This is a genomic window from Labrys sp. 22185 (assembly GCF_052045555.1).
In the GTDB taxonomy this organism is placed as follows: domain Bacteria; phylum Pseudomonadota; class Alphaproteobacteria; order Rhizobiales; family Labraceae; genus Labrys; species Labrys neptuniae.
This window is the reverse complement of the sequence record NZ_JBQEPH010000001.1, coordinates 726,248-839,618: the sequence shown is the minus strand read 5'-3', so window position 1 is coordinate 839,618 and position 113,371 is coordinate 726,248. Positions and strand designations below refer to the sequence as shown.

Annotated in this window: 102 protein-coding genes and 1 riboswitch (2 of these 103 cut by a window edge); of the genes, 38 read left to right on the top strand and 64 right to left on the bottom strand. The window is 63.9% G+C overall.

The features are described 5' to 3' along the window. The 7 genes from ACTJKX_RS03935 to ACTJKX_RS03905 form a co-directional block, all read right to left on the bottom strand. A protein-coding gene (locus ACTJKX_RS03935) for an SfnB family sulfur acquisition oxidoreductase (RefSeq protein ID WP_311933104.1) crosses the window boundary here: on the bottom strand, positions 1-1,113 show its 5' portion. 147 nt of this gene lie to the left of the window's left edge; 1,113 of the gene's 1,260 nt are visible here — the first part of the coding sequence; it begins with the start codon at positions 1,111-1,113; its stop codon lies off the left edge, out of view. A 74-nt stretch (positions 1,114-1,187) separates the two neighbouring features. Then, complete coding sequence (locus tag ACTJKX_RS03930) at positions 1,188-2,426, bottom strand: SfnB family sulfur acquisition oxidoreductase (RefSeq protein ID WP_440724432.1); 1,239 nt, start codon at positions 2,424-2,426, stop codon at positions 1,188-1,190. A 21-nt stretch (positions 2,427-2,447) separates the two neighbouring features. Beyond that, positions 2,448-2,957, bottom strand: coding sequence for a flavin reductase family protein (locus ACTJKX_RS03925; RefSeq protein WP_440724431.1), 510 nt, complete (start codon positions 2,955-2,957; stop codon positions 2,448-2,450). 416 nt (positions 2,958-3,373) lie between these two features. After that, positions 3,374-4,186 (bottom strand): MetQ/NlpA family ABC transporter substrate-binding protein, encoded by an 813-nt coding sequence (locus ACTJKX_RS03920; protein WP_311933107.1) that lies wholly within the window; start codon positions 4,184-4,186, stop codon positions 3,374-3,376. 147 nt (positions 4,187-4,333) lie between these two features. Beyond that, complete coding sequence (locus tag ACTJKX_RS03915; protein ID WP_394309826.1) at positions 4,334-4,999, bottom strand: methionine ABC transporter permease; 666 nt, start codon at positions 4,997-4,999, stop codon at positions 4,334-4,336. Continuing rightward, a complete protein-coding gene (locus ACTJKX_RS03910) occupies positions 4,989-6,092 on the bottom strand; it encodes a methionine ABC transporter ATP-binding protein (RefSeq protein ID WP_394309828.1) in 1,104 nt (367 codons plus the stop codon). Before ACTJKX_RS03910 ends, ACTJKX_RS03915 begins: the two co-directional genes overlap by 11 nt. Further along, positions 6,089-6,316, bottom strand: coding sequence for a hypothetical protein (locus tag ACTJKX_RS03905; protein WP_068287353.1), 228 nt, complete (start codon positions 6,314-6,316; stop codon positions 6,089-6,091). The genes ACTJKX_RS03910 and ACTJKX_RS03905 overlap by 4 nt, the downstream gene beginning before the upstream one ends. On the opposite strand from ACTJKX_RS03905, the gene ACTJKX_RS03900 reads away from it, so the two are divergent. Both ACTJKX_RS03900 and ACTJKX_RS03895 read left to right on the top strand, forming a co-directional pair. Continuing rightward, positions 6,315-6,503 (top strand): hypothetical protein, encoded by a 189-nt coding sequence (locus tag ACTJKX_RS03900; protein WP_440724430.1) that lies wholly within the window; start codon positions 6,315-6,317, stop codon positions 6,501-6,503. The genes ACTJKX_RS03905 and ACTJKX_RS03900 overlap by 2 nt on opposite strands. 807 nt (positions 6,504-7,310) lie before the next feature. Then, positions 7,311-8,606, top strand: a complete 1,296-nt coding sequence (locus tag ACTJKX_RS03895; RefSeq protein ID WP_311933112.1) for an NCS2 family permease — start codon at positions 7,311-7,313, stop codon at positions 8,604-8,606. Positions 8,607-8,687: 81 nt separating this feature from the next. Here ACTJKX_RS03895 and ACTJKX_RS03890 read toward each other — a convergent pair whose 3' ends face one another. The 3 genes from ACTJKX_RS03890 to ACTJKX_RS03880 are packed head-to-tail and all read right to left on the bottom strand — an operon-like array spanning position 8,688 to position 11,259. Then, positions 8,688-9,491: an ATP-binding cassette domain-containing protein gene (locus ACTJKX_RS03890; protein ID WP_311933114.1), complete on the bottom strand. Its 804-nt coding sequence runs from the start codon at positions 9,489-9,491 to the stop codon at positions 8,688-8,690. Next, positions 9,488-10,288: an ABC transporter permease subunit gene (locus ACTJKX_RS03885; RefSeq protein ID WP_311933116.1), complete on the bottom strand. Its 801-nt coding sequence runs from the start codon at positions 10,286-10,288 to the stop codon at positions 9,488-9,490. Before ACTJKX_RS03885 ends, ACTJKX_RS03890 begins: the two co-directional genes overlap by 4 nt. 14 nt (positions 10,289-10,302) lie before the next feature. Beyond that, complete coding sequence (locus ACTJKX_RS03880; protein WP_394310108.1) at positions 10,303-11,259, bottom strand: sulfonate ABC transporter substrate-binding protein; 957 nt, start codon at positions 11,257-11,259, stop codon at positions 10,303-10,305. A 282-nt stretch (positions 11,260-11,541) separates the two neighbouring features. On the opposite strand from ACTJKX_RS03880, the gene ACTJKX_RS03875 reads away from it, so the two are divergent. From ACTJKX_RS03875 to ACTJKX_RS03795, 17 genes are all read left to right on the top strand, one after another. Next, positions 11,542-12,585 carry an isopenicillin N synthase family dioxygenase gene (locus ACTJKX_RS03875; protein WP_394309833.1) on the top strand — a complete coding sequence of 348 codons (1,044 nt, stop codon included), beginning with the start codon at positions 11,542-11,544 and terminating at the stop codon, positions 12,583-12,585. Positions 12,586-12,628: 43 nt separating this feature from the next. Then, positions 12,629-13,960, top strand: a complete 1,332-nt coding sequence (locus tag ACTJKX_RS03870) for an O-acetylhomoserine aminocarboxypropyltransferase/cysteine synthase family protein (protein WP_440724429.1) — start codon at positions 12,629-12,631, stop codon at positions 13,958-13,960. Positions 13,961-14,153: 193 nt separating this feature from the next. Further along, a complete protein-coding gene (locus tag ACTJKX_RS03865; RefSeq protein WP_440724428.1) occupies positions 14,154-15,173 on the top strand; it encodes an ABC transporter substrate-binding protein in 1,020 nt (339 codons plus the stop codon). Between the two features lie 9 nt (positions 15,174-15,182). Further along, positions 15,183-16,202, top strand: coding sequence for an ABC transporter permease (locus ACTJKX_RS03860; RefSeq protein WP_440724427.1), 1,020 nt, complete (start codon positions 15,183-15,185; stop codon positions 16,200-16,202). Next, entirely contained in the window at positions 16,202-16,969 is a 768-nt protein-coding gene (locus tag ACTJKX_RS03855) for an ABC transporter ATP-binding protein (protein ID WP_440724426.1), read from the top strand. The genes ACTJKX_RS03860 and ACTJKX_RS03855 overlap by 1 nt, the downstream gene beginning before the upstream one ends. Further along, positions 16,966-17,259 (top strand): hypothetical protein, encoded by a 294-nt coding sequence (locus ACTJKX_RS03850; RefSeq protein ID WP_311933127.1) that lies wholly within the window; start codon positions 16,966-16,968, stop codon positions 17,257-17,259. Before ACTJKX_RS03855 ends, ACTJKX_RS03850 begins: the two co-directional genes overlap by 4 nt. Positions 17,260-17,477: 218 nt before the next feature. Beyond that, a complete protein-coding gene (gene osmF, locus ACTJKX_RS03845) occupies positions 17,478-18,353 on the top strand; it encodes a glycine betaine ABC transporter substrate-binding protein OsmF (protein WP_367625752.1) in 876 nt (291 codons plus the stop codon). Continuing rightward, positions 18,350-19,576: an ABC transporter permease gene (locus ACTJKX_RS03840; RefSeq protein ID WP_394309841.1), complete on the top strand. Its 1,227-nt coding sequence runs from the start codon at positions 18,350-18,352 to the stop codon at positions 19,574-19,576. The genes osmF and ACTJKX_RS03840 overlap by 4 nt, the downstream gene beginning before the upstream one ends. Then, on the top strand, positions 19,573-20,535 hold the full coding sequence (locus ACTJKX_RS03835) for an ABC transporter ATP-binding protein (protein WP_311933130.1): 963 nt from the start codon (positions 19,573-19,575) through the stop codon (positions 20,533-20,535). Before ACTJKX_RS03840 ends, ACTJKX_RS03835 begins: the two co-directional genes overlap by 4 nt. Next, entirely contained in the window at positions 20,532-21,281 is a 750-nt protein-coding gene (locus tag ACTJKX_RS03830; RefSeq protein WP_440724425.1) for an ABC transporter permease, read from the top strand. Before ACTJKX_RS03835 ends, ACTJKX_RS03830 begins: the two co-directional genes overlap by 4 nt. 14 nt (positions 21,282-21,295) lie before the next feature. Further along, positions 21,296-22,135 (top strand): serine O-acetyltransferase, encoded by an 840-nt coding sequence (gene cysE, locus ACTJKX_RS03825; RefSeq protein WP_440724424.1) that lies wholly within the window; start codon positions 21,296-21,298, stop codon positions 22,133-22,135. 292 nt (positions 22,136-22,427) lie between these two features. Then, a complete protein-coding gene (locus tag ACTJKX_RS03820; RefSeq protein WP_068287298.1) occupies positions 22,428-23,471 on the top strand; it encodes an amino acid ABC transporter substrate-binding protein in 1,044 nt (347 codons plus the stop codon). A gap of 117 nt (positions 23,472-23,588) precedes the next feature. After that, entirely contained in the window at positions 23,589-24,779 is a 1,191-nt protein-coding gene (locus tag ACTJKX_RS03815) for an amino acid ABC transporter permease (protein ID WP_440724423.1), read from the top strand. Then, a complete protein-coding gene (locus tag ACTJKX_RS03810; protein ID WP_440724422.1) occupies positions 24,776-25,876 on the top strand; it encodes an amino acid ABC transporter permease in 1,101 nt (366 codons plus the stop codon). Before ACTJKX_RS03815 ends, ACTJKX_RS03810 begins: the two co-directional genes overlap by 4 nt. Before the next feature lie 320 nt (positions 25,877-26,196). Further along, positions 26,197-26,778 carry a TetR/AcrR family transcriptional regulator gene (locus ACTJKX_RS03805; protein WP_440724421.1) on the top strand — a complete coding sequence of 194 codons (582 nt, stop codon included), beginning with the start codon at positions 26,197-26,199 and terminating at the stop codon, positions 26,776-26,778. A gap of 80 nt (positions 26,779-26,858) precedes the next feature. Next, entirely contained in the window at positions 26,859-28,343 is a 1,485-nt protein-coding gene (locus tag ACTJKX_RS03800) for an MFS transporter (RefSeq protein ID WP_440724420.1), read from the top strand. 14 nt (positions 28,344-28,357) lie between these two features. Next, complete coding sequence (locus tag ACTJKX_RS03795) at positions 28,358-28,741, top strand: DUF427 domain-containing protein (RefSeq protein WP_440724419.1); 384 nt, start codon at positions 28,358-28,360, stop codon at positions 28,739-28,741. A gap of 24 nt (positions 28,742-28,765) precedes the next feature. Here ACTJKX_RS03795 and ACTJKX_RS03790 read toward each other — a convergent pair whose 3' ends face one another. From ACTJKX_RS03790 to ACTJKX_RS03765, 6 genes are all read right to left on the bottom strand, one after another. Further along, positions 28,766-29,611: an ABC transporter permease subunit gene (locus ACTJKX_RS03790; RefSeq protein WP_440724418.1), complete on the bottom strand. Its 846-nt coding sequence runs from the start codon at positions 29,609-29,611 to the stop codon at positions 28,766-28,768. Beyond that, positions 29,608-30,417 carry a taurine ABC transporter ATP-binding protein gene (locus ACTJKX_RS03785; RefSeq protein ID WP_440724508.1) on the bottom strand — a complete coding sequence of 270 codons (810 nt, stop codon included), beginning with the start codon at positions 30,415-30,417 and terminating at the stop codon, positions 29,608-29,610. The genes ACTJKX_RS03790 and ACTJKX_RS03785 overlap by 4 nt, the downstream gene beginning before the upstream one ends. Before the next feature lie 158 nt (positions 30,418-30,575). Further along, positions 30,576-31,589, bottom strand: a complete 1,014-nt coding sequence (gene tauA / locus ACTJKX_RS03780; protein WP_367625655.1) for a taurine ABC transporter substrate-binding protein — start codon at positions 31,587-31,589, stop codon at positions 30,576-30,578. 391 nt (positions 31,590-31,980) lie between these two features. Then, positions 31,981-32,403: a nucleoside-diphosphate kinase gene (gene ndk / locus ACTJKX_RS03775; protein WP_149254567.1), complete on the bottom strand. Its 423-nt coding sequence runs from the start codon at positions 32,401-32,403 to the stop codon at positions 31,981-31,983. A 257-nt stretch (positions 32,404-32,660) separates the two neighbouring features. Then, on the bottom strand, positions 32,661-33,353 hold the full coding sequence (gene aqpZ / locus ACTJKX_RS03770; RefSeq protein WP_440724417.1) for an aquaporin Z: 693 nt from the start codon (positions 33,351-33,353) through the stop codon (positions 32,661-32,663). 366 nt (positions 33,354-33,719) lie between these two features. Then, positions 33,720-34,142: a VOC family protein gene (locus ACTJKX_RS03765; protein ID WP_311933151.1), complete on the bottom strand. Its 423-nt coding sequence runs from the start codon at positions 34,140-34,142 to the stop codon at positions 33,720-33,722. A gap of 319 nt (positions 34,143-34,461) precedes the next feature. Here ACTJKX_RS03765 and ACTJKX_RS03760 point away from each other — a divergent pair, with 319 nt between their 5' ends. The 3 genes from ACTJKX_RS03760 to ACTJKX_RS03750 all read left to right on the top strand — a co-directional run bounded on the left by ACTJKX_RS03760 (position 34,462) and on the right by ACTJKX_RS03750 (position 37,497). Then, complete coding sequence (locus tag ACTJKX_RS03760) at positions 34,462-36,321, top strand: ABC-F family ATP-binding cassette domain-containing protein (RefSeq protein ID WP_440724416.1); 1,860 nt, start codon at positions 34,462-34,464, stop codon at positions 36,319-36,321. Between the two features lie 20 nt (positions 36,322-36,341). Continuing rightward, complete coding sequence (locus ACTJKX_RS03755; protein WP_440724415.1) at positions 36,342-36,824, top strand: ester cyclase; 483 nt, start codon at positions 36,342-36,344, stop codon at positions 36,822-36,824. 337 nt (positions 36,825-37,161) lie between these two features. Continuing rightward, the gene (locus ACTJKX_RS03750; RefSeq protein ID WP_440724414.1) at positions 37,162-37,497 is read left to right on the top strand and encodes a hypothetical protein; all 336 of its coding nucleotides are present in this window, start codon (positions 37,162-37,164) and stop codon (positions 37,495-37,497) included. 6 nt (positions 37,498-37,503) lie between these two features. Here ACTJKX_RS03750 and ACTJKX_RS03745 read toward each other — a convergent pair whose 3' ends face one another. The 6 genes from ACTJKX_RS03745 to ACTJKX_RS03720 all read right to left on the bottom strand — a co-directional run bounded on the left by ACTJKX_RS03745 (position 37,504) and on the right by ACTJKX_RS03720 (position 43,078). Next, positions 37,504-38,280 (bottom strand): amino acid ABC transporter ATP-binding protein, encoded by a 777-nt coding sequence (locus ACTJKX_RS03745; protein WP_415083716.1) that lies wholly within the window; start codon positions 38,278-38,280, stop codon positions 37,504-37,506. 1 nt (position 38,281) lies between these two features. Beyond that, the gene (locus ACTJKX_RS03740; protein WP_440724413.1) at positions 38,282-38,938 is read right to left on the bottom strand and encodes an amino acid ABC transporter permease; all 657 of its coding nucleotides are present in this window, start codon (positions 38,936-38,938) and stop codon (positions 38,282-38,284) included. Further along, positions 38,938-39,585, bottom strand: a complete 648-nt coding sequence (locus ACTJKX_RS03735; protein WP_367625649.1) for an amino acid ABC transporter permease — start codon at positions 39,583-39,585, stop codon at positions 38,938-38,940. Before ACTJKX_RS03735 ends, ACTJKX_RS03740 begins: the two co-directional genes overlap by 1 nt. 155 nt (positions 39,586-39,740) lie before the next feature. Next, entirely contained in the window at positions 39,741-40,562 is an 822-nt protein-coding gene (locus ACTJKX_RS03730; RefSeq protein ID WP_440724412.1) for a transporter substrate-binding domain-containing protein, read from the bottom strand. A 237-nt stretch (positions 40,563-40,799) separates the two neighbouring features. Further along, positions 40,800-41,933 (bottom strand): acyl-CoA dehydrogenase family protein, encoded by a 1,134-nt coding sequence (locus ACTJKX_RS03725; protein WP_440724411.1) that lies wholly within the window; start codon positions 41,931-41,933, stop codon positions 40,800-40,802. Next, positions 41,930-43,078, bottom strand: coding sequence for a CaiB/BaiF CoA transferase family protein (locus ACTJKX_RS03720; protein WP_440724410.1), 1,149 nt, complete (start codon positions 43,076-43,078; stop codon positions 41,930-41,932). Before ACTJKX_RS03720 ends, ACTJKX_RS03725 begins: the two co-directional genes overlap by 4 nt. Positions 43,079-43,168: 90 nt before the next feature. Between ACTJKX_RS03720 and ACTJKX_RS03715 the strand changes: the two genes are divergently transcribed. Beyond that, positions 43,169-44,098 (top strand): LysR family transcriptional regulator, encoded by a 930-nt coding sequence (locus ACTJKX_RS03715; protein ID WP_394309866.1) that lies wholly within the window; start codon positions 43,169-43,171, stop codon positions 44,096-44,098. Between the two features lie 28 nt (positions 44,099-44,126). Here ACTJKX_RS03715 and ACTJKX_RS03710 read toward each other — a convergent pair whose 3' ends face one another. The 3 genes from ACTJKX_RS03710 to ACTJKX_RS03700 are packed head-to-tail and all read right to left on the bottom strand — an operon-like array spanning position 44,127 to position 46,700. Further along, a complete protein-coding gene (locus ACTJKX_RS03710; protein WP_367625645.1) occupies positions 44,127-44,573 on the bottom strand; it encodes a DNA polymerase III subunit chi in 447 nt (148 codons plus the stop codon). 13 nt (positions 44,574-44,586) lie between these two features. Next, entirely contained in the window at positions 44,587-45,207 is a 621-nt protein-coding gene (locus ACTJKX_RS03705; RefSeq protein WP_440724409.1) for a glutathione S-transferase family protein, read from the bottom strand. Beyond that, positions 45,204-46,700: a leucyl aminopeptidase gene (locus ACTJKX_RS03700; protein ID WP_415083726.1), complete on the bottom strand. Its 1,497-nt coding sequence runs from the start codon at positions 46,698-46,700 to the stop codon at positions 45,204-45,206. The genes ACTJKX_RS03705 and ACTJKX_RS03700 overlap by 4 nt, the downstream gene beginning before the upstream one ends. Before the next feature lie 293 nt (positions 46,701-46,993). Here ACTJKX_RS03700 and lptF point away from each other — a divergent pair, with 293 nt between their 5' ends. The 5 genes from lptF to rsmA all read left to right on the top strand — a co-directional run bounded on the left by lptF (position 46,994) and on the right by rsmA (position 53,599). Beyond that, positions 46,994-48,160 carry an LPS export ABC transporter permease LptF gene (gene lptF, locus ACTJKX_RS03695; protein ID WP_311933166.1) on the top strand — a complete coding sequence of 389 codons (1,167 nt, stop codon included), beginning with the start codon at positions 46,994-46,996 and terminating at the stop codon, positions 48,158-48,160. Beyond that, on the top strand, positions 48,157-49,236 hold the full coding sequence (gene lptG / locus ACTJKX_RS03690) for an LPS export ABC transporter permease LptG (protein ID WP_440724408.1): 1,080 nt from the start codon (positions 48,157-48,159) through the stop codon (positions 49,234-49,236). Before lptF ends, lptG begins: the two co-directional genes overlap by 4 nt. Continuing rightward, on the top strand, positions 49,236-51,680 hold the full coding sequence (locus tag ACTJKX_RS03685) for an LPS-assembly protein LptD (protein WP_367625641.1): 2,445 nt from the start codon (positions 49,236-49,238) through the stop codon (positions 51,678-51,680). Before lptG ends, ACTJKX_RS03685 begins: the two co-directional genes overlap by 1 nt. A 69-nt stretch (positions 51,681-51,749) precedes the next feature. After that, positions 51,750-52,754 carry a 4-hydroxythreonine-4-phosphate dehydrogenase PdxA gene (gene pdxA / locus ACTJKX_RS03680; RefSeq protein WP_440724407.1) on the top strand — a complete coding sequence of 335 codons (1,005 nt, stop codon included), beginning with the start codon at positions 51,750-51,752 and terminating at the stop codon, positions 52,752-52,754. A 2-nt stretch (positions 52,755-52,756) separates the two neighbouring features. After that, positions 52,757-53,599 carry a 16S rRNA (adenine(1518)-N(6)/adenine(1519)-N(6))-dimethyltransferase RsmA gene (gene rsmA, locus ACTJKX_RS03675; protein ID WP_440724406.1) on the top strand — a complete coding sequence of 281 codons (843 nt, stop codon included), beginning with the start codon at positions 52,757-52,759 and terminating at the stop codon, positions 53,597-53,599. A gap of 2 nt (positions 53,600-53,601) precedes the next feature. Here rsmA and gmk read toward each other — a convergent pair whose 3' ends face one another. From gmk to mobA, 15 genes are all read right to left on the bottom strand, one after another. Then, the gene (gene gmk, locus ACTJKX_RS03670; protein WP_311933171.1) at positions 53,602-54,267 is read right to left on the bottom strand and encodes a guanylate kinase; all 666 of its coding nucleotides are present in this window, start codon (positions 54,265-54,267) and stop codon (positions 53,602-53,604) included. Continuing rightward, a complete protein-coding gene (locus ACTJKX_RS03665) occupies positions 54,264-55,151 on the bottom strand; it encodes a YicC/YloC family endoribonuclease (RefSeq protein ID WP_440724405.1) in 888 nt (295 codons plus the stop codon). Before ACTJKX_RS03665 ends, gmk begins: the two co-directional genes overlap by 4 nt. Before the next feature lie 161 nt (positions 55,152-55,312). Then, the gene (gene mltG / locus ACTJKX_RS03660) at positions 55,313-56,752 is read right to left on the bottom strand and encodes an endolytic transglycosylase MltG (protein ID WP_440724404.1); all 1,440 of its coding nucleotides are present in this window, start codon (positions 56,750-56,752) and stop codon (positions 55,313-55,315) included. Between the two features lie 564 nt (positions 56,753-57,316). Continuing rightward, on the bottom strand, positions 57,317-58,576 hold the full coding sequence (gene fabF, locus ACTJKX_RS03655) for a beta-ketoacyl-ACP synthase II (RefSeq protein WP_311933174.1): 1,260 nt from the start codon (positions 58,574-58,576) through the stop codon (positions 57,317-57,319). A 255-nt stretch (positions 58,577-58,831) separates the two neighbouring features. Next, positions 58,832-59,068: an acyl carrier protein gene (locus tag ACTJKX_RS03650; RefSeq protein ID WP_068287214.1), complete on the bottom strand. Its 237-nt coding sequence runs from the start codon at positions 59,066-59,068 to the stop codon at positions 58,832-58,834. Positions 59,069-59,312: 244 nt separating this feature from the next. After that, positions 59,313-60,050, bottom strand: coding sequence for a 3-oxoacyl-[acyl-carrier-protein] reductase (gene fabG, locus ACTJKX_RS03645; RefSeq protein WP_311933175.1), 738 nt, complete (start codon positions 60,048-60,050; stop codon positions 59,313-59,315). Between the two features lie 104 nt (positions 60,051-60,154). Next, positions 60,155-61,099, bottom strand: a complete 945-nt coding sequence (gene fabD / locus ACTJKX_RS03640; protein ID WP_440724403.1) for an ACP S-malonyltransferase — start codon at positions 61,097-61,099, stop codon at positions 60,155-60,157. Positions 61,100-61,336: 237 nt separating this feature from the next. Continuing rightward, positions 61,337-61,933, bottom strand: coding sequence for an NAD(P)H-dependent oxidoreductase (locus ACTJKX_RS03635; RefSeq protein WP_440724402.1), 597 nt, complete (start codon positions 61,931-61,933; stop codon positions 61,337-61,339). Between the two features lie 187 nt (positions 61,934-62,120). Next, a complete protein-coding gene (ade, locus tag ACTJKX_RS03630) occupies positions 62,121-63,824 on the bottom strand; it encodes an adenine deaminase (protein WP_440724401.1) in 1,704 nt (567 codons plus the stop codon). A gap of 158 nt (positions 63,825-63,982) precedes the next feature. Further along, positions 63,983-64,615 carry a thiamine ABC transporter ATP-binding protein gene (locus tag ACTJKX_RS03625; protein WP_440724400.1) on the bottom strand — a complete coding sequence of 211 codons (633 nt, stop codon included), beginning with the start codon at positions 64,613-64,615 and terminating at the stop codon, positions 63,983-63,985. After that, positions 64,599-66,155 (bottom strand): ABC transporter permease subunit, encoded by a 1,557-nt coding sequence (locus ACTJKX_RS03620; RefSeq protein WP_440724399.1) that lies wholly within the window; start codon positions 66,153-66,155, stop codon positions 64,599-64,601. The genes ACTJKX_RS03625 and ACTJKX_RS03620 overlap by 17 nt, the downstream gene beginning before the upstream one ends. Positions 66,156-66,363: 208 nt before the next feature. Beyond that, positions 66,364-67,377 (bottom strand): thiamine ABC transporter substrate binding subunit, encoded by a 1,014-nt coding sequence (gene thiB / locus ACTJKX_RS03615; protein WP_367623912.1) that lies wholly within the window; start codon positions 67,375-67,377, stop codon positions 66,364-66,366. Positions 67,378-67,430: 53 nt separating this feature from the next. Next, positions 67,431-67,543: riboswitch (TPP riboswitch) on the bottom strand. A gap of 133 nt (positions 67,544-67,676) precedes the next feature. Continuing rightward, on the bottom strand, positions 67,677-68,339 hold the full coding sequence (locus ACTJKX_RS03610) for an HAD family hydrolase (RefSeq protein ID WP_367623913.1): 663 nt from the start codon (positions 68,337-68,339) through the stop codon (positions 67,677-67,679). Between the two features lie 15 nt (positions 68,340-68,354). After that, positions 68,355-70,100 (bottom strand): ABC transporter ATP-binding protein, encoded by a 1,746-nt coding sequence (locus tag ACTJKX_RS03605; protein WP_440724398.1) that lies wholly within the window; start codon positions 70,098-70,100, stop codon positions 68,355-68,357. Positions 70,101-70,325: 225 nt separating this feature from the next. After that, positions 70,326-70,922: a molybdenum cofactor guanylyltransferase MobA gene (gene mobA, locus ACTJKX_RS03600; protein ID WP_440724507.1), complete on the bottom strand. Its 597-nt coding sequence runs from the start codon at positions 70,920-70,922 to the stop codon at positions 70,326-70,328. A 232-nt stretch (positions 70,923-71,154) separates the two neighbouring features. Here mobA and ACTJKX_RS03595 point away from each other — a divergent pair, with 232 nt between their 5' ends. The 3 genes from ACTJKX_RS03595 (at position 71,155) to ACTJKX_RS03585 (ending at position 72,754) form a co-directional block, all read left to right on the top strand. Then, positions 71,155-71,421, top strand: coding sequence for a sulfurtransferase TusA family protein (locus ACTJKX_RS03595; protein ID WP_394309887.1), 267 nt, complete (start codon positions 71,155-71,157; stop codon positions 71,419-71,421). Continuing rightward, complete coding sequence (gene mobB, locus ACTJKX_RS03590; protein WP_394310111.1) at positions 71,421-71,939, top strand: molybdopterin-guanine dinucleotide biosynthesis protein B; 519 nt, start codon at positions 71,421-71,423, stop codon at positions 71,937-71,939. The genes ACTJKX_RS03595 and mobB overlap by 1 nt, the downstream gene beginning before the upstream one ends. 62 nt (positions 71,940-72,001) lie before the next feature. Continuing rightward, a complete protein-coding gene (locus ACTJKX_RS03585; protein ID WP_440724397.1) occupies positions 72,002-72,754 on the top strand; it encodes an SDR family oxidoreductase in 753 nt (250 codons plus the stop codon). 135 nt (positions 72,755-72,889) lie between these two features. On the opposite strand, the gene ACTJKX_RS03580 is transcribed toward ACTJKX_RS03585, so the two are convergent. From ACTJKX_RS03580 to ACTJKX_RS03555, 6 genes are all read right to left on the bottom strand, one after another. After that, on the bottom strand, positions 72,890-77,194 hold the full coding sequence (locus ACTJKX_RS03580; RefSeq protein WP_440724396.1) for a translocation/assembly module TamB domain-containing protein: 4,305 nt from the start codon (positions 77,192-77,194) through the stop codon (positions 72,890-72,892). Then, complete coding sequence (locus tag ACTJKX_RS03575) at positions 77,194-79,179, bottom strand: autotransporter assembly complex protein TamA (RefSeq protein ID WP_440724395.1); 1,986 nt, start codon at positions 79,177-79,179, stop codon at positions 77,194-77,196. The genes ACTJKX_RS03580 and ACTJKX_RS03575 overlap by 1 nt, the downstream gene beginning before the upstream one ends. A gap of 473 nt (positions 79,180-79,652) precedes the next feature. Further along, a complete protein-coding gene (locus ACTJKX_RS03570) occupies positions 79,653-80,750 on the bottom strand; it encodes a TRAP transporter substrate-binding protein (RefSeq protein ID WP_440724394.1) in 1,098 nt (365 codons plus the stop codon). A 98-nt stretch (positions 80,751-80,848) separates the two neighbouring features. Further along, the gene (locus tag ACTJKX_RS03565) at positions 80,849-81,745 is read right to left on the bottom strand and encodes a glycosyltransferase (protein WP_440724393.1); all 897 of its coding nucleotides are present in this window, start codon (positions 81,743-81,745) and stop codon (positions 80,849-80,851) included. Positions 81,746-81,805: 60 nt separating this feature from the next. Next, a complete protein-coding gene (locus ACTJKX_RS03560) occupies positions 81,806-83,722 on the bottom strand; it encodes an ABCB family ABC transporter ATP-binding protein/permease (protein WP_440724392.1) in 1,917 nt (638 codons plus the stop codon). A gap of 252 nt (positions 83,723-83,974) precedes the next feature. Then, complete coding sequence (locus ACTJKX_RS03555; protein WP_440724391.1) at positions 83,975-85,705, bottom strand: LysM peptidoglycan-binding domain-containing protein; 1,731 nt, start codon at positions 85,703-85,705, stop codon at positions 83,975-83,977. Positions 85,706-86,063: 358 nt separating this feature from the next. Between ACTJKX_RS03555 and ACTJKX_RS03550 the strand changes: the two genes are divergently transcribed. The 3 genes from ACTJKX_RS03550 (at position 86,064) to ACTJKX_RS03540 (ending at position 88,543) form a co-directional block, all read left to right on the top strand. Then, complete coding sequence (locus ACTJKX_RS03550) at positions 86,064-87,194, top strand: hypothetical protein (protein ID WP_440724390.1); 1,131 nt, start codon at positions 86,064-86,066, stop codon at positions 87,192-87,194. A gap of 55 nt (positions 87,195-87,249) precedes the next feature. Continuing rightward, complete coding sequence (locus ACTJKX_RS03545) at positions 87,250-87,852, top strand: TIGR00730 family Rossman fold protein (protein WP_440724389.1); 603 nt, start codon at positions 87,250-87,252, stop codon at positions 87,850-87,852. 106 nt (positions 87,853-87,958) lie between these two features. Beyond that, positions 87,959-88,543 carry a YceI family protein gene (locus tag ACTJKX_RS03540; protein WP_440724388.1) on the top strand — a complete coding sequence of 195 codons (585 nt, stop codon included), beginning with the start codon at positions 87,959-87,961 and terminating at the stop codon, positions 88,541-88,543. Between the two features lie 37 nt (positions 88,544-88,580). On the opposite strand, the gene cimA is transcribed toward ACTJKX_RS03540, so the two are convergent. From cimA to cysS, 3 genes are read right to left on the bottom strand one after another with little or no spacing between them, the layout of a single operon-like run. Next, positions 88,581-90,176, bottom strand: coding sequence for a citramalate synthase (gene cimA / locus ACTJKX_RS03535; RefSeq protein ID WP_440724387.1), 1,596 nt, complete (start codon positions 90,174-90,176; stop codon positions 88,581-88,583). After that, positions 90,173-90,682, bottom strand: coding sequence for a GNAT family N-acetyltransferase (locus tag ACTJKX_RS03530; protein ID WP_311933196.1), 510 nt, complete (start codon positions 90,680-90,682; stop codon positions 90,173-90,175). The genes cimA and ACTJKX_RS03530 overlap by 4 nt, the downstream gene beginning before the upstream one ends. Further along, complete coding sequence (gene cysS, locus ACTJKX_RS03525) at positions 90,682-92,124, bottom strand: cysteine--tRNA ligase (RefSeq protein ID WP_440724386.1); 1,443 nt, start codon at positions 92,122-92,124, stop codon at positions 90,682-90,684. The genes ACTJKX_RS03530 and cysS overlap by 1 nt, the downstream gene beginning before the upstream one ends. Before the next feature lie 332 nt (positions 92,125-92,456). Here cysS and ACTJKX_RS03520 point away from each other — a divergent pair, with 332 nt between their 5' ends. Beyond that, on the top strand, positions 92,457-92,759 hold the full coding sequence (locus ACTJKX_RS03520; protein WP_068287134.1) for a hypothetical protein: 303 nt from the start codon (positions 92,457-92,459) through the stop codon (positions 92,757-92,759). A gap of 51 nt (positions 92,760-92,810) precedes the next feature. Here the strand turns inward: ACTJKX_RS03520 and ACTJKX_RS03515 are convergent, their stop codons facing one another. Both ACTJKX_RS03515 and gltX read right to left on the bottom strand, forming a co-directional pair. Further along, positions 92,811-93,326, bottom strand: coding sequence for a CreA family protein (locus tag ACTJKX_RS03515; protein ID WP_311933198.1), 516 nt, complete (start codon positions 93,324-93,326; stop codon positions 92,811-92,813). Between the two features lie 130 nt (positions 93,327-93,456). Then, complete coding sequence (gene gltX / locus ACTJKX_RS03510; RefSeq protein WP_440724385.1) at positions 93,457-94,785, bottom strand: glutamate--tRNA ligase; 1,329 nt, start codon at positions 94,783-94,785, stop codon at positions 93,457-93,459. Between the two features lie 361 nt (positions 94,786-95,146). Between gltX and ACTJKX_RS03505 the strand changes: the two genes are divergently transcribed. Together ACTJKX_RS03505 and ACTJKX_RS03500 are read left to right on the top strand one after the other, a co-directional pair. Further along, on the top strand, positions 95,147-95,980 hold the full coding sequence (locus ACTJKX_RS03505) for a MipA/OmpV family protein (protein WP_311933200.1): 834 nt from the start codon (positions 95,147-95,149) through the stop codon (positions 95,978-95,980). Between the two features lie 143 nt (positions 95,981-96,123). Then, positions 96,124-98,085 (top strand): oxidoreductase, encoded by a 1,962-nt coding sequence (locus ACTJKX_RS03500; protein WP_440724384.1) that lies wholly within the window; start codon positions 96,124-96,126, stop codon positions 98,083-98,085. 73 nt (positions 98,086-98,158) lie between these two features. On the opposite strand, the gene ACTJKX_RS03495 is transcribed toward ACTJKX_RS03500, so the two are convergent. Further along, entirely contained in the window at positions 98,159-98,863 is a 705-nt protein-coding gene (locus tag ACTJKX_RS03495; RefSeq protein WP_440724383.1) for an SDR family oxidoreductase, read from the bottom strand. A 127-nt stretch (positions 98,864-98,990) separates the two neighbouring features. Here ACTJKX_RS03495 and ACTJKX_RS03490 point away from each other — a divergent pair, with 127 nt between their 5' ends. After that, a complete protein-coding gene (locus tag ACTJKX_RS03490; protein WP_440724382.1) occupies positions 98,991-99,950 on the top strand; it encodes a LysR substrate-binding domain-containing protein in 960 nt (319 codons plus the stop codon). On the opposite strand, the gene ACTJKX_RS03485 is transcribed toward ACTJKX_RS03490, so the two are convergent. The 12 genes from ACTJKX_RS03485 to ACTJKX_RS03430 all read right to left on the bottom strand — a co-directional run. Beyond that, entirely contained in the window at positions 99,905-101,641 is a 1,737-nt protein-coding gene (locus tag ACTJKX_RS03485) for an NAD+ synthase (protein WP_440724381.1), read from the bottom strand. The genes ACTJKX_RS03490 and ACTJKX_RS03485 overlap by 46 nt on opposite strands. A 37-nt stretch (positions 101,642-101,678) precedes the next feature. Next, the gene (locus tag ACTJKX_RS03480; RefSeq protein WP_440724380.1) at positions 101,679-102,026 is read right to left on the bottom strand and encodes a diacylglycerol kinase; all 348 of its coding nucleotides are present in this window, start codon (positions 102,024-102,026) and stop codon (positions 101,679-101,681) included. A 178-nt stretch (positions 102,027-102,204) separates the two neighbouring features. Further along, the gene (gene mmsB, locus ACTJKX_RS03475; RefSeq protein WP_311933206.1) at positions 102,205-103,407 is read right to left on the bottom strand and encodes a multiple monosaccharide ABC transporter permease; all 1,203 of its coding nucleotides are present in this window, start codon (positions 103,405-103,407) and stop codon (positions 102,205-102,207) included. Between the two features lie 2 nt (positions 103,408-103,409). Further along, positions 103,410-104,939 (bottom strand): multiple monosaccharide ABC transporter ATP-binding protein, encoded by a 1,530-nt coding sequence (gene mmsA / locus ACTJKX_RS03470; RefSeq protein ID WP_367623935.1) that lies wholly within the window; start codon positions 104,937-104,939, stop codon positions 103,410-103,412. 80 nt (positions 104,940-105,019) lie between these two features. Continuing rightward, positions 105,020-106,084 carry a multiple monosaccharide ABC transporter substrate-binding protein gene (gene chvE / locus ACTJKX_RS03465; protein WP_367623936.1) on the bottom strand — a complete coding sequence of 355 codons (1,065 nt, stop codon included), beginning with the start codon at positions 106,082-106,084 and terminating at the stop codon, positions 105,020-105,022. Between the two features lie 344 nt (positions 106,085-106,428). Continuing rightward, positions 106,429-107,493 carry a multiple monosaccharide ABC transporter substrate-binding protein gene (gene chvE, locus ACTJKX_RS03460; RefSeq protein WP_440724379.1) on the bottom strand — a complete coding sequence of 355 codons (1,065 nt, stop codon included), beginning with the start codon at positions 107,491-107,493 and terminating at the stop codon, positions 106,429-106,431. Between the two features lie 173 nt (positions 107,494-107,666). Continuing rightward, positions 107,667-108,698 carry an L-threonine 3-dehydrogenase gene (gene tdh / locus ACTJKX_RS03455; RefSeq protein ID WP_311933210.1) on the bottom strand — a complete coding sequence of 344 codons (1,032 nt, stop codon included), beginning with the start codon at positions 108,696-108,698 and terminating at the stop codon, positions 107,667-107,669. Positions 108,699-108,723: 25 nt separating this feature from the next. Further along, positions 108,724-109,137, bottom strand: coding sequence for a type II toxin-antitoxin system VapC family toxin (locus ACTJKX_RS03450; protein WP_311933211.1), 414 nt, complete (start codon positions 109,135-109,137; stop codon positions 108,724-108,726). Further along, the gene (locus ACTJKX_RS03445) at positions 109,137-109,391 is read right to left on the bottom strand and encodes a type II toxin-antitoxin system Phd/YefM family antitoxin (protein ID WP_068287089.1); all 255 of its coding nucleotides are present in this window, start codon (positions 109,389-109,391) and stop codon (positions 109,137-109,139) included. Before ACTJKX_RS03445 ends, ACTJKX_RS03450 begins: the two co-directional genes overlap by 1 nt. 64 nt (positions 109,392-109,455) lie before the next feature. After that, complete coding sequence (locus ACTJKX_RS03440) at positions 109,456-110,652, bottom strand: glycine C-acetyltransferase (protein WP_440724378.1); 1,197 nt, start codon at positions 110,650-110,652, stop codon at positions 109,456-109,458. Positions 110,653-110,835: 183 nt separating this feature from the next. Then, on the bottom strand, positions 110,836-111,756 hold the full coding sequence (gene ppk2 / locus ACTJKX_RS03435) for a polyphosphate kinase 2 (RefSeq protein WP_311933213.1): 921 nt from the start codon (positions 111,754-111,756) through the stop codon (positions 110,836-110,838). A 135-nt stretch (positions 111,757-111,891) separates the two neighbouring features. Continuing rightward, positions 111,892-113,371, bottom strand: partial view of a GMC family oxidoreductase gene (locus ACTJKX_RS03430; protein WP_440724377.1) — the 3' portion only. 125 nt of this gene lie beyond the right edge of the window; only the last 1,480 of its 1,605 coding nucleotides appear in the window; the start codon falls outside the window, past its right edge — the gene reads right to left on this strand; it ends in the stop codon at positions 111,892-111,894.

Here is a 113,371-nt window from a genome sequence, read left to right as displayed (position 1 = left end):
CGAGCCGGCGAATTCGATCAGCTTGCTGCCGGCCAGCAGCGACGCCTCGGTTGAGGCAACCTTGGCCTCGGCAACGGCCACCGAAGCAGCCGCGACCGTTTCCACCGTGGGATCGGCCACGGCAATGTCGGAAAAGCGCCCTGCCCGCTCCAGCAAGGCATCGGAGGCGGCCACGCGGATCTTCACCTCGCCAATGCCGGCGATGGTGTAGGGATCCTCGTAGCCGTGATCGAGGCCGCTGTCCTTCCAGGGACGAGCATGCTTCTTCACGAAGCTCAAGGTCTCGGCGAGGGCAGCCCGTGCGATGCCGGCTTCGACGGCGGCGTGCATGATCTGCGCCACCGGCCCCATCGATGTGGGCCGATCGAAGACGGCCTTCAGCGAGATCACCGAAAAGGGATGCACCTCGACATTGTCGAGCGTGGTGGTGCCCGAGCCGGTGACCCTTTGGCCGAAGCCGGCCCAATCGTCGATGACCTCGAGACCCGGGGTCTGGCGCGGCACGAAGGAGATGGTGGAACGACCCTCGTCGTCATTGGCGACCACGGCCACCCAATGGGCGAACAAGGCACCGGTGCAATAGAATTTGCGCCCGTTGAGCCGCAGCACCGGCCCGTCCTTGCTGAGGCGGGTGTTGTGGTCCTGCGCCGTCTTAGTGCCGATCTCGGACAGGGCATTGCCGATGCGCTCGCCGGCCAGGATGCGACCGTAGAAGAAGCGTTTCTGCTCTTCGCTGCCTTCCAGGCGCAAGGCGTGCAGGATGAAGAAGTGATTCTGCGGAATCTGGCCGATCGAGCCATCCGCCGCGGAAAGAAGTGCAATCACCTCGGCCAGCGTACCGGACGATACTTCGGCACCGCCATAGGCCTTTGGCACGGTGATGGCGAGGAGGCCGGCATCGGACAGCCAGTCGAGTTCCTCATAAGGCAAGCGCCGCTCGCGGTCGCGCTCGATCGCGGTTTCGGCAATCCTGGCCGCGACCTCACGCGCGGCAGCGAGCGCCTCGGCATCGTCCTTGATGATATGGGCCTTGCCGGCCCGCAGGGGTGGTGCCCGGAACGCGACGAGGCGCTCGGGCGGGGTATCGGCGGTCAGGGCGGCGGCGGTGGGCATGATTGAGTCCTATTCCGGGTGCGCGGGNTTCGATGTTTCCAAAAGCGGGCGAGACGCCCGCGCACCCGGAGAAATCAACTCCAGGGATGGCGCGGCGGGCTCACGCCATTCAGGGCGTGGTTGCCGACATGATAGAATTTCCAGCGCACCGGATCGTGCAGCGTATGGGTGCGCGCGTTGCGCCAATGCCGGTCCAGATTGTACTGGCCCAGGGTCGAGCGCGTGCCGCCCAGTTCGTGCAGCTTGTTGGTGGCGAGGATGGCGATCTCAGTGGTCAGCACCTTGGCCTCGGCAACCGCGACGGCAGCCGTCGTCACGCCCTCCTCGGTGGGATGCTCCACGATGGCGTCAACAGCCCGTCCCGCCTTCTCCAGCAGGGCCTCGGCGGCATGAAGCTTGATCTTGAGGTCACCGATCTGGGCGATGGTGAAGACATCCTCATAGCCATGCTCCTGACCACTATCGATCCAGGGACGGACATTGTTGCGCACGAACTTGATGGTGTCCTCGATGGTGCCGCGCGCGATGCCGGCATCGACGGCCGCCTGGATGATCTGGGAGACCGCTCCGTTGGTCGAGGGATTCTCGCCGCCGAGATAGGCCGGTATCACCCCCTCGGCCCCCACCCGCACATTGTCGATATGGACATTGCCGCTCGCGGTGGTGCGCTGACCGAAGCTCGACCAATTGTCGATGATGGTAAGCCCCTCGGCGTCACGCGGCACGATGGCCAGATTCACCTTGCCGGCCGGATCGACGGCGCCGATATGGATGTAATGCGCGAACAGCGCCCCGGTGGCATAGAATTTCTCGCCCTTGACCCGATAGCCGTCGCCATCCGGGGTCAGCGTGGTCTCGAAGGCGCCGACATGCTTGGACTTGGCCTCGGAGAAGGCGTTGCCGAGCCGATAGCCCGCGAGCACGCGGCCGAACCACAATTTCTTCTGCTCTTCCGAAGCGGTGGACCTGATGACGTCAACCGCAGCAAGGTGGTTCTGCGGGATCTGGCCGATGGAAGGATCGGCGGCCGAGATCAGCTTGATCACCTCCGTCAGCGTCACCCAGGAGACGCCGGCGCCGCCATAGGCCTTGGGAATGGTGATGCCCCAAAGGCCGCTCTTGGAGAAACGGTCGAGCTCGGCTGCCGGCAGGATACGGTCGCGGTCGCGCAACGCCGCCCCGGCTGCGAATTCAGCCGCCAGGGTCGTGGCTGTTTCGATCGCCTCGGCATCGGAGGCGATGACATGGGCCTGGGGCTCGAGGTCGAATTGGGGCGGCGCGGAGGTGAGTGGCGGCGCAACGGAAATGGTCATGGTGATCCCGGTCTTGTTCAATCAGGCAGGATGGAAGCCGCCATAGCCACCCTGGGCATAGACGAGCGGCCTGCCATCGGCGGTGCGGATGCCGCGCACGGCGCCGATGATGATGGAGTGGCTGTGGCGGTCGATGAATTCCTCGACCTCGCAATCGACAGAGGCGAGCGCTCCTTCGAGCGCCAGGGCGCCGGTGAACAGGCGGTTCCAGCCGGCGTTCTCATAGCGGGCGGCACCCTTGATACCGCCCCGCCCCGCAAAGCGGTCGGCGATGTGGCGCTGATGGTCTGCCAGGATGTTCACGCAATAATGGCCGTAGCGGCGGATGACCGGCCAGGCCGAGGCATCGCGATTGACGCAGATGATCATGGTCGGCGGCTCGACCGACAGCGACACGGCCGAGGTCGCCGTGAGACCGGTACGCTCGTCCCCTTCACCCGCGGTGATCACGCTGACGCCGCCGGCAACCAACCGCATGGCGTCGCGCAGATTCGACCCCGTAACCGGCGGCAGCTTCACGGCGATATTCATGTTCGTATCCGTCATCTGAAAGAAGCAGCGGAGGCCTCGCCTCCCCTTTCTTGGTGCACCCAGCGGCGCGTCGTGGGCGGATCGTGCAACAGCAACAATCTTATGTCTATAGATTTTATAGAATTTATGGCCAAAAAATTACGAAGGATCTCTCTTCGCAACGATCAATATAACGCTGTGACAGCCGACACGGCCAGCAGGAGCCGTCCATCGTCCCGGCTGATTATACCGGCAGCGACTCGACCTTTGTCATTGCCGGGCTTGACCCGGCAATCCAGGCTGTAGCGCAGTCCTTCTACCGCCGGCCTTATGGATGCCCGGGCCAAGCCCGGGCATGACAAAGGTCAGCGCCTTTATGGTTCTGGCTCAGACACGCCGCTGCACGAGACAGCAACGTGCATTCGACCAATGCCACCCTACCAGGCCGGCTGGATCGCGCCCTTGAAGTTGGCGTTGATGAAATCGGCCACTTCCTGATTCTGATAGGAGGCCACCAGCTTCTTGAAGATCGGCTTGTCCTTGTCGGCCTCGCGCACGGCGATGAAGTTGCCATAGGGATTGTTGGTGCGGCTTTCCTGGATCAACGCATCCTTGGCTGGCGTCAGGCCGGCGCCGAGGGCGTAGTTGGTGTTGATCACTGCGCCGTCGAGGTCGGGCAGCAGATTGGCAAGCTGCGAGGCCTCGATCTCCTTGAACTCGACCTTCTTGGGATTGTCGGTAACGTCAAGCACGCTCGGCACCTGGCCTTCGGCGGTCTTCAGCTTGATCAGGCCGTTGGCTTCCAGGAGCTTGAGGGCCCGGCCGCCATTGGACGGATCGTTGGGAATGCCGATGACGGCGCCTTCCTTCAGATCGGCAAAAGCCTTCAGCTTCTTCGAATAGAGGGCGATCGGCTGCACCAGCGTATAGCCGATCGGCACGATCTTGTAGCCGCGGGCCGCGATCTGGCTGTCGAGATAGGGCTTGTGCTGGAAGGCGTTGGCGTCGAGGTCGCCCTTCTCGAGTGCCTCGTTGGGAATGGCGTAGTCGGAGAAGGAGACCAGTTCGATGTCGAGGCCATCCTTGGCGGCGACCTTCTTGGCCACCTCCCAGATGCGCTCCTCGTCACCACCCATGACACCGAGCTTGAGCTTCTCGGCGGCAAAGGCCGCGCCGGCCGGAGCCAGAGCGAAGACCAGGGCCAGGGCGGCGCCGGCGAGGCGGCGGCGTGTCAATGTGTAGGCGGACATGGAAGTCTTTCCTGTTTTAGATAGACGTTGAATCATGCCGAGAGACCGTGGAAACGACCCTCGATTCCCTCCCGCAAATCACGGCTTTCATCCAATGATCCGCGGGGTGTTCCGGTCCCGGATGCTACGGCATCGTCGGGACTGACATCAGTCCTGTCGCACGCGCTTGTTGAGCTTGCGGGCAGCCAGGTCGCCCGCCGACTGCACGCCCTGCACGAGCAGGATGAGAATGACGACCACGGCCCCCATCACTTCGGGCATGAAGCGCTGATAGCCATAGCGGATGGCGACGTCGCCCAACCCGCCACCGCCGACCACGCCGGCCATGGCCGAATAGCCGATCAGGCTGACCGTGGTGAGGGTGAGGCCGAGCACGAGACCCGGCCGCGCCTCGGGAAACAGCACCTTGCGGATGATCTGGAAGGGTGTGGCGCCGAAGGAACGCGCCGCCTCGATCAGCCCGGCGTCGACCTCGCGAATGGCGCTCTCGACGATGCGTGCGATGAAGGGCGCCACCGCGATGGTCAGGGGCACAATCACGCCTTTCAGGCCGATCGAACTGCCGACCAGCAGCCTTGTGAACGGAATGATCGCGACGATGAGGATGATGAAAGGCACCGAGCGCACCGCGTTGACGATCGCGCCAAGCACCGCATTCACCTTGGGAGAAGCCAGCAATTCGCCGCGCCGGCTGGTGGCGAGGAAGATGCCGAGGGGCAGGCCCAGGATCGTCCCGAACAGGATGGACACGCCGACCATGATCAGGGAATCGCCGGTCGCGCCCCAGATGACCTTGAGGATCTCAGGCGACATAACCGATCACCTCCCCTTGCAGATTGAGCCTCTCCACCGCCGAGACCACGGCAAGCCGGGTCGCTTCGTCGCCGGGCACCGAAACCAGAAGCGCCCCGAAGGGTTCGCCGCCGATCGTGTCGATGCGGCCGGCCAGGATGTTGATGTCGATGCCGAGAATGGTGGTCAAACGGCTGACCACCGGCGCTGTGGCGTGCGAGCCGGTGAAGGTGATGCGCAACACCGCCTGGCTGCCCGGGCTCGGCTGGTCCGAGAGCCGGCGGGCGAGATCGGCCGGCAGTTCGACACCGGTGACCCCGCGCACGAAACTGGCCGTGGTGGCGTGGCGCGGCTGGGTCAGCACCTCGAAGGCCCGCCCCGTCTCGATCAGCTTGCCGGCTTCCAGCACGGCAACCCGATGGCAGATCTCCTTGATCACCGACATTTCGTGGGTGATCAGTACGATGGTGACGCCGAGGCGCTGGTTGATATCGGCCAGCAGGGCCAGAATGGAGGCCGTCGTCTCCGGGTCGAGCGCCGAGGTCACCTCGTCGCCGAGCAGGATCTTGGGCCGGGTCGCCAAGGCGCGGGCGATGCCGACACGCTGCTTCTGGCCGCCCGACAGCTCCGCCGGATAGCGGTTGCGTTTGTCTGAGAGCCCGACAAGGTCGAGCAACGGCTCGACGCGGTCCCGGATTTCGGCGACGCCGATACCGGCCACTTCCAGGGGAAGCGCCACATTCTCGAAGACCGTGCGCGAGGACAAAAGATTGAAATGTTGGAACACCATGCCGATGGACCGGCGGACCGGGCGCAACTGGCTTTCGCTCAGGGCATCGATCTCGATGCCGTCGACGACGACACGGCCATTTGTCGGCCGCTCCAGCCCATTGATCAGCCGCAGCAGCGTCGATTTGCCGGCACCGCTGCGCCCGATCACGCCGAAGATCTCGCCGCGCGGGATTTCCAGGCTGAGATCGTCGAGCGCGAACACGGCCGCACTGCCCTTGCGCGCAGCAAAGGAACGCGACACGCGCTCGAAGCGCACGATCGGCCCGCCTGCCTCCGCCTCACCAGGCAAGGTCAGGTTTTCCACTCTCACAGGTGCGTTCACGCGACCAGTTCCTCCAGCAGGGAGTGCAGGCGCCTGGCGACCTGGCCTGAAAGATAGCGTTCGGCATCACGCGGACCCACGAAGGTCATGCCGTCGAACCGGCTGAAGCGCCGGCTGGCGGCATGAAACGCAAAGCGGCGCGCCTGGGGTTCGCGCACCACGATGCCGACTGCGGCACCGGAGATCTCAATAACATAGGATTCGGAATTGGAGGGATGGGACATGGATAAAGCCGCCACCTGGTGGCGCTCCGAAAAACAGGGAATGCATGTGATTATACGGGCTTCAGCAACAACAGCAGCCGCAACACATCTTTCCGTCTGGCTTTCCGATATCCGTTCCGCTGACAACGATCATGGGACACTTCCTGTCTGGAGCCCACGACATCAGCCGTGGCGCTTTAGCGTTTGATGACGCGGCGCAAGCTGCTCGCTCAAATCCCCGCGACCGACTCCCTGGGAAGCCGATGACACAAAAATAAATAGTCCACAAAATTAGTCAACTGTTGTTCGGCGATTTTTTCGATGTCCACAACCGGGCATCCCGAACAGCGTTGCGCCTTTACATAAACCGCTGTCGGGCGAAACTCAACCTGCCGTAATGATCAGACAATAAGCACAAAGCAGGCCGGCAACGCTTCGAGTCACTAGTCGAAACCGCACGCTCGCCATATACAGGGCACAATTGCGTGTTTTTCGTCGACGAGACACGGCGAAAGACGCCATATCGGCCTGTCTCCGCCCTTCACCGGCAGGTCGATGACGGTATTTGTGCCGGAATTTCTGTCCGGCACGGCCAGCATTCCGCCCTCCGGCGGCTTCTTCCTCTTACAGATATTTGCGAAAGACCTTCCAGCCCAGCCTGCCGTCGGCCCCCTTGTGCCACGAGCCAAAGCAGCAGAGATTGGAACGGTTTGAGGCTGGCACCCTGCCGCGTCAGATGATCGGCGGCAGCCATTCCTCCCGGGATGACAAAATACGGCCGCCGGAGGAGATGCTTTCAGGTTGGGACGCGCTTCCTGCCCGAAATCATCTGCTTGAATATTGAGAAAATGCAGTACGTGCTGGCTTCGTCCGAGCGATGAAACCGGAGGTTCTGCAAGGGGAGTCATAACGCTCGGCAGAGGCCAAGCCCGGAGTGGCGACCGCAATCGCTTCACCGGGAAGGGTCAGGCGCGCGACTTTGGTCGTGCGGGTGCCGCAAGAGAGGAAGCGAGACGTGCTGGACGCGTTTTTCAAACTGAAGGAACAGGGCACTTCGGTGCGGACGGAGGTGATCGCCGGCATCACCACCTTCCTCACCATGGCCTACATCATCTTCGTCAATCCGGAGATCCTGTCGACCACCGGCATGGACCGCAATGCGGTCTTCGTCGCGACCTGCCTGGCAGCCGCCCTCGGCTCGCTGATCATGGGCCTGGTCGCCCGGTGGCCGATCGGCATGGCGCCGGGCATGGGCCTGAACGCCTTCTTTGCCTTCACCGTCGTCGCCACCATGGGCTTTACCTGGCAGCAGGCCCTCGGCGCGGTGTTCATCTCCGGCTGTATCTTCCTGCTCCTGACCGTCACCGGCGTGCGCAGTTGGCTGATCGCCGGCATTCCGCATTCGATGCGATCGGCCATCGCGGCCGGCATCGGCCTGTTCCTCGGCATCATCGCCCTCAAGAGCTCCGGCATCGTGGTCGCCAGCCCCGCCACGCTGGTGACCCTGGGGTCGCTCAAGGAAACCGGCACGCTGCTGGCCATCCTCGGCTTCTTCATCATCGCAGCCCTCGACGTGCTCAAGGTACGCGGCGCCATCCTGATCGGTATTCTCGTCATCACCGCGCTTTCGATCGCGCTCGGCGTCAGCAAGTTCGGTGGCGTCATTTCCATGCCGCCCTCCATCCTGCCGACCTTCCTGCAGCTCGACCTCGTGGGCGCCATGCATGCGGGCCTGGTGCATGTCATCCTGGTGTTCGTGCTGGTCGAGGTGTTCGATGCGACCGGTACGCTGATCGGTGTCGCCAAGCGCGCCGGCCTGATTCAACCCGACAAGCCCAACCGGCTCGGCCGCGCTTTGCTGGCCGACAGCTCCGCCATCCTCGCCGGCTCGCTACTCGGCACCTCCTCGACCACCGCCTATGTCGAAAGCGTGTCCGGCGTGCAGGCTGGCGGGCGCACCGGCCTCACCGCCATCGTCATCGCCATCCTGTTCCTGGCCGCCCTGTTCTTCTCACCACTCGCCGGGTCCGTGCCTGTTTACGCCACCGCGCCGGCGCTGCTTTATGTCGCCTGCTTGATGATGCGCGAACTGCTCGAGGTGGAGTGGGACGACATCACCGAGGCCGCTCCGGCCGCGCTGACCGCGCTGATGATGCCCTTTACCTACTCCATCGCCAACGGCCTTGCCTTCGGCTTCATCAGCTATTGCGCCCTCAAGACCCTCACCGGCCGCCCGCAGCAGGTGCATCTGGCCACCTGGCTGGTCGCCGTCCTGTTCGTGGTCCGCTTCGCCTTCTTCTCGGGTGGTTGAGATTCCGATCGTCGGAGAACGGCACAAACAAAAGGGCCGGGGCAGCATCGCTGCCCCGGCTTTTTCGTATAAGCGGCAGGATCAGACGTAGGAGAGAATGCGGCTCGCCAATTGCGAATTGCGGTCCTCGTCGCGGCGCGGGCGCGGCAGCTCGACGGCCAGGTCGAGCGCGACGGCGCCTTCACGCAGCACGATGACCCGGTCGGCCAGCGCGACCGCTTCCGACACGTCGTGGGTGATCAGGATGGCGGTGAAGCCATGCTCGCGCCAGATCCGCGAGAGCAATTGATGCATCTCCACCCGCGTCATGGCATCGAGCGCGCCGAAGGGCTCGTCGAGCAGCAGGATGTCGGGCCGGCTGACCAGGGCGCGCGCCAGGGCAACACGCTGCCTCTGCCCGCCCGACAACACGCTCGGCCATTCATTGGCCCGGTCTCCGAGCCCTACTTCATCGAGCGCGGCCTGCGCCAGGCCGCGCCAATTGGGGCCACGCGCAATGCCGACATTGCCGATCACACGCTGCCAGGGCAGCAGCCGCGCATCCTGGAACATCAGCCTTGCGCCGGCATGGGCTCCCTGAAAGGCCGCTCCGCCCACCGAGACCTCGCCGGCGCTGGGTCGATCGAGACCCGCGATGAGGCGCAGAAGCGTGGATTTGCCGCCGCCCGAGCGCCCGACCACGGCGACGAATTCGCCGGGCTCGATGGTGAGGTTGAGCCTGTCGAGCACCACGCGATGATCGAAGGCCTTGGAAGCCCCCTTCAACTCGATCGCCAGCCCCTTGGGCTTCGGCGCCGGCCGGGCGAAATCGGACGGGGCCAGGCTGTTACGCGTCAGTTCGGGGGCGAAATAGCCATCCTCTATAGGGAGCAGAGCATTGGTCATGCCAGTGCCTCCCGGCGGGGCCGCGCATAGGTGGGATGCCATTGCAGGGCAGCCTGTTCGAGCAGCTTCACCAAAGTGTCCGAGAGCTTGCCGAGCACGGCATAGATGATCACGCCGAGCAGGATCACATCCGTCTGCAGGAATTCACGGGCATTCATGGTCATGTAGCCGATCCCGGAGGAGGCCGAGATGGTCTCGGCCACGATCAGCGTCAGCCACATGATGCCGAGGCCGTAGCGCAGGCCCACGAAGACCGATGGCAGGGCGCCCGGCAGGATTACCCGCCAGAACCGGGCCACTGGCCCCAGGCCGTAGACGCGTGCCATCTCGGTGAGATGCGGATCGATGGTGCGGATGCCGTGATAGGTATTGATGTAGACGGGAAAGAGCACGCCGAGAACGACCAGGAAGATCTTGGCGCTTTCGCCGATGCCGAACCACAGGATCACCAGCGGAATGATGGCCAGATGCGGCACGTTGCGCAGCATCTGCAAAGTGGAGTCGAGCAGCAATTCGGCCGGACGCCAGACGCCGTTGGCGACGCCGAGCGCGAAGCCGATCAGGCCGCCAATGGCCAGGCCCTGCAGGGCGCGTCCGGCACTGACACCGACATTGTGCAGGAGGGTGCCATCCTGGAGGGTCTGCCAGAAGGCGAGCGCCACTGCGCTCGGCGCCGACAACACTCGCGCCTGCAGCCAGCCGAGATCGGCGGCAAGCTCCCAGCCGGCCAGCAGCAGCACCGGCAGCAACCAGGGCACCAGGCGCCGGGCCAGTCCATTCAAGCGTCGCGAAGCCATCGGCCCCTCCCTTGTCAGAGCGTCACGCCTGGGCGGAGCGCATCGGCGATCTTGATCGCCTTGGGAATGAGGCCGAGCTTATGGAAGGTATCGGCGATCTGCTGCTGGGCGGCCACCGTCTCGGCCGTGATCGGCTGCACGTTCCAGGATTGCCGGCCGAGCGCCAGCTTGAGCACGGGGGCCGGAATGCCGACGGCGGGGGCCAACTCTTTCGCCGCTTCGTCGACATGGTCCTTCGCCCATTGGTCGATCTCGTTGATGGCGGCGAGGACGGCGTCGATCGCGGCCGGATTGGCTTCGGTGAAGGAGCGCTCGCCCAGATAGAACTGCCGGTTGGCGACCAGGCCCTCGCCATTGGCAAGCTGGCGCGCCTCGACGGCGATCTCCGCAGCCGCCTGGAAGGGATCCCAGATTACCCAGGCATCGATGTCGCCATGCTCGAAGGCGGCCCGCGCATCGGAAGGTGTGAGGAACACCGTCTGGATGTCGCCATAGGCCAGCCCGGCCTTTTCCAGCGCCTTGACCAGGAGATAGTGGACGTTCGATCCCTTGTTCAGCCCGACCTTCTTGCCCTTGAGTTCCGCCACCGATTGCAGCGGGCTGTCCTTGCGCACCAGGATCGCCTCGCTGAGCGGGGCCGCCGGCTCGTTGGCGACATAGACCAGCGGTGCGCCGGCCGCCTGGGCGAAGATCGGCGGAGCCTCGCCGGTGATGCCGAAATCCAGCGCGCCGACGTTCAGGGCTTCCAGCAATTGCGGACCACCGGGAAACTCCGTCCAGGTCACGCCGAAACCCAGGGGCTCGAGCTTGCGTTCAAGATTGCCGCGCGCCTTCAGCAACAGGAAAGTGCCGTATTTCTGGTAGCCGACACGGATCGTCTTCGTCGCGGCGCGCGCGGGTCCGAGGGCGGCGGTCACGGCGAGAGCGGGCGCGGCGGCAAGCAGAGAGCGGCGGGTCCAGAGCGCAGTCATCAGGTCATCCTTGAGGGTATCGGCACCATAATCCCAATAGTTGATAGATTTAGTCAATAATTAATTTCCGGACTTGACTGCATGAATTTTGCCCGAGATTCAGGTCGCGCTTCCCTCACGGACTGTTCGTGGGCTGATTCCGATCGAGCGCCTAACTCTTTGCTAGGAAATCCTAATTTCGGCATGTCGCCTTATAATTCCATATAGTCTATAAAATCAGTTGACTTATAAATATCGCCATGGTCGATTTCACGCAGAGATTCAACCGGACGGTCCAATGCCATGACGACTTCAGCCGAAAGCCTGCCCATCCTCGATTTCCGTTGGTTCGAGGCCGGAAAGGCAGAGCGCGCGGCCTTCCTCCAGAACCTGCGCGAGGCAGCTCGTGGACCCGGCTTCTTCTACCTGACCGGCCACGGCGTGCCCCAGCAGTTGATCGATGACGTGCTGCGCCTGTCGCGCCGCTTCTTCGACCTGCCCGAACAGGACAAGCTGGCGATCGAAATGATCAACTCGCCGCATTTCCGCGGCTACAACCGGGCCGGCTTCGAGCATACCCGTGGCAAGCCGGACTGGCGCGAGCAGGTCGATATCGGTGCCGAAAAGAGGGCCCGCCCGCTCGACCCCACCGCGCCAGCCTGGCATCGCCTGCAAGGCCCCAATCAATGGCCGGAAGCCTTGCCCGAACTACAGCTGATCACGCTGCGCTATCTCCAGGAGGTCACCCAGCTCGGCATTCGCGTCCTCAGCGCCTTCGCGCTCGCCTTGGGCCAGAAGGCCGATGCCTTCCAGCCGATCTACACGCCCGAACCCAACCAGCTCCTCAAGATCGTGCGCTATCCCGGTCGTGAAGCTGGTGAGGATGACCAGGGCGTCGGCGCTCACAAGGATTCGGGCTTCCTCACGCTGCTGCTGCAGGATGTCCAGGGCGGTCTGCAGGTCGAGGGCGAGCATGGCTGGATCGAGGCTCCCCCCATCCCCGGCACTTTCGTCGTCAATATCGGCGAGATCCTGGAACTGGCCTCGAATGGCTATCTGCGCGCCAACGTCCATCGTGTCGTCTCGCCACCGGCCGGTACCGATCGGCTGTCGGTGCCCTTCTTCCTCGGTGCCAATCTTGAGGCCGAAGTACCGCTGCTGACGCTGGCACCGGAGTTTGCCGCCGAAGCACGCGGCCTGACGCAGGACCCGCTCAATCCGCTCTTCCGAGAGGCTGGGCGCAACTATCTCAAGAGCCGCCTGCGTTCCCATCCCGACGTCGCCCGCCGCCACCATCCCGACCTGATCGACACCAGCAAGCCGGTGCAGGTCGCCTCCGCCTACTGATTTTCGGTTCGATCTTCAAAGCCACGCTTCAGGAGCCATTGGCATGACCACCGATTCCCGACATTTCGAGACCCTTGCCCTGCATGGCGGCAGCTATCGCGCTGACCCGGCCACCGGCGCCGTGGCGGTGCCGATCTACCAGACCACCTCCTACCAGTTCCAGGATACCGGACACGCCGCGCGTCTTTTCGCACTCGAGGAACTCGGCAACATCTATACACGCGTGCAGAACCCGACGACCGACGCGCTGGAGCAGCGCATTGCCGCCCTCGAAGGTGGCGCGGCCGCGCTGGCCGTCTCATCGGGGCAGACGGCCTCGGCCTATTCGATCCTCAATCTGGCCCAGGCCGGCGACAACGTCGTCTCGTCCACCGACCTCTATGGCGGCACCTGGACCCTGTTCGCCTCGACACTCAAGCAATTCGGCGTCGAAGTCCGCTTCGTCGATCCCTCCGATCCGGAGAATTTCCGCCGAGCAAGCGACGACAAAACCCGTGCCTTCTACGCCGAAACGCTGCCCAATCCCAAGCTGCAGGTACTGCCGATCCGCGAGATCGCCGATATCGGCCGCTCGCTCGGCATTCCGCTCATCGTCGACAACACCGCCGCGCCGCTGATCGCCCGCCCGCTCGAACATGGCGCCGCCGTCGTGGTCTATTCGGCGACCAAATATATCGGCGGCCACGGCACCTCCATCGGCGGCCTGATCGTCGATGGCGGCAATTTCCCCTGGGAGGACCATGCCGACCGCTTTCCGCTGCTGACCCAGCCGGACGAGGCCTATCACGGCGCGATCTGGACCGAGGCCGCCAAGCCTCTCGGGCCGATCGCCTATATCCTGCGCGTGCGGGTGAAGCTGCTGCGCGACGTCGGTGCGGCCCTGTCGCCCTTCAACGCCTTCCAGCTGCTGCAGGGGCTGGAAACCCTGCCGCTGCGCCTGCGCCAGCACAATGAGAACGCCGTCAAGGTGGCGGACTTCCTCGCCAAGCAGGCCACCGTCAGCCACGTCATCTTCCCCGGCCTGCAGTCGGACGAGAATCGCCGTCGCGCCGAGGCCTATCTCAAGGGCGGCTATGGTGCCCTGGTCGGCTTCGAGCTCAAGGGCGGTGTGGAGGCCGGCAAACGCTTCATCGACGCACTCAAGCTGCTCTACCACGTCGCCAATATCGGCGATGCCCGCTCGCTCGCCATCCACCCGGCCTCGACCACCCATCAGCAGCTGACGCCGGAGGACCAGCTCACGACCGGCGTGACGCCCGGTTATGTGCGCTTGTCCATCGGCATCGAGCACCCGGACGACATCATCGCCGACCTGACCCAGGCCCTAGCCGCTGCCGAAGGCGAGCACGACGCGGCGGAACGCAAGGCGGCTTGAGACATGGTCCGGGAATAATGAACCACCACCTTTGTCATGCCCGGGCTTGATCCGGGCATCCAGGATGCCTCCGTCTTCGACGTTTGGAAGGGAAACTGGATTGCCGGGTCAAGCCCGGCAATGACAAACGTCGAGCCAATTCGTTTCGTTGTTCGATGGATCAGCCCCAAGCAGCCGGCCACGGATGGAACCCATGTCCAGACTTCCCGCTTTCTCGCGCCGCAAGGCCCTCAAACTGGCCGGAGCGGCCGGTGCCCTCGCCTCTCTCTCCGCCGTCGGCGGCCGCATCTTCTCGCCAGCGATCGCAGCGCCGGCGCCGAAGATCCGCCTGGCCTGGACAGAGGTGGCTGCCTGCCACTCGCCGCTCGGTTTCGGCGTGGCCAAGGGCATCTACGCCAAGCACAATCTCGACGTCGAACTGTTCTACCAGGGCGCCAGCGGCCAGACGCTGATCCAGGCACTCGCCACCGGCAAGGCGGATGCCGGCGCCGGCCTGATCGGCGATTGGCTGAAGCCCCTGGAGCAGGGCTTCGACGTCAAGCTCTTCGTCGGCTCCCATGGCGGCTGCCAGCGCCTGCTGGCGCGCAAGGATTCCGGCATCAAGACGCTGGCCGACGCCAAGGGCAAGACCATCGCCACCTATGGCATCGGTGCCCCGCCCCAGGTCGCCTTCCAGGTCAGTTTCGCCAAGGCCGGTCTCGATCCTGAAACCGACGTGACCTGGAAGGCCGTGCCCTTCGAGCTCGTCGGCGAGACGCTCAACCGGGGCGATGTCGAGCTTGCCGCCCATCTCGATCCCTGGGCCTGGGCCATCGAAAAGCAGTTCGATTTCGTCAAGATCGCCGACACCCAAACCGGCTTCTACGAGGGGCACACCTGCTGCGTCCTCGGTGCCAACGGCCCCTTCCTTGAGGCCAACAAGGATGGCCTGCGGCGCCTGGCCGAAGCCAATATCGAAATCCACGAATACACCGCCAACCATCCCGACGAAGTGGCGCAATGGTATTTCGACACGCTCAAGCCCGCCGGCCTGACGGCGGCCCAGCTCACCGAAATCCTGGGAACGCTAGTCTATCACAACCACCCGATCGGCCAGCCCCTGGTCGACCAGATCCGCCTGGCGGCCGAGGACCTCAAACTGGTCAAGGTGCTCGATTCCACCACCGATCCCAAGGAGTTCGCCGAGCGGGTCACCATCAACCTGCTCGCCTGAGGCTTTGCGATGAGCGATACCCTGCGCGCCCCCAATCCCGGACTCCTCAAGGCGGCACCCCCGTCACAGGCATCCCTGCGTAGCCTGTGGGGCGGCGTGTGGAAGCATGGGCTCCTGGCCTCGGTGACCCTGGCCGCCACGGCGGCCATCACGATCGGCTTGCCGGACGTGGTGCCGTGGGGCAGTGCCGGTCTGTTCGCCGCCATCACCGGCACGGCAGGGCTGATCTTCCTGGTGGTGGCCTTCACCGTCCATCGCCTCGGCGGGTTGGGACGCACGCTCCTGCATTATGGCCCCTGGTTCGCCGCCATCGGCGTCTGGCTGGCCTTGTGGGAGCTATCGACGGCCAAGACCGGCTGGCTGCCCAAGCCTTTCTTCTCGCCGCCGCACGGCCTGCTCCATGTCTATGTCACCGAGAGCCAGCGCCTTCTCATCTGCATCGCCTATTCCTTGCGCCTGTGGTCCGTCGGCTTCTTCTGCGGCATCGCGGTGGGTTATGGGCTCGGCGTGGCGCTCGGCTGGTCGAAGCGGTTCAGCTATTGGGGCATGCCGGTGCTGAAGCTGATCGGCCCGGTTCCGGCCACGGCCTGGATCCCCTGCACCTTCTATTTCTTCCCCAACACCTTCGATGCCAGCGTCTTCATCGTGGCACTGGCCTCCGGCATTCCCGTCGCGATCCTGACGGCCTCCGGCGTCGCCTCGGTCAACCGGGCCTATTACGACGTCAGCCGCATCTTCGGCGCCGGCAGCTGGTACCTGATCCGCAACATCGCCATTCCCGCCTCCCTGCCGCATGTCTTCGTCGGCCTGTTCATGGGCCTCTATTATTCCTTCGCGGTGCTGGTGGTGGCCGAGATGCTCGGGGCCAAATACGGGCTCGGCTGGTACATCCAGTTCCAGACCGCCTATTCGGGCTATGCCAATGTCTACGCGACACTGCTGATCATGTCGGTGATCTGCGCGGGCATCGTGAAGCTGCTCTTCGTCATACGCGATCACCTCCTCACCTGGCAGAAGGGCTTTATCTGATGGCTGCCTCGAGCCACAGCATCGGCATCGACGTCCACGGCGTCAGCCATCATTTCGTCCTCTCGGGTGCGGAGTTGCCGGTACTGGATAGCGTCGACCTCAAGGTCGAACCGGGTGAATTCGTTGCCCTGCTGGGCCCTTCGGGTTGCGGCAAGTCGACCTTGCTGCGCCTCATCGCCGGATTGGAGCCGCCCGCTGCCGGCGCCATCCTGGCCGACGGCCATGCGGTCACGGCCCCCGATCCCGCCCGTATCCTGGTGTTCCAGGACCCGACCCTGTTTCCCTGGCTGACGGTCCGCAAGAACGTCGCGGCGGGGCTGGAGGCGCGCGGCGTGCTCGCCCGCCAGAGCCATCGCATCGGCCAGGCCCTGTCGCTGGTCGGGCTCGAGCGCTTCGCCGACGCTTATCCCCACCAGCTTTCGGGCGGCATGGCGCAGCGCGCCTCGCTGGCGCGGGCGCTGGTGCACGATCCCTCCCTGCTGCTGCTCGACGAGCCGCTGGGCAAGCTCGATTCCCTGACGCGCCTCGCTTTGCAGGACGAATTGGTGTCGCTCTGGCAACGTACGGGCTTCACGGCGTTGCTGGTAACCCACGACGTCGAAGAGGCGCTGCTGCTTGCTTCCCGCGTGATCGTGTTTTCCGACAGGCCCGCACGGATCAAGGCGGAGTTTGCCGTCGACAAGCCCTATCCGCGCCATCGCGACGATACGGAATTGGTCCATCTGCGCCGGGAGATCCTGCAGGCGCTCGGATTGCAGCTTTCATGAGTGCCCTGCCCGCCTTCACCCGCCTTCTGCAGATCTTCGGGGCTGGTATCGTCGCGCTGTCCCTCGCCTGGTGGTGGATTACCTATCAGGATGTGATCGGCTACAATTACCTCTCGCTCCCGGATGCCGGGCTCTGCCTTGTCAGCAACAGCGATATTTGCCAGCTTGCGAGATCGCTGTGCCGCAGCACCCATCCCCTGGCCATCATCGCCTATTGGTCGGCGAGCCTGTGGATCGGTGTCGCCGCCCTGTGCGCCAGCCTCGCGACGGGGACGGCAGGAGACGCCTGAACCAAGACTGCCGGCGCGCGTTCCGGAGTCGGATCAACAAGATGCGGGGCTTCGCTCAACTTCAGAATCTGAATCATCGGCCGCCGGCACAGCCCTTCCAGCTTCCGGCGTCGCTCAAAGGACACCAAGAGGATCACAAGATGCCATTCTCGCTTCCCCTCCGCTCCCTCATCGGCAAGAGGGCGCACCGGCTGACAGCCGCAGCGGCCGCCGCCGCCATGATGGCGACCGCTGGCATGGCCCAGGCCGCCGACGTCACCGTCGCCTCCAAGATCGATACCGAAGGCAATCTGCTCGGAAACCTGATCGTGCAGGTCCTGGAAGCCAATGGCCTCAAGGTCAACAACCGCGTGGGCCTGGGCACCACACCAATCGTGCGCAAGGCCCTGGTAGCCGGCGACATCGATCTCTATCCCGAATATACCGGCAATGCCGGCTTCTTCTTCAACAAGGCCGATGACGGCCTGTGGAAGGACGCCGCCAAAGGCTATGCCGAGGCCAAGAAGCTCGATTACGACGCCAACAAGCTGGTGTGGCTCGATCCCGCGCCCGCCAACAACACCTGGGCCATCGCCATCCGCAAGGACGTGGCCGATACCAACAAGCTGAAGTCGCTCGACGATTTCGGCAAGTTCGTCACCGGCGGCGGCAAGGTGAAGCTGATCGCCTCGGCCGAGTTCGTCAACAGCGCCGGCGCCCTGCCCGCCTTCCAGACCACCTATAGCTTCAAGCTCTCCTCCGACCAGCTCGTGGTGCTTTCGGGCGGCGACACCGCAGCCACCATCAAGGCAGCAGCCGAGCAGACGGACGGCGTCAACACAGCCATGGTCTACGGCACGGATGGCGGCATCGCAGCCGGCAATCTCGTGGTGCTCGACGACGACAAGTCGGTGCAGCCCGTCTACGCCCCGGCGCCGGTCATTCGGGAATCCGTGCTCAAGGCCCATCCTCAGATCGCCGACTGGCTGAAGCCGGTCTTCGCCAGCCTCGACCTCACCACGCTGCAGGAGCTCAACGGCCGCATCCAGGTCGATGGCGAGGCGGCCAAGGATGTCGCGGCCGACTATCTGAAGAAGAAGGGCCTGGTGAAGTGAGTTCAAGCGCCGGGGATGTTCACGCCGACAAGAGCGCTTTCCCGGCGCCCCCCGCCGTCACGGGCACGGGTGCCCTGACCTCGGGCTTCGACAAGCTCGGCGTCGTGATGGCGCTGATCGCCGCCGCCGCGCTGGCGCTGCCCTTTGCCAATTTCCGGCCGAGTCGCATCGGCCAGGCCCAGGGCATCGGCTTCATCCAGGCACTTCCTGCGGGCCTTGCCTGGGTCGGCCTCGCACTGCTCGTCCTGGGGCTAATCGCGCTCCTCCGCCGGGCCGATCCGCGCCTGCGGCTGGTGGTGGCCGCCGGTGCTATACTAATCCTTGCCGTGCTGATCGGCCTGGTACCCGGGGTCCTGATTCCCCCCGGCAATATCAGGCCACGGGTGGGCCCCGCAGCCGGCTTCTGGCTTCTCGCCTTCTCCTTTGCCATCCTGCTCACAGACGCGCTGGTCAAGCTGTCGCTGCGGCCAGCCCAGCGGGTGCTCGCGCTCGTGCTGACGCTTGCGGTCTTTCTTGCCTTCCTGTTCTCCGGCCACTGGAACGGGCTGTCGATCATGAAGGAATATGCCACCAACGGTTCGGGCTTTGCCGCGAATGCCGCAGTGCATGTCACCCTCGCCTTGGCCTCGCTTTTCGGCGCCCTGGTCGTCGGCCTGCCGCTCGGCATCGTCTGCCAACGCCATCGGGGGCTGCGCGGCGTGGTGCTGCCGGCCCTCAACATGATCCAGACGATCCCGTCCCTGGCGCTGTTCGGCCTGATGATCGCCCCTCTGACCTACCTGGCCAAGACCTATCCCCTCATCGAAGCCGTCGGCGTGCATGGCACCGGCTCGTCGCCGGCTCTGATCGCCCTTTTCCTCTATGCCCTGCTGCCGGTGGTCTCCAACACGGCGATCGGCCTCGACTCCGTCTCTCCCAACGTCGTGGACGCCGCCCGCGGCATGGGCATGACCCAGTGGCAGCGCCTGTTCCAGGTCGAGCTGCCCCTCGCCTTCCCCGTCATCCTGACAGGCGTGCGCATCGTGTTGGTGCAGAATATCGGCCTCGCGACCATCGCAGCCTGGATCGGCGGCGGCGGATTCGGCGTCTATGTGCAGAACGGCATGGGCGCCACCGCCATCGATCTCGTCCTGCTCGGCGCCATTCCCACCATCGCCCTCGCCTTTTCGGCAGCCATCATCCTCGATGCACTCGTCGACATACTCAAAGGACGGCACGCATGATCGAAGTCAGGCAAGTCAGCCGTCGTTTCGGCTCCCAGCTGGCCGTCGACAATGTCTCGCTTACCATCGAGCGCGGCACGATCACCGTGCTGGTCGGCACCTCCGGCAGCGGCAAGTCCACATTGCTGCGCATCATCAACCGGCTGATCGAGCCGACCTCAGGCACCGTTTTGATCAACGGCCAGGACACTTCCACCCTCTCGGGCGAGGAACTGCGGCGCGGCATCGGCTACGCCATTCAGGGCCACGGCCTGTTCCCGCACTGGACGGTGGCACGCAATATCGGCACCGTGCCGAGCCTGCTCGGCTGGGACCAGGCGCGCACAGCCAGGCGGGTCGACGAACTGCTCCGCCTGTTCGATCTCGACCCGGCCCTCTACGCCGAGAAGCTGCCGCACCAATTGTCCGGCGGCCAGCAGCAGCGTGTCGGCGTCGCCCGCGCGCTGGCGGCCGAACCCGCCGTGCTGCTGATGGACGAACCTTTCGGCGCGCTCGATCCGATCATCCGCGCCAAGGCGCAGGACGATTTGCTCGCCTTGCAGCGCCGCCTCGGCATCACCGTGGTCCTGGTCACCCACGACATGGAAGAGGCCATGCTGCTGGGCAACCGCATCGCCGTGATGGATAACGGCAAGCTCCTGCAATATGCCACGCCGACCGAGATCCTCACCAACCCGGCGCCCGGTTTCGTCGAGCGCCTGATCGGTGGCCCCGACCGTTCGCTACGCCTGCTCTCTTTGCTCAAAGTCGCCGATTCCGTGCAGCCCGGCACTGCCGAGGGCAAGCCCGTGCAGGAAAATGCGACATTGCGCGACGCCCTCTCCGAATTGCTGTGGGCTCGGGCCCAGGCCCTGCCCGTCACAGCGGCCGACGGCACCCCGCGTGGGCGCATCACCCTGCCTGCCATCCTCGACCTGGCCGGAGCCGATGCGCATCGCGCCGAGGATACGCCGGCATGAAGTGGCTCGGCTACAGCGCTCGCGCGCTCGCTCTCGTCCTGCTGCTGCTCCTGCTGTTCGACACGGATCTGTTCGTGCCGATCCTGGCACCGCTCAACGACAATGGGGCGCCGCCGGTCTATCGCCAGGGCAGCCTGCTGTTCCTCTCTTTGAGCCATCTCAGCCTGGTCGCCGTCTCCACCCTCATCGGCGGGACATTGGCCTTGCTCGCCGGCATCTTCGTGACCCGACCGGCCGGCGCCGAATTCCTGCCTTTGTCGCGAACCATCGTGAATATCGGCCAGACCTTTCCGCCGATCGCCGTGCTCGCCATCGCGGTGCCCTCGCTCGGCTTCGGGGCGGAACCTACCCTGCTCGCCCTCACCCTCTACGGGCTGCTGCCGATCTTCGAAAACACCATGGCCGGCCTCAGGAGCGTTCCCCCTACCGCGCTCGATGCGGCCCGCGGCATGGGCATGACCGGCTGGCAGCGCTTGATCAAGGTCGAGCTGCCGCTCGCCCTCCCCGTGATCCTCACCGGCATAAGGCTCTCCTTCGTGGTCAATCTCGGTACGGCCACCATCGGCTCCACCGTGGGCGCCAAAAGCCTCGGCGAGGTGATCATGGCCGGCATCACCACCACCAACACCGCCTATATCCTGCAAGGCGGTGTCCTCGTCGCGCTCCTGGCCGTGCTCATCTACGATGCGCTCGGCAGCCTCGAGCGCTCTCTCGCCAAGCGTACCGGCACGGCCGGCATACGCTGATCGGAGGGGCCATCATGAATGCCTCGCATCGAAGCAAGCTCTCGCGTCGGACCGGAAGGCCAGGCGCCGTATCCGACCTGATCTGGGAGAGGCTGGTGGACGAGGCGCAGGACGCCATTGCCGCCGAGCCGCAGCTTGCCACGCAATTCTATGCCAGCGTGCTCGATCATGCCTCCTTCGAGGATGCCCTGATCCAGCGCCTGGTCCAGCGTATCGAGCATCCAGACATGCCGGCCTCGGTGCTGCGCCATGCCTTCCGCACAGCAATCGCGGCCGATCCCGGCATCTGCCTGGCTATCCGTGCCGACATCCAGGCCGTGCTCGAGCGCGACCCGGCCTGCAAGCGCTATCTGGAGCCCCTGCTCTATTTCAAGGGCTTCCATGCTCTGCAACTGCATCGTCTCGCTCATTGGCTCTGGCAGCAGGACCAGCGCAATTTCGCGCTCTATCTGCAAAGCCGCGTCTCCGAGGTGCTGCAGGTCGATATCCACCCCGCCGTTCCGATCGGGCGTGGCATCTTCTTCGACCACGCCACCGGCATCGTCATCGGCGAGACGGCGGTGATCGAGGACGACGTCTCGATCCTGCAATCGGTGACGCTGGGCGGCAGCGGCATCCGCTCGGGCCAGCGTCACCCCAGGATCCGCAAGGGCGTCCTCATCGGCTCAGGCGCCAAATTGATCGGCAATATCGAGATCGGCGAAGGTGCCCGCATCGGCGCCGGCTCGGTGGTGACGGCGCCGGTGCCCCCGCACAAGACCGTAGCGGGCGTGCCGGCCCGGATCATCGGGGACACGCCGGGTGCCGATCCGGGGCGGACGATGGACCAGATCTTCTTCGATGTCGGCCTCTGAGGCAGGGCACAACACCCAATTTCACGCTGTTTATTAGTTTATAAAACCAGTAGACAGTGTGTAATAAATCATTCTACGATCACATTCTGCTGAATGGATGAAACAGCTGACAGGAATTAGGGCGGTCGCCGCCGATCTTGCCATCGCGGTACAATCGCCCGATCATGCCTCGAAGCAACGACATCCTTCCGAAAACCATCGGCCTCTGCGCATGCCGCCAGGCTGGTAAAACAAGAGAGCAACGGGGCGCCTTGCCGTGGATATCGACCGGCAGGGAATGAAAGGGACTTTCATGCTGAACTCAGTCAAACGCGGCTTCACGCGCAGCGCCGGCATCGCCATCGCGGCGCTCGCAGCCGGCTTCATCGCAGCGGCACCGGCCCAGGCAGGCCCCACGCTCGACAAGATCAAGGAACGCGGCGTCATCAAGGTCGGCGTCGGCAGCCAGGCCGGGTTCTTTGCGCCTGACGCCAATGGCCGCTGGCAGGGCTTCTTCGTTGATTTCGGCCGGGCTCTCGCCATCACCGTGTTCAACGATCCCGACAAGGTCGAGTTCACCAATTCCTCGCCCCAGCAGCGTCTGCCCGCCCTGCAGGCCGGCCAGTTCGACATCCTGCTCTCGGCGGTGACCCAGACCATCACCCGTGCCTTCAAGCTCAATTTCCACTTCGGCCCGGTGGTGTTCTATGACGGCCAGGGCATCCTCGTGAAGAAGTCGCTGGGCGTGACCAAGGCGGCCGAACTCGACGGCGCCACCATCGGCGTGCAGAGCGGGACCACGGGTGAACAGAACATCGCCGATTTCTTCAAGAAGACCGGCAAGACCTACAAATCCGTGGTGATCGAGGATACGGCGACCTTCACCCAGGCCTTGACCTCCGGCCGTGTCGACGCGCTGACGCAGGACGGCACCGATCTCGGCCTGCGCCGCGCCGCTCTGCCCAATCCGGACGAATATGTGCTGCTGCCCGAGCGCCTGTCCAAGGAACCCCTGGCGCCGGCGGTACTGGGCGGTGACGATCGCTGGCTGGAGATCGTGAACTGGACGGTCTATGCCACCATCCAGGCCGAGGAATTCGGCATCACCAGCCAGAATGTCGACACTTTCCTGACCAGCGACGACCCGGCCATCAAGCGCTTCCTCGGCGTCGATCCCTCGCTCGGCCAGGCCATCGGGCTCGATCCGAAATTCGCCTACAACATCATCAAGAAGGTGGGCAACTACGGTGAGATCTTCGAGCGCAATCTCGGCAAGAGCACCAAGATCGGCTTCGAGCGTGGCCTCAACAATTTGTGGACCCAGGGCGGCCTGATCTATTCGCCGCCCTTCCGATAATAAAGGGGGGTGGGTCTTCAGACCCGCCTCTCCTTGCCGGCAAGCGAGCCGGTTCCAGGCGGGTCCCGCTCCATCATTTGATGGAGCTGAGAAGACCCGCCCCCATGGGATCTCTTCATGGCCGACACGATCAGCATAGTCTCCCCCGACACGCCCGGCCCCGTCGGCAAGATCCGTCTCTGGTGGGGCGCCCATCCCTATGGCCAGCTCCTGCTGATCGCCGCACTGGCGCTGGTCCTCGGCCTCCTTTGCCACAACATCCTGGCCAGCATGCATCGCCTGGGCATGGCGCCAGGGCTCGACTATCTCTGGCAGCCGGCCAATTTCGACATCACCGAAAGCCTGCTCGTCTACCAGGCCGGCGACAGCTATGCGCGTGCCATCGCGGTCGGCCTGCTCAACACGCTCAAGCTCGCCGTGCTCGGCTGCCTGTTCGCCACCATTCTCGGCACGACTCTCGGCATCGCCCGCCTTTCCGGCAATCTGCTGCTCTCTCGCCTCGTGCAGGCCTATGTCGAGCTGATCCGCAACACGCCCCTGCCCCTGCAACTGTTCTTCTGGATCGCCCTGACCCAGGCCCTGCCACCCACCAGGCAAGCCCTGCAGCCCTTCAGCTCAACCTTCCTGTCGGTGCGCGGCATCTTCCTGCCCTGGGTCGAGATCGGCAATGGCCAAAGCCTGTGGCTGCTGGCCGCCGTGCTGGTGCTGCTCGCTTTCGCCGCCAGGGCCTTCATCCGTCGCCTGCAGCATCCCCTGTCGGCTCTCGGCTTCCTCGGCCTGTTTGCGCTCTTTCCGACCATCGCACTCGCCTGGATCCTTGTCGCCGGTATCACCTTCACGCCGGATCTGCCCGTGCTGCAAGGCTTCAACATCCGCGGCGGCATTACTTTGACGCCGGAATTCGCCGCCATGCTCGTCGGACTGACGATCTACTATTCCGCCAGCATCTCCGAAAGCGTGCGCAGCGGCATCGAATCCGTCAATGTCGGCCAATGGGAAGCCGGCCGGGCGATCGGCCTGCCGCGCGGACGCATCATGCGCCTCATCGTGATGCCGCAGGCGATGCGGGTGATCACGCCCCTGATGACTTCGAGCTATCTCGACCTCACCAAGGACACCACGCTCGGCATCCTCATCGGTTTCACCGAGGTGACTGCCATCATCAAGACCAGCGCTAACAACACCGGCAACGCCGTCGAGACCATCATCGTGCTCGTCGCCGTCTTCCTGGCCGTGAGCATGCCGACCTCCTATCTGATCAATCTCTATAATCGCAGCCTGGCCAAGCGCGGGATCATCGCCAAATGAGTTCGATGTCCCTCCCCGATGCAGCACGGATCCGCTCGAGCCGGCGTTGGCAGACCCTCAAGGCGGGCCTGTTCTCCTCGCCTCTCAACACGACGATCACACTCGTCGTCCTGGCCCTGATCGCTTGGGTCGGCTCGCATCTGGTCGACTGGGCCTTCATCCGGGCGACGTGGTCCGGCACCGCGCAGGATTGCCAGGCCAATGGCGGTGCCTGCTGGGCCTTCGTCGGCGTCAATCTCAAGCTGATGCTGTTCTGGACCTACCCGTCCGACCTCCTCTGGCGCCCGATCCTCGGCCTGGTGCTGATGTTCGGCCTGGCCGGCCTCAGCACCATCCCGCGTTTCTGGGGACGCGGCCTGATCCTTGCCTGGATCGCGGTGCCCCTCGTCACCTGCCTGCTGCTGCGCGGATATTTCTCCGGCATCACCGTCTCCACCAATGATTGGGGCGGCCTGCCGCTGACCATGCTGATCTGGACGATCGCCTATGCCTCGTCCTTCCTGATCGCCATTCCCCTCGCCCTCGGGCGCCGCTCGAGCATGGGCGGCGTGCGGCTGGTCAGCACCGGCTTCATCGAAATCGTGCGCGGCATGCCGATGCTGGTGGTGCTCTATGTTTCCAGCCTGATCGTGCCGATGGCGCTGCCCTATTTCGACGTGAACCTGTTCTTCAGCGTCGAGGTCGCCCTCACCCTCTTCATCGCCTGCTATCTGGCCGAGGTAATCCGGGCCGGCATGCAGGCCCTGTCGGCCGGGCAGAGCGAGGCGGCACGGGCGCTGGGCCTGAGCTACTGGCAAACCACCGGCCTCGTCATCCTGCCGCAGGCCCTGCGCGCCATCATCCCGCCTTTGGTCAATCTGGGCATCGGCGTCCTCCTCAGCACCCCGCTGATCGGATTCATCGGCATGATCGACTTCCTGACCGCCGTCAGGAACACGGCTGCCACCAATGAACAGATCTGGCCGCACTGCTACCCGGAAGCCTATGCCTTCGCGGCCCTCGTCTATTTCCTGATCTGCTTTCCAGCCTCGCGCTACAGCCTGTGGCTCGAACGGCGCCTGAAGGCATCGACCAGCCACCAGGCGAAGGGCAAGTAAACCGCGGGTTGCGATGACGGCCATCGGTATGCCGGTCTTCAGACAGGCATTTTAGCCCAGAACGGCTGGTCTCAAGACCTAATGCGGTTCACTTAAGCGTCTATGCGTTTGCTCGACCTTTGTCATTGCCGGGCTTGACCCGGCAATCCAGCCTGGATCTCCGCGTTGCGCGTGTGGCTTCTAGATAGCCGGGTCAAGCCCGGCTATGACAATTGGGAGCGTTCCCTCCTTAAGTGAACTGCATTAGGTCTCAAGACCGGCATGCCAATCGGGCTGCGATCAATCCTTGACAAAATAATACGGTCGTACATATTGGCGCAATGGCACGCGCATCGAACCGTGAAAAGCTCCTCGTCGCCGGGCTCGGCCTGATCCACGAGCATGGCTACAACGCTACCAGTGTGCGTGACGTCGTGCGTGCGGCCGGCGTGCCGCAGGGCTGCTTCACCAACCATTTCACCTCCAAGGAAGCCTTCGGCCTCGAGGTGCTGGGTCTCTATCGCGCCGAAAAGCGGGAGGATGCCCACAAGACCCTGCTCGACGACAACCAGCAGCCGCTGCAACGCGTCTGCGCCTATATCGACGCTAGGACGGAGCGCTTCAAGCAAAACGGCATGCGCTGCGGCTGCATGTTCGGCAATTTCGCTGCCGAATCCAGCAGCGAAAGCGAAGCAATCCGCCTCGAACTGCTCGATATCTTCGCAGAGAGCCAGCGTGCCATGCGTTATTGCCTGGAGGCCGCCATACGGTCCGGCGACCTGCCGCCGGCATTCGACTGCGACGAGGCCGCCGCCCTTATCCTCTCCTCGCTCCAGGGAGCCTTCCTGACGGCCAAGACGGAGCGCGGCGCGGCACCGGTCGAACGCTTCAAGAAATTCCTGTTCGCTTCCATCCTGCGTTGATGCCCCGGCTTCACGCATCGTATTTCGAACGAAATAATACGTTCGTACGTATTTTATCCTTTTCAGAACGAGGCTCTGCAATGCCAGACTCGGCACTCTCTCCCTCCGATATCGTTCGGCAGGCTAGCCCGGCGCCCGATCCGCGCCGTTGGTCGGCCCTGGCCATCCTGCTGACCGGCGCCTTCCTGGCTCCCCTCGACTTCTTCATCGTCAACGTCGCCATGCCGGCCATCACAACCGGCCTCCACAGCACGGCTGCCGATGTGCAGATGGTAATTTCCGGCTATGCCGTGGTCTACGCCGTCTTTCTGATCACCGGCGGAAGGCTTGGCGACATCTTCGGCCGCAAGGCGATCTTCATGACCGGCCTTGCCGGGTTCGCCGCCGCCTCCGCCCTGTGTGGCCTGGCCTGGTCCCCCACCGTGCTGATCGCGGCGCGGATGCTGCAAGGCCTCGCCGCGGCCGCCATGGCGCCCCAGGCCCTGGCCTCTGTCCATGCGCTCTTTCCGGCCCATGAACGCGGGCGGGCCCTCAGCATCTACGGCATCGTGCTCGGCGTGTCCTCCATCATCGGCCAGTTGCTCGGCGGCGCGCTCGTTGGCGCCGATCTCGACGGCTTCGGCTGGCGGCTGATCTTCCTGATCAACCTGCCCATCGCCCTTGTCGCTTTCCTCGCGGCGATCCCGCTGCTGCGCGAGACGCGCGGCGAGACCAGACCTCGTCTCGACCTCGGCGGCGTGGTGCTTTCGAGCCTGGCACTCAGCAGCCTGGTGGTGCCGCTGGTCGAGGGCCGCGAGCGCGGCTGGCCCTGGTGGTCGATCGTCATGCTGGCGACGACACCCGTCTTCGTGGAACTCTTCCGCCGTTACGAGCAGCGCCTCGCCAGGGCTGGCGGCGATCCCCTTATCGATCTCGGCATCTTCCGCCTGCCGGGCCTGGTCCGCGGTATCAGCGCCATCCTCGCGCTCTATGCCATGGCGACCTTCTTCCTGACCTATTCGCTCTATTTGCAAGGTTCCCTGGGTTATACCGCGTGGGAAGCCGGGCTTGCCATCCTGCCCTTCTCGGCCGGGTTCCTGGCCGGATCCACTTTCAGCCCCACGATCAGCCGTCTGGTCGGTGGCTCCGCCCCCGCTTTCGGCTTCGCCAGCTCGGCCTTCGGCACAGCCGCAACGGCCCTGCTCGTGCTGGGCTTTCCGGCCGGAACCATGCCGCCGCTCCTGCTGATGGCGCCGGCCATCGGCTTCATCGGGCTGGGCATGGGAACATCGATGCCGACCATGATGCGGGCGATTGTCGAGCGGGTCGGACCACATCACGCCGGCCTTGTCGGCGGCATCGTCAACTCGACGCTGCAGGTGAGCGCCGCCATCAGCGTGGCGGTGCTGGGCGGGCTGTTCTATACCCTGGTGGGCACGAGAACCGACGCCGCCAGCATCGGCCATGCCTTCGCCTGGACCTTGCTGGCCATCGCGGCCTGCCACTCCGTCGGCGCCTATCTTGCGGCAGGCCTCGGCCGACGCGAGGCCGTGGGCGCGCAGGCGGTTCCCTCCGCCGCGGATTGAAGAAAGGACAGGTCATGACGAACAAAGTGATGAAGATTCCGGGTCCCGACCATCCCATCAGCGTCGAGCCCAGCGGGGAGCGTATCGTCGTCAGCCTCGGCGGCCGGGTAATCGCCGACAGCCGGCAGGCGCTGCGCTTGCAGGAAGCCACCTATCCCGCCGTCTTCTATATTCCGCGCGATGATGTCGACATGGGCGCACTCGTGCGCAGCGAGCATGCCACCTACTGCCCCTACAAGGGCGACTGCTCCTATTTCAGCCTTCCGGCCGGCGGCGACCGCTCGGTCAATGCCGTCTGGAGCTACGAAACCCCCTATCCTGCGGTATCGGCCATCAAGGATCATCTCGCCTTCTATCCGGACCGCGTCGGCTCCGTAGAGCGACTGCCGATCGATTGAGGGCAAGGCAGCCGGACGCGTCTCTCACGCTTTGCCGTGCCAGGGCACCAGCAGCTTCTCGGCCAGCCGGACGATCCACTCGAAGCCGATCGCCACCAGGGCGATCACGAAGATGCCGAGGACGACTATATCGGTCTGCAGGAAGTCCGAGGCCGTCTTGATCATGATGCCGAGCCCTTGGGAGGCGGCAACCAATTCCGCCGCAATCAGCGTCGACCAGCCGACGCCAAGCCCGATGCGTATTCCCGTCAGGATCGACGGCAAGGCATTGGGCAGGATGACATGCCAGAGCACCTGCCAGCGCCGGGCGCCGAGCGCACGGCCCGCGTCAATCCGGTCGGGCGGCACGGTGGCGACGCCGGCGGCGGTGGTGATGGCCACCGGCGCGAAGATGGCGATCAGGATGATCAGGACCTTGGTGGTTTCACCGATGCCGCACCAGATCACCATCAGCGGCAGATAGGCGAGCGGCGGCACCGGGCGCAGGAATTCGATGATCGGATCGAGAATGCCGCGGGCGATCGGGCTGAGCCCGATGGCGATGCCGGCTGGCACGGCCGTGACCAGAGCGATCAGCAGAGCGGCGAGGATGCGCCAGAGACTGGCATCGAAATGCTGCAGCAGGGTCGCGTCGGCATAGCCTTCCGTGGCGACCGTGAAGAGTTGCTCCACCACCGCCCGGGGCGACGGCAGATAGAAGGCCGGCAGCCATTCGAAATAGGTGGCGAGCGACCAGGTGAGCAGCAGCCCGAGAATGGTGAGGATGCGCACCGGCGTCGCCCCGAGTGGCGAAGCGGATTTGCGCGAGCCAATCTTGCCGTTCTGCTCCTCGACATCATCCAGACTGCCGGAATTGGCGAGATCGCTCATGCATCCGCTCCCTTCAGGACGGCGGCGAGCACCTGCTCGCGCAGGGCGATGAAGGCCGGGTCCGACTTGATCGACCGGCTGCTCTCTCCGGCCAGGACCCGGCGTGAGAAATCGGTATGGAATTCGCGCGTGATGCGTCCCGGGCGTGGGGAGAGCACCACGATGCGGGTGGCCAGGAAGATCGCCTCCTCGACACTATGCGTGATCAGGAAGACGCTGCGTCGCGTGCGGTCCCACAGATGGATCAGCAATTCCTGCATTTTCTCGCGTGTCAGCGCATCGAGCGCGCCGAGCGGCTCATCCATCAGCAAGATATCCGGTTCGTTGGCGAGAGCCCGGGCCATGCCGACGCGCTGGCGCATGCCGCCCGACAACTCCCAGATCCGATGATCGGCGAATTCACCAAGCCCGACCAACTCGATGATGCGTCCGCAGCGCTGCCTGCGTTCGGCCCTGTCGAGCCCGGCCAGCCTGGGACCAAACTCGATATTGCCGCGCACCGAAAGCCAGGGAAACAGGGCATCGTCCTGGAAGACGACGCCGCGTTCACCGCCAGGCCCCTTCACCGGCTTGTCGCCGAGCGTGATCGCGCCCGAACTCGGCGGCAGAAACCCGGCGAACAGCTTGAGCAGAGTGGTCTTGCCGCAGCCGGAGGCCCCGACCGCCACGACGAACTCGCCGGATTCGATGGTGAGGGAAACATTGCTGAGGGCGGTGACGGAGCGCCCTCCTCTTCCGGAATAGACGACGTTGACGTCACGGGCGGACAGAGCGGACACGGGAACCTCTTTCAGCCCCTGGAACATCATTGCGAGCGCAGCCAAGCAATCCACGCCCCTGCGCGAGGCAGGACTGCATTGCTTGGCTGCGCTCGCAATGACGATGCGGGGCACCGTTTTCAATTCATTGAATAAGGCCCGCCCCGGGAGGGAGGAGATCCCGGGGCGGGCGAGCCTGCGAAAATCTATTGGGAAGAGAGTTTCGTCAGGGCCTGTGCGGCGAAAGCCTTGTTCACATAGGCGGAATAGTCCGGCAGCACCGCCGGGATCTTTTTCTGCTCGGCCAGGAAGCCCGCCGTGTCGGCGATCGCCTTGACCGTAGCGCCGCCCAGCAGATCGGGCGAGGATTGCTCGGCCAGGAGCGGCCAGACATTGGCCTTCAGTAGGCCCGGCACATCCTCGGGCTTGGAGCCGGTGAGCCTGGCAATCGCCTTGGCCTGGTCCGAGGCGGCGCTCCAGGCATCGGGATTGTCGCGATAGGTCTTGTAGGCCTCGCCGGTGACCTTGACGAAGGAGGTCACCACGTCGGGATGGGCCTTGGAGAAATCCTTCGAAGCGATCCAGGCATCGAAGGTGGGCGCCCCCCATTTGGCGACGTCGGCCGACGATACCAGCACCTTACCCTTTTCCTTGAGCTTGCCCAGGGCCGGATCCCAGACATAGCCGCCGTCGATATCACCGCGCTCGAAGGCGGCGGCCAGTTCCGGAGGACGCAGATTGAGGATCTGCACGGATTTCGGTGCGATGTCCCAGTGCTTGAGCGCCGCCAGCAGGCTGTAATGCGAGGTGGAGACGAAAGGCACGCCGATCTTCTTGCCGGCGAGATCCTTGGGATCCTTGATGGTGTCGCGCACCACCAGTTCCTCGGAATCGCCCAGGAGGGCGGCGACGAAAATCGTCTCGATCGGCAATTGGCGGCTGGCGGCCGCGGCGAGCGGGCTCGAGCCGACATAGCCGATCTGCACGTCGCCCGAGGCGATGGCCGCGATCACGTCGGCGCCGGAGTCGAATTTGCGCCAGGCGATCTGCCAGCCGGTCGCCTTTTCATAGGCACCTGCGGCCTGCGCGGCCTTGGCCGGATCGACGCCGGTCTGGAAGCCGATGGTGACCTTGTTATCGGCGGCATGGGCCGTACCGCCAAAAGCGGTGCCGAGCGCCAGGCCAGCGGCCAGGAACAGGCGGCGGTTGAGGAACGTCATATGAGATCCTTGAAGACACGATCCGTCATGCGCTGCGCAGAAGCACCATGAGATGCCCGGCAACGTCGATGCGGTGATGAAGGTTATGGGTGATGCAACGCCGGTGCGGCGTCCGAATGCAAAGGACTCAGCAGCGACAACAACTGGTCATGGCGATCCCCTCCACAGGTTCCGCTTGCGGGGAAATCAGAGCTGCCCGCTCGTCGTGGTGGAAGGGTGCGTCAGCAACATGAATGTGTCAATTATTTTCTATAGAATTAGTAGAAAATTAAAATTCAAAAAAGACGGATCCAATGGACCCGCCTTGAAGGGTGTGTGCCCCCGGGGGCAAGGCGCACTCAAACCGAGCGCACCTCGTGGTGCCTATCAGGCCAGCAACCTGTCGATCGGCTCAGCCGACGATCTCGTTGCCCGAGAAGAACTGGCCGATCTCGATCTTGGCATTGTCGAGCGAGTCCGAGCCATGCACCGAGTTCTCGCCGACGGAGAGCGCGAAGAGCTTGCGGACGGTGCCTTCGGCGGCATTGGCCGGGTTGGTGGCGCCCATCACTTCGCGATGCTTGGCAACGGCATTCTCGCCTTCCAGCACCTGCACGACGACGGGAGCCGAGATCATGAACTCGACGAGTTCACCGAAGAAGGGACGCTCCTTGTGCACGCCGTAGAAGGTCTCCGCCTGCTCGCGGGTCATGCGGACGCGCTTCTGGGCGACGATACGCAGGCCAGCCTTCTCGAACACGGCATTGATGGCGCCGGTGAGGTTGCGGTTGGTCGCGTCGGGCTTGATGATCGAAAAGGTGCGCTCGAGAGCCATGGTCGTCCTGGTTTCTTTGGGTTGAGGTGAGCGGCTTATAGCCATGCCCCTGTCCGGCTTCAACCCCCGCCGCGAAGCGCATTCGCGGAGAACGCCTGTTTACTCCGGTTCCCGGCAGTGGCCGCGCCGTCGCCCTTCCTGCCGGCGTCGTCAAATCGGTGGGCGCCATGGCGGCACGAACCCCTGATCTCCCCACGCAAAAAAGCGGCGACCGGATGAACCGATCGCCGCTTGAAAGCCCCCTATCCGGGCGTGCCTCAGGCCTGCTCAGGCTCCAGCAGCACCTTCCAGATCAGGCCGCCCACGATGGCGCCGACCAGAGGCGCAACCCAGAACAGCCAGAGCTGGTTCACCGCACCGGTCTGCGCGAAGAAGGCGACAGCCGTCGAACGGGCCGGATTGACCGAGGTGTTGGTGACCGGGATCGAGATCAGATGGATTAGCGTCAGGCCAAGGCCGATGGCAATCGGCGCAAAGCCGGCCGGCGCCACCTTCGAGGTCGAGCCCAGGATGATGACGAGGAAGGCTGCCGTCAGTACGATCTCGGCGATCAGGCAGGCGATCATGTTGTATTTGCCGGGCGAGAGGTCGCCATAGCCGTTAGACGCAAAGCCACCGACCTCGAAGCCGGTCTTGCCTGTGGCGATGGCATAGAGCACCGCCGCGCCGACGAGGCCGCCCACGACCTGTGCGATCCAGTAGGGAATGAGCTCAGCCCAGCTGAACCGGCCACCGACGGCCAAGCCCAGCGAGACGGCTGGATTGAAGTGGCCGCCGGAGATACCGCCGACCGCGAAAGCCATGGTCAGGACGGTCAGGCCGAAGGCCAGGGCGACGCCCGCGAAACCGATGCCCAGTTCCGGGAAAGCCGCCGAAAGCACGGCGGCACCGCAACCGCCGAAAACCAACCAGAACGTTCCGAAGAACTCTGCCGCGAGTTTTTTAATCATGTCTCATCCATTTGGGCTTGTCTAACGAGAGGTTGCTTGGTTCACGCCGTGAATGACTCATCTTCATGGACCAATTTTTTCTGTCGCCCGGCATATAAAACTGACGTTGGGGAACGCACTAATATTCTACCTCCCCACTCGCCACAGACAGATGAAGTATCATGATTCTGGCGCAACACCATGAATCAAATGCTGGATTCGTGAGTGCAATCCCAGCAATTGGTTAAAAATGGCGGTGGCGGACTGCCAGATTCAGCAAGACCAAGTCCCTACCTCACGAAGCGGAAGGTCGGGAAAGTTCTCCTTGCGGACTACTAAAAAGCGAAAGCCCCCTCTCCCATGCCCTGTGGCTTCCGCGCCGCGTCCTCACGCCGGCGGCAGAAAGGCCGGATTGAAAACGACCTCCCACAGATGCTCGTCCGGATCCTGGAAATAGCCTGCATATCCGCCCCAGAAGGTCTTCTGGGCTGGCTTGACCAGGCGTGCTCCTGCTGCGATCGCCCGCTGCATCACGGTATCGACCTCGGCCTCGCTGCCGACATTGTGACCGAGGGTGAATTCGGTTGGACTGCGCGCCGACTGCGCGATCCCGGCATCGTGGGCGATGTTGGCGCGCGGAAATAATGCGAGCTTCAGGCCGTTCTGCAGATCGAAGAAAGCCACCGAGCCATGCTTGAATTCGCGACCGATGATGCCTTCGGTCGGCAGGCCGAGGCCGTCACGATAGAAATGCAAGGCGGCTTCCAGATCGTCCACGCCGATGCTCAGGACGCTTACATACGGTTTCATGATGAAAACTCCTCCTCCGTACATGGCTTGCGGGGAATCCGCGATATTCGCTTATGCCAACCGTCAAACGCCCGACTCGATCGTCATTGCGAGCAGAGCGAAGCAATCCAGGGTCGGAAAACGGCGCACTCATGGCTCCTGGATTGCTTCGCTCCGCTCGTAATGACGGAGAAGATAAGCCGCAAATCAAATTCCGACCGTCATACTGTGCCATCATCTCGATGCCTGCCTTGAAGATTTCGGCCAAATACGCATGCGACTCGAGGACAGGGCCATTGCATGATTGCCCTGCCGCCCGGCTCATGCCAAAAGCCCGGCCATGTTGCATGTGAACGGCCTTACTTATCGCCTGGGATCGCGCGTCCTGTTCGACAACGCCACCGTGGCGCTGCCGCCGGATGCGCGCGTCGGCTTCCTCGGACGCAACGGCACCGGCAAGACCACCTTGTTCCGCATGATCATGGGCGAGGTTTCGCCCGATCTCGGCAGCGTCTCGGTGCCGCGCGGCATGCGCATCGGCCGTGTCGCCCAGGAAGCGCCGGGCGGGCCGGAAACCCTGATCGAGGTGGTGCTGGCGGCCGACGAGGAACGCACGGCCCTGCTGGCCGAGGCGGAGACCGCCAGCGATCCCCACCGCATCGCCGAGATCCAGACCCGCCTCGCCGACAAGAATTCCCATGCTGCGCCGGCGCGGGCCGCCACCATTCTGGCGGGCCTAGGCTTCGACCATGCCGCGCAGAGCCGCGCCTGCTCGGAATTCTCCGGCGGCTGGCGCATGCGCGTGGCGCTGGCCGCCCTGCTCTTCACCGAGCCGGACCTGTTGCTTCTGGACGAACCGACCAACTATCTCGACCTCGAAGGCACGCTCTGGCTGCAAGATTATCTCGCCTCCTACCCGCACACCGTGGTGGTGATCAGCCATGACCGCGATCTCCTCAACGCCTCGGTCGACTACATCCTGCACCTGACCGAGGGCCGGCTCGAACTCTATCGCGGCGGCTATGACGGCTTCGAAAAGCAGCGCCGGGAAAAGCAGGCGCTCAGCCTGAAGCTGAGGAAGAAGCAGGAAGACCAGCGCCGCCACATCCAGTCCTTCATCGACCGTTTCAAGGCCAAGGCCACCAAGGCGGCCCAGGCCCAGTCGCGCATGAAGATGCTGGCACGCATGGAGCCGGTGGCCGCGATCGTCGACGAGGAAGTCAGGCCCTTCGACTTTCCGCCGCCCGCCAAGGAATTGTCGCCGCCGATCATCGCGCTGGAAGGCGCCAGTGTCGGCTATGGCGAGCGCACCGTGCTGTCGCGGCTCGACCTGTCCGTCGACAGCGAGGACCGCATCGGCCTGCTCGGGTCCAACGGCAACGGCAAGTCGACCTTCGCCAAGCTGCTGGCCGGGCGCCTCGCGGCCATGGCCGGCCGCATGCGGCGCTCCTCGGCGCTGAAGGTTGCCTATTTCGCCCAGCACCAACTCGACGAACTCAATCCGCAGGCCTCGGCCCGCGACCATGTCGCCGAGATGATGGTTGGCGCCACCGAAGCGCAGATCCGCGCCCGCACCGCCCAGATCGGTTTCGGCGCCGACAAGGCCGATACGCCGGTCGCCAACATTTCCGGCGGCGAGAAGGCCCGCCTGCTGATGGGCCTGGCCACCTTTGGCGGCCCGCATCTGCTCATCCTGGACGAGCCGACCAACCATCTCGACATCGACAGCCGCCAGGCCCTGATCCAGGCGCTCAACGACTATCCCGGCGCGGTGATCCTGATCAGCCATGATCGCTATCTGCTCGAAGCCTGCGTCGACCGGCTCTGGCTGGTGGCGGACGGCACGGTCAAGGGCTTCGACGGCGACATGGAGGATTATCGTCGCCTGGTCCTGGCCAAGCCGGTCGTGGAGAAGAACGAGCGCAACGGCGAGCCGACGCAGCGCCAGGCCAATGCCGCCCGGCGGGCGCAAACCGCAGCCGACCGCGAAAAAGTCCGGCAGATCGAGGCGGCGATGGAGAAGCTGCAGGCCATCATTGTGGATCTCGACGAGAAGCTGTCGCGTCCCGGCCTGTTCGAGCGCTCGCCCGACAAGGCGGCCGAGATGGCCAAGGCACGCGCAACCGCCGAAGAGAGGCTGCTCCTGGCGGAGGAAGCCTGGCTCGAAGCCAGCGCCGCTCTGGAGGAAGCGTCTTCATAAGACCTAAGCTGGAGACAGATATGGATGATCGGCGCAGACTAGCGATCCTGGGCGGGCTGGCCCTTGCAGGCGGCGTGAGCCTGTCGGCGCAGGCGCAGGAACCCAACGCCGCCGAGCGCTTCGCGGCCCGGCTGAATGCCCACGACATTGACGGTTTTGCCGCCCTGTTCGCGCAGAGCTACATCAACAACCAGGCCAGCGCCGCCGCTCCGACCCGCAAGGACCTCAGCGCCAAGCAGGCGACGGTGGCCTTCTTCCAGGCCCGCCTCACCGCCATGCCCGATTTGCAGGTGACGATCGAGACGCAAGTGCGCCAGGGCGACAAGGTCGCGGCCAGCTTCGTCTACAGCGGCACGCACAAGGGCCCCTATTTCGGCATCGCCCCCACGGGCAAGACCTTGCGCTTCACCTCCTGCGACATCTTCCGCGTCGAGGCCGGGCTGATCGCCGAACACTGGGGCATGGGCGACATCGCCGGCGTCATGGCGCAGTTGAAGGGGTAGGCTAGCAGCTTTTGCCGGCGTGAGATTCCAAAGCCCTATTTCGTGAATGAAATAGCGGAGAAAGCCCGGGCAGGACATTGCATGCGTCCTGCTGGATAACATTGCACCTTATATGGCAAGATGCCGCTGAAACTGGACGCGAGAGGCCGTCGGATATCGGGAAGCTTGCGACCAGTTGCTCGGCGGGGCGGAGCGCTGGGCTCTGCCCTGGTCAATGATGGGCTGCGGTGACACCTGAATGAGCGTGTATGGTCCTTTTCACAGGCTCGGCGGTCCCGGAGGCGCAGGCTGTCGAGTAGCTGTTCTTGCCGTGACGGGAAAAGCACCTGATGGCACGATGGCGAAGGCTTCACTGCTCGATGCGGGTTCGGGAGCGAGCGAGATCGAGCTGCTACGGACAGTCGCCAGCGGCTTGGGGGTCACATGGGGGCAAGATGAAAACGGCTGGTGGGCCGCAGTCCCCGCAGATCCGATTTCTCAATTCGTCTCGCTTCACGCCAACACTGAAACCACTCCAGACAGTTACGCACTATTCCGTACGGACGACAATGGCGTGACGTTTCCTGTCGCGGAGTTCAGAACTCGCGAAGAGGCGGAACGAAAAGCCTCCGAGCTCGCACAAGGCGGACACAAGCAACATTACTTCATTGAGTTGATAGCCAAACGACCATAGTACTCTCTAGAAACTGTTGCGCTCGTTATAGGTCCGCAGGAAGGACTGGATGCGCTTGTCGGCCGGGTTGTGGAAGATCGCCGACGGCGTATCGACGGCGACCAGTTCGCCCGCTTCCATGAAGGCCACCTGATCGCCGACATGGGCGGCAAAGCCCATTTCATGGGTGACGACCACCATGGTCATGCCCTCGGCGGCAAGCTGCTTCATCACATTCAGCACCTCGCCGACCAGTTCGGGATCGAGCGCCGAGGTCGGCTCGTCGAACAGCATGAGCTTGGGTTCCATGGCGATGGCACGGGCGATGGCGACGCGTTGCTGCTGCCCGCCCGAAAGCCGGCCGGGATGGCTCGCCATCTTGTCGGCAAGGCCGACCTTGCGCAGCGCCTCCGCCGCACGTGCCTGGGCCTCGGCTTTGGAGAAACCGCGCACCTGGACAAGCCCTTCGGCGACGTTCTGCAGCGCCGTCATATGCGGCCAGAGATTGAACTGCTGGAAGACCATGCCGATGCGCCGGCGCATCTCGCGCAATTTGCCCGAACCCATGCGCTTGCCGCCCGGGGTCTCGTAGCCGATCAGCCGGCCATCGATGCGAATCTCGCCGGCATCATACTCTTCCAGAAAGTTGATGCAGCGCAACAGGGTCGACTTGCCCGATCCGGACGGCCCGATCAGGCAGGTGACCTTGCCGGGAGGTATCGAGGCCGAGATCTGCTTCAAGGCCTGGAATGGCCCGTAGAACTTGTCGACCTTGCGGATCTCGACGGAGGAAGCCTGTTCCATCTCAGCGTCTTTCGATCATGTAGTGGGTCACGCGGCCTTCCAGCCAGCGGCCGAGCCGGGAGACCAGTTCCACCAGGCCCCAGAAAAACAGGGCCAGCGCCAAAGTGGCTTCGAAATAGCGGAAGGTCTCGGTGATCATCCGGTCCACCTGGTAGCGCAACTCCGGCACCGTGATGGTGGAGAGCACCACCGTTTCCTTGGTCAGGATGATGGCGAAATTGACCAGCGCCGGCAGGGACGAAACCAGGGCGAGCGGCAAGAGAATGCGCCTGACGATGGCAAACTCGCTCATGCCGATGGTGCGCGCCGCCTCGATCTGCCCCACCGGGACTGCATTGAAGCCCGAGCGGAAGATCTCGGCGAAATAGGGGCTGCCATAGATCGACAGCCCGATCAGGCCCGCCGGCAGGGCATCCAGCCGCAAGCCGAAGGCGGGACCGCCATAATAGAGCACGTAAAGCTGGACCAGGAAGGGCGTGCCGCGAATGGCCTCGACATAACCGACCAGCAGCCAGCGCAACGGCGCCGGCCCATAGCGCTGGGCCAGGGCGATGACGAGGCCCAGGACCACCGAACAGACGGTGCCGACCAGCCAGCACAGCACCGTCATGCCGAAACCACGCAGCAGTGCTGGTCCGTAGTGAACGATCAGCTCCATTACGCCGCCGTCCTTCGTTCCAGGTACCGGCCGAGCGCGGCCAGGCACAGATTGATCACGAGATAGAGGCATCCCGCCGCGACATAGGCTTCGAGCGGGCGATAGCTTGCACCGGCCTCCGCCTGGCTGGCACGCGTGATCTCCCAGATGCCGACCAGGGAGACCAGCGAGGAGGCCTTCACGAGCAGGATGAGCTCGTTGACCAGCGCCGGCAGCGACAGCCGGACCGCCTGCGGCAGGATGATCCGGGTCCAGATCGAACGCGGCAGCATGCCGATGGCGACGGCCGCCTCGGCCTGCCCGCGCGGCAGCGCGTTGATGGCCCCACGCCAGATTTCGGCGACATAGGCGCTGGAGCACAAGCCGACGGCCAACACGGCCGCCACCATCGGCGGCACGTTGATGCCGGCAACCGGCAGGAGGTAGAACATCAAGAGCAGCTGTACCATCAGCGGCACGCCGCGAAAGAAGCTGATCCAGACCGCAGCAACCCGCCGCAATACAGGCGAGAGCGACAGGGCGCCGGCACAGATCAATGCGCCGACGAGAAGCCCGATCGCGATGCCCAACAGCGAGACGATCAGGGTACTGGGTACTCCCAGCGCCAGCGCATGGAAGCTTTTGACGAAGGCATTCAGCGAAAACATGCGAACGGGACCAGCGACCGAAGCGCGGCGTCACCAAGATGCCGTGCGTTCCCAAAGCAAGGTGTGATCCTCGCGAATCGCACCTTGCTCCGGCTCTTCATTGCGACGTGCCTTTCCGATCCGACGAGTTCCGTCAAACCGGAAAACACCTCAGGTCACTTGGCCGGCACTTCCAGCGGCAGCTCGGTATATTTGCCAAGCCACTTTTCCTGGATCGCCTTGACGCGGCCATCCTTGGTCATCTTGACGATGGCATCCTTGATGGCGCCGGCAAAGCTGGCGCTGTCGTCGCCCTTGCGGAGCACCCAGGCAAAATAGGTCGGCTTGCCGAAGGTCGACACTTCAGGCAGGGCGAACACATCGCCGCGCTGCTTGACGAGATAGGCAAGATTGGGCGCCGAGCCCGCCACGGCATCGAGGCGGCCGGCGGCCAGATCGGCATAGGCCTCATCGGTCGTGCCATATTCCTTGATGGTCACATTGCCGACCTTGGTGCCGAATTCCTGCAACTGCTTGAACTGCGCCGTGCCCTGCTGCACGCCGACGGTCTTGCCGGCGATGTCCTCGGGCTTGTTGATATCCTTGTTGGCAGCGGCCTTGACGATGCCGACGGTCGCATCGGCGATCGGCAGGGTGAAGGTATAGCGCTCGAGCCGTTCGGGCGTGATCGTCACCGGCGCGATGACGATGTCGAATTTCGACACTTCGAGGCCGGGAAGCTGGGAGGTCCAGGGCAGGTCCTGATAGACGGGTTCGACGCCGATCTCCTTGGCGACATTGTCGAACAGGTCCTTGGTCATGCCCTGATAGGTGCCGTCGACGACCATGTCGAACGGCGCATAGTGCATGTCCGTTGCCGTCACGATCTTACCGGCGCTCTTGACGCCGGCCAGCTGATCGGCCGACGCCGCCAGTCCCGAGCCCCCGACAAGGGCAAGCCCGAGCAGCGCACCGCGCAATAAGGTTCCGATTTTCATTATGTTCTCCACCTGGATAGGCTTTGGATTGAACCCGCTTTTTTTGGCATCGTCGAGAGCGGATTTCGCAATCGCCCCGCAACAGTTTCTCAGCGGCGACGGCCCCGCATCGCTCATGGGGAGGTATCACCATCAGGACGTTGGAGCACAAGATACGTATCGGCAAAATCACATCCTTGTTCCCCTTCGTTGCGGGGCGCCTCTACGATTTGAGACCTCCATCAAGTCGCGGAACACTCAGGCGAGCAGCATGCGCGCTATGATGTTGCGCTGTATCTCCGATGAGCCCTCGTAAATGCGCATGATGCGAACATCGCGCGCCATTCGTTCCAGGGGCAATTCCTGGGAATAGCCATAGCCGCCATGGATCTGCAGGGCGCGGTCGATGATCGCCCCGGCCTTTTCTGAGGCAAACAGCTTGGCCATGGAGGCTTCCTTCGAAAAGCGCTCGCCCTTCTCGCGCAGGGAGGCGGCTCTCAGCCCCATCAGGCGCGCCGCATCGAGTTCGGTCGCCATGTCGGCGAGCATCCATTGCAGCCCCTGGAACTCGCCGATCGGATGGCCGCCCACCCGACGGGTCCTGGCCCATTCCACCGCCATGGCCAGGGCCTCACCGGCCATTCCGGTACACATGGCGGCGACTTCGGTGCGACCATTGTCGAGCGTTTTCAATGCGGTCCTGAAGCCGCTTCCCTCCGGCCCGAGCATCGCCTGCTCGCCGACGCGGCAGTCGAACTCGATCTCGAACACATGCCCGCCGCGCAGGCCCATCGTCTTTTCGGGGGGACCTACCCTCACTCCCCCTTTTGCGGGCTCGACCACAAAGGCGCTGATGCCGCGTGCGCCCGCCGCCGCATCGGTCTTGGCGAAGACGACGATGAAATCGGCATGCGCTGCGTTGGAGATGAAATGCTTGACGCCGCGCAGGTGATACGATGCGCCGTCCCGTATGGCTCGGGTCGTCATGTCGGCCGGATTGGAACCGGCCCCCGGTTCGGTCAGGCCGAAAGCGCCCAATGTCCTGCCGGCCGCCGCATCCGGCAGATAGCGGCCGCGCTGCGCATCGTCGCCGCCGATGAGGATTGCATCGGTGGCGAGAAAATGCGCGGTCATCATCGAGACGGTGGAGCCGCAACCGGCCGCCAAGGCCTCGACGGCGAGATAGAGCGCCACCGGCGACAGGCCGGGGCCGCCCCATGCCTCCGGCAGGTTCATGCCCATCGCGCCCAGTTCGGCCAGAGCCGGTATGTGCCGTGCCGCGAAGGTCCCGTTCGCATCGATCTCACGGGCATTCGGCTTGAGGACATCTTCCGCGAAGCGGCGGATCTGCTCGACCACCGCGAGGGTGTCGGCATCCGGTTCGAAATTCATTGCTGTTCCTCCTGCGCGGCAAGGCGGGCGAGAATGTCGTGCGTGTGCTCGCCGAGCCGCGGGGCTCGCACGGGCCGGCCACGCCGGGAGCCCGAAAAATGGGCGGGCTGTTCCGGCAGGGGAACCGTGCTCCCTTGCCGGAAAAGGCCACGTTCGCGCGCCTGCTCGGAATCGATCGCCTGCGCCACGGTGCTGATCGGCGCCACGGGTATGCCGGCTGCCGCCAGGACCCTCACGACCTCGCCGGTCGGCCTTGCGCCTGTCCATCGCTCCACACAGACGCGCAAGGATGGTTCATTGTCCGAGCGCAGAGAATCGCTGCGATAACGCGGATCGCTCGCCAGTTCGGGCTGCCCGATGGTCGCGGCAAAATCGGCAAATAATTTCTCGTTGAGGACCGCAATCACCGCGTGGCCGTCCATGGTCCGATAGGCCCCGAATGGCGCCGAGAGTGGGTGGCGGTTGCCGACACGCATCGGCACGGCCCCCGTCGCCAGATAGCGGCACGCTCCGGTCGGCAGCAGCGACAGCAGCGCATCGAACATGGCGAGATCGATATGGCAGCCGCGCCCGGTGCGCTCGCGCTGCCACAGCGCGGCGGTAACGGCCCAGGCGCCATACAGCCCAGCGCCGATGTCGCCGATCGCCTCGCCGACCAGGGTCGGCGGCCCGTCCGGCATGCCCGTCATCGCCATCAGCCCGCTCTCAGCCTGCACGATGATGTCATAGGCTGGCCGATCACGCCCGACGCCGTTCTGTCCGAAACCGGAAATGCTGAGATAGACGAGATCGGGATTCTCGCCGACGAGATCGGCATAGGCGATACCGAGCCGGGACGCGACGCCCGGCCGGAAATTCTCGACCACGACGTCCGCCTGGGCGGCCAACCGCCGCGCCGTGATGCGGTCGGCCTCGGCCTTGAGGTCGAGCACGATGCTGCGCTTACCGCGATTGGCAAACTCGAACATGGCGCTGTCATCCCCGACGAACGGGCCGACATGGCGATAGTCGTCGCCGGCGCTTCCCTCCACCTTGATGATATCGGCGCCGGCGTCGGCGAGGAGGGCGGTGGCGAAGGGGCCCGCAAGCACGCGCGAGAAGTCCAGGACGACGAGGCCCTCGAGCGGCAGGTCAAATCCAGTCATGGCTGTTCCTTGATGCCTGCGCAGGATTTGACAGCCCATGAATAAAGGCAAATATTCTTATTGCATTAAGAGAATAAGTTTTTCCTATTCATGGTCACCGTCCGCCAACTGAGCTATTTCGTGGCTGCCGCCGAGCATGAGGGCACGGCGCAGGCGGCACGCGCCCTTCATGTCTCCCAGCCGGCGATTTCCGTGGCGATCCGCCAATTGGAGGAAAGGGTCGGTCAGCCCCTGTTCGTGCGCCGCCACGCTCAGGGCCTCGTCCTCACCCAGGCCGGGCGCGACAAGCTTGCCGAAGCCCGCTCCATTCTCTCGCAGATCAATGCCTGGGCTGCTTCCCCCGGCGTTTCGTCCGGGCGCCAGACCTTCGTCGACGTCGGCTGCCTGACCACGCTGGGCCCGCTGCACATGCCGCCGATCATCAGCGCCTTTCGCCACTCCCACCCACATGTCGAGGTGCGGATGCGGGAGGGCGACATCGAGGAATTGCACCGGCTGGTCGACAATGGCCTGATCGAGGTCGCTCTGCTCTACGATCTCGACCTCGGCCGAACCGGCGCGGCCGAGACGGTCGCGGAATTCCAGCCCTACGTGCTCGTTCCGGCCGGTCACCCGCTTGCCGACAAGCGTCGCGTCCGGCTGCAGGACGTCGCCGCGTGGCCCCTGATCCTCATCAACCTGCCGCACAGCCGCGACTATTTCCTGGCGCTGTTCCGCCAGGCGGGTGTGACACCCACCCTGGGCATGGAAGCACGCACGATCGACATGGTACGCGGCCTCGTCGCCAACGGTCTCGGCATCGCGCTGCTGACCACACGCTCCCGGTCCGGTGTCAGCGAGGATGGCCTGCCGCTCGCCATCGTGGAGCTCGAGGATGCGCTCCCCCCGCAGAAGGCAGCGATCATCACACCGCGCCAATTTCCGATCACCTGGATGGCAAGCGCGTTCATCGACCATGTCCGCGCGCATTTCGGGCAGAGCCAGGAAACTTCGTCGGCCGAGGGACAGCAGTGCACCTAGATCGATCGCCGATCCGGTCGGACCTGGCCTAAGCCTTCTTCTCCCAGCGTCCCTCGTCGCTCTGCTGCCAATAGGTCGCGGCAAAGCCGAGTTCCTTGGCCTGCTTCCACTGATCCCGCGCCCCTTGCACCGCATCGGCGTCATTGCCGTCGAACATCAGCACGATGCGCTCATAGCTCGGGGCATCCGCCGGCAAGGGCGCGCCATCGACGAGGAAGCGGATCGCAGCGCCGTTGGGATTGCCCTCATGCGTCACCAGCACGATCGGCTGGGCGGGACCATCGTCGCTCTCCAGCCCATGCGGCAGAAAGGCTTCGTCATTATAGGTCCAAAGCACGTCGTCGAGTGCACGCAGCCGCTCCTGCGGCCCCTGCACCGCGCAGCGCCAACCCCGCTGCAGGGATTTTTCCAGAAGGCCCGGTAGAACCCGTTCGAGCGGGGCTCTCTGCAGATGATAGAAGAGCAATTCCGTCATCGCCTCGCCTTTCTCAATAGTGGCTCTCCCGGGAGCGTGTCCTCACCATGGCAGGCGCGTTCCGCACGGAATGCCACCATTCTTTCAGAACCGGTACGCGAGCGATCAACTCGCTTCCGGCCGAGACACTGTCGGCAACGGCCAGGACCGGCGCGAGGTAGCACCAAGCCAGGTTGGGAGAAAGTCCCACGCCCCCCTCACCCACCAATTCTTGCAAGGCACGCAATGCCGTCTCCGCTTCCGCCAGCATCTCTCGAGTGGGCATCGTGCCATCACGCCACCACAGCGGCACGTAAATTCCCCAGACGAGCGGTCGATAGGCGTAATGATCGACAACGCGCATGATCTGACGCATGCGTGCCGCGGTGCGTGCATCCGCAGGCACCAACGAAGGATCGGGAAGCAGTGCCTCTATATAATGGGCAATGGCGTCGGTCTCATAGACGACCGTGCCATCGATCTCGATGCTCGGGATACGCCGGAACGGATGGCGCCGTTCATAATCATCCGGTATACCCCTGTCGTCAAAAATGTCAGCCATGACAAAGTCATGACCGACATTCTTCAAATCGAGAACCAGCCGGATGATCCGCGTATAGACGCTGTCAGGCGTGCCGAACAGCGTGATCCTCACCCCTCGTAATGCTCCGCCACCAGCCGGTCGAGCAGGCGCACGCCCCAGCCCGAACCCCAGCTACGGTTGACGTCGCTGGCGGGCGAACCCATGGCGGTGCCGGCGATATCGAGATGGGCCCAGGGCGTCTCGTTGACGAAACGCTGCAGGAACTGGGCGGCGGTGATCGACCCGCCATTGCGGCCGCCGGTGTTCTTCATGTCAGCGAATTTGGAATCGATCAGCTTGTCGTATTCCGGGCCGAGCGGCATGCGCCAGACCCGCTCGCCCGTCGTCTGCCCGGCCACGAAGAGGCGCCCGGCCAATTCGTCATTGTTGGAGAAGAGGCCGGCATATTCCTGGCCGAGCGCCACCATGATGGCCCCGGTGAGGGTGGCGAGATCGATCATGAATTGCGGCTTGTACTTGTCCTGGATGTACCAGAGCACATCCGCCAGCACGAGCCGGCCCTCGGCATCGGTGTTGATGATCTCGATGGTCTGGCCCGACATCGAGGTGACGATGTCGCCCGGGCGCTGGGCATTGCCGTCCGGCATGTTCTCGACCACGCCGATGGCTCCGATCACATTGGCCTTGGCCTTGCGGGCGGCAAGCGCATGCATCAGCCCGACCACGCAGGCCGCACCGCCCATGTCGCCCTTCATGTCCTCCATGCCGGAAGCCGGCTTGATGGAAATGCCGCCGGTGTCGAAGGTTACGCCCTTACCGATGAAGGCAACCGGCTTGGCCTCGCGATTCTTGGCGCCGTTCCAGCGCATCACCACCAGCCGGCTGTCGTGCTCGGAGCCCTGGCCGACGCCGAGCAGCGCCCCCATGCCGAGCTTCTTCATCGCCTTGACGTCGAGGATCTCGATTTCGACGCCGAGTTCCTCCAGTTCGGCCGCCCGCTTGGCGAAGGCTTCGGGGTAGAGCACGTTCGGGGGCTCGTTGACCAGGTCGCGCGCGAGCCTGACGCCGTCGGCGATCGCCTCGCGCGACTTGCCGGCCTTCTTGGCTGCGCCATCGACGCTGCTGGCGATCGTCAGTTCCAGCACCTTGTTCGCCGCATCGTCCTGCTTGCGCGTCTTGTAGCGTTCGAACTTGTAGGCCCTCAGCCGGGCGCCGAGGGTGAAGTCAGCCACCTGATCGGCGGTGATGGCGGCATCCGGCAGGTCCAGCACCACAGTCGCCGACTTTGCCGAAGCCGGCAGCTTGCCGACCACATTGCCTCCGGCCTTGACCCAATCGGTGCGGGCGCTGTCCTCGGCCTTGCCGAGCGAAACCACGATCACACGATCCACCGTCAGGCCCAAGGGCGCAAGAATGTCGAGGGAGGTCAGCGCCTTCCCCTTGAAATTATCGGCGGAAGCCGCACGTTTGACCAGACTGCCGATACCCGGTAGAGCAGCTTCCGTTTCAGGCGATACCGCCAAATCGATATTTGTGAATATGACGGCAATGCCGTCGGCAATTTTCTCGACTTTTGAAAAAGACAGTTTCAATTCGGAAACCATAATTAATGCCCATTCCAAGCGAAGTTTCTCAATTATCGCCCATTCGTGGACACTATCGAGAAACTTTGCAAGCGGTTGATATTCTGCCGATTCCTTCTCCCCGCGCCAATGGCTCGGGGAGAAGGAATCGGCTTGGAAGCTGCCGCGCGGTTGACGGCTTGTTGGGACTTTTGCATGTCAATCCGTAACCATGTCTACAACAATCCGCTCGCAGCCTCGCTCCTGCCATACAAACGTCTCGCCTCCTGCCTAGCACGAGGCTACAAGCAACGGGTAGGAGACCCGAAAAGGCAATGAACCTCGTCAGCCGATATATTGCCAGACAGTTTGGCTTTGCCTTCCTGGTCTGCCTCGTCGTGCTGACGCTTCTGGCCTGGATGGTCGGGGCCCTGCGCGAATTCAACGTCATGACGGCACAAGGCCAGTCCGTGCTGGTCTTCCTGGCCATCAGCTCGCTTGCCTTGCCGGCGCTGGTGGTGGTGGTCGCACCGCTGGCGGTCTTCCTGGCGGCCGTGTGGCTTCTGCAGCGGCTCAATGCCGGCTCTGAACTCGTCGTCCTCAACGCTGCGGGCTATTCCCCCTCCCGGCTGATCACGCCCTTTGCCGGCATTACTGGTCTCGTCGCTGCGGGAATTGCCGCCGTCACCCTCTATATCCAGCCCGCCAGCCAGCATGAGCTGACCGCCTGGCGCGTCGCGGCAGCGGCCGACGTGGTGCAGCACTTCCTCAAGGAAGGCCAGTTCACTGCCCTGCGCGGCTTCACCTTCCATATCCGTGAGCGCCAGCCCGACGGGACGCTGCTCGGCATTTTCGTGCAGGATGCCCGCGACAAGGGCAAGACCAAGACCTACATCGCCGGAACCGGCAAGATCGTCGATACGGCGACGGGGCTGGTGCTGGTTCTCAACAACGGCTCGCTGCAGCAGCAGGAAGGCGGCGCTTCCTCCGACGCCTCCATCGTCACCTTCGAGCAATATCAGTTCGACCTCTCGCAGCTCGCCCGCGACGACAACGACACCATCAACTACAAGCCGCGCGACCGCTACACCAGCGAACTGTGGAATACCCAGCCATCCGAGATGAAGGGACAGGCCGAACGCGGCCGCATTCGCGGCGAACTGGTGGATCGGTTTACCGCTCCCCTCTATCCGATTGCCTTCATGCTGGTCGCCCTTGCCTTCCTGGGCCAGGCACGCACCACCCGCCAGGGGCGAGCCAGCGCGATCGGCTTTGCCATTCTGAGCGTGCTGGTGGTGCGCATTCTCGGCTTCATCGCCACGCAGAGCCTGAGCGTGCATTCGGCCGGCGGCGTCTATATCGCATTCGGCGTGCCGATCCTGACCTCTCTGATCTGCCTTGCCGTGATCACCGGCCATCTGCGCCTGTCGCTGCCGCGCGGAGTGACGAACTGGTACAATGAGCTGACTTCGCGCCTCGCCAACCGGACGGCGCGCGCATGATCATGACCTCCACCCTCGGCCGCTACCTCAGCAAGCGCTTTCTGATCGCCATTTTCGGCGTGCTTGCCTTCCTGTTCGTCATGATCTTCCTACTGGATTTTGCCGAGACCAGTCGGCGCGCCAGCGACCTGCCCCGCGTGTCCGTGGGCTCGATCGCGGCCCTCTCCCTGCTGCGAACACCGTCCATCATCGAGCAGACCCTGCCCTTCGTCTTCCTGTTCGGGGCCATCATTTGCTTCGTCAATCTCAGCCTGCGGCTCGAGCTGGTGGTGATGCGCGCCGCCGGCCTGTCGGTCTGGCAATTCCTGGCTCCGCCGATCATCTGCGCCATCCTCCTCGGCATCCTTGCGGCAATTGCCTTCAACCCGCTCTCGGCTGCGCTGAAGACCAGGAGCGACCTGCTCGACACCCGCGTCTTCGGCGCCCGCCAGATCCGCGACGACGACAAGAGCCGCTGGATCCGCGACGGCCAGGCCGTCATCCATACTTCGGCGGAGAACAGCGACGACGGCACGCTGACGGGCGTTACCATCTATGCCCTCGATGCCGACGGTCGCTTTGTCAGGCGGCTGGAAGCCGATACCGCAAAACTTGACAAGGGCGCCTGGCATCTATCCAACGTCCAGGAATTCATTCCCAACCAACCGGTCAAAACGTCGGAAAGCATTGATTTTCCTAGTAATTTGACCAAGTCCCAGGTTGACCAGAAATTTGCGGTGTCTGCGGACAGCGTGTCTTTCTGGAGACTCCCGTCATCAATCGCACAACAGGGCGCCGCGGGACTTGATGCAAATGACTACCGGTTGCAATATCAGACGCTTCTAGCTCGTCCCCTGCTGCTCGTGGCGATGGTGCTGATCGCCGCGACGGTATCGCTGCGGTTTGCGCGCCTTGGCGGTATTGGTGTGATGATCTTGAGTGGAATCGGGGCGGGTTTCTTGCTGTATGTCGTAACCAAAATGGCCAAGGATCTGGGCATTGCGGGGCTGGTTGCGCCGGCCGTCGCCGCTTGGACTCCGGCTGCCATTGCGGCCCTGATCGGATTTACCGTGTTGCTTAACCAGGAGGATGGCTGATGCGCGTATCAGCTCGCCACTTCCTTACGACCATGCTGTGCACCACCGTCGCGGTTGCAGCGCTGTCGTTTGCGTTGTTGCCGTCGAAAGCCCATGCCCAGGAGAACCTGCTCGGGCCCTTGGGTGCGCGTTCCGATGGTGCCGGAGGTCAGGGCAGCTCCAACATGGTCCTCAAGGCCAGGGAGATGCAGTATGACCAGGACAACGAGGTCGTAACCGCCATCGGCACGGTGCAGATCTATTACAACGGCCGCGCCCTGCAGGCCGACCGCGTGGTCTATGACCGCAAGGCCAAGCGCGTGCGGGCCAATGGCAATGTCGTCATCACCGAAGCCGACGGCACCAAGACCTATGCCGATAATTTCGACCTGACCGACGATTTCAGGGACGGTTTCGTCAATTCGCTGAAGATGGTGACGGCGGACGAACTCTATATCGCCTCCAACCGGGCCGAGCGCACCGGCGGCAATGTCACCGTGTTCCAGAACGGTGTCTATTCGGCCTGCTCGCCCTGTGCCGACAATCCGCAGAAGCCGCCTTTGTGGCAGATCAAGGCCGTCAAGGTCATCCACAACCAGCAGGAGAAGATGATCTATTTCGAAGATGCTCGCTTCGAGTTCTTCGGACTGCCGATCGCCTACCTGCCCTATATGTCGACCCCCGACCCGTCCGTCACCCGCAAGAGCGGCTTCATCACGCCGCGCTATTTCCACTCCTCGCGGATCGGCTACGGCCTCGAACTGCCCTATTTCATCGACCTCGCACCCAATTACGATCTGACCCTGACGCCCGGCTATGCCAGCAGCCAGGGTCCGACGGGCCAGATCGAATGGCGCCATCGTACGCTCAACGGCGCCTATTCGGTGATGGCGTCGGGCGCCTTCATCAGCGACCCGGACAAGTTCGCCAATGAGGATATCGGCAGGCCGAACTGGCGTGGCTCGATTTCGTCCAAGGGTGAATTCTGGCTGAACGACAAATGGCGTTTCGGCTGGGACGGCTCGCTGCTGAGCGACAAATATTACTGGCGCGACTACCGCCTCGACAATCTGCGGGGCAAGACGGAGGCAACCTCCACCGTCTATCTGACCGGCGTCGGCACCAAATCCTGGTTCGATCTGCGCGCCTATTATTTTCAGGGCCTAACCACGGCCGACGTGCAGAAGCAGCTGCCCGTCGTCGCACCTGTGCTCGACTATGACTACATCGTCGACCGCCCGGTCTTCGGCGGCGAACTCGGCTGGAACCTCAATCTGACCAGCCTGACCCGCCAGCAGGCCGCCTTCGACAACATCCTGGGCTACAACTGCGACAATCTCACGCCGAAGACGCGGACGAACTGCCTGCAGCGCGGCATCGATGGCACCTATACGCGCGCCTCGATCAATGCCTATTGGAAGAAGACCTTCACCGATACCTATGGGCAGCAGTGGACCCCCTTCGCCTATGTTCGCGGCGATCTTGGCTTCACCCAGCTCGACGGCAATCCGGCCGACCAGTTCGTCAGCAACAAGAAGAACGACACTGCGGCGCGCCTGGTACCGGCCATCGGCCTCGATTATCGCTACCCCTTCATCTCGCAATCCGATTGGGGCACGCAGATCATCGAACCGATCGCGCAGGTCATCCTGCGCCCCAAGGCGATGCAGAGCGGCGTCTTCCCGAACGAAGACGCCCAGAGCCTGATCTTCGACGACACCAACCTGTTCGATTGGGATAAGTATTCCGGCTATGATCGGGCCGAGGATGGCTCTCGCGTCAATGCTGGCCTGCAATATTCGCTGACCACCAATGGCGGCGGCTACTACAACGCCATGTTCGGCCAGTCCTACTCCTTCGGCGGCACCAATTCCTTCACCAGGGGCGACATGGCCAATACGGGCCTGCAATCGGGCCTGGATCGCAACATTTCCGACTATGTCGCGCGTGTTTATCTGCAGCCGGTAAACAATTTCGCGATCCTGTCGGGTGCCCGCTTCGACCAGAAAAACTGGGACATGCGGCAGTTCGAGGTCGGCGCCCTCGGCACGATCGGGCGCCTGAAGGCCGACATCATCTATGCACGCTACGATGCCCAGCCCCTGCTGGGACTCGACGATCGCGAAGGCATCAACGGCAAGGCCGCCTTCAAGCTGAGCGAGAACTGGATTGCCAGTGCCGGCGCTCTCTACGACATGAGGACCAAGAAATTCTCATCTAGCTATGCCGGATTGACCTATGTCGACGCCTGCATTGCACTCGGCATGAGCGTCTCGCGCTCCTATGACACCACGTCGTTGAAATACGACACCACGGTGCAGTTCCAGCTGCAGCTGCGCGGCCTGGGTGTCAGCGGCAGTCCGAAGGAATTCACCGACAAGATCTGGAACAACGACTTCGACAATCTCAATGTCACCAAGCCGAGCAGCTATACCGACCGCTACGGCAATCTGAAGACTTTCTGAGACGAAGCGAGCCGGCCTGCCCCGCCCGGGGCTGGCCCGCTCATGCAAGCGAGCTCATCTGACCTGATCATGCCGACCGAACAGTCCTCGCTGCCAATTGCCTTGACCATGGGGGAACCGGCAGGCATCGGCCCGGAACTGATCGTGACGGCAGCCTCAGCCCGCCGCGAAGCCGCGCCTTTCTTCGTCTATGGCGATCCCGGCCTGTTGTCGGACCGTGCTCGGCGCATCGGTCTCGATCTGGCCATCGTCGAGACCGACGAAGCCGGCGCACTCGCAGGTTTCGCACGTGGCCTTCCTGTGGTTCCCTTGGCCAATCCCGCCCCTGACCAGCCCGGCAGGCCCGATGTCGCCGGTGCCGCCGCGGTCATCGAGTCGATCGAACGCGCCGTGCTGTCTGTTCGCCGCGGGCAGGCCCGGGCCGTGGTCACACCTCCGATCATGAAGGAGGTGCTCTATCGCGCCGGCTTCAGCCATCCCGGCCATACCGAATTCCTGGGTGAATTGGCGCACCGCCATTGGGGCCATGACGGCAAGCCGGTGATGATGATCTGGTCCGAAACGGTGGCCGTGGTGCCGGTGACCATTCACATTCCCTTGGCCGAGGTGCCCGCAGCCCTCAGCGAGGAGCTGATCTTTGAGACCGGGCTGATCGTTGCCCAGGATCTGAAGGCCCGTTTCGCCATCACGGCTCCGCGGCTCGCGGTCGCCGGTCTCAACCCGCATGCCGGCGAGAATGGCACGCTGGGCCGGGAGGACAACGCCGTCGTCGCGCCCGCAATCGCCCGGCTGAGAGCGGCCGGCATCGACGCTCGCGGTCCCCTGCCCGCCGACACCATGTTCCATGCTCGGGCGCGCCAGGGCTTCGACGTCGCCTTGTGCATGTATCACGATCAGGCCCTGGCGCCGGCGAAGGCGCTCGCCTTCGACGAGGCCGTCAACGTCACCTTGGGCCTGCCCTTCATACGCACCTCGCCCGACCATGGCACGGCCTTCGACCTTGCCGGTACCGGCGAGGCCAACCCTTCAAGCTTCCTTGCCAGCCTGGCGCTGGCCGACAGGATGTCCCGCTGACCATGGCCCAGATCGACAACCTTCCTCCGCTGCGCGAGGTCATCCGACAGCACGAGCTGATGGCCAAGAAGTCCCTCGGCCAGAACTTCCTGCTCGACCTCAACCTCACCGCCAAGATCGCGCGTGCGGGCGGCTCACTGGAGGGGGTGAATGTCGTGGAGGTCGGCCCCGGTCCCGGCGGCCTGACCCGCGCTCTGCTCGCCTGCGGCGCTCGCCATGTGGTCGCCGTCGAACGCGACGAGCGCTGCCTGGCGGCCCTTGCCGAAATCGCGGCCCACTATCCCGGCCGGTTGACGGTCCATGCCGGCGATGCTCTCGAAGCGGATTGGCCGGCGCTGATCGCCGGACTGGACGGGCCGGTGCGCATCACCGCCAACCTGCCCTACAACGTGGCGACTCCCCTGCTGATCGGCTGGCTGAAGACCGAGCCCTGGCCGCCCTGGTTCCAGTCGATGACGCTGATGTTCCAGAAGGAAGTTGCCGAGCGCATCGTGGCCACCGAAGCGGACGAGGCCTATGGCCGCCTCGGGGTCCTGGCCGGATGGCGGACGGAAGCGGAAATCGTCTTCGACGTGCCGCCGAGTGCCTTCGTGCCACCGCCCAAGGTCACCTCGTCTGTGGTGCATCTGCGCCCCCGCCCGGCGCCGCTGCCCTGTACACCGGCAGCCTTGGAGCGGATCACGCAGGCCGCCTTCGGCCAGCGGCGCAAGATGCTGCGCCAGAGCCTCAAAGGTCTTGGTGGTGACCTCGCGGCCGCGCTGGCCGATGCGGGCCTGCGCCCCGAGATGCGCGCCGAGGAAGTCCCGGTCGCCGCCTTCGTCGCGCTGGCGCATGCCTTGAAGTAGCGTCAGCGCCCGCGTGTGAGTGCGTCGAGGTCGGCCTTCAGCGTATCAACCAGCTGGCCGACCTGCGACTTGTCCTGGCGCTTCATGCGTTCGACGTCGAGGATTTCCTTGAGCTTGGCATAGGTCGTCTGCAGGTCGGTGTTGACCAGCACATAGTCATATTTCGTCCAGTGGCTGATCTCGACGCGGGCATTCTGCAGGCGCTGCAGGATGATCTCGGGACTATCCTCGGCCCGCCGCTCCAGCCGCGCCTTGAGTTCGGCCACCGACGGCGGCAGGACGAAGACGGAGACGATATCCGGCCTCATCTTGTTGTAGATCTGCATGGTGCCCTGCCAGTCGATATCGAACAGGACATCACGCCCGGCGGCCAGGGCCTCTTCCACCGGCCCGGCCGGCGTGCCGTAGTAATTACCGTGTACTTTGGCCGATTCCAGCAATTCGCCCTTCTCGCGCATGGTCTCGAAACTACCGGCGTCGATGAAGCGATAATGCACGCCGTCAATCTCGCTGCCACGGCGCGGCCGCGTCGTTACCGAGATCGACAGATGCATCGACTTGTCTTCGGCCAGAAGAAGGCGTGTCAGCGTAGTCTTGCCGGCACCGGAGGGCGAGGAAACGATCAGCAGGAGGCCCCGGCGCTGGGGAACGGACGCAGTGCTACTCATTCGATATTCTGAACCTGTTCGCGGAATTGCTCGACCACTGCTTTGAGAGAAAGACCGGTCGCGGTCAAGCTGACATCATTCGCCTTGGAGCAAAGGGTGTTGACTTCCCGGTTGAACTCCTGCGCGAGGAAGTCGAGGCGCCGTCCCACCGGGCCGCCCTTGGCCAGCAGATCGCGAGCGGCGGCAACATGCGCATGCAGCCGGTCGAGTTCCTCGCGGATGTCGGCCTTGGCTGCCATCAGGATCGCCTCCTGGTGCAGCCTGTCGGGGTCGAGCGACGATGAGGCGTCGAGCAGGGCGGCAATCTGGGCGGCAAGCCGCTCCCGCACGGCCGCGGGCTGGCGCGCTGGATTGGTGTCCGCCTCACGGGTGAGGGCCTCGATCTCGTCGATACGGCCGAGCAGGACGCGGGCGAGCGCCTGCCCTTCCCGCCGCCTCATCTCGGCGCATTGGGCTACGGCCCTGGCGAACCCCTCCAGCAGGACCTCCTGCAGCGCGACGCGTCCGGCCTCGTCCTCCTCCTGCTCCTCGACCTCGAGCACCCCCTTGATGGCAAAAAGGCCATCGAGGCGTGGAGCCGCAGCATCCACCTTGTGCGAGGCCTCGGCCATCGCCGAGACGATGGCGTCGAGCACCGCCTGGTTGATACGCACCACCGGCGCCACGGCGTCGCGCTTCAACGACAAACCGATCTGGCACGAGCCGCGGGCAAAAGCGGCGCCCAAGGCGGCGCGCGCCGATGCCTCCAGCGCATCGAATCCGGGCGGCAACCGGAAGCGGACGTCGAGGCTCTTGCCATTGACGGTCTTGATTTCCCAGGCCCAGCGGTTCGCACCGGTCTGTCCTTCCACCCGGGCAAAGCCGGTCATACTGACAACGGACATCTTCCAACGTTCCATACAGTGATTTCAGCATCCGACCGGATGGATTTCACCGGCAACCGGAACTGAGCGCTCGCTCCCGATGCGCCGCGGGCGCGTCGAATAAGCCTGACAGAAGATAGAGCCCCGCGGCCCCGCGCTCAAGCGGCTCGCACGCAGCCAGCCTATTGCACCGACTGCGGCGAGTTCAGATCGAAGGTCTTGTCGAGCAGCGGGTCATGGTTGGTATTGGCGACAGGATCGTCGAAGCCGCCCTTCTTGGGCTTGCCAGCCTGGGCCGGGTCGGCATTGGGTACGGCCGGCGCCTCTGCAGCCGGGGGCGCCGAAGGAGCAGGCAGCGGGACATCGGCTGCAGGTGCCGGTGACGGAGCGGGCGCTGGTGACGGAGTTGGTACCGGTGGCGGCGTGGGCGCAGACGGTGCCTCGGCCTCCGTCTGCTGCTTGCAGGCCTTGCTGCCCTTCTTGCAAGGCTTTAGCGGTGGCTTGGCTGCGGGGGCCTCGGCCGGGGCTGGCGCCGGCGCCGCTGCGGCATTGTCCGGTGCCGGCGCAGGTGTCGGCTGCGGCGGTGCGACGGTGGCATTGCCGCCCTGCTGCTGGAACTGGCGCCATTTGGCGACATTCTTGTTGTGCTCGTCCAGAGTCGGAGCAAAGGCATGCCCACCCGTGCCATCGGCAACGAAGTAGAGATCCTTGGTCGCCACGGGGGTCGCCACGGCCTGCATGGCGGCCCTGCCGGGATTGGCGATGGGGGAAGGCGGCAGGCCGGCTATGGTGTAGGTGTTGAAGCGCGTCGGCTGCGAGAGGTCGGCGCTGGTCAGCGCCCTGTCCAGCTTACCCTTGCCGCCAACCATGCCGTAGATCACGGTCGGATCGGATTGCAGGCGCATGTTCTTCTGCAGCCTGTTGATGAAGACGCTCGCGACATGGGGTCGCTCGTCCGCCTGGCCCGTCTCCTTCTCGACGATCGAGGCCAGCGTTACCATCTCAGCCGGGCTCTTCAGCGGCAGATTGGGCGCGCGCTGCTTCCAGATCTGATCGACCAGGGCCTTCTGCTCTTCCTGCATCTTGCGCACCATGGCCGAGCGCGTGGTGCCACGCTCATATTTGTAGGTGTCGGGCAGGAGAGCTCCTTCGGGCGGCACCGGCGGGGCATCGCCGGTGAGCAGGTCGTCCTGGCTCAGACGATCGATGATCATCTGGCTGGTGAGGCCCTCGGGAATGGTGATCGAATGCTGGATCACCTTGCCGTCCACCAGGATGTTCATGACGTCATACATCGAGGCACCGGGCTTGAAGGCGTATTCGCCCGCCTTGAGATTGCTATGTCCCAGGATCAACGCGCCGGTGGTGAAGACGGTGGCACTGTCGATCACGCCCTGGCGCTCGAGGGAATCGGCGATCTCGTCACGGCCACTGCCCTTGGGCACATAAACGGTCTTGGCTTCGGAGAGCGGCCCGGGCGAGGTGAACTGGCGCAGACCGAAATAGCCGCCGATGGCGATCAGCATCAGCAGGACGAAGATCGCGTTGCCCGCGACCACGAAGGGATTGCGCACGGCGCTCGAACGTGTCGGCGGCTTGGCGACGGCATCGGGCTGGATCATGTTGCGGGATCCGCGCGAGCCGGCAGCACCTTTCCCGAAGGAGCGCGAGCGTTCGTTCGCTAGTCCCGAATCATCCCGATCATCGACCATAGAAACCTCGTACGCCTACATATTTGCCCGCCTCGACCGCGGGCCGCAGAGCCTGGCAACTGGCGGATCTATTGTGCCATGCCCGAGGCGCCCTGTGTTCCCACAGAATCGCCAAGAATCGCAAAAACGCGTCGAAACAAAGAGTTAGAGCAAAACACGGCCTTTGCCAAAATGCGCTTTGCCACACAAATACCAGTGTGTTTCGGCGAAAATGCATCAAAATACGAACAATAAGGCGACCTCCGATTGCCGAAACCGGAGGCCGTACACCTCTATCCCAGCGGGACATGCCCTGCGAATATGGCAGAAATGCCGGCCGGTTCCCCATGCCTGCCATGGGCCGGGCGTCTTGCGATTTCTTGGAAGCATCAGGAACCGCACGGACGCTCGAGCCAATCCCGTTGGATGGGCTCGGAAACAAGGAACCCGAGCAAGGCGCGTTCATGCCTGAACGCGCCTTGCTCGGGCGAAGGATCAGTCGGCCTTGCGCAGAATCAAGGACGCGTTGGTGCCGCCGAAGCCAAAGGAATTGGAGAGCACCACATTCACCTCGCGCTTGCGCGCCTGCAACGGCACCAGATCGATCGGTGTCTCCACTTCGGGATTCTCCAGATTGATGGTGGGCGGCACGATCTGGTCGCGAAGGGCCAGGATCGAGAAGATCGCTTCGATCGCACCGGCAGCGCCGAGCAGATGGCCGGTCGCCGATTTGGTCGACGACATCGAGGCCGTCGCGGACGCATTTCCGAGCAGGCGCTGGACGGCGCCGAGCTCGATCGTATCCGCCATGGTGGAGGTGCCGTGGGCGTTGATGTAGTCGATCTCGCCGACGGAGATACCTGCCCGCTTCACTGCCATCTGCATGCTGCGGAAGGCGCCGTCGCCGTCTTCTGACGGCGCAGTGATGTGATAGGCATCGCCGGAGAGGCCATAGCCGATGACTTCGGCGTAGATCTTGGCGCCACGCGCCTTGGCGTGACCATACTCTTCGAGCACCACGCAGCCGGCGCCCTCGCCCATGACGAAACCGTCGCGATCGCGGTCATAGGGGCGCGAGGCACGTGTGGGCTCGTCGTTGAAGCCGGTCGACAACGCGCGGCATGCGGCAAAACCCGCAAGGGCGAGACGGCAGACCGGGGATTCGGTGCCGCCGGCCACCATCACCTCGGCATCGCCGAGCGCGATCAGGCGGGCGGCATCGCCAATGGCATGCGCACCGGTCGAGCAGGCCGTGACCACCGCGTGGTTCGGCCCCTTCAGGCCGTGACGAATGGAGACCTGGCCGCCGGCCAGGTTGATCAGGCGGCCGGGAATGAAGAAGGGCGAGATGCGGCCGGGACCGCGATCGCGAAGCGTGATCGCGGCATCCTCAATGCCCTGCAGGCCGCCAATGCCCGAACCGATCAGGACGCCGGTCTCTTCCTGGTCCTTCTGTGAGGCGGGATGCCAGCCGGCATCGTCGAGCGCCTGGGTGGCCGCGGCCATGGCGAAGACGATGAAGTCGTCGACCTTGCGCTGCTCCTTGGGCTCCATCCACTGATCGGCATTGTAGGTGCCGTTGCTGCCATCGCCATGCGGAATGAGGCCGGCAATGCGCGCCTTGAGATCCTCCGTCTCGAAACGGTCGATCTTGACGATGCCGCTCTTGCTCGCAAGGAGATTGGACCACGATGTTTCGACATCGCCACCCATCGGGTTGACCATGCCGAGACCTGTTACGACAACGCGCCTCATAGAACCTCCAAAGGCCGGGGAATCGCCCTCCCCGGCTACTCAAACCCGTTTGATCGCAAAATTGCCTGACGCAAGGCGGGCATTGAAAGGCAGGCGCCCTGAGGGCTGCCCTTCCAATGCCTCGAACGCATTGCCTTTACGCTGAACTGGCAGCCGCTATGCCTGCTGTCACTCCAGGGTTCCCGGCAATGATGCAATCTCGTCCCCCGGCCGGTCGATGGATGGATATCGGGGAGCTTTCGCTCCCCGATCGTCTCAGGCCGTAGCCTTGGTCAGGAACTTGACGGCATCGCCGACGGTCAGAATCGTCTCTGCGGCATCGTCGGGGATTTCGCAGTTGAACTCTTCCTCGAAAGCCATGACCAGCTCAACCGTGTCGAGCGAGTCAGCGCCCAGATCGTCGATGAAGCTCGCATTCTCGGTGACCTTGTCCGGATCGACGCCGAGGTGTTCAACCACGATCTTCTTCACGCGGTCTGCGATATCGCTCATTTTTCGTTCCTTTGATAAACCAAGACTGCCTGCCGGCACTTTATTCCGCCGCCGGTGAGGCGGTCGGTGTTTGGATAGTTCCTTGAGCCGGGGCCAATCCTTCGATTGACCTCCGATTATCCCGGACAATCACATTCGTAGGGGCCATCGGAATGTCCCTCGGCGGTGATTAACACACTTCAAATGCCATTGCCAGCGGGCATCCCGCCAGTGGAAATCACTGTGGAATTGACGCCTAACTCGTTCAAATCATTGCCATTCCGCCGTTAATATTCAAAGTTTGCCCGGTGGTATAGGCAGCCTCTGAAGAGGCAAGGTAAACGGCTGCCGCCGCAATCTCGTCGACATGACCGAGCCGATGCACGGGGATCGCGGCAAGGATCGGTTCCATTTGCTTCTCGTTGAGGGCATCCGTCATCGCCGTTTCGATGAAGCCCGGCGCGATGCAATTGACGGTGATTCCGCGGCTCGCAACCTCATGCGCGAGCGACTTGGACATGCCGACCAGGCCGGCCTTGGAGGCGGCATAGTTGGTCTGGCCGGGATTGCCGATGACACCGGAAAGCGAGGCAATGTTGATGATGCGGCCGGTACGGCGCTTCAGCATTCCCTTCACCGCGGCCCGCGACAGATGGAAGGCAGCAGAGAGGTTGACGGCGATGACGCTGTCCCAGTCCTCATCCTTCATGCGCAGCATCAGATTGTCGCGGGTAAAGCCGGCATTGTTGACCAGGATGTCCAGCTGACCCAGGGCCGCCTCGACACTCGGGACCAGCGCGCCGAGCTGTTCCTTGTCGGTCAGGTCGCAGGCGAAGACGTGGGCACGCTCGCCCAGCTTGGCCGCCAGTTCCTCCAGCACCGCCTTGCGCGTACCGGAAAGCGCCACCGTGGCGCCCTGCCGATGCAGGGATGCGGCAATGGCCGCTCCGATTCCGCCCGTGGCGCCGGTCACCAGGGCTATCTTGCCAGTAAGGTCGAACATCGTCATCCCCAATCGAGTGCTGCCGGCCACTGCGGGCGCACCCTTTATTGTTTATCCTCACCCGAAATGACCACCCGCTGTCGAGCGGGTGGCCGTGGGCCCTTTCATCGCAGTGTCGGCGCGAATGCCGCTACATCGTCCGGTGTACCAATGCTCACCGCTTCTACGCCGGAGGCTATACGCCTGACCAACCCGCTCAGAACCTTTCCAGAGCCGACCTCCACCAGCTTGGTGACACCGGCCCCGGCAAGATATTCGACACTTTCCCGCCAGCGGACGGTTCCCGTCACCTGCTCGACGAGGCGGCGGCGGATCTCGGAAGGATCCGAGATCGGCTGGGCAAGGACATTGGCAACCAGAGGCACGACCGGCGCTGCGATGGCGACCTTTTCAAGCGCCTCGGCCATGGCATCGGCAGCCGGTTGCATCAGGGCGCAATGGAAAGGAGCCGAAACCGGCAGGAGGATGGCGCGCTTGGCGCCCTTGCCCTTGGCGATCTCCACCGCCCGCTCGACCGCTGCCTTGGTGCCGGAAATGACGACCTGGCCCGGCGCATTGTCGTTGGCGGCCTGGCAGACTTCGCCCTGCGCTGCTTCGGCGGCGACGGCGGCCGCCTGCTCATAGTCGAGACCGAGGAGGGCGGCCATGGCGCCGGTCCCCACGGGCGTCGCGGCCTGCATCGCCCGCCCGCGAATGCGCAGCAGGCGGGCCGTATCGGCGATCGTCAGCGCCCCCGATGCAGCCAGGGCCGAATATTCGCCGAGCGAATGGCCGGCGACGAAGCTGGCATGTTTCCTGAGATCGAGGCCAGCCTCGTCCTGCAGCACACGGAAGGCTGCCAGGGAGACGGCCATCAGCGCCGGCTGGGCGTTCTCCGTGAGCGTGAGGTCGTTGTCCGGGCCATCCCAGATCACGGCCGTCAGCTTCTGGCCAAGCGCTGCGTCGATCTCGTCGAAGACGGCGCGGGCTACGGGAAAGGCATCGGCAAGCGCCTTGCCCATCCCCACGCTTTGGCTTCCCTGGCCGGGAAACGTGAAGGCGATACTCATGCAAGAACCCCGTTTGAGACGGCGCGTTGAGACAATAGGCTGCTGCCTGAGTCAAGTCCGAAGGGTGAGAATACCCGTTCATCTTACACAAACTTGGCAAAACTCGGTCTTTGCGGATCTTTCGGCAGAGCTCGCTGGCAATTCCGCCGCCCGGGGCGCATCCGCGTCAACCGACCGCGTGTTTAGAATTGGTCAAATATCCTCCCAACATTCTGCGGAACCGCCTTCCGGCACTCCTCAATTCTTGAGGGATGCCAGCCTCTTCTCGACCTTCGCAAGAAAATAGCGGCGCTGCTTTTCGGTGGTTTCGTCGAGACGGTGCAGTGCCAGCCACATCGTGCGGCAACGCGGAGCGCAAAGACTCTTCAGGCCGCGCAGAAGAATATTGCGTCCAGGCGCCTTCATGAACAAGGTCCACCACCACCAGGGCGATCCCAATGTGGAGATGACGCCCAGCAGGCGGATCTGGGTCAGCACCGGGCCGATCGCCTTGCCGTTTTCGGGCATGGTGAAGGTGGCGTGCGGCACCCAGACCCGCTCGAGCCAGCCCTTGAGCATGGCCGGCGGTCCGTACCACCAGGTGGGATGAATGAAGATGAGCCCCTCGCACCAGCGCAATTGCGCCAGATGCTCGGCCACGGGCGCCTCATTGCTGCCCGGTTCGTGATAGCCGCGCCTTTCCTCTGCACTCATCACCGGATTGAAACCCTGCGCATAAAGGTCGATCAGGCGGACCTCATGCCCCGCCTTGTCGAGCGCGCGCAGGGCGGTATCCCGGATCGAGGCGCCAAAGCTCTCCGAACAAGGATGGCAATAGACGACGAGGAGTTTCATCGCGGGTACTCTGAAGCGAAATGCGCTTTGATAAAAAACGTACTTTTATACTAAAATCGGCTCGACGCATCGCTGTGAGTTGAGTTTATTTATTCAAATCACAAAAGTTTTTAGCTGGAAACTGAGTCCGGAATACTGCATGAGCGGTGGTTGCAGAATGCTGATGCAGCACCGTCAAGACCATGACTCAAGCGGCGATCAATTCGAAGCGATCGACGTCGACCATGCCCTTGTCGGTGATCTTGAGATGGGGAATGACCGGCAAGGGCAGGAAAGCCACCTGCAGGAAGGGTTCGGCCAGGGTGACACCAAGGGATTTGGCGGCTGCGCGCAGCGGAATCAGGTGGTCTCGCACTTCCTCGAAAGTCAGCAAGCTCATCAGGCCCGCCACCGGCAGCGCCAATTCGGCCAGGATGACGCCATCCCGGGCCACCACGAAGCCGCCGCCGATCTCGCCGAGGCGGTTGACCGCCAGCGCCATGTCGGCGTCATCGGCACCGACCACGCAGATATTGTGCGAATCGTGTCCCACCGAGGAAGCGATTGCCCCCTGCTTCAAACCGAAGCCCTTGACGAAGCCGCGACCGATATTGCCGTTGACGCCATGGCGCTCGACCACGGCCACCTTCACCACGTCCTGGTCGAGGTCGATATTCCGATAACCACTCTCATAGGGCAGGCTCAACCTCAGATGCTCGGTGATGATCTTGCCGGGCACCACACCCATCACCGGCCCGGTCGGCCCGCCTGCCTTGACGCGGAAATCGGCCGCCGAAACGCGGGGAGCCTTCATCGAGCCAAGCCCCACCGGTGCAATGCGGGTCCGCCCCTCGAACAAGCCGTCCTCCACCAGCCGGCCGGCGCTGATCACCTGGCGCACGGCACAATGGTCGAGATCCTCGATGAGCACGATATCGGCCCGCTTGCCGGGCGCGATCACACCACGATCCCTGAGCCCGAAGGCCATGGCCGCCGACAGGGTCGCGGTACGATAGGCCGCCAGCGGCTCGGCGCCGAGGGCGATGGCGGTGCGGATCATGAAATCCAGATGGCCCTCCTCGGCAATGTCGAGGGGATTGCGATCGTCGGTGCAGAAGGCGAGATAAGGCGAGTTCCTGACCGTGATCAACTCGGCAAGGGCATGCAGATCCTTGGAAACGGAGCCTTCCCGGATCAGCAGCGTCATGCCCTTGGCAAGCTTTTCCCGGCCCTCCCTGGCCGTTGTCGTCTCATGGTCAGTACGAATGCGGGCGGTGAGATAGGCATTCAGATCAGTGCCGATGAGAAGCGGGGCATGGCCGTCGATATGGCCGTCCTGGAACGGCAGAAGCTTGGCGAGGCAGGCAGGATCGGCGTTGATCACGCCCGGGAAATTCATGAACTCGGCAAGGCCGATCACGCGGGGGTGGTTCTTGAAGGGTGCGAGATCCGCAGCCTCGAGCCTCGCACCGGCGGTCTCCAGATGGGTGGAGGGCACGCAGCTCGAAAGCTGGACGCGCAGGTCCAGCGCCGTCTCACCGGCCGCCTCCAGAAAATAGCGGATGCCATCGGCCCCGACCACGTTGGAAATCTCGTGCGGATCGCAAATGGCCGTGGTCACGCCATGCCGGAGCACGCAGCGGTCGAATTCGGGAGGGGTGACGAGCGAGGATTCGACATGCAGATGCGTGTCGATGAAACCGGGCACGGCCACAAGCCCGCGCCCGTCGATCTCGCGCCGGCCGCGATAGCTGGCATAGGTGCCGACGATGCGATCTCCGCCGATGGCGATATCGGTCTCGGCGAGGTCGCCGCTGACAAGGTCGAGGAGGCGCACATTCTTGATCACCAGATCCGCCGGCTCGGTGCCCCGCCCCTGGGCGATCAATCGGGCGAGTTCGCTGGCGTCCATCCGGGCGATTCCTTCTGCATGCAAAGGAGCAACTTAGACCTTGGAGCGCGGACTTCCAGTCCGCTTTTCCTTGTCGGCGAAGGCACGGCACCCTGGAGGATCGATCTCCGCAGTTCCATCAATTGAGGGAGCAGATCGCCCCTCCGTGTTGCCTCGCCTCAGCCCACGACCCGTCCATCTGCTACCGTGATGACCTGATCGGCCCTGCCCTCGACATCTTCGGGCGTATGCGTGGTCATCAGCACGGTCAGGTTCTTCTCGCGACGCAGCGTATCGATGAGATCGATCATGTCGGCCCGCATGGTGGGATCGAGCCCTGTCAGCGGCTCGTCGAGCAGCAGCAGCGGGCGCGTGGTCAGCATGGCACGCGCGAGCGCGACGCGCTGGCGTTGGCCACCGGAGAGCTCTGAAGGCAGGCGCGCTTCCATGCCGGCCAGATCGACATGGTCGAGCATCGCCGAGATGGCCTGGCGATCGGCCGCCGAGAGCCGAAGGGAGGGCGACAGGGCGAGACCGGCGTTCTGCAGGGCCGTGAGATTGGGCAGGAGATTATGGTCCTGGAAGACGATGGCCACCGGCCTGTCAGCCGGCTTCAGCGGCAGGAGATCGATCCCCCCGAAGCTGAGCCTGCCGCTTGCCGGCTTTTCGAAACCGGCAATGGCGTGCAGCAAGGTGGACTTACCGCCGCCGGAAGGACCGACCATGGCCGCTAGCGCACCGCGCGGAACCGTGAGGTCGTAGCGCCCGGTCCAGTCGTCGATGATGATGGTGAGTTTATCCACGACGAGCATGCCGGCCTCCAAACCGCCCAGCCACCAGGAACAGCACGAGCACGAGACCGGCAAGCAGCGCGGCAATGCCGTCCGCCTCGGCGACACGGTAGGAGCCGAGCTTGGCGTAGAGCAAGGCCGGCAGTGTCACCAGGCTCTGCGAGCCGAACAGGGCCACCACGCCGAGATCGCCCAGCGACAGCGCCATGGCAAGGGCGAAACCCGCCGTCGCCGAGGGGGCCAGCAAAGGCCACTCGACCAGACGCAACCGCGCCCAGCCGGTCAGGCCGAGATTGTCGGCCAGTCGGCCATACCGCTCCTCAGCCAGAGCCAAGGGCGGATCGACGAGCCGGTGCACGAAAGGCAGAGCCATCATCGCATTGACCAGGATGAGAGCCGGCATCGCCACGAAATCGGTCGCGCCCAAGGCGCGGGCGATCACGTAGAGACCCGCTGCGAAAGCCAATGGCGGAGCGGCCAGTGTGAGCAAGGGCCCCGCGGCCATCAGACGGGCGAGACGGGGCCAGACCTGCTTTGTCAGCGACAGGCGCGAACGCGACAGCAGGAGGGCAGCGGCCAGCGACAGCAAGGCAGCCGCCAATGCAACCACCAGACTGGTCACGAGGGCTCGGGGCACCTGCGGATCGATGCCAGCCATCAGCGTGCGGCCCGCGTGAATGACCGCCAGCAAGGGTGGCAGCAGCAGAAGCAGCGCAAAGCCGATGACCAGCGCATCGGCCAGCTGCAGCCAGCCAGCCTCGCGATCGGGCCGTTCCAGCCTGCGTCCGACACTCGCCGCTTCGGGCGGGCGCACCAGCAACGGCGCGGCAAGCGTCACCAGCAGTGCCATGGCGGCGATCTGCAGCAAGGCCAGCACCGCGGCCCGGGCAAAATCGGCATCGGAATGGATGGCCTGGTAGATTGCAACCTCGAACGTGGCACTCCCCGGCCCGCCTCCGAGCGTAAGGGGAATGGCGAAGGACGTCGCGCAGGCGATGAAGATCAGGAGCGCGAGCGCCGGCAGGTCCCGCCTCAGCACCGGCCAGTCGATGCGGCGAAAGATGGTAGCCGGAGGCATGCCGAGCGAGGCTGCCAGCCGCCAATGCTCGCCCGGCACCGCCTCCAGCGCCGCAAGGAACACCCGGCTCGCGAAGGCACCGTTGAAGAACACATGCACCATCAGGATGCCGGTGAGCCCGTACAGCGAGATGGCCGGCAGGCCGATGGCACCCAGCACGGTGTTGGCGATGCCGGCCCTACCGTAGATGCCGGCAAAGGCGAACACGGCGACGATCGAGGGCAAAGCCGCTGCAACGCCGAACAGGGCCAGCAGCAGCCGACGTCCGGGAAATTGCCGCCGGGCCAGCGCCAGGGCCACGAGCGCCCCGAACGAGAGCGACAGCAGAGTGGAGAGCAGCGCCTGATAGACGGTGAAACCGGCGATCGAGACGAGATAACCGACATTGCCCTGCCAGGCGTCGCCGCCAGCCGCGAGAAACAGGCTGGCGAGCGCGGCGAGCACGAGTGCGGCAAGGCCGCCGAGGAGAATCAGGCCGGGCATTCAGATTGAAGCATCTTTACCTCCCCTGGAGGGGGAGGGTCGGCCTGAAAGGCCGGGGTGGAGTGACTCTTTGCAAAATATTTCAGCTTTGGCCGAGGGAAGACGATTTGGAAGGGCCAGTGCATCCCACCCCACCCCGACACTTCGTGTCGCCCCTCCCCCTCCAGGGGAGGGTAAAGGACCAGCGTCGAGCTTCACCTGCCCTTCCTCACTTCGCCATGGCGGCCAGCCATTCGTCGATCCAGGCCTTGCGGTTCTCGGCGAGCTTGGCCGGATCCGCCATCAGGGCCTTGGCGGGCACGGCAACGGCCTTGAAGCTCTCCGGCAGGCCGGCAGCGGGCGTCCTGGCCGGATACATCCAATTGGTCTCGGGCAGGACGGACTGGGCCTCGTCGGAGATGAGGAAGGTGAGGAACTGGCGCCCGAGTTCCTGCTGCTTTGAACTCGCCGTCACCCCGGCGACCTCGACCTGGGTCTGATGGCCTTCCGGGAACATCGCAGCCTTGTAGTTGGTCTTCTTCTCGGCACCGATATGGTAGGCGGGCGAGGTCGAATAGGAGAGCACCATGTCGGCCTCGCCCTTCAGGAAGAGCCCATAGGCTTCCGACCAGCCCGAAGTGACCGTGACGATGCGGGGCTTCAAGGATTTCCAGGCGTCGGAGGCCTTGTCGCCATACACGGCCTTCATCCATGCGAGCAGGCCAAGGCCCGGCGTGGAGGTGCGCGGATCCTCGATCACCAGCTTGGGACCGTTCTTGTCGTCGACGAGATCCTTCAGGCTGGCGGGCGGGGTCTTGAGCTTGTCGCTGTCATAGACGAAGGCGAAATAGCCCCAGTCATAGGGAATGAAGGTCTTGTTGGTCCAAGGCTCGGGCAGAGAGAGCTTCTCGGCTGCCACGCCATGCGGCGCGAACAGGCCTGATTTCTCCGCCTCTCCCATCAGATTGTCGTCGAGCCCGACGACGACGTCGGCCTTGGTCGAGGCCCCTTCGAGCTTGAGCTTGGCGAAGAGGGCGCCACCATCATCGGCGGTGACATAGGTCAGCTTGCAGTTGCACTTGGCCTCGAAGGCGGTTTGCAGCGGCTTGCCGGGGCCATATTCGCCGGAGAAGCTCTCATAAGTGTAGACGGTGAGCACCGGCTTGTCGTCGGCCGAGGCCGTTGTGGCGACGGTGGCCAGTGCGAGAGCGGCGAGCAGTTTCCTCAGCATAGCGTCCTCCATGTCGAAAACGGTTCGATACGGATGACGGCGGTGAAGAAAATTGAGGTGAAGCTGAAAGCTTCGAAGCTCATCCCTCCGCCGGCACGACCCGGATCAGGTTCGATGGGTTAGACGTAGCTTGCGGCCATCGTCTTCTCAGCCCTTGCGGGCACCCCATGAGACAATTCTCGTGTTAGCGCTTTCCCGGCACGAGGGAAAGTCCGTTTCATCGCGGCAGCCGCCCTCTGCCGACGACAGGCCAAGACTTGGGGCCTCACCCAGCATCCGCGCCATGACGGAGCTGGGTCACCGGCCTGCGATCAGGCGATACCGAGCCGAGCTGCGGCGAAGGGTCGGAGGCGCGAATCCGTATAGTCGGGAATCGCCAGTTCCACGCCGGCCGCCAGCAGCGCCTCCTCGCTCATGCTGGTGGCAAGACCGATCACGGCAAGGCCCGCTGCCTTGCCAGCCGTGATGCCCGAGCGCGAATCCTCGAAGGCCAGGCTGGAAGCGGCCCGTCCGTACAGGCGCTCCAGGCCGACAAGGTAAGGATCGGGATGGGGCTTGGGATTGGCAACCTCAGCGCCGATCACCACGGTCGGAAAGCGTTCCACCAGGCCCAGATTGACCAGCTGATGCTCTGCATTGTCCCGCGGTGCATTGGTGACCACGCCGACCGGCACCCCGTTCTGCTCCAGCCAGTCGAGGAAATCCGTCAGTCCCTTCGCCGGCTTCAGCCCCACGAAGAGGCTGCGGAACATCGCCTCCTTGTCGTCGACGAGCTTGAGGGCGGCATCTTCGTCGAGATCCTTCAGGAAATTCCTGGCAAGCAGGCTGTTGGGCTGGCCCATGATCTCGGAGACATAGGTGTCGAGGGAAAGCTCGATCCCGTGCGGCGCCACCATCTCGCGCCAGGCCTCGTAATGCAGGTGATCGGCATCGACCAAAGTGCCGTCGAGATCGAAGAGAGCAACGGATTTCACGAAACAAAACCTTCTTCAGAGAGGCAGGAGCTGGGGCTCGTCGCGGAACTGCACGGCATGGAGGGCGGCATAGCGCCCTGCCCTGGCGAGCAGCGCCTCATGGCTGCCCTCCTCCACCAGCCGGCCGCCGTCGATCACGCAGATCTTGTCGGCTTCCTGGATGGTCTGCAGCCGGTGGGCGATTACCACGACGGTGCGGCCGGCGCAGAGATCGTCGAGGGCATTCTGCACCGCCTGTTCGGATTGCGAGTCCAATGCGGCCGTGGCCTCGTCCAGGAGAATGATCGAGGCATCACGCAGGATGGCACGCGCGATCGCGATGCGGGCACGCTGCCCGCCGGAAAGCTGCAGGCCGCGCTCACCGACCTCGGTGTCGTATTCCCGGTCGAAATCCACGATGAAATCATGGGCATAGGCGGCCTTGGCTGCCGCCTCGATCGCCTCCTGCGAGGCACCCGGCCGGCCGAAGGCGATATTCTCCCGGATGGTGCCGGCGAACAGGAAGACGTCCTGGCCGACATAGGCCATGGCACTGCGGAGGCTGGCGACGGAAACCGACGCGATGTCCTGCCCGTCGATTTCGATCGCGCCGGAGTCCGGCTCATAGAAGCGCAGGATCAGGTTGAGCACGGTCGACTTGCCGCTGCCGGACGGACCGACCAGAGCGGTCGTCTTGCCGGCCTCGGCGACCAGCGAGAGATCGTTGAGCACCGGCTCGTCCGGCTTGTAGCCGAAGCTCACCTGATCGAAGGCGATATGGCCACCTCTGTTGACGAAGGCGGGCTTCTTGCTCTCGCCTGCCCCTTCGCGCGCCGGCTGATCGATGATGTCGTAAAACATGCTCACGCCGGTAACGGCGGCGTTCAAGTCGACATTGACGCGAGCGAGTGCCTTGGACGGCGCATAAGCGGTGAGGAAGGCGAACAGGAAAGAGATCAACTCGTCGACTGTGAGCTGGCCGGCGGTGATACGCCAACCGCCATAGATGATGACCGCCGCAACGGCAAAACCGGCCATTGTCTCCATGATCGGGCCAGAACGATTGCCGAGCCCCGCCATCTTGTTGGCGGCTGCCTGGGCCTCGGCCACGCCGGCTGCCATGCGGGCCCGCATGGCCTGCTCCATGCCGAAGGACTTGACCACCCGGATCCCTTGCGAGGTTTCCTGAATGATTCCGGTGATCTGCGCGGTGCTCTGATATTGGCGCTTCACCACACGCCGGATCCGCTTGGTGATATAGCGGATGCCGAGCACGGCAGGCGGCATCACCACGAGGGCAGACAAGGCCAATAGCGGATCACGCATGATCATCACGGCGATCAGTGCACCGACCTGCAGCACGTTGGAGACCGAGGTGACCAGAAGATTGGAGGCGATGCGCGAGGAATTGGCCACGAAAGTATTCGAGGCCACCATTTCGGTGGAATGGCGCGCGGTGAAATAGGCCATGTCCTGCTTCACGACATGATCGAACAGCCGCTGCTGCACGCTGGCGATGATGGAGTTGCCGATGCGGGCGAGCACGGTGTCCTTGGTATAGGCAGCCGCGCCGCGAACCAGGAAGACCACGACGACCAGCAGGGCAAAGCCTGTGATCTGCCCCATGCTCTGCTTGTCCCACATGGCGCGAATGACCGGCCCGATCAGCCAGGCCACCAGCCCGCCCATGGACGCTTCGATCGCGCCGGCAGCAATCGCCACGCCATAGGCGCGGGTGTGCTTGCTTCCTTCATCGGAGAACAGGCGCCGCAGCAACGGCATGGCGCGGACAGTGTTCTGAGCCTCTGTGGAAATGGTGGCAACTCCTGGAGCAGCGCAGGTTCTTGCCAAACCCCGCTGCACTCCGACCTTGGTTTCAACGCGCCTCTGCGTTTCCCGGGATGCCCCGTCGGTCGCAAAAAGCTCTAGCAATCGCCGCGCTTCTATCACCGGTGCGGAATTAAGGCCAGATGGCGGCACTAGCGCGCGATGGGACGGCTTCCGCAGTCAGGCCGCCGGGAAACGGGCGAGGAGCGCCTCCGCCTCAGCCATTCCGGCGGAATCGTTGACATTGGCGAAGGGATCGAAGGGCTCGGCCGGCCACGTCACTTCCGCGAAATCGTGGCGGCGAAGAATGGCCTCCACCCGGCGCTGATCCTCCTCGACCAAGGCCTTCCGCAGGGCACTACGCAGATGAACGGGCCAGAGCGCCGCCGTCGGATGGCGCCGGCCGGCCGAGACTGCGACGGCACCTCTTCCCGCCTGTGTCCCCGCCCGCAACCTTGCCACCAGATCCGCCGGCAGGAAGGGAGCGTCACAAGGCACCACGGCGACCTCGTTAAAACCGGCCTGCGCCGCATGATCGAGACCGGCGAGCACACCGGCCAGCGGTCCCGGAAAATCCGGCACGCCGTCCGGCAGGATCGGAAGAGACAGTGTCTCGAAGCGCGCAGCATCCCCATTGGCGTTGAGAAAGAGGGCGCGGACCTGCGGACGCAGGCGCGCGGCGATGCGTTCAAGAATCGTCCGCCCGCCCAGCAGGGACAGTCCCTTATCGCCGCCACCCATGCGGCGCGACAAGCCGCCCGCGAGGATCACGCCCATGATGGCGCTGCCTGTCTTCTGCTCGTCCTGGTTCAACGACACTGCCTCGCCTTTCCGAGATCGATGGCGGCTGAAGGTCGCCGTGCCGCCGCTCGAGATGTTCCATGCCAAAGGCATGTCGAGCAAGCCCAGAGGGACTTTTCCGGGATTTCTTCAACCCCGACAGGGCGGAGATGCGTCGCGACGACGCACAATGGTTGAATGGCGGGCTCCGGCTCGCTAGAGCGGTGATATGTCCGCTCATCCCTCCTCTCCGTCGGCGACCGCCCCGGCCCTGCGCATCGATCTGCGCGGCCTCAAATGCCCGCTGCCCGTGCTGCGCGCACAGAAGGAGCTGGCGCGCCTGGCGCCTGGCGACCGCCTCATCCTCGAATGCACCGATCCGATGGCAGCGATCGACCTGCCCAATCTCATGCGTGAAACGGGAGACATCTACGAAGGGCGCAGCGATGAGCAGGGCTTTACTGCGCACCACATCCGCAAGGGACCGCGGTCATGATGCGGCTTATGGGCCTGTCGGGCTGGAGCGGCGCCGGCAAGACGACCCTGATCGCAGCGCTGATTCCCGCCCTGCTCCAGCGCGGCCTGACGGTATCGACCATCAAGCACGCCCACCACGCCTTCGATGTCGACAAGCCGGGCAAGGACTCCTACATCCACCGTGAATCGGGCGCCCGGGAAGTGCTGGTCGCCTCGGCCCATCGTTTCGCGCTGATGCATGAGCTGCGCGGCGCTCCCGAGCCGCCCCTCACCGAACTCCTCCGGCGATTGTCGCCAGTCGACCTCGTCATCGTCGAAGGGTTCAAGAGCGATCCGCATCCCAAGATCGAGGTGCATCGCACGGCGACCGACAAGGATTACATCTATCCCGGCGATCCCTATATTCGCGCCATCGCCACGGACGCACCCGGCCCCTTCCCGATGCCGCGCTTCGAGCTCGACGACGTCGATGGGATTGCCGAATGGGTGATCCGCGAGGCAGTTCCCATCGAACCGGGAGATGTCTCCCCTCTCTGAACGATCAGATCACGTCCATCCCCTTGAGCCAGCCAAGGCCGATCACAAGCCGGGAGTTCTCGATGTCGCAGCGCCCTCTCCTTCTCGTCACCGGCGGAAGCCGCGGCATCGGAGCCGCCGTCTCGCTCAAGGCTGCCCAAGCCGGCTACGACCTCGTCATCAACTACCGCAGCGACCATGCCGCGGCCGAGGCCGTGGCGGAAGCTGCCCGGCATGCGGGTGCGCGGGTACTGCTCCGTGCCGGCGACATGGCCAAGGAAGACGACATTGCGGCCCTGTTCGCCGCCGTCGACGATTTCGGCAGGCTGACGCATCTGGTCAACAATGCCGGCATCACCGGCAAGTCCGGACGGCTCGCCGACACCGATCCCGCCGTCATACGAGAGACGATCGACGTCAACGTCACCGGCGCCATCCTGGTGGCACGCGAGGCGGCCAAGCGGCTTTCGACCCGGCTGGGCGGCCCGGGCGGGGCCATCGTCAACATGTCCTCCGCCGCGGCGACCTTGGGCTCGCCGGGCGAATATGTCTGGTATGCCGCATCCAAGGCCGCAATCGACGGATTGACCTACGGCCTCGCCCGCGAGCTCGCCACCGAGGGCGTGCGTGTCAATGCCATCCAGCCCGGCATGGTCGACACCGAGATCCATGCCCGCAGCACCGGCGACGCCGGACGCGTGGAACGCATCAGGCCGAGCATTCCGATGCAGCGTATCGGCGCCGCCGACGAAATTGCCGATGCAACGCTCTATCTGTTGTCGGAAGCGGCGAGCTACGTCACCGGCTCGATCCTGCGCGTTGCAGGCGGCCGCTAAGGCATCGGCCGGTGACACCTAAACGCCGCCTTTGTCATGCCCGGGCAGAGGGGTCTGGATTGCCGGGTCAAGCCCGGCAATGACAAAGGCCGGGCCGATTCGTTCATTGACGAACCCTAAGGCGAACGCCGTTCCTCAATATTCGCGCTCGTAGTAGATGCCGCCCTTCGAGCCGTCGGTGCCGGCCTGGCCGCGCAGCTTGAGGTTCCTGGTGACGTCGAGATTGATGGTGGCGTCGGTCTGGCCGCCGACGCCCGAGGTCACGCCCAGATAGATCTTGTCGCCGATATAAGTGCCGGCCTGCACGGCGGCGTTGCCGCTGGAATCGGTGACCACGCCGAGATTGTCGAGGCCGGTCGACTTGCGGATGCTGTCGAGCAGGCCGGGACCGGAGGGGCCGCCGGCGAGCTGGGCCACGGCCGTGGCAAGCTGGGCGAGCTGCAGCGGCGACAGGTCCTGGATGCTGCGACCGAACAGGAAGCGCGCCATCACCTCGTCCTGCGGCAGCTGGGGCACCGAGGAGAGCACGATCTGCGGATCGGAAGCCCGCCCGGTCACCCGCACCGTCACCGTGATCGAGCTGTTGCGGGTAGAGGCGACGAAATCGATGTTGGGATCGAGATCGCCGACCAGGGTTACCTTGCCCGAGTCGAACACGATGTGCTGGCCGATGACGTCGAGCGAGCCACGCCGCATCTCCAGGAAGCCCACCGGCGATATGTTGGCGACCGAACCCTTCAGCGCCATCTGGCCGCCGAGTTCGGCATCGATGCCGCGGCCACGCACGAAGATGCGGGCCGGCGCATCGATGGTCAGGTCGAGCACCACATTCGGGCCGGAACTGGCCTTGCCCTTCTTGGGTTTGCCTGCCGCGGCGGTGTCCTTCGCCTTTGCCAGGGTCCGGGTTACCTCACGCGGCGGCTTGAGATGCCTGACGCCGAGCATGGCGGCATTGGCGGCAAAGCGCTCGGGAATGGTGATCTCTGCACGCTGGATCTCGATACGGCCACCGATGACCGGCTTGACCATCAGCGGGCCGCGCACCGTGATGTCGCTGGAGACGATCGCCGTCGCCAGACTGCCGTCGGTGAGCTTGGCGTTGCGCGTGGTGATCTTCAGGTCGGCGGCGAAATCGGGCTTCAGGCCGATCGAACCGCTGACACCGATAGAACCGCCGCCCTGGGTGGTCGCGCTGAACTGGGCAATGGTTGCCCGGTCGCGATCGAAGCGGATCGTGCTGCCGATCCCCGTCAGCTTCATGCCCGTTTCGGGATCGGTCACCGTGCCGCCTGATATCACGGCCTGGCCCGACACGGCCGGCGCGGCGATCGAGCCGCCGGCCTTGGCGTTGAGGGTGAGTGTGCCGGTGGCGCGGCCGCCGCGATCACGCAGGGCGCCATTGGCCAGAGCGAGCGGCGCCGACGCCTGCACATCGACGGAAAGGCCGGCCCCCTGCAAGGGCACGTGACCGCGCGCGGTGACCGACAGGCCCCCCACTCCCGTCAGGCTGGCGCTACCAATCGTGACGGCCTTGCCGGCATAGCGGCCATTGGCGGCAAGCTGCAGGGCCGGAATGCCGAAGCCCTTCGCGGCGGCGACACCGAGGCCGCTGCCCTTCACGTCGAACTCCGCCACCGGATCGGCGGGCTTGCCGGAAAGCTTCACATTGGCCGACAGCGTGCCCGTGGCGCCGAGACCGGGCGAAGCGATATTGGCCAGAGACAGTGGCAGCTGGCCGACGACGATATTCATCGCCAGCGTCTCGCCGACCTTACCGTCGACGGACACGACGCCGCCCTGCCCGATCCTGAGCACGGCCTTGGGGATGGTGACCCCGCTCTTGCGGCTGGCGATGGTGACCGGCGACTGGAGGGAGGCGGAGATACCCTGCTGTGAAACGTCGAGCTTGTCGAGCCGGGCGTCGAGCCCATCGCCGGCCGGCTTCACCGCGCCTGCGAGCGCGAGCTTGCCCTTCGGCATGGTGCCCTGAAGCTGGAAGGCGGTGGCGTTCTCGCCCTCCGGCTTGGCGCTGGCCTGCAGCTGGCTGAGGATGAAGGAGCCGGCCTGGACATTGGCGGCGTTGGCTGTGCCGGCGAGTGCCGGAACACCCGTGAGATCCTGCCCGGTCAGGTCGATGGTGGCGGAGCCGATGCTGTTGGCCTCGATCTTGAGCGCCTTGGCCTGCGCCTTGATCGCGGCGTTCTGCTTGTTACCCTCGACGGACAGGCCGATATTGGCGGTCAGCGAACCGGAAGCCTTCATCAGCAGCAGCGGCGCAATCGCGGCCATGTCCGGGATCGCCGCATTGAGCTGGCCACTGGCACGCCCGTTCGGGGTGACGGCAAGGTCGCCGGCAAGCTGGGCAGCTCCCGCGCTGGCATTGAGGCCGTTGATCTGGTGGGTACCATCCGCCAGCGTGGCGATGGTCGCGCCCGCCTTCACCGGCATGCGGTCGAGCTGGCCGGACAGCGAAAATACGCCGTTGACGGCGGGGCCGGCGACACTGCCGGTGAAATTGGCCTTGCCGTCGGTGAAGGGCTTGCCCTGCAGCACCAGCTTGGGCGCGACGAGATCGGCGACGACGTCGGGCTTTTCGGCACTGCCCTTCAGGCTGGCATTGACGTCGACGGCGCCGGAAGCGTTACCCGTCACCAGCTTGATGTCGGCAAGGCTGGCCGTGGCCTTGAAATCCATCGCCTTGGCGCCATAAAGCCCATCGGCCGAGGCATTGAACTGCTGGTTGCCCAGGGTGATCTTGTCGAAATGCAGGCCTTCGGCGTCGCGTCTGACGCCGCCCTTGAGATCGGTCGCTCCCTTGAGCACGGCATCGAGGCGCGGATCGCCGAGCACGATGTCGCTGGCCTTGCCTTCGAAGGTCAAAGCGAGACCGCCGCCCGCGAGAGCGACGTCGCCCTTGGCGGTCAGATCGGCCTTGCCGCGCAATTCGCGTCCCGCAAGGCCGGAGAATACCGAGATATCGGGCGTGGCCAGCGAGTAGATGCCGCTCATCTTGGTACCGACGATACCGGTGAAGCCGGCCTGGAAGGCGTTTGCCGCGAGACGCACGCCGTCGACGACCACAGGCTGCCCCGCCTGCCACTTGCCGGCTGCGGTGAGGCCGAGGCTGCTGCCGAGCGCCTTGGCAAGCCCGGCATCGGACGAACTGAGCTTGTCTCCCCGCCCGTCGACCTTGAAGGTGAGGCTCCGCTTTTGTGGATCGGCGAGGTTCTGGGCGTCACCGCCGGCCTTGATGGTGGCGCTCTCGGCGGCGACAGTCCCGGCAACCAGCTTCTGCAGATCGAAATTCGCGGTCCAGCCGCCATCGCCGAACTGGGCGGCCAGGGTCATTCCCCTGATACGGGCATTGCCTCCCGGCAACAGGATGTCGTGGCCGTCCTCGGCACCGAACTTGCCGTCCAACTTGAGCTTGGTCGGAAAGGCATCGGGCGATAGCGTACCCGCGAGGGCAAGGTCCAGCACGCCGGATTTGACGGTCGCATGCTTGAGTTCATAGCCACCGCCCGCAACCTGGCCGCCCTCGATCGAGAGGGCCGACTGGCCCCGGACGAAATCCGCATAGGCCGGATCGACCAGCCGTTCCAAATTGCCCCCGAGATCGGCCTTGAAGGTAACGCCATTCCCCCCCTGGGCAAGCGTCGTCTTGCCGCCGAACAGTTTGTTGCCGTCGGCCGAAAGGGCGATATCGGCGGCGAAATTGTCGAGGGGGCCGGAACCGACGATGGTGAAGCCGAGCGGCGGCGAGCCGGGCACCTTCAGCATGCTGCTCAGGAAGCCGCCATGCGGTTCCTGCAGTGAAAGATTGAGGCCCAATTGCTTGGTGGCATTGTCGAAATCGGCGGTGAAGGTGAGATCGCCACCGGCCGGCTGCGTACGCTTGATCAGCAATTCCGAATGCAGCTTGCCGTCCGCCAGCAGGGCATTGCCGCCGACGTCGAACACCGTATCCTCTCCGGCGAGGGCCGCGGAGAGCTTGACCACGGGCACGGCGAGCTTGCCGAGTTTCACCGAAACCGGCAGTTCGGGCAGGGAGAAGCCGCCCTCGCTGGCGGCCGGCTGCACGCCCTGGGGCGGATTGGGCTTGCGGGTGATCTCGATCGAACCCGCTTCGAGAAGGTCGACATCGAGCTTCTTGCTCATCAGGGCAAGCCGGCTCCAGACCAGATGGGCGTCCTTGATGGTCAGCCACACGCCTTGCCGGTCGGCGATGGTGATGGAAGAGATCCTCACATCGGACGACAGGGCGCCATCGATCTGGCCAAGCGAAATCTTCTGGTCCGGTGTCGAGATGGTGTCCTCGACATAGGTGATGAACCACGACTTCTCGCTGGCGTCGTCGGCGCGCGCCGGCGCGAGCGCCTTGAGACCGAGGGGAACGGCCACCACCGCGACGGCAGTGAAGAGAACGATCCGGCGCCGCATCAGAAGCTTTCTCCCAATCCGATATAAAGGGCGAAAGGCGGTGTGTTCTTCTTCTTGACCTTACCATCCTCGATGACGAAGCCCTTGACGGGCGTGAGCCCCCTGGCGATGTCCACGCGGATCGCTCCGAGGCTGGTATAGTAGCGCAGACCGACACCGGCACCAATCTTCATGTCCTCGTCGAAAGAAGGATAGGAGGTCGAGAAGGCGCTGCCCGCATCGACGAAGGGCACGATGCCGATACTGTCGGTGACCTTGATGCGCATTTCGAGCGAGCCCTCCAGCAAGGAGCGGCCGCCCACGACGAAGCCATTGTCGAGCTTGGGACCGAGGCTGCGGAAATTATAGCCGCGCACCGAGCCACCGCCGCCCGCATAGAACATGCGATCGCCCGGCAATTCGTTGGCCGGCGCCCCGACGATGGAGCCGACCGCAACCCGGCCGGCCAGGACATAGCGCCCCATCGCATCGAAGGAGAAATAGGCCGAACCGTCGATGCGCGTCACCGCGCCGAAATTGCCGAACTTGGCCTCGTAGAATGGCTCGAGCGTTCCTTTCAGGCGATAGCCGCGCGTCGGCTCCAGCTTGTCGTCGGTGGTGTCGTAGGCAAGCTCGCCAGGCAGGCTGAACAGCAGGAGATTGCGCTTGCCGTAGAAATCTTCGACCTGGTCGTATTCGCCGTTGATCGCAATCTTGCCGGTCAACCGTTCGGAGAACTCGTGGGCAAGCCCGACGCGGGCACGGAACGTATTCTGGGAATAGGGATCATAGACCTCTCGCTTGGCCAGCAATTGCGCGGTGAGGTCGGTGAAGGGGTCGAAGATCCCCGGCTTCACGAAGGTGACGCCGCCCGAATAGGTGAACTTGGTCGGGTCGGTCGAATCGACGCCCGCGACCGTTGCATCGAAACGCAGGCGCTCGGCCTCGCCGAACAGGTTGCGATGCTCCCAATAGCCATTGAGGCCGATGCCGTCGGTGGTGGAATATTCAGCGCCGGCACCGAAAACATGCAGCGGGCGTTCCGACACGGTGACCATCAGCGGCATGGTGCTGTCGGCCGCAATCGCATCGCCCTCCACGATGCTGGTGGTCGAGAACACCTGTAGGCGCTGCAAGCGCCGCTTGGCGAGCTCGATCTCGGCCGGATCATACTGATCGCCGGGCCGGAGCCCGGTCTGGCGCGCCACGAAAGCCGGATTCATGTCCTTGGTGCCGTCGACGGTCATGCGCCCATAATGGGCCAGGCGCCCCGGCTCGACCGCCAGTGTGACATCGAGCCGGTTGTTGTCGTGATCGGCGGTGATGACGCGCGGCAGGGCCTTGGCCTTGGGATAGCCCTGGCGCCGCCAGGCATCGATCATCGCCTGTTCCGCCGACAGCACGATGTCCGAATTGGCCTGATGCCCCGGCTCGAGGCCGAGACGCTCGGGCGTCTTGGTCTTGGGAATGTCGTCGATCGGGCTGTGCGGCGCCCGATTCTCCATCCTGATCCGGCCGAAAGTGAAGACCGGGCCAGGATTGACGTTGATCACCACCGGAACCGGATGCGGCAAGGTGGCATCGATGGGAATATCCTCGAGCTTGCGCCCATTGACCATGATCGAGATGGAGGCGCCATAGCGCGCATTGGCATAGAGCGTGCCGAGAATGCGATCATATTCGGTCCGCGCCTTGGAGAGGAAGGCGGGCGTGCTCGGCGGCGGCGTCTCATCCTTACCGCTATAGAGGGAGGATGCGCCCTCGACCGCCGACTTGATCGTCTTGTCCCCGCCCGCGATCACCACTTCGATCTTGTAGGTCTGGGCATCGGGTGAGACCGGCTTCTCGTCCGATCCGAAGAAATTATAGCCAAAGAGCTTGAAGGCTGCGGCAGGCTGAGGCTTTGCCCCGGCAATGAGCGCTGCGACAGCCACTGACAGGGCCAACCCCTTGGCCAGACGCTGCCGCGCCGGCATCAGGCGTTCGAGCCTGCTGAGCCCCCTCATCGCTTGTCGATCGCCCCACGCCATAGACCAGCGCCCCCACTGAACCCCTATACGAGGGCGCCGCCCCGGAGCCGAACCTTACGCCAAACAACCTCCGCCAATCAACCCACCACCGTATATCATCATGAATAAACGGTTAACCACGCAATCAATCCTATCACCTCAATAAACTGATCCACCGAAACATTCGATAAAGTTTGAACATTCCGCATATTCTTAAATAGGTAATTCCCATGAAGTGACGCATATTTGCATTCAAAGGTAATCGGCTGGCGTTTTTCTACAAGTCAACGATCGAAAACTTCAAAGCGACGTTGCCATTGGATAAGAAAATAACTTTACGTCATACCAATCGTATAAAAATGGTAAAAAACATCGCTACACGGCAAACCCGCCCCTCGAGCTCCAAGCTCCGGCCCAAAACACAGGCAAGAATTGTCCGGTCGGCGCACACCGACAGGACAAGGACGCAATCAGCTGCCTTTGGGATAGTCGTAGGTGAGCAGGCGCATATTGGCGTAACCTTGGTCGCCGATACGGGTCCACAGCAGGGTCTGCTGGCGGAAGCCGAAATAAGAGGCGGCGAGGCGGCGCATGAATTCGTCGCCATTTTCGATGATTTCGCTGAGAACCTGCCCGCTGGCCGTACCGAAAGCCTGAAACACCTCGTCGGGGAACTGCTTGAGAACGACGCCCTGCTGCGTCACCGCCTGGGCGATCGCTGCGGGCGCTCGGGCGCCGTATTCGGCCAGGGAGCGGGCATTCTCCTCGGCGCATGCAACCTCGATCGCCACTTTGTGGGTGGCCGGCAAGTCGTCGAACTTGGCACGGTTGACCTGGAGCTGCAGCGCCGCACAAGGCTCCTGGAAGCCAGGCCAATAGCAGAACTTGGCGGCATTCTGGAAACCGAAGCTGAGATCGTTGACCGGTCCCATGAACTCCGCCGCATCCAATTCGTCGGCCTGGAGTCTGGGCAGGATCTGGGAGCCGGGCATCAGCATCTGCTGAACGCCGAGCCTGGCGAGGGCCTGACCGGCCAGGCCGCCGATGCGGAAACGCAGGCCCTTGAGATCGGCGACGCCGTTGATCTCCCGGCGGAACCAGCCGCCCAGGCGCGCGCCGGTATTGCCGGCCGCAAAGGCCTTGATGCCGAACTGCCCACCCAGTTCGTCCCATAGCGCCCTGCCCCCGCCGGCATAGAGCCAGGCATCGAACTCCTGGGCGATCAGGCCGAAGGGAATGGCCGAAAAGAAAGCGAAGGCCGGCGATTTGGAAAGATAATAGGCCGACATGTCATGCGACATCTCCACATCGCCGGCCATCACGGCCGCCATGTTCTGGTCCCCCGGCACCAATTCGCCGGCCGCGTAGAGCTTGATGGTGAGCTGGCCCTGGGTGAGCACGCCGATCCGATCGGCCAGGCGCTGAGCGCCGGTGCCCGCTCCCGGCAGGCCCTTCGGCCAGGCCGTCGCCATCCGCCATTCGATCAGGTTCTGCGCCAGCGCAGGAGCGGCAAGCATGGTGGCGCCGGCGGCGGCAGCTCCAGCGAGAAAACGACGTCGGGTCGACATGAAGAGGGATCCTGTAACGCAAGACTATGCACCCAGCCGGGTGAATAAGCAGCCTACAAGATGAACCGGGGCTGAACTGAGGCCGGGACCGCCCTTCCCTATGCCTCCATGCGCCGAAGGAAGGCCTGTCGCGCCTTCTCGCTCCAGCCCAGAAGATCGGCCAATTCGGCCTCTTCATAGCGGGCTTCGGCATGCACCGGATCACCCCAGCCATTCCGCCGCCGATAGGCGGCCAAGGCCGCCATCTCAGCCAGGAACGACTGGCGGCGCCGATGGGTCTGATGGACGTTGCCGGGGTGAGCACGATAGTGCAGGAGAACCTCGGGGTGGTTGCCCAGCATGCCGACCTCGCCGAGGCGAAACCACAAATCGACATCCTCGGCATGATCGAAGGCAGGCCGATACCCGCCGACGCTCAGGACCGCCTCGCGCCGCAATATGGTGGTCGGATGGGCCAGGCTTGGACGGAAATGCAGGATCTGTGGGTCGGTTTCGACCTTCGACGGCGGACCGGCGATGTTTCCTCCCGCATCGATCATCCTGAGGGCACTGCCGGCGGCCAGAATTTCGGGATGAGCAGTCATGAACGCGACCTGGCGCGCGAGTCTTTCGGGCAAAGAGATGTCGTCCGAATCCATGCGAACCACCAGATCGCAGCGCGCTTGCGCGATGCCGTGGTTGAGGCTGGCGGAAACACCCCGATTGACCTCATTGCGGAACAGCCGGATGCGCACATCCAGCCCGCGATACCATTCGAGGAAGGCGGAAGTGCCGTCCGTCGAGCCGTCGTCTACGATGACGAGTTCGAAATCGGCCAGCGTCTGGCTCAATATGCTGTCGATCGCCTCGGCGCAGTAGCGCACCCGGTTGTGGACCGGCATCACCACGCTGACCAGGGGCCGCGCGGCCGGAGCCGGCGCCATGGCTGCGGACGTCGGGAAGGGCTGGCGAACGGTAGCCTGCGGGAAGGGTGGCAGACGCTTCCTGCCCGTCATGGAGCCTCCACACCGACCAAGCCGGTTGCTCATAGCACGAAAACGGGACTTCCGTACCGCTTATCCGGCCAGAGCGTCGCGGTAATCGGCCGCCGGCGAGGCATCGTCCTGGGTGCGCTGGAGCTTCTCGCGAGCCTCGTCGGCTTCGCGCTGGCGGTTCCACATGCCGGCATAGATGCCGCCGAATGCCAGCAATTCCTCATGATTGCCCCGCTCGACGATCACGCCTTTGTCGAGCACGATGATCTCGTCGGCATTCACCACCGTCGAAAGACGATGAGCGATCACCAAGGTGGTGCGGTTCTCCGAGATGCGCTCGAGCGCCGCCTGGATCTCCATCTCGGTGTAGCTGTCGAGGGCCGAGGTCGCCTCGTCCAGTACCAGCACCGGAGGCCCCTTCAGGATGGTGCGTGCGATAGCGACACGCTGCTTCTCGCCGCCCGACAGCTTGAGGCCGCGCTCGCCGACTTCGGTCTCATAGCCCTTGGGCATGCGGCGGATGAAGGTATCGATCTGGGCGAGGCGAGCAGCCTCTTCCACTTCCGCGTCGGTGGCGTCCCAACGGCCATAACGGATGTTGTAGCGGATGGTGTCGTTGAACAGCACGGTGTCCTGCGGCACCATGCCGATAGCCGCGCGCAGCGATTTCTGGGTAACCTCGCGCACATCCTGCCCGTCGATCATGACGCGCCCGCCATTGACGTCGTAGAAGCGGAAGAGCAGGCGCGAGATGGTCGATTTGCCGGCGCCGGAGGGACCGACGATCGCCACCGTCCTGCCAGCCGGCACGTCGAAGGACAGCCCCTGCAGGATGGGGCGATCGGGGTCGTAGTTGAACACCACGTTCTCGAAGGTCACCCGCCCCTCACGGACATCGAGCGCCGGCGCCCCAGGCCGATCCTTCACCTCGGCATCCTTGTCGAGCAGTTCGAACATGGTCTCGATGTCGGTGATGCCCTGCTTGATCTCGCGATAGGCAAAGCCGAGGAAGTTCAGCGGCGTGGCGAGCTGCAGCCACATCACGTTGAGCAAGGCGATGTCGCCGACGGTGTTGACGCCGTGATAGACGCCCAGGCCCGCCAGCAGCAGCGAGGCCAGCATGCCCCCCATGAAGATGATACCCTGGCCGATATTGAGCCAGGTCAGGGTGATATAGGTCCGGATCGCCGACTTCTCGTAGGACGCCATGGCGCGGTCGTAGCGCGCCAGTTCACGGTCCTCGTTGGAGAAATATTTGACCGTCTCGTAGTTGAGCAGGCTATCGATCGCCTTCTGGTTGGCATCGGTGTCGGAATCGTTCATCTCGCGGCGGATGCTGATCCGCCATTCGGTCGCCTTGACGGTGAACCAGACATAGACCGCCGTGGTGACGAGCACGATCAGCGCATAGCGCCAGTCGAATTGCAGCACCAGCATGACCAGGTAGAGCGCCAGCTCCACGATGGTCGGCAGGATGTTGATGGTGGCGAAGCGGACGATGTTCTCGATGCCGGTGCGCCCGCGATCGATCACCCGCGACAGCCCGCCGGTCTTACGCTCGAGATGATAGCGCAGGCTGAGGTTGTGAATGTGCTCGAAGGTCTCGATCGCCAGCCGCCGCACCGCGTACATGAACACGGCGGCGAACAGCCCATCCTTCCATTGCGAGATCGCCGTCATCAGGATGCGCGCAACGCCATAGGCCACAAGCATGGTGAGGGGTACACCGGCCAGCAGCACCGCGAGCGTATGGCCCGTGAGCTCACGACCGCCGCCGACGGCTGCCAGACCGTCGGTCGCCCATTTGAGCGTGTAGGGCACAACCAGGGTGATGAGCTTGGTCAGCAGCAGGAGCACGAAGGCCCACACCACCCGCATGCGCAGATCCGCACGGTCCTGTGGCCACATATAGGGCCACAAATGCTTCATGGTCTGGAGAAAGGCGCCCTGGTCTGCGCTGACGCGCTTGGGGGCGGCGGAAGGGTCGGCGGAGGGCATCAACGGTCTTTCGGCCGGCGAGCGGAGAGCGCCGGCATCAGGGGTTTTCCAAAGCGTTTTGCGATTTGACGGAATCGCCTCGAATCGCAAAGACGCGTCGAAACAAAGAGTCGGAGCAAAAAGCGTTCAGGCCTGAAGGCGCTTTGCTCTCGATGACGCTGCGTAGTTAGGTCTGGAACGCCGTGACCGCAAGCGTCTTGCGACGAAATCTCATTTTGCTGCTCCCGAGCCGGGCCCCGCGGCCCGCTCTGCTCAGGGAGTTTTCTTGTCCGGCATGACGAAGATCTGACCCGGATAAATCAGATTGGGATTGCGGATCTGATCGGTATTGGCGTCGTAGATCCAGGTATAGCGGATGCCCTGGCCATAGACCTTGCGTGAAATCCGCCAAAGATTGTCACCCTGCACGATCGTCGTGGTGCGGATCTCCGGGATGACCGCCACCGAGGGCGGCGGCGAAGGCTGGGCCGGCTTGGCCTCGCTCGTCTGCACCGGCTCCGTGGCGGGCGTCGCTGGGTTGGAGGCGGATGGCGTCGTGGCGGATCTCGGTACCACGACATTGCCGGAGGCCGGCGGCGCGGCTTCCGCCTGCGCCGGGGACGAGGCAGCTCCCGTGCCCCCTGCCCCCTGCGTGCCAGGCTCCGTTGCCGGGGAGGCCCCCTGGGCGGGTACGGAAGCCGCCGCCGGCTGCGTCCTGCTGCCAGGAGCCGTTTCGCCAGGGAGCGACTTACCCGGGGACGGCGTGGCGGCACCGGGCACGGCGGTCGACGGCGTGGTCGCCGGCTGGGGCGGTGTCGCGGCCGGCTCTCCGCTGCGGCTGCCCCCCGAACGCGACGGTGTGGCGATCGCCGCCACCACGGCCGGAGCCGAGGCGGTAGGAGCCTTGTCGACCATGGTGAAGGGTACCTCGGCCCGCGTCATCACCTGCCCGTTGGCAGCTGCGACATCGTCGACACGCACCCGATAATTGCCCGGCTGCATGCCTTTCTCGATGGTCATGCCGAAGGTCCCATCCTTGGCCGCGGTCACGCCCGTCACCAGCGTATCGTTGAGATAGATACGCAGGGCAGCCCCCGGTTCGGCCCGGCCCGTCACGAAGAAGCGGCCCATCTCGTCCGCTTCGACGGTCCGGATCGAGACATTGGCCCGCGAAGATGCCTTGTCCGCATCGGCAGAGGCGCTCGCCGCTGCCGGCGTTGCCGGCTGCTCGGGTGCCTTGCCTGCCGGCTGCGCCGCATCGGTCAGAACCTTGGAGGGCTGGTCGGGCGTGTTGAGGACGACCACCACCTCTTCGCCCGGCTTTTCGGGAACGCGCACGGAGAGGGTCTGCTCGGACAAGGTCACCTTGCCGTCCGGCGATGTGGTGCGCAGGGTCAGCTCGCAGGGGCCCTTCGGCAAGGCCGGCGGCGTGATCGCCCAAGTTCCATTGATGTCGGCGACCACGCGGGCATAAAGATTGCCGTTGCGCAGCAATTCCACCGTGGCGCCGGAAGCGGCCCGGCCGGCGATCACCGCGCTGCCGGCCGGCTCGATGCGGGCAATGTCGAAGGTCGGGGCAATCTGCCCCTTGGCCGCATCCGGCTTCGGTGCCTCGGGCTTGGGAGATTGAGGTTTCGGCGGTTGGGCTTGGGCGGCTTCGGTTTTGCCTGCCTCGGGCTGCGCCACCTCCGTCTTTCCAGCCTCGGGCTTGGCGGCCTGGGTGCCCGCGGCCGGGACTTTCGCGGCTTCGGTCTTGGCGGCGTCAGGCTTCGTGGCCTCCGGAGCGCTCGCACCCGGCTTGCCGGCCGCCTGATCGCCGCTCGACGCCGGCCTCTGTGCCTTATCGGCAGGAGGATTGGCAGCCACCACCGAATTTGTATCGCCGACGGCCGGCGACGGCGACCGGGCAGGCTCGCGCACCAGCACGCTGTAAAGCGTACCGACGCTGACAACGCTCGCGGCTCCGACTATTCCAGCCAGACTCTTCCAGCCCACTGCCATCATCTACTCCCGATGCAAGAACGCGCATCGTTTCATCCAATTTTACTTATCCGCTTCGCCTGCAAGACGAAAGGCCACGCCGCCAAGGTGTCGGGCAAACAAAGTATCGCGCCGGTTTATTTCACCTGCAACCGTATCATATCCGGCGCGTGCCGGTATCGCCCGACTGCAGCGCCATTGCCGCAGAATTGTGATGAAATTCGAGGAACGCACGATATTCTTCGTCGGACGGGCTTGATCGGAAGGTTCCATGAAACGAGCGGCGCTGTTTGTATCTGCTCTTTGCCTGACACTTCTTTTTGGAATCCTACCATCGCAAGCCGGCCAAACAGAGGCTGGTACAGGTCCGAAAGGCTCGCCCATGCGCATTTTCATCGTGCGCAACGCAGCAGTGGATTGTGAACCCGATTGTGCGGAATGGATTTCCGCAGAAGGCGACATCACCGCCGCTACGCCGGCACTGCTGCGCAAGGTTCTGAAAGCCGCCGGCGGCAGGAAGCTGCCTTTCATCCTCACCTCGCCCGGCGGAGACGTCGCCGCCGGTTACGCCATGGGACGTCTGATTCGCCGCGCAGGCCTGGAGGTCACCATCGGCCGGACCATGCTGGCTGCCTGCAAGCCCGATGAGAAAAACTGCACGGGCTCGATCACGAAAGGCCGCCGCGGCTTCGCCAACAATGCGGGCGCCTTTTGCAATTCGGCCTGTGTGTTCGTGCTGGCAGGCGGCGTCGCGCGCCACGTCTTCTGGATGAGCCCGGTCGGTGTGCATCAATTCGCCAGTTCGCGGACCCTGACACGCTGGCGGCAGACCACTCTGAACGGGCGCGTCATCCGGAGGGAGATTCTGTCGGTCAACCGGATCAAGGTAAAGACGACACAGGCGCAATATGATCAGGCTGCCCGCTTTTTCGACGAAATGGGCATCGATCCCAGTATCAACGAGCTGGTTCAGCTTGCGAGCAACAGCAATATCCACGTCATGAGCCGTCCCGAACTTCTAGCAACGAAAATCATCACTGACGGCCAGGATGCGAGAGGGCAGGTTCTCAAGCACCAGGCGGCACTGTTTACTCAAAAGAATGCCGACCGTGTCGCAGCCTTTACCGCGACTGCCGCCGACGTGCCGGCGGGTCTCTACGATGGCAACGCGATCATCTCGCATGTCGAGTTGCGCCAAGCGCCGAATGTCGCCGGCGTCCAAGCCAGCGTCATGCCGACGACCGGCGGCGGTCCCGTGCCGACCGCCAATCTGATCGCGATCCTTCAAATCGGCGACGTACTGGCCTTCTCGAATCCGTCGAGGAATGCTTCCGGCCCTGCCCTGACCATCACCCTCGATCCCGTCGCTTTCTGCACGCTCGCCGAAAGGCGTTCGCTGAAACTCGCAGTTGGCCCGAAAGAGAGCAGCCCCGTCAAAGCTGAAACCGTTACGGTCTCGACGGGACGTTTCCGCGATCTCGATCTCCTTCTCGCCAAAGTCTGCATCAAGTAAGGGGCTTCCGGCAAAGCAACTTGACCCACCCATGCCGCAGTGCGAAACCGGGGGCATGACAAAGCTTCGTTCGATTTGCGTCTATTGCGGCTCCAGCAATGGCACTCGCCCCGAATATGTCGCCGGCGCCGAGCGCCTGGGCCGGGACATGGCTGAAGGCGGCATTCGCCTCGTCTATGGCGGCGGCAATGTCGGCCTGATGGGCACGGTCGCCCGCGCCGTCATCGAGAATGGCGGCCAGGTCACCGGCATCATCCCGACCTTCCTGCAGCGGCGCGAGCGCATGCTCACCGAGGTCGAGGAACTCATCGTCACCAAGGACATGCATGAGCGCAAGCGCCTGATGTTCGAACGGGCGGACGCCTTCGTCGCCCTGCCCGGCGGCGTCGGCACGCTGGAGGAACTGGTCGAGCAGCTCACCTGGGCCCAGCTCGGCCAGCACAAGAAGCCGATCGTGCTGGTCAATATCGACGGCTTCTGGACACGGTTCCTCGACATTCTTGAACACATGCGCGAGGAGGGCTTCATTCGGCCCGAAACCGCGGTGGATGTGCTGGTGGCCAACACACCCGAAGAGGTCGTGCCGATGGTCACGACAGCGATCGAAAAGATCACGCGCGCCGAAATGGCGATGAGCGTCGCACCCGAGACGCTCTGAAGCCGCCTCCAGGGGTCGCGGTCGAATAGGGGCTGCGGTCGAATAGGATCGCGGCCTCGGGTGTTCATGCCACGGTGTTTTGCGATCGGGCGGCATGGACAATGCGATGAGGCAGTTTTTCCAGGCGAGCGCGGCGGCGCTGTTTTTCAGTACCTGCCTTTTGTCCCCTGTCCTGGCGGGCGACCTCTACGATCTCGACCCCGACCATACCCAGACGATCTTCCATATCGACCATCTCGGCTATTCTACCGTCACGGGCGGTTTCCGCCAGCTGAAGGGCGTGCTGACGCTGGACGAGGCACATCCCGAGCAAAGCCTGGTCGAGGCGACGCTCGAAGCCTCGAGCGTCGATACCGGCGTGCCGGCGCGCGACGAGGATCTGCGGTCGAGCGAGTTCTTCGACGTCGCCCACCATCAGACGATCACCTTCCGGACCACGAAGGTGAAACGCCGTGGCCCGCGCAGCGCCGATCTCATTGGTGAACTGACGCTGCTCGGGATCTCGAAACCGGTGATGCTGCGAACCACCCTCAACCGCGTCGCACCAGATCCGTTGCGCGGCAACCGCATGGTCGCTGGCTTCACGGCTACCACGACCATCCGGCGTACGGATTTCGGCATGAAGGCCTTCATCCCCCTGATCGGCGACGTCGTGCGCATCGATATCAATGCAGAAGCGATCCGGCGCTGAACGATGGAGTGTCGACCTCCAGGTCGACACTCTCTCTTCACACCTCCGCGCCCGCCTTGAGCAGCTTGTAGGTCATCGAATCCACCAGCGCCTGGAAGGAGGCGTCGATGATGTTGTCGGAGACACCCACGGTGGCCCAGCGATCGCCGGCGGCGTCCTGGAATTCGATCAGCACCCGCGTCACCGCGTCGGTACCGCCCTGGAAGACACGGACCTTGTAGTCGATCAGCTTCAGGTCCTCGATGACCGACTGGTATTTGCCCAGGTCCTTGCGCAGCGCCGTGTCCAGGGCATTGACCGGGCCATGCCCTTCCGCCGCCGAGATCAGTTCCTCGGTCCCGACCTTGACCTTGACGATAGCTTCCGAGAACACGCCGAGTTCACCGCGCTCGTTCCAGCGCCGTTCGACATTGACGCTGAAACGCTCGACGAAGAAGAACTCCGGCACGCTGCCGAGGATGCGCTTGGCCAGGAGGAAGAAGGAGGCATCCGCACCCTCATAGGCGTAGCCTTGCGCTTCCTTGTCCTTCAATGCGCCGAGCAGCCTGGAGAGGCGGGGATCATCCTTGTCGATCGCCAGCCCCAGGCGCTCCAGTTCCGCCAGGATGTTCGACTTGCCGGCCTGGTCCGAGACCAGCAATTTGCGCCGGTTGCCGACGCTCTCGGGCGGCACGTGCTCATAGGTGGAAGGATCCTTCATCACGGCCGAAGCATGGATGCCGGCCTTGGTGGCGAAGGCCGAGGAGCCGACATAGGGCGCATGATGGTCGGGCATGCGGTTGAGCAGTTCGTCGAGCTTGCGCGAGATGCGCGTGAGGTTCTCGAGCCGGGCCGCGTCCACCCCGATCTCGAAGCGATCGGCATAAGCGGGCTTGAGCAGGAGCGTCGGGATCAGCGAGGTGAGATTGGCATTGCCGCAGCGCTCGCCGAGGCCGTTCAGCGTGCCCTGGATCTGCCGGACTCCGGCCCGCACCGCTGCCAGCGAATTGGCGACGGCCTGCTCGGTGTCATTATGGGCGTGGATGCCGAGATGGCTGCCGGGGATCACCTTGACCACTTCGCCGACGATGCGTTCGACCTCATGCGGCAGAGTACCGCCATTGGTATCGCACAGCACCACCCAGCGCGCGCCGGCTTCATGGGCCGTGCGGGCGCAGGCAAGCGCGTAGTCGGGATTGGCCTTGTAGCCGTCGAAGAAATGCTCGCAGTCGAGCAGCACTTCGCGCCCGCGCGCCTTGGCGGTGGCGACGCTGTCGCGGATCGAATCGAGATTCTCTTCCAGGCTGATGCCGAGCGCCATGCGCACCTGGTGGTCCCAGCTCTTGGCCACGAAGCAGATCGCATCCGCCTCAGCATCCAGGAGGCCGGCGACGCCAGGATCGTTGGCGGCCGAGCGCCCTGCCCGCTTGGTCATGCCGAAGGCTGTGAACTTTGCCTTGAGGCCGTTGGGCTGGCTGAAGAACTGGGTGTCGAGCGGATTGGCGCCAGGATAACCGCCCTCGACATAGTCGACACCGAGATCGTCGAGCAGGCGGGCGATCGCCTGCTTGTCGGCGAGGGAGAAGTCGACGCCCGTGGTCTGGGCGCCGTCGCGCAGGGTGGTATCGAAGAGATAGAGGCGGTCGCGTGTCATTGCCGGCTCGCATCGGGCGGGGCCACGAGCGCCTTCTTCATGGTGGTGTTGCCGAGCCATTCGTCGCCGAGCGACACGGTGTTGCGCTGCTGGGGCACGAATCCCTGCTTGAGGAAAAAGTCTCGGGCGGTGTCGCTGGCATCCACCGTCAACTGGGTAGCACCGCGCGCCTTGGCAAGTTGCTCGATGGCGCCATAGAGCGTCGAGGCCACCCCCTGCCCGGCGACCGCGGGATGAACGTAGAGCAGATCGACCAGGTCCTTGCCCTTCAGGGCGATGAAGCCGACTGGGGAGCCGGAGACCGTAGCCACCAGGGTGAGACAGCCGGCAAGACGCTTGGCCCAGGCTTCCTCGTCATCGGCGGCCTCGGCCCAGGCTTCCTGCTGGCTTTCCGAGTAGTCGTCAGCCGTCAACTCGTGGATGCTGGCCCGGAAGATCTCGGCCAGGATCGGCGCATCGGCGGGCAGGAAGGGACGCAGCCCCGGCTTGGGCATGGATTGTGCCATCAGAGCTTGACCTCCCAGCTGGTGGTGCCGTCCTTGTTGTCCTTGACGGCAATGTTCAGCCGGGCGAGCTCGTCGCGGATGCGATCGGACTCCGGCCAGTTCTTCTCGGCGCGCGCCACCTTGCGGGCCGCCAGAAGCGCCTCGACCTCCTGCCTCAGACCATCGCTGACCTGAGTGTCTCTCTTCAGGGCGGCCGCATCGTTGCCGAAGCCCAGAAAGGCGAGCGTCGCCGCCCGGTCGGCCGGGTCGGCGATCTGATGCAGGCGGGCCAGCATGGCCGGCGTGTTGAGATCGTCCGACAGGGCCTCGATCACGCCGGCATCGACGCTTCCGCCCGCAGGCACCTCTTCGTACCAACGCAGCAGGGTCTGCTGGGCTTCATTCAAGGCCTGCAGTGTCCAGTCGATCGGCTGGCGGTAGTGCGTACGCAACATGGCGAGCCGCAGCACGTCGCCATGCCAGGCCCGCCCACCGAATCTGTCGCTGCCGAGCAGTTCGCGAATGGTGATGAAGTTGCCGAGGCTCTTGGACATCTTCTCGCTCTCGACCTGCAGGAAGCCGTTATGCATCCAGACATTGGCCATCACCGGCGTGTCGAAGGCGCAGCAGCTCTGGGCGATCTCGTTCTCGTGGTGCGGGAAGACGAGATCGATGCCGCCGCCGTGTATGTCGAAGACGTTGCGGGCCGGATCGTCGCAGGCGATGCCACCGCCATAAGGGGTGAGCAGCGTCGCCATCGACATGGCCGAGCACTCGATATGCCAGCCCGGACGGCCGGGCGTGGCGATGCCCAAGGGGCTCGGCCAGCCGGGCTGGTTGCCATGCGAGGGCTTCCACAGCACAAAATCCATGGCATCGCGCTTATAGGGCGCGACATCGACCCGGGCGCCGGCCAGCATCTCGTCGAGCGAGCGGCGGGCGAGCGCGCCATAGCGCGGCACTGTCGCGAGCTTCTCCATGGCATGCACGGAGAACAGCACATGCTCCTCGGCAACATAGGCGACACCGCGCGCCACCAAGCGCTCGATGATGGCCTTCATCTCCTCGATATGATCGGTCGCACGCGGCTCGATCATCTGCGGCGGCTCGCCCGGCTGGTTGACCTGGTCGGGCATCAGCACGCCGAGTTCCCTGATGTCCTGGTGGAACTGGGCCAGGGTGCCATTGGTCAGTTCGCGGATGGTGATGCCGCGCTCGGCCGCGCGCTCGTTGATCTTGTCGTCGACGTCGGTGATGTTGCGCGCGTAAGAGACATGCGCGACGCCGTAGACATGGCGCAGCAGGCGGAACAGCAGGTCGAAGACGATGATCGGCCGGGCATTGCCGATATGGGCAAAGTCGTAGACGGTCGGGCCGCAGACATACATACGCACCCGATCGGGATCGATCGGCGTGAAATCGACCTTGGCGCGCGTACGGGTATCGTAGAGCCGTAAAACCATGAGTTCCCCACCTCGGCTGGCCGGGGGCGTCCTGCGCTCAAGATTTTGGGCGAATGACGGCGCCAGCCAGCGTTGCTGCTAGCTGCAAATAATCCGCGAAAGGATGGCCGTCTTTGACATGGCCGGGAGCAATGTGCCATGCGGGCGACGTTGTCAAGCCACACGAGACAAGGACGGCATCCGCTTTCTCCAGTGCCAGCGTGATGCACCCAGGCAACAGAGTTTCGCCAAAAATTAAACACGCAGATTTACGTATGTTTAAAAACGCACAGCGATGATAGGCAGGCTCCGCTATCCGAACGGGGCAGACCCCGTTCACATGTGTGATTTCGATGAACCTGCGTACCCTCTCCTTCATCGCGGCTTGCTTGGCCTTCGCCAGCCCCGCCTCCGCCCAGAACGTGGCTTCCTTCGTCGTCAGCAGCGATGACGGCTACGGCGTCGACACCTGCCTGGAAAGCGGCTCGCCTTGCGGCCAGCCGATCGCCAGCGAATGGTGCGTCGCCAACGGCTACGCCAAGGCCGTCGCCTTCCGCCGCCAGACCGAAACCGACATCACCGGCGCCATCAACGCGCCCACGCAGGTCGCCGCTGCCGCGCAGCCGCATGCCGTCGTGATTACCTGCGAGAAGTAAAAACTTCACGGGAAGTGGGAATGTGGGCGGCAGCTCTGCCGGGTGCCGCCCTCAGTCGGTGACGAAATCGCCGCATTTCTGCGGCGGCTCGCCGGCCCAGGGCATCACCGGTACCGACGAGGTCGAGTTCTTCGGAGAGCCCTCGATCAGCTTGTCGGTGTAGACCAGATAGACCAGCACATTGCGCTTGGCGTCGCAGCCGCGCACAACCTGCATCTTCTTGAAGAACAGCGAGCGAGACTGGCGGTAGACCAGGGCCCCCTGCTCGAATTTTTCCTTGAACTTGATAGGCCCGACCTGGCGGCAGGCCAGGGAGACGTCCGACACCTCCTCGGCCACCCCGAACATGCCCTTGAGACCGCCCTTCTCCGGCACGGTGAAGTGGCAGGCGACCCCTTCGACATCGGGATCGTCGATGCCGTAGACCGCAAGCTTGTCATCCGGGGTCAGGAATTTCCATACCGTCGACTTGCGGAAGATTAGGTCGGGCTCCTGGGCCTGGGCAGCGGCGGGAGCCAGCAGGGCAAGTCCGATCACGGCAAGGCCGAAGCATATTCTACGCAGCATGCGGGGTCTCCTCATCGGGCCCCATATGGGAAGGCGTCGAGCCGGGCGCCAGGGTGGAGTCTCGACCTGCCGGTCGACACTCCTCATAGATCCCCAATCCAATGTCGACCGAGAGGTCGACACTCCGGCCTCAGCCTGCCAACCGCGCCAGCGCCTGTTCGTGGCCGATCAGGGGCAGCAGCGCCTTGAGTTCGGGGCCATGGTCCAGCCCGGTCAGCGCCTGGCGCAGCGGCATGAACAGGGCCTTGCCCTTGGCGCCGGTGGCTTCCTTCACGGCCTGCGTCCAGGCGCCCCAGGTGTTCTCGTCCCAGGGCTCGCTGGGCAGCAGTTCGGCGGCGCGGCCGAGAAACTCCCGATCCCGTTCGCCCGCGGCGACCGGTCCCGTCACCACCTCCCACCATAATTTCGCATCGGCCAGCCTGACGAGATTGGAGCGTACGGCAAGCCAGAAATCCTCACCGCCCTCGATGCCGAGAGCCGTGAGCCGCTGGGAAACATCCGCAAAGGCTGTCTCGTGCAGCAACTTGGCATTGAGCGTCTCGATCTCGGCCGGATCGAAGCGCGCCGGTGCACGCGAGATGCGCGAAAGATCAACCAGTGCGGCGAGCTCCTGCAGCGACGCGATCGGACGCACAGCCTCGGCCGTGCCGGTCAGCACCGCCAGGCTCGATACCGCCATCGGCTCGAAGCCGGCCTCACGCAGCGAGCCGATCGACAGCGCGCCGCTACGCTTGGACAACCCCTCGCCGCTCACCGTGGTGAGCAGATTATGGTGGGCGAAAGCCGGCACCGCGCCGCCCAAGGCTTCGAAGATCTCGATCTGCACGGCGGTGTTGGTGACGTGATCCTCGCCGCGAATGATATGGCTGACGCCAAGATCGATGTCGTCGACCACGGATGGCAGCGTGTAGAGATAGCCACCATCGGCACGGATCAGCACCGGATCGGACAGAGAGGCGGTGTCGACATGTGCGGGCCCGCGCACGCCGTCCTGCCATTCGACGATGCGGTGGTTGAGCAGGAAGCGCCAATGCGGACGCCGCCCCTCGGCCTCCAAGGCCGCCTTCTGCTCGGCAGTCAAGCGCAGGGCCGCCCGGTCATAGACCGGTGGCAGGCCGCGTGCCTTCTGCAGCGTGCGCCGGCGCTCCAGTTCCTCCTCGGTCTCGTAGCAGGGATAGAGCCGGCCAGCCTCGCGCAGGCGGGCGGCGGCGGCATCATAGAGCGCCATGCGTTCCGACTGGCGCGCCTGCACGTCCGGCACCATGCCGAGCCAGGCAAGGTCCACCGCGATGGCGTCGGCATATTCCTGGCGGGAACGGGCGGCGTCGGTGTCGTCATAGCGCAGGATGAAGCGCCCGCCCGCCCGCTTGGCCACGCACCAGTTCAGCAAAGCGGTGCGGATATTGCCGATATGGATATAGCCGGTGGGGGACGGCGCAAAGCGGACGACAGGCGGCATGACGGGCTTTCGAAATTGGAAATATGGCCTGTCCTATACCGCGAGCCCTCCCTTTTGAAGGAGAGATTATGAACAGGCTCCTGCCATTTTTGCTGGCCACAAAATCGCCATCGTGTTTATAAGGGAGACGATAATCAATCGCAGCCGGCTCATAGACTCCTTTCCCGGCTGACCATCGCCAACCAGTGAATGCCGCTAAAATAGGCATCACGAAACTGACGATGCCCTCGGCATCCAAAACATGACGTTAGGGAATTCGTTGATTATTCATGCCATCCTTCATTGTTTGTTGTCACCTCGAAGGCATTGTGCGGCCAGGTTCGCGGCCGTTCCTGCCGCGACCGGAAATGGGAATAAAGTGATGTTGCGTACCTCCCTGAAGACTGCCGTTGCGGCAGGAGTTCTTGCCGTTCTGGCGACGCCGGCGCTGGCCCAGTCCTCTTCCTATACGCCGACGGGATTCTGGGACAACTACATCGCCGGCGGCTGGTCGCTGGAGCTCGGCGCCACAGCCGCCATGGGCCCCAAATATGAAGGCGCCAAGGATTTCAGCTTCCTGCCCTCGCCCATCGTCTCGCTGTCGCGCCAGGGCAAGGGCCCGGCCTTCACCTCGCGCAACGACAATCCGGGCCTGGGCCTCCTCGACAATGGTTTCCTGCGCATCGGCCCGGTCGGCAAGATCCTGTTCGAGCGCGACGGCTCCACCGACGATGATCTCAAGGGCCTCAAGCCGGTACGCTGGGGCGGCGAACTCGGCATCTTCGCCGATATCTATCCGACCGAGTGGCTGCGTCTGCGAGCCGAATTGCGGCATGGCATCCGTTCGCATCACGGCCTGGTCGCCGATATCGCCGCAGACGCCTTCTATGATATCGCACCGGATTGGCGTATTTCCGGCGGGCCCCGGGTCTCCCTGGCCACACGCAGCTATTTCGACGCCTATTACGGCGTGAACCTGCAGGAATCGCTCGCTTCGGGCCTTAGCCCCTATTCGCCCGGCGGTGGCCTGAAATCGGTTGGCGTCGGCGGCGCGCTCACCTGGAAGACCACGGACAAGATCACAACCAGCGCCTTTGCCGAATATAGCCGTCTCACCGGCCCCGCTTCCAAATCGAGCCTGGTCAAGGAGCGCGGCTCCCCGAACCAGTTCACGATCGGCGTATCGGCCAGCTATCGCTTCGACTTCAATCTCTGAGACGCCCCGCAGCTATCCCCGGGTGCGCGGGCACCCGGGATATGCCTCACCAGCGCCGAGCCATGCTCGTCGCGACAATCGGCCATGTTGATTGCACGATCGGTCCCGTGCACCCAGTACGGGTCCAGTTTCTGCGAGGCCCCGTGAGCCAGTCCGCCGCCCTCCCCCACCTCTATTCGCCGTTCACGATCCGCAATCTGCGCATCAAGAACCGCATCATGTCCACCGGGCACGACACCACCCTGCCCACGGCCTTCGTGCCCAATGACGCGTTGATCGCCTATCAGCAGGCGCGCGCCAAGGGCGGCGTCGGATTGATCGTGCTGCAGGTTGCCGGCGTCCACGAGACGGCGCGCTACACCTCGCATCTGCTGATGGCGACCAGCGACGACTGCATCCCCGGCTATCGGCGCCTCGCCGAGGTCTGCCATGCCGAGGGAGCAGCGGTGTTCGGCCAGCTCTTCCACCCCGGCCGCGAGATCATGGAGACGGCCGAAGGCACCGCCCCCGTTGCCTACGCGCCCTCCGCCGTGCCCAACCAGCGCTTCCACGTCATGCCGCGCGCCATGAGCACAACGATGATCGGCGAGATCGTCGAGGGTTATGGCGAGGCTGCCCGTCGGCTCGAACAGGCCGGGATCGACGGGGTGGAGATCGTCGGCAGCCACGGCTACCTGCCCTCGCAATTCGTCAATCCGCGCGTGAATGTACGCGAGGATGCCTATGGCGGCTCGCTGGACAATCGCCTGCGCTTCATCCGCGAGAGCCTGGCCGCCATCCGTGCCAGGACGGGGCCGGACTTCGTCGTCGGCCTGCGCTTTTCCTCGGAGGACAGCGACCTCAACGGTCTCACCGCCGAGGAAGTGGCGGAAGTGCTGACTGCCCTCGACGGAAGCTTCGATTATTTCAACCTGACGGTCGGATCCTCCGCCAGCTTTGGCGGTGCCGTGCACATCGCCCCCGCCATGGCCTTCTCCAGCGCCTATGGCGCGCCATCGGCGGCAGCGGTGAAGCGCAAGGTGAAGACCCCCGTCTTCTATGCCGGGCGCGTCAACCAGCCCCAGGATGCCGAGCAACTGATCGCCAAGGGCGAGGCCGACATGGTCGGCATGACGCGTGCGCTGATCTGCGACCCCGACATGCCCGCCAAGGCCGAGCAGGGCCGCTTCGACGACATCCGCGCCTGCATCGCATGCAACCAGGCCTGCATCGGCCATTTCCAGCTAGGCGTGCCCATCTCCTGCATCCAGCACCCCGAGACCGGGCGCGAGCTGCGCTACGGCAAGGTGCTGCCCGCCGGTTCGGTGAAGAAGGTGCTGGTCGCCGGCGGCGGCCCGGCCGGCATGAAAGCCGCCAGCATCGCCGCTTCGCGCGGCCATGACGTCACGCTCTACGAAGCCTCGGGCCGGCTCGGCGGACAGGCCCTACTGGCGCAATTGCTGCCGCGACGCATGGAATTCGGCGGCATCGTCACCAATCTCACCCGCGAGGCCGAGCTTGCCGGCGTCACCGTGGTGAAGAATACCAAAGTCGACCGCGCCTTGGTCGAGCGCGAGCGTCCCGACGTGGTCATCATCGCCACCGGTGCCACGCCGCGCCATCCAGAACTGCCCGGTGCCGAGACCGCCCATGTCGTCGACGCCTGGCAGGTGCTGCGCGACGAGGCCAATGTCGGCAGTTCCGTCCTGGTGGCGGACTGGCGCTGTGATTGGATCGGCATGGGCGTCGCCGAGAAGCTGGCGCGGGCGGGCTGCCAGGTCCGCCTCGCCGTCAATGGCTACATGCCGGGCCAGCGTATCCAGGCCTATGTCCGCGACCATTGGGCCGGCGTGCTGCACGATCTCGGCATCGAGGTCATCCCCTATGCCGATCTTTACGGCGTCGACGGCCAGACCGTCTATCTCGCCCATGTCACCGGGCGCGAGCCGATCATCATCGACGGCATCGACACGCTGGTGACCTCGCTCGGCCATGAGGCCGTCAATGCCCTGGAAGCCGAGCTGGAGGGCCTGGTGGCGGAGATTCACAGCATCGGCGACTGCCTGACGCCCCGCACGGCCGAGGAAGCCGTGCTGGAAGGCCTAAAGGTCGGCTGGGCTCTCTGAGAGCACGACGTCCTTCCGGGTGCGCGGACAAGACGTCCGCCTACCCGGGAATCGGCACTCCGACCATGTTCTGTCAGAGCGAGCGCATCAGCCCGCCGTCGACCCGGATGTTCTGGCCCGTGATATAGCCGGCGCCCTCCGAGGCGAGGAAGGCGATGGTGGCGGCGATCTCCTCGCTGGTGCCGTAGCGCCCCATCGGCACGCTGTCGCGGCGCTCCTCGGTGGCCGGCAGGCTGTCAATCCAGCCCGGCAGCACATTGTTCATGCGCACATTGTCGGCGGCATGCTGATCGGCGAAGAGCTTGGTGTAGGCGGCAAGCCCGGCGCGGAAGACCGCCGAGGTCGGGAACATCGCCGTCGGCTCGAAGGCCCAGGCCGTCGAGATATTGATGATGGCGCCGCTCTTCTGACGGATCATCGCCGGTGCCACCACGCGGGTCGCACGGATCACATTCATCAGATAGACGTCGAGCCCCGTGTGCCATTGCTCGTCGGTGATCTCCAGAAGCGGCGCGCGCGGACCATGGCCTGCGCTGTTGACCAGCACATCGACACGCCCCCAGCGTTCGAGCGTCAGGTCGGTGAGGCGCTGCAGGTCCTCATTGGACTGGTTGGAACCGGTGACGCCGAGGCCCCCCAATTCCCGGGCGAGGGCCTCGCCCTTGCCGGAGGAGGAGAGAATAGCAACCCTATAGCCGTCCTTGGCCAAGCGCCTGGCGGCCGCCGCTCCCATGCCACTGCCCCCGGCCGTGACGATCGCTACTTTTTCTGCTGCCATCGGAATCATCCTTCCATGCCCCGGAGCGGCGGGAGGCCGCGACAAAGGGACCATGCACCTGATATACTGGCAATCCAGCTCCCATTCGAGCCAGAATAGCTGCTCTCATCCTGTAGAAAAACTACTCATGCCGGACGCCCTGCCCCGCCTTCCTCCGCTCAAGGCCCTGCGTGCCTTCGAAGCCGCCGCACGCCATCTGAACTTCCGCCTCGCCGCCGAGGAGCTCAACGTGACCCAGGGCGCCGTCGCCCAGCATATCAGAGGGCTGGAGGCCGATCTTGGCGTCAAGCTGTTCGAGCGGCTGCCGCGCGGGCTTACGCTCACTCATGCCGGGCACGGCTACCTGCCTCCTGTCCGCCGAGCCTTCGAACTCATCGCCGACGCGACATTGGGCCTGCGGCCCGAGCCTGCCCGGCTGACGATCAGCGTCACGCCGAGCTTCGCCACCAAATGGCTGATCCCGAGACTGCCTCACTTCGTGGCCGAGCATCCGCTCGTCGACCTGCGCATTCTCGCTAATGAAAGCCTGTCGAATTTCCAGAGCGACGGTGTCGACATCGCGGTACGGCAGGGTCGCCTGCCCTTCGGGCCGGGCCTTGTGGTGGAGCGCCTGTTTGCGCAGCACGTCATCGCCGTCTGCGCCCCCGCCTTGCTGCCGGCCGGCTCGAACGGCATCGAACCGGCCGAGATCTTGAGCTACACGCTTCTGCACGACACCCATAATCTGTGGCCGGAGTTTCTCGAGCGGGCGCTGGGGCTGAAGCCGCTCGTCGAGCCGCGACGGATGCGCTTCAACCAGACGGGACTGGCAATCGAGGCGGCGGCCGCCGGCCAGGGCATCGCGCTCGCCAGCCGTTTCCTGGTCGCCGGCGATCTCGCCACCGGCCGGCTCGTCCAGCCTGTGGCGGCCGTAATGTCCGGCGGCCATGATTTCTACGTGGTGCTGCCGCGCCGGCAGCGCCATCCCGAACCCACGGACGCGGTCCGGCGCTGGCTCATCGACACCGCCCAGGCAGAGGCGCTGGCAGACAACCCAGCGGCTCAGAAATCGACGGCGTCCGCGCTCGCAGTGGTGGAGACGCGATAGAGCGCGGCATCCGGCACGAAGGCGGGCTTGTTGCCGTCCCGGAACCGGTTGGTGATCGGATAGCGGCGATCCCGGCCGAAATTCTTCTCGGTCACCTTCACGCCGGGGGCAGCCTGGCGGCGCTTGTATTCGGCAAGGTAGAGCAGACGCTCGACCTTGCGCACGGTCTCCTCGTCATGGCCGCGCGCCACGATCTCGGCGACCCGCATCTCGCTTTCGACCAGGCAGCGCAGGATATCGTCGAGCACGTCATAGGGCGGCAGCGAATCCTGGTCCTTCTGGTTCTCGCGCAATTCGGCGGAGGGTGCCTTGGTCAGGATATTGGGCGGGACCACCGCCCCATCTGGTCCCCTTGCATCCACCGGCTTCCAGCGGTTGCGCAGCTCGCACAGGCGATAGACCTCGGTCTTGTAAAGGTCCTTGATCGGGTTGAAGCCGCCATTCATGTCGCCATAGAGCGTGCAATAACCCACCGACATCTCCGACTTGTTGCCGGTTGTCACCACCATGGCGCCGAACTTGTTTGAGATCGACATCAGGATGGTGCCGCGGGTGCGGCTTTGCATGTTCTCCTCGGCGATGCCGCGGGGTTGGCCGGCGAACAGCGGCTCGAGCACGCTCTCCAGCCCGCTCACCGGGGCCTCGATCGGTACGACGTCATAGCGCACGCCCAGCGCCGTAGCGCATTCGAAGGCATCCTTCAGGGATTCCTTGGAGGTGTAGCGATAGGGCAGCATCACGCAATGCACCCGCTCCGGTCCGAGCGCATCCACCGCCATGGCCGCCACCAGGGCCGAATCGACACCGCCGGACAGGCCGAGCACCACGCCGGGAAAGCCATTCTTGTCGACATAGTCGCGCAGGCCCAGGACGCAGGCCTGGTAATCGGCCTCCTCGCCCTCCTCCACCGGCTCGACCACGCCCGGTTCGCAGGCCCAGCCCTGCGCCCCGCGCCGCCAGGTCGTGGTGACGATCGCCTCCCGGAAGGCCGGCAGTTGCACCGCCAGGCGATGATCGGCATTGAGGGCGAAGGAGGCGCCGTCAAAGATCACCTCGTCCTGGCCGCCAACCTCATTGGCGTAGAGCATGGGCAGGCCGGATTCGGTGACGCGTGCCACCGCGACATTGAGCCGGATGTCGGACTTGTCGCGATGATAGGGCGAACCATTGGGCACAAGCAGGATTTCGGCGCCCGTTTCGGCCAGGCACTCGACCACGTCATGGCCCCAGATATCCTCGCAGATCGGCACGCCCAGGCGCACGCCGCGAAAGGCGATCGGCCCCGGCAAGGGCCCCGGCTGGAACACGCGCTTTTCGTCGAACACGCCGTAATTGGGCAGATCGTTCTTGAAGCGGACGGCAGCGACGATTCCCTTGTCCACCAGCGCTACCGCGTTGTGCAGCTTGTCCTTCTCGCGCCAGGGCAGGCCGACCAGCGCCGCCGGTCCGCCATCGGCCGTATCACGGGCGAAGTCCTCCAGCGCGGCGCGGCAGGCATCCTGGAAAGCGGGCTTGAGTACCAGATCCTCGGGCAGATAGCCGCAGAGGAAAAGTTCGGTGAACAGCACGAGATCGGCGCCCTGCTCCCGCGCGCTGGCCCGCGCCGCGCGCGCCTTGGCGAGATTGCCGGCGATGTCGCCGAGCGTTGGTTTGAGCTGGGCAACGGCAATGCGCAGAATATCGGTGCTCATGGTCTCTTCAAAGGCGGACAAGAATGATCCGCCATCCTTACACCAGCCTTTCGGCCAGCGCGAGAAGCCAGGTCAGCCCCGCCAAGGTGAGCGCCGTGAACACCGCTGCCGAACCGAGATCCTTGACGATGCGGATATGGGGATGACGGTCGGGCGTGACATGGTCCGACAGCGCTTCGATGGCCGTGTTGAGCAGTTCCACCATCAGTACCAGCAGGATGACGCCGATCAGGGCAAGGCGCTTCCACCAGCTCTCGGTGACGAAGAAGCTCGCCGGCAGCGCAATGGCAAGGACGACGACCTCCTGGCGCACCGCCAGTTCATAGCGGACGGCGTGGGCTAGACCCGCTGCCGAATTGAAGAATGCCTTGACGATTCGCTCCATGACCGCTCCCGAGAATGGCAGGCGTTTTAAGGCCAGCCGGGTTCTCTCGCCAAGCGACAAATGGAAATCGGCCGAGCGCGGAACCAGGCCGCAGGGTTTCTCAACGAAAACCGGCGGCCGCAAGGATTGCGACCGCCGGGAAAGAGAGCCCAATTTGCCGGTGCTCCCGGCAAGCGCCTCAGCGCTTCTTCTTGTAGTAGACGTCGAGACAGACGGCGAAGAGCAGCACCAGGCCCTTGATCCATTTCTGGTCGTCGATACCGAGGCCGAGGATCGACATGCCGACATTCATCACGCCCATCAGCAAGGCGCCGATCACCGCGCCGGTGATCTTGCCGACGCCGCCGGAGGCCGAAGCGCCGCCGATGAAGCAGGCTGCGATGACGTCGAGCTCATAGCCGTCGCCCGCTTTCGGGGTCGCCATGCCACCGAAGCGCGAGGTGACGATCAACCCGGCCAGGGCCGCCAGCGCGCCCATATTGACGAAGGTCAACAGGATGAGGCGGTCAGTGTTGATGCCGGAGAGCTTGGCCGCCTTCTCGTTGCCGCCGAGGGCATAGATGCGCCGGCCGACCACGGTGCGGGTGGTGACGAAGACATAGAGCAGCGTCAGCGCCAGCAGGATGATCAGCACCATCGGCAGGCCACGATACATGGCGAGGAGATAGCCGACATAGACGGTAGCGACCGCCATCAGGATGTTCCGGCCGATGAAGATCGCCATCGGCTCTTCCTCCACGCCGTGCTTGAGCCGCGTCATCCGGCCCTTGATGTTCACCAGGATGAACAGCGCCGCGGCGATCAGGCCAAGGGCGAAGGTGGTGGTAAAGAAGCCCGGGGACGCGAACGGATCGGGAATCCAGCCGGCACTGAGCTGGTTGAACTCGGCCGGTAGCGGACCGACATTGGTATTGCCGAGCAGGCGATAGGTCAGCCCGCGGAATACCAGCATTCCGGCCAGGGTGACGATGAAGGAGGGAATGCGCAGATAGGCGATGAAATAGCCCTGGATGCCACCGATGAGCGCCCCGACCACCAGGGTAGCGACCGCCGCCGGTGCCCAATGCCAGCCCAGCTTCACCATCAGCGTCGCGGCGACGGCGCCGGTGAAGGCGCAGACCGAGCCGACCGACAGGTCGATATGGCCGGCCACGATCACCAGCAGCATGCCGAGCGCCATGACGATGACATAGCCGTTCTGGTTGGGAATGTTGTTGATGTTGGACGGCGCCAGCATCCGCCCTTCCGTCATATATTGGAAGAAGCCGACGATGACGATCAGCGAGATCAGCAGGCCATAGTCGCGGATGTTGCCGCTGATATATTCAAGGATGGATTTCTTGGGCGATGAGCCTTGAGCTTCCACAGTGTTTGTCGTCATCGTCAATGCCCTTCCGCACGCATGATGGCGCGCATGATCTTTTCTTGGGTGGCCTCGGCCCCGGGGAATTCGCCTACGAAGCGACCTGCATTCATCACATAGATGCGATCGCACATGCCGAGCAGTTCCGGCATCTCGGAGGAAATCATCAGCACGGCTTTACCTTCATTCACCATCTCGTTGATGATGCTGTAGATTTCGTATTTCGCACCGACATCGATCCCGCGCGTCGGCTCGTCGAGCATCAGCAGTTCAGGATTGGAGAACAGCCATTTGGAGAGCACCACCTTCTGCTGATTGCCGCCCGACAGGTTCACCGTCTTCTGGAAGACGTTGGGAGAGCGGATGTTCAGCTTGCGCCGGTAGTCGTTGGCCACCCGCAATTCCTTGATGTCGTCGATGATGGAATTCTTCGACACCCCCTCGAGGTTGCTGAGCGTGATGTTCTTTATGATGTCCTCTTCGAGGACGAGACCGAGCTGCTTGCGGTCCTCCGTGACATAGGCCAGGCCGTTGGCCAGCGCCTTGTGGATGGAGGACAGATCCACCGGCTTGCCGTGCATCAGGGCCTGGCCGCTGATGCGCTGGCCGTAGGACTGGCCGAAGATGCTCATGGCGAGCTCCGTCCGCCCGGCGCCCATCAGGCCGGAGATGCCGACGACCTCGCCCTTGCGCACGGTGAAGTTCACGCCCTTGACCACCTGGCGATCGGAATGCTCGTGGTGGTGCACCACCCAGTCCTTGATCTCCAGCACCGGCTCGCCGATCTTGGGCTCGCGGCTGGGATAGCGGTCCGCCATTTCGCGCCCGACCATGCCCTTGATGATGCGGTCTTCGCTGATCGCCTCGTTGCGGCAGTCGAGGGTCTCGATCGAGGCACCGTCGCGGATCACCGTGATCTCGTCGCAGACCTTGGAGATCTCGTTGAGCTTGTGCGAGATCAGGATCGAGGAAATGCCCTGCCGCTTGAACTCCAGCAGGAGGTCAAGCAGGGCATCGCTGTCGCTTTCGTTAAGACTTGCCGTCGGCTCGTCGAGGATCAGGAGCTTGACGTCCTTCGACAAGGCCTTGGCGATCTCGACGAGCTGCTGCTTGCCGACGCCGATATTGGTGATGAGCGTGTCCGGCGATTCCCTCAGCCCGACCTTATCCAGCACCTTGCGAGTCTTGCCATAGGTAAGGGGCCAATCGATCAGGCCGCCCGTCGCCTGCTCGTTGCCGAGGAAGATGTTCTCTGCGATGGAGAGCAGCGGCACCAGGGCAAGTTCCTGATGGATGATGATGATGCCGAGCTCTTCGGATTGGCGGATATCCTTGAAGTGGCATTCCTTGCCGCGGAAGCGAATCTCCCCTTCATAGGAGCCATGGGGATAGACACCGCTCAGCACCTTCATCAGGGTTGATTTGCCGGCGCCATTCTCGCCGACCACGCCGTGAATTTCGCCCTCGTTGACCGTGAGGTTGACGTTGCTGAGCGCCTTGACCCCCGGAAAGGTCTTGGTGATGCCCCGCATTTCCAGGATGGCTGTCATAGTGGATGACCTGTGAAAAGGGCGGCCGGCACCGTGGTGCCAGCCGCCCGATACCCTAACATGGTTTTAAGGACGACCACTTATTTCAGCTGGTCTTCCTTGTAGTAGCCACCATCGACCAGCACCTGCTTCCAGTTGTCCTTGGTGACCAGGACGGGCTTGAGCAGATAGGTCGGCACCACCTTCTTGCCGTTGTCGTAGCTCTTGGTGTCGTTGATCTCGGGCTTGCCGCCGGAGAGCACGGCATCGACCATGTCGACCGAGACCTTGGCGAGCTGGCGCGTATCCTTGTAGATCGTCGAGTACTGGTCGCCGGCGATGATCGCCTTGACGGATGCGACTTCCGCATCCTGGCCCGAGATGAAGGGCATGGGCTTGTCGCCCGAGCCGTAGCCGGCCGCCTTCAGCGAAGCGATGATGCCGCGCGACAGGCCATCATAGGGAGACAGCACCGCGTCGACCTTCTTGTCGGTGTAGAAGGCGGAGAGAAGGTTATCCATGCGCGACTGGGCGAGCGAACCGTCCCAGCGCAGCGTACCGACCTTGTCCATGCCTGCCTGCTTGGACTGCACGACCAGCTTGCCGCTGTCGATGTAAGGCTGCAGCACCGACATCGCGCCGTTGTAGAAGAAGAAGGCGTTGTTGTCGTCGGGCGAGCCGCCGAACAGCTCGATGTTGAAGGGGCCTTTGCCGTCCTTGAGGCCGAGGCCGCTCTCCAGCGACTGGGCCTGCAGCACGCCGACCTGGAAATTGTCGAAGGTGGCGTAGTAGTCGACATTCTCCGAATTGCGGATCAGGCGGTCATAGGCGATGACCTTGACACCCTTGGCCGCAGCCTCCTTGAGCACGTCGGCGAGCGTGGTGCCGTCGATCGAGGCGATCACTAGGACCTTGTCGCCCTTGGTCAGCATGTTCTCGATCTGGGCGAGCTGGTTGGGGATATCGTCGTCGGCATATTGCAGGTCGGTGGCATAGCCCTTGGCCTGGAGCTGCTTGACGACATTGTTGCCGTCGTCGATCCAGCGCTCCGAAGTCTTGGTCGGCATGGCGATGCCAACAGGCCCCTTATCCTGGGCAAGGGCCGGCGATGCGAGGGTGATCGCACCGAAAGCAGCAGCCAAAAGCAAGGATTTGAATAGTTTCACGTCTCTCTCCCAAGTTGACGTTTTCCCGGTCCGGGACGAACCGGGTCTAGAAATAGCCCCTCAGCCGACGACAGGAATCGAAGCGGCTCCAATGGAGCCTCTTCTCACCCCCGGGGCACAGCCGAATGCGTCCAGAACCGTGCCGCCAAGGGGTGTTTCTTCCCGCGAGGCTCAGAATTCATAAGAGCTTTCCGATGCTTGTCAATTGGTAATACAATTAGCAAACAGATGATGCGCCACCGGCCCATAAGAGCGACGGTGACGCCTCTCGTCATCGCATGTCAATCCGGCCAGGGGGACGGCCGGCGTTGCGGTCGCGGGTTACCGCTCGACGTCCCGAGCCCCTACTTCAACTGATCTTCCTTATAGTAGCCGCTGTCGACCAGCACCTGCTTCCAGTTGTCCTTGGTGACCAGGACGGGCTTGAGCAGATAGGTCGGCACCACCTTCTTGCCGTTGTCGTAGCTCTTGGTGTCGTTGATCTCGGGCTTGCCGCCGGAGAGCACGGCATCGACCATGCCGACCGACACCTTAGCCAGTTCGCGGGTATCCTTGAAGACGGTGGAATATTGGTCACCGGCGATGATCGCCTTAACGGATGCGACTTCCGCATCCTGGCCGGAGATGAAGGGGATGGGCTTGTCGCCCGAGCCATAGCCGGCCGCCTTCAGCGAGGCGACGATGCCGTGGGCCAGGGTGTCGTTCGGCGAGAGCACCGCGTCGACCTTCTTGTCGGTGTAGAAGGCGGAGAGAAGGTTATCCATGCGCGACTGGGCGAGCGAGCCGTCCCAGTTCAGCGTACCGACCTTGTCCATGCCCATCTGCTTGGACTGCACCACCAGCTTGCCGCTGTCGAGATAAGGCTGAAGAACGGACAGGGCGCCGTTGTAGAAGAAGAAGGCGTTGTTGTCGTCGGGCGAGCCGCCGAACAGCTCGATGTTGAAGGGCCCCTTGCCGTCCTTGAGGCCGAGGGCGGTCTCGAGCGACTGGGCCTGCAGCACGCCGACCTGGAAATTGTCGAAGGTGGCGTAATAGTCGACATTCTCCGAATTGCGGATCAGGCGGTCATAGGCGATGACCTTGACGCCCTTGGCGGCGGCGGCCTTGAGAGCATCGGCCAGCGTGGTGCCGTCGATCGCCGCGATCACCAGCACCTTGTCGCCCTTGGTGAGCATGTTCTCGATCTGGGCGAGCTGGCCGGGAATATCGCCATTGGCATATTGCAAGTCGGCGCCATACCCCTTGGCTTCCAACTGCTTGACGACATTCTTGCCGTCGTCGATCCAGCGCTCGACCGTCTTGTCCGGCATGGCGATGCCGACAGTGCCCTTGTCCTGCGCCAAGGCCGGTGTCGCGAGAATGCCGGCAGCCAAGGCGCTCGCCAGACACAGTTTTTGGAACAATCCCATAGTGCCTCCCGATTTCATGAGTTACGTACCTCAATTTTCGTCATTGCAATCGCTCAATCTCTCGCTGCAATGGTACGACGAATGATAGATTAGTGCCTCAACCTGTCAACGACCCATGATGCACGGACCTCATGGATCGTCCTCGCCGAGACGCAATCGGCCACCCCTGCCCTTCAGGCATTCCAGTCAAGCACGATCTTGCCGCACTCGCCGCGCGCCATCGTCTCGAAGCCCTCGAGATAGTCGGCGACGGCCAGGCGGTGGGTGATCACCGGGCGGATATTGAGCCCGCTCTGCAGCATGGCCAGCATCTTGTGCCAGGTTTCGAACATCTCGCGGCCATAGATGCCCTTGATGGTCAGCATCTTGAAGACGATCTTGTTCCAGTCGACGGCGAAGGGCGTGGCGGGAATGCCAAGCATGGCGATCTTGGAGCCCATCAGCATGACGTCGAGCATCTGCTGGAAAGCCGCCGGTGCGCCGCTCATCTCCAGGCCGACATCGAAGCCTTCCTTCATCCTCAGGCGGGTCATCACGTCGCGCAGATCTTCCTTGGCGACATTGACCGGCACGACATCGGCCACCTTGGCAGCAAGGTCGAGGCGGACAGGATTGATGTCGGTGATCACGACATGGCGCGCGCCGGCATGGCGGGCGACGGCCCCGGCCATGATACCGATTGGGCCGGCGCCGGTGATCAGCACGTCCTCGCCGACGAGGTCGAAGGACAGCGCCGTATGCACCGCGTTGCCGAGCGGATCGAGGATGGCGCCAAGTTCGTCGTCGACCTCGTCGGGCAGCGGCACGATGTTGAAGGCCGGTACCTTCACATATTCGGCGAAGGCGCCGGGCATGTTGACGCCGATGCCGCGGGTGTCGGGATCGAGGTGGAAGCGCCCTGCCCGCGTCGCCCGGCTCTTCATGCCGATCACATGGCCTTCGCCGGACACCCGCTCGCCGATCTTGAGGCTGTGCACGGCCGAGCCGATCTCGACGATCTCGCCGGCATATTCATGGCCGACGATCATCGGCACCGGCACCGTCTTCTGGGCCCAGGCGTCCCATTTGTAGATATGGATGTCGGTGCCGCAGATGCCGGTTTTCCGCACCTTCACCAGGACATCGTTGGGACCGAGTTCAGGCATCGGCTCATTGTCCGAAAACCAAAGGCCGGGTTCGGGCTTGGATTTGACGAGGGCTTTCATCTGTCAGGGCTTTCTTGGGAGGCCTTCAGGCTTGCCAGGGGTTGAAGACAGGAACGCCGAGGGGGCTAAAATCGGCGACATTTCGGGTGACCATGGTCAGGCCATGCTCCAAGGCCGTAGCCGCAATCATCGCATCCCGTTCGGGACGCCGGTCCGGGACATGCAGGCGCGCACATATCTGCGCGGTCCGAGATCCAAACTGTAGAATCCGGCCATCATAACTGGGCTCGACTTTGCCAACCAACCAGTTACGAAGAATTCCGCCTTGCGCGGGATCACGCCGCTCGATCGACAACACGCCAATTTCGAGTTCCATCAAGGTGACTGCAGAGATGAATTGTCTCGATCTGGCGGTGGCGTAAGCCCATTCGAGAAGCTTTGGCGCGGCAAGACGAGGACGACGCAACTCGGAGAGGACATTGGTATCCAGCAGGAACATCAGTCGAATACCGTCTCCCTGCGCACGATCTCACGCAAGCGCGGCGGCTCGAAATCGAAATCCGCTTCCGGTTCGTCCTGGCGGAGCAAATCCACGATGCTTGGCTCTTCCCCGACAAGGCGCTGATATTCCTCATGCTTCAGCAACACGAAGGCCGGCTTGCCGCGATCGGTGATCACGAGCGGGCCTTCCTCCGCGGCGCGCTTGGCTTTGCCGATGTCGTGATTGAACTCCCGGCTGCTCATGTGCTTCATCGGAGACCTCCGCAGGATATGTAGTTACAATACTACATCCTGCAAAGCCAATCACGCAAAAAGATCAGATCACGCCCAAAGCCTTGCCGGCATCGGTGAAGGCGTCGATGGCAAAATCAATGTCAGCTTCCGTCAGCCCGGCCGACATCTGGGTGCGGATGCGCGCCCTGCCCTTCGGCACCACCGGGAAGAAGAACCCGGCGACATAGACGCCGCGCTCGTCGAGCGCCCGAGCCATCTCCTGGGCGCGCCGCGCATCATGCAGCATCACCGGAATGATCGGCGTCTCACCCTGCAGAAGTTCGAAGCCTGCTTTTTCCAATCCGGCCCGGAAACGCCTGGTGTTGGCGAACAGCCTTTCGCGCAGATCGTCGCCGGCCTGCGCCAGCTCGATCGCCTTCATCGAGCCGGCCGCCACAGGCGGGGCGAGCGAGTTCGAGAACAGATAGGGCCGCGCGCGCTGGCGCAAGAGGTCGATGATCGGCTGGCTGGCAGCGACATAGCCGCCCATCGCTCCGCCCAGCGCCTTGCCGAGCGTGCCGGTGAGGATATCGACCTTGTCCTCCACCCCCGCCCGGGCGGGGGTGCCGCGTCCCTCGGGACCGATGAAGCCGGTGGCGTGGCAATCATCCACCATCACATTCGCCCCGTAGCGCCCAGCAAGATCCGTGAGCGTCTTCAGGTCGGCGAGATAGCCGTCCATGGAAAATACGCCGTCGGTGGCGATGACGATGTGGCGGGCATTGTCGGCCTTGGCTGCCTGCAACTGCACTTCGAGATCGTTCATGTCGCCATTGGCGAAGCGATAGCGCTTGGCCTTGCACAGGCGCACGCCGTCGATGATCGAGGCATGGTTCAGGCTGTCGGAGATGATGGCGTCCTCGGCGCCGAGCAGGGGCTCGAACACCCCGCCATTGGCGTCGAAGCAGGCGGCGAAGAGTATAGCATCATCCTTGTTGAGATAGCGGGCGATGGTGCGCTCGAGTTCGCGGTGCAGGGTCTGCGTTCCGCAGATGAATCGCACCGAGGCCATGCCGAAACCATGGCCGTCCATGGCCTGTTTGGCGGTGGCGATGATCTCGGGATTGTCGGCTAGGCCCAGATAATTGTTGGCGCACAGATTGAGCATCGGCCGCCGGCCGGCCTCGGCGGCCACTTCGATGCGGGCGCGTTGCGGGCCCGCAATCTCGCGCTCGCTCTTCCACAAACCGTCCTTGGCGATTTCCGTCAGGGTGGATTTGACATGATCGACGAGCGACATCGGGCGGCTCCCTTGTACCTGTTTGGGTTCACAGGCCTAAGCCAAAACCAGCCGCGCTTCAAATGATGAGATCATGCCGAAAAGAGATGAGAACAGACGAGCGCGCCGATCTTCGAACCGGTCGGGCAAGCAGGCATCCTCGGCCGCAGGAAAAGGCGGGTCCGAAGACCCGCCCTCAACCTCTCAGTACGTCTTCGGCACGTACATTTCCGACGGCACGGGATGGCGCACATAGTCTTCATGGCGCTCGCGGTCGGGCAGGATCACCGGCGGATGCTCGACTTGGCCATAGGGGATCTGATTGAGCAGATGGCTGATGCAGTTGAGGCGTGCGCGCTTCTTGTCGACCGCCTCGACCACCCACCAGGGCGCTTCGGGAATATGGGTACGCTCCAGCATCACTTCCTTGGCCCGGGTATAGTCTTCCCAGCGCCGACGGGATTCCACGTCCATCGGGCTCAGCTTCCACTGCTTGAGCGGATCCTGGATGCGCATGTTGAAGCGGAATTCCTGTTCCTCGTCAGTGATCGAGAACCAGTATTTCAACAGGATGATACCCGAGCGCACCAGCATGCGCTCGAATTCCGGCGCGGAGCGGAAGAACTCCTCATATTCGGCATCGGTGCAGAAGCCCATGACATGCTCGACACCCGCCCGGTTGTACCAGCTGCGGTCGAACAGCACCATTTCGCCGCCGGCCGGCAGATGAGCGACATAGCGCTGGAAGTACCATTGCGTGCGCTCGCGCTCGCTGGGTGCCGGGAGGGCTGCCACGCGGCAGATGCGCGGATTGAGGCGCTGGGTAATGCGCTTGATCACGCCGCCCTTGCCGGCGGAATCGCGCCCCTCGAACAGCACGACCACCCGCAGCTTGTTGTGCTGGATCCAGTCCTGCAGTTCGACCAGTTCGTGCTGCAGGCGGAAGAGCTCGCGGAAATAGATCTTGCGGTCGAGCGTATCGCGCTCCTCCAGCTCGGGCGCGTCCCCCAGGATACGGTCGAGGCGGGCCTCCTCCAGCTCCAGTTCCAGCTCCTCGTCATAGCCGTCGGCAATCTCCTGCCGGATGCGGTCGAGATTGGGTCTGCTATCCGCTGGCGTGGTCATGCGAATACTCCTTGCGAGAAGGCCGCTTCGATCGGCCGGGCATGTCTCGGGCGCCATAGGCCCATGCTTTGATGAAGCCCGTAGTGCAGGAATATTTCAGTTATGTGACAGACCCGGCAAGCACTCCTCCAAGGCTCAGCTCGTCTTCAGCCATTCCACGGCGCGGTGTGCGATGGCCATGACTGGAGCATTGGTATTGGCGCTGACGATCTCGGGCATCACCGAGCAATCGAACACACGCAGTCCCTCGACGCCGCGCACGCGCAGTTGGGAATCGAGCACCGCCATCGGATCATCGTCCCGGCCCATGCGCGCCGTCCCGACCGGATGGTAATTGGTCTTGACCATGCGCTTGCAATGGGCGTGCAGGTCGGCATCGGAAACCTTGTCAGCGCCCGGCAGCATCTCATGGGAAATCTTCTCCTTGATGGGCGAGGTGGTCAGAAAGGAACGGGCAAAACGCAGGCCCGCGATCATCAGGCGGATATCCTCGGCATGCTTGAGGAAGCCGCCATCGACGACCGGTGGCTCGAGTGGATCCGCCGAGCGCAACCTCACTGTCCCCCGCGATTTCGGCCTGAGCAGGCAGGTGGTGAAAGTGACGCCGTCGCAGGCAGTGACGTCGGTGATGTCGCGGTCGAGATAGACGGTCGGCACGCAATAGATCTTCAGCGAGGCATCGGCCTGCGCGTCGTCGGGATTGGTGAAGACGCAGGCTTCCACGCCCGTGGTGGTCACCGGCCCCTGCTTGCGCAACAGGTAGTCGAGGCCGTTGCGGATCATGTTCCAGCCTTTGTCCTGGCCGAAATAGCCATAACGGCCGTTGGAGGCGGCGATCAGCGGCACCTCGCAATGATCCTGCAGGTTCTCGCCCACGCCCGGCAGATCCACCTTGGGCTTGATGCCGTGGCGCAGGAGGTGGTCGGCCGGGCCGATGCCGGACAGCATCAGGAGCTTGGGCGTGACATAGGTCCCGGCGGCCAGGATCACCGTGGCGGCGGAGACCCTGTGAGTCCGCCCGCCTTCCACATATTCGACCCCCGTGCAGTGGTTGCCTTCGATGACGAGGCGGGTCACAATCGCTTCCGTGGTGATGGTGAGACGTTCGTCGCCGCGCACCAGCGGCAGGAAGGCGTCCACGGCCGAGCAGCGGCGCTTGGCCACCGGATCCATGGTGCCCTGCATCAGGCCCACGCCGCGCTGGCGCCCGGAGTTGAAATCGGGATTGAGCGGCTCGCCCAGGGACGGCAGCGCCTGGAGGAAGGCCTTCGTCATCTCGCAGGTATGGAGCGGCCTCGTGACCTTGAGCGGGCCGGCGGTGCCATGCACCGGCGTGTCCAGGTCGGCATTGCCTTCCATCGCAATGAAATGGGGGAGGATATCGGCATAGCGCCAGCCCTCCGCCCCGTAATTCTCGGCCCAATTGTCATAGTCGTCAGGCTGGCCCCGCATATAGACCATGGCGTTGACCGAGGAACCGCCGCCGAGCACCCGGCCCTGAGGCACGATGGTGGCGCGCCCGTCGAGCTGGGGCTGGCGCTCCATCTTGTGCATGGTGAGATAGGTGTCCTTGGCCAGATATTTCATGTAGCCGGCCGGCATGTGCATGATCGGA

Bases quoted from the DNA above. Each gene is read 5' to 3' on its own strand.
- ACTJKX_RS03930 (WP_440724432.1), bottom strand. From the start codon at position 2,426: ATGACCATTTCCGTTGCGCCGCCACTCACCTCCGCGCCGCCCCAATTC.
- ACTJKX_RS03925 (WP_440724431.1), bottom strand. From the start codon at position 2,957: ATGAATATCGCCGTGAAGCTGCCGCCGGTTACGGGGTCGAATCTGCGC.
- ACTJKX_RS03920 (WP_311933107.1), bottom strand. From the start codon at position 4,186: ATGTCCGCCTACACATTGACACGCCGCCGCCTCGCCGGCGCCGCCCTG.
- ACTJKX_RS03915 (WP_394309826.1), bottom strand. From the start codon at position 4,999: ATGTCGCCTGAGATCCTCAAGGTCATCTGGGGCGCGACCGGCGATTCC.
- ACTJKX_RS03900 (WP_440724430.1), top strand. From the start codon at position 6,315: ATGGATAAAGCCGCCACCTGGTGGCGCTCCGAAAAACAGGGAATGCAT.
- ACTJKX_RS03905 (WP_068287353.1), bottom strand. From the start codon at position 6,316: ATGTCCCATCCCTCCAATTCCGAATCCTATGTTATTGAGATCTCCGGT.
- ACTJKX_RS03890 (WP_311933114.1), bottom strand. From the start codon at position 9,491: ATGACCAATGCTCTGCTCCCTATAGAGGATGGCTATTTCGCCCCCGAA.
- ACTJKX_RS03885 (WP_311933116.1), bottom strand. From the start codon at position 10,288: ATGGCTTCGCGACGCTTGAATGGACTGGCCCGGCGCCTGGTGCCCTGG.
- ACTJKX_RS03880 (WP_394310108.1), bottom strand. From the start codon at position 11,259: ATGACTGCGCTCTGGACCCGCCGCTCTCTGCTTGCCGCCGCGCCCGCT.
- ACTJKX_RS03875 (WP_394309833.1), top strand. From the start codon at position 11,542: ATGACGACTTCAGCCGAAAGCCTGCCCATCCTCGATTTCCGTTGGTTC.
- ACTJKX_RS03870 (WP_440724429.1), top strand. From the start codon at position 12,629: ATGACCACCGATTCCCGACATTTCGAGACCCTTGCCCTGCATGGCGGC.
- ACTJKX_RS03865 (WP_440724428.1), top strand. From the start codon at position 14,154: ATGTCCAGACTTCCCGCTTTCTCGCGCCGCAAGGCCCTCAAACTGGCC.
- ACTJKX_RS03860 (WP_440724427.1), top strand. From the start codon at position 15,183: ATGAGCGATACCCTGCGCGCCCCCAATCCCGGACTCCTCAAGGCGGCA.
- ACTJKX_RS03855 (WP_440724426.1), top strand. From the start codon at position 16,202: ATGGCTGCCTCGAGCCACAGCATCGGCATCGACGTCCACGGCGTCAGC.
- ACTJKX_RS03850 (WP_311933127.1), top strand. From the start codon at position 16,966: ATGAGTGCCCTGCCCGCCTTCACCCGCCTTCTGCAGATCTTCGGGGCT.
- osmF (WP_367625752.1), top strand. From the start codon at position 17,478: ATGATGGCGACCGCTGGCATGGCCCAGGCCGCCGACGTCACCGTCGCC.
- ACTJKX_RS03835 (WP_311933130.1), top strand. From the start codon at position 19,573: ATGATCGAAGTCAGGCAAGTCAGCCGTCGTTTCGGCTCCCAGCTGGCC.
- ACTJKX_RS03830 (WP_440724425.1), top strand. From the start codon at position 20,532: ATGAAGTGGCTCGGCTACAGCGCTCGCGCGCTCGCTCTCGTCCTGCTG.
- cysE (WP_440724424.1), top strand. From the start codon at position 21,296: ATGAATGCCTCGCATCGAAGCAAGCTCTCGCGTCGGACCGGAAGGCCA.
- ACTJKX_RS03820 (WP_068287298.1), top strand. From the start codon at position 22,428: ATGCTGAACTCAGTCAAACGCGGCTTCACGCGCAGCGCCGGCATCGCC.
- ACTJKX_RS03815 (WP_440724423.1), top strand. From the start codon at position 23,589: ATGGCCGACACGATCAGCATAGTCTCCCCCGACACGCCCGGCCCCGTC.
- ACTJKX_RS03810 (WP_440724422.1), top strand. From the start codon at position 24,776: ATGAGTTCGATGTCCCTCCCCGATGCAGCACGGATCCGCTCGAGCCGG.
- ACTJKX_RS03805 (WP_440724421.1), top strand. From the start codon at position 26,197: ATGGCACGCGCATCGAACCGTGAAAAGCTCCTCGTCGCCGGGCTCGGC.
- ACTJKX_RS03800 (WP_440724420.1), top strand. From the start codon at position 26,859: ATGCCAGACTCGGCACTCTCTCCCTCCGATATCGTTCGGCAGGCTAGC.
- ACTJKX_RS03795 (WP_440724419.1), top strand. From the start codon at position 28,358: ATGACGAACAAAGTGATGAAGATTCCGGGTCCCGACCATCCCATCAGC.
- ACTJKX_RS03790 (WP_440724418.1), bottom strand. From the start codon at position 29,611: ATGAGCGATCTCGCCAATTCCGGCAGTCTGGATGATGTCGAGGAGCAG.
- ACTJKX_RS03785 (WP_440724508.1), bottom strand. From the start codon at position 30,417: ATGTTCCAGGGGCTGAAAGAGGTTCCCGTGTCCGCTCTGTCCGCCCGT.
- tauA (WP_367625655.1), bottom strand. From the start codon at position 31,589: ATGACGTTCCTCAACCGCCGCCTGTTCCTGGCCGCTGGCCTGGCGCTC.
- ndk (WP_149254567.1), bottom strand. From the start codon at position 32,403: ATGGCTCTCGAGCGCACCTTTTCGATCATCAAGCCCGACGCGACCAAC.
- aqpZ (WP_440724417.1), bottom strand. From the start codon at position 33,353: ATGATTAAAAAACTCGCGGCAGAGTTCTTCGGAACGTTCTGGTTGGTT.
- ACTJKX_RS03765 (WP_311933151.1), bottom strand. From the start codon at position 34,142: ATGAAACCGTATGTAAGCGTCCTGAGCATCGGCGTGGACGATCTGGAA.
- ACTJKX_RS03760 (WP_440724416.1), top strand. From the start codon at position 34,462: ATGTTGCATGTGAACGGCCTTACTTATCGCCTGGGATCGCGCGTCCTG.
- ACTJKX_RS03755 (WP_440724415.1), top strand. From the start codon at position 36,342: ATGGATGATCGGCGCAGACTAGCGATCCTGGGCGGGCTGGCCCTTGCA.
- ACTJKX_RS03750 (WP_440724414.1), top strand. From the start codon at position 37,162: ATGGCGAAGGCTTCACTGCTCGATGCGGGTTCGGGAGCGAGCGAGATC.
- ACTJKX_RS03745 (WP_415083716.1), bottom strand. From the start codon at position 38,280: ATGGAACAGGCTTCCTCCGTCGAGATCCGCAAGGTCGACAAGTTCTAC.
- ACTJKX_RS03740 (WP_440724413.1), bottom strand. From the start codon at position 38,938: ATGGAGCTGATCGTTCACTACGGACCAGCACTGCTGCGTGGTTTCGGC.
- ACTJKX_RS03735 (WP_367625649.1), bottom strand. From the start codon at position 39,585: ATGTTTTCGCTGAATGCCTTCGTCAAAAGCTTCCATGCGCTGGCGCTG.
- ACTJKX_RS03730 (WP_440724412.1), bottom strand. From the start codon at position 40,562: ATGAAAATCGGAACCTTATTGCGCGGTGCGCTGCTCGGGCTTGCCCTT.
- ACTJKX_RS03725 (WP_440724411.1), bottom strand. From the start codon at position 41,933: ATGAATTTCGAACCGGATGCCGACACCCTCGCGGTGGTCGAGCAGATC.
- ACTJKX_RS03720 (WP_440724410.1), bottom strand. From the start codon at position 43,078: ATGACTGGATTTGACCTGCCGCTCGAGGGCCTCGTCGTCCTGGACTTC.
- ACTJKX_RS03715 (WP_394309866.1), top strand. From the start codon at position 43,169: ATGGTCACCGTCCGCCAACTGAGCTATTTCGTGGCTGCCGCCGAGCAT.
- ACTJKX_RS03710 (WP_367625645.1), bottom strand. From the start codon at position 44,573: ATGACGGAATTGCTCTTCTATCATCTGCAGAGAGCCCCGCTCGAACGG.
- ACTJKX_RS03700 (WP_415083726.1), bottom strand. From the start codon at position 46,700: ATGGTTTCCGAATTGAAACTGTCTTTTTCAAAAGTCGAGAAAATTGCC.
- lptF (WP_311933166.1), top strand. From the start codon at position 46,994: ATGAACCTCGTCAGCCGATATATTGCCAGACAGTTTGGCTTTGCCTTC.
- lptG (WP_440724408.1), top strand. From the start codon at position 48,157: ATGATCATGACCTCCACCCTCGGCCGCTACCTCAGCAAGCGCTTTCTG.
- ACTJKX_RS03685 (WP_367625641.1), top strand. From the start codon at position 49,236: ATGCGCGTATCAGCTCGCCACTTCCTTACGACCATGCTGTGCACCACC.
- pdxA (WP_440724407.1), top strand. From the start codon at position 51,750: ATGCCGACCGAACAGTCCTCGCTGCCAATTGCCTTGACCATGGGGGAA.
- rsmA (WP_440724406.1), top strand. From the start codon at position 52,757: ATGGCCCAGATCGACAACCTTCCTCCGCTGCGCGAGGTCATCCGACAG.
- gmk (WP_311933171.1), bottom strand. From the start codon at position 54,267: ATGAGTAGCACTGCGTCCGTTCCCCAGCGCCGGGGCCTCCTGCTGATC.
- ACTJKX_RS03665 (WP_440724405.1), bottom strand. From the start codon at position 55,151: ATGTCCGTTGTCAGTATGACCGGCTTTGCCCGGGTGGAAGGACAGACC.
- mltG (WP_440724404.1), bottom strand. From the start codon at position 56,752: ATGATCCAGCCCGATGCCGTCGCCAAGCCGCCGACACGTTCGAGCGCC.
- fabF (WP_311933174.1), bottom strand. From the start codon at position 58,576: ATGAGGCGCGTTGTCGTAACAGGTCTCGGCATGGTCAACCCGATGGGT.
- ACTJKX_RS03650 (WP_068287214.1), bottom strand. From the start codon at position 59,068: ATGAGCGATATCGCAGACCGCGTGAAGAAGATCGTGGTTGAACACCTC.
- fabG (WP_311933175.1), bottom strand. From the start codon at position 60,050: ATGTTCGACCTTACTGGCAAGATAGCCCTGGTGACCGGCGCCACGGGC.
- fabD (WP_440724403.1), bottom strand. From the start codon at position 61,099: ATGAGTATCGCCTTCACGTTTCCCGGCCAGGGAAGCCAAAGCGTGGGG.
- ACTJKX_RS03635 (WP_440724402.1), bottom strand. From the start codon at position 61,933: ATGAAACTCCTCGTCGTCTATTGCCATCCTTGTTCGGAGAGCTTTGGC.
- ade (WP_440724401.1), bottom strand. From the start codon at position 63,824: ATGGACGCCAGCGAACTCGCCCGATTGATCGCCCAGGGGCGGGGCACC.
- ACTJKX_RS03625 (WP_440724400.1), bottom strand. From the start codon at position 64,615: ATGCTCGTCGTGGATAAACTCACCATCATCATCGACGACTGGACCGGG.
- ACTJKX_RS03620 (WP_440724399.1), bottom strand. From the start codon at position 66,155: ATGCCCGGCCTGATTCTCCTCGGCGGCCTTGCCGCACTCGTGCTCGCC.
- thiB (WP_367623912.1), bottom strand. From the start codon at position 67,377: ATGGAGGACGCTATGCTGAGGAAACTGCTCGCCGCTCTCGCACTGGCC.
- ACTJKX_RS03605 (WP_440724398.1), bottom strand. From the start codon at position 70,100: ATGCCGTTGCTGCGGCGCCTGTTCTCCGATGAAGGAAGCAAGCACACC.
- mobA (WP_440724507.1), bottom strand. From the start codon at position 70,922: ATGGGCGTGATCCTCGCGGGCGGCTTGTCGCGCCGCATGGGTGGCGGC.
- ACTJKX_RS03595 (WP_394309887.1), top strand. From the start codon at position 71,155: ATGTCCGCTCATCCCTCCTCTCCGTCGGCGACCGCCCCGGCCCTGCGC.
- mobB (WP_394310111.1), top strand. From the start codon at position 71,421: ATGCGGCTTATGGGCCTGTCGGGCTGGAGCGGCGCCGGCAAGACGACC.
- ACTJKX_RS03585 (WP_440724397.1), top strand. From the start codon at position 72,002: ATGTCGCAGCGCCCTCTCCTTCTCGTCACCGGCGGAAGCCGCGGCATC.
- ACTJKX_RS03580 (WP_440724396.1), bottom strand. From the start codon at position 77,194: ATGCGGCGCCGGATCGTTCTCTTCACTGCCGTCGCGGTGGTGGCCGTT.
- ACTJKX_RS03575 (WP_440724395.1), bottom strand. From the start codon at position 79,179: ATGAGGGGGCTCAGCAGGCTCGAACGCCTGATGCCGGCGCGGCAGCGT.
- ACTJKX_RS03570 (WP_440724394.1), bottom strand. From the start codon at position 80,750: ATGTCGACCCGACGTCGTTTTCTCGCTGGAGCTGCCGCCGCCGGCGCC.
- ACTJKX_RS03565 (WP_440724393.1), bottom strand. From the start codon at position 81,745: ATGACGGGCAGGAAGCGTCTGCCACCCTTCCCGCAGGCTACCGTTCGC.
- ACTJKX_RS03560 (WP_440724392.1), bottom strand. From the start codon at position 83,722: ATGCCCTCCGCCGACCCTTCCGCCGCCCCCAAGCGCGTCAGCGCAGAC.
- ACTJKX_RS03555 (WP_440724391.1), bottom strand. From the start codon at position 85,705: ATGATGGCAGTGGGCTGGAAGAGTCTGGCTGGAATAGTCGGAGCCGCG.
- ACTJKX_RS03550 (WP_440724390.1), top strand. From the start codon at position 86,064: ATGCGCATTTTCATCGTGCGCAACGCAGCAGTGGATTGTGAACCCGAT.
- ACTJKX_RS03545 (WP_440724389.1), top strand. From the start codon at position 87,250: ATGACAAAGCTTCGTTCGATTTGCGTCTATTGCGGCTCCAGCAATGGC.
- ACTJKX_RS03540 (WP_440724388.1), top strand. From the start codon at position 87,959: ATGAGGCAGTTTTTCCAGGCGAGCGCGGCGGCGCTGTTTTTCAGTACC.
- cimA (WP_440724387.1), bottom strand. From the start codon at position 90,176: ATGACACGCGACCGCCTCTATCTCTTCGATACCACCCTGCGCGACGGC.
- ACTJKX_RS03530 (WP_311933196.1), bottom strand. From the start codon at position 90,682: ATGGCACAATCCATGCCCAAGCCGGGGCTGCGTCCCTTCCTGCCCGCC.
- cysS (WP_440724386.1), bottom strand. From the start codon at position 92,124: ATGGTTTTACGGCTCTACGATACCCGTACGCGCGCCAAGGTCGATTTC.
- ACTJKX_RS03520 (WP_068287134.1), top strand. From the start codon at position 92,457: ATGAACCTGCGTACCCTCTCCTTCATCGCGGCTTGCTTGGCCTTCGCC.
- ACTJKX_RS03515 (WP_311933198.1), bottom strand. From the start codon at position 93,326: ATGCTGCGTAGAATATGCTTCGGCCTTGCCGTGATCGGACTTGCCCTG.
- gltX (WP_440724385.1), bottom strand. From the start codon at position 94,785: ATGCCGCCTGTCGTCCGCTTTGCGCCGTCCCCCACCGGCTATATCCAT.
- ACTJKX_RS03505 (WP_311933200.1), top strand. From the start codon at position 95,147: ATGTTGCGTACCTCCCTGAAGACTGCCGTTGCGGCAGGAGTTCTTGCC.
- ACTJKX_RS03495 (WP_440724383.1), bottom strand. From the start codon at position 98,863: ATGGCAGCAGAAAAAGTAGCGATCGTCACGGCCGGGGGCAGTGGCATG.
- ACTJKX_RS03490 (WP_440724382.1), top strand. From the start codon at position 98,991: ATGCCGGACGCCCTGCCCCGCCTTCCTCCGCTCAAGGCCCTGCGTGCC.
- ACTJKX_RS03485 (WP_440724381.1), bottom strand. From the start codon at position 101,641: ATGAGCACCGATATTCTGCGCATTGCCGTTGCCCAGCTCAAACCAACG.
- ACTJKX_RS03480 (WP_440724380.1), bottom strand. From the start codon at position 102,026: ATGGAGCGAATCGTCAAGGCATTCTTCAATTCGGCAGCGGGTCTAGCC.
- mmsB (WP_311933206.1), bottom strand. From the start codon at position 103,407: ATGACGACAAACACTGTGGAAGCTCAAGGCTCATCGCCCAAGAAATCC.
- mmsA (WP_367623935.1), bottom strand. From the start codon at position 104,939: ATGACAGCCATCCTGGAAATGCGGGGCATCACCAAGACCTTTCCGGGG.
- chvE (WP_440724379.1), bottom strand. From the start codon at position 107,493: ATGGGATTGTTCCAAAAACTGTGTCTGGCGAGCGCCTTGGCTGCCGGC.
- tdh (WP_311933210.1), bottom strand. From the start codon at position 108,698: ATGAAAGCCCTCGTCAAATCCAAGCCCGAACCCGGCCTTTGGTTTTCG.
- ACTJKX_RS03450 (WP_311933211.1), bottom strand. From the start codon at position 109,137: ATGTTCCTGCTGGATACCAATGTCCTCTCCGAGTTGCGTCGTCCTCGT.
- ACTJKX_RS03445 (WP_068287089.1), bottom strand. From the start codon at position 109,391: ATGAAGCACATGAGCAGCCGGGAGTTCAATCACGACATCGGCAAAGCC.
- ACTJKX_RS03440 (WP_440724378.1), bottom strand. From the start codon at position 110,652: ATGTCGCTCGTCGATCATGTCAAATCCACCCTGACGGAAATCGCCAAG.
- ppk2 (WP_311933213.1), bottom strand. From the start codon at position 111,756: ATGACCACGCCAGCGGATAGCAGACCCAATCTCGACCGCATCCGGCAG.